Raw genomic sequence first — 113,996 nt, 5'->3', positions numbered from 1 at the left:
GGCGCCGACGTCGGCGGCCTTGGTGAAGATACCGCCCCCGACCCGCATGAACATGGCCAGCAGGGCGGCACCGAAACCGAAGCCCTCGAGCACGGTCGGTGCGTTCCCCTGGAACAGCAGGACGACGAGCGCGGCGCCGAACAGGCCGAAGCCCACGGTCATCATGCCGACACTGCCACCGGTACGGAACGCGACCCGCATCGCCGGGTTGCGGCCCTCGTCCCGGGCCGCGGCGGCGACCCGGACGTTGGCACGCGTCGCGAGCCACATACCCATGTAACCGATCAGGGCGGAGAAGCCCGCACCGACCAGGAAGAAGACGGACCGGAAGATCTTCAGCGTGGTCTCGTTGCCACTGTCACTGTGCGCGGGCAGCAGGAACAGCAACAGGAACGCGGCCACGGCGAAGACCGACAACGTCCGGAACTGCCGGTTCAGGTAGGCGGCCGCGCCTTCCTGGACCGCTGCGGCGATCGTTTTCATGTTCTCGGTGCCATCGTTCGCGGCAAGCACCTGGCCCCGGAAGACCATCGCAAGGGCGACCGCGAGGATCGCGATCACTCCGACGACGATCACCAGTGTGGTGTTGCTCGACGAAAGATCCACCGCTTGTGGTGCAAGCAGCGCGGACATCCGTCCTCCTTGTAGGCAACCCATCCAGGCTTGACGGCCCCCATCTGCCGCAACCGAAGGGTTGGGGAAATACGACACAGCGCCAGGAACTGGCGCGGTGGGTCACTCTAACGGGTATCCGACCAGACCTGACGACAGGGTGGTCTACGCCATACCCGGGTGTCGGGGCACTAGATGACTCCTCGTGGTGGGGTGGATACCTTTTCGCTGTGGTCAGATCGCCGAATCGATGTCCGGGTGGATGTCGAAGACCTTGTTCAGGCCGGTGATCCGGAACAACTTCAGCAGCCGTTCACGGGTGCAGACGAGGGACAGCGAGCCGTCGTGGTTACGCACCCGTTTGAGTCCGCCGATGAGCGCACCGAGACCGGTGGAGTCCAAGAACTCCACGCGTTCCAGGTCGAGCACGAGGTCGTAGGAACCCTCGTCGACCAGCGCGGCGATCTTGTCGCCGAGCTGCGGCGCGGTCTCGACATCGATCTCACCCGTCGCCTCGATGACGGTCCGCCCGCCCTCGGCGCGCGCGGTCAGCGACAGACTCACTTCAGCCTCCGATCCGTGAACTGCTGCATTCAACCATGTACGGACCGTGAGAAGGGCCGTTGCCGAAAACTCTTTCATCTCGTCAGACCGAAGTCGATCTCCACCCCGAAAAAGCCGCGTGCATCTGTAGTGTGCACCAGCTCGTGCACGCCGGCTGCTGCTGTCCGTGGCCGGGACTAGGCTCACGGTATGCGTGCGGGTGGTGAGGCGGCGGCCGTACTCAAGCGTTTGGCGAACGGCCGCGACGATCGGCTCACCCATGTCGAGTCCGTGCCACCCCGGGTGGGGCAGACGTGTGCCTGGCCGCGCTGGGTTCCGGACGACGTGCTCAGCCAGCTCGCCGACGCCGGGATCACCGCACCCTGGACGCATCAGGTCGCCACTGCGGAAGCGGCGTACTCCGGTCGGCACGTCGTGGTCGCAACCGGCACGGCGTCGGGAAAGTCCCTCGGCTACCTGCTGCCTTCGTTCGCGACGTTGAGCATCGCGCAGGCCGCGTCACCACATCGGCGGACGGCCTCGGTCCTGTACCTGTCCCCGACCAAAGCTCTGGCGCACGACCAGCTCCGCGCGGTCTCGTCGTACACAGTGCCCGGTCTGCGCGCCACGACGCTGGACGGCGACTCGGAGCGCACCGAACGCGACTGGGCCCGCGACCACGCGACGTACGTGCTCAGCAACCCGGACATGTTGCACCGCTCGGTCCTGCCGAACCATCAGCGCTGGGCGCGCTTCCTGGGTTGCCTGCAGTACGTCGTGGTCGACGAGTGTCACCACTATCGCGGCGTCTTCGGTGCACATGTCGCCGGCGTACTGCGCCGACTGCGCCGAGTCTGCGCGCAGTACGGCGCCCATCCGATCTTCGTCTGCGCTTCGGCGACGGTGGCCGAGCCGGCGGTGTCCGGCGAGCGACTGACCGGTCTGCCGATGGTCGAGGTGGTGGAGGACGGCTCTCCCCGCGGCGGCATCTCTTTCGGCCTGTGGGAACCACCTCTGACCTCACTGCGCGGTGAGAACGGCGCTCCGGTACGGCGTTCTGCCACGGCGGAGGTGGCCGACCTACTGACCGATCTGGTCGTGTCGGGCGTGCGGACTGTGGCGTTCGTGCGCTCTCGTCGTGGCGCGGAGACAGTCGCGATGACAGCCCGGGAGAACCTGGTCGAGGTGGATCCTGCGTTGTCAGAGCAGGTGTCGGCGTACCGGGCGGGCTATCTGCCCGAGGAGCGTCGGCGACTCGAGAGCATGCTGCAGAGTGGTGAGCTCACTGGGGTCGCGGCAACCAACGCTCTGGAGTTGGGCATCGACATCGCCGGACTGGACGCCGTCCTGCTGTCAGGTTGGCCTGGCACCCGCGCGTCGTTATGGCAGCAGGCAGGGCGCGCCGGCCGAGCCGGTGGGGACGCCCTGGCCTTGCTGGTGGCCCGCGACGACCCGCTGGACACCTATCTGGTCCGTCATCCGGCTGCCATCTTCGGACGCCCGGTCGAGGCAACGGTTTTCAACCCGGAGAACCCGTATGTCCTCGGTCCGCAGCTGTGCGCCGCCGCGCAAGAGCTGCCACTCACCTCCGATGACTACGGGATCTTCGGCAGTACGACGCCATCCGTGATCGCGCAGCTCGTCCGGCAGGGCTTGCTCCGCGAACGACCGCACGGCTGGTTCTGGACGCGCCGGGAGCGGGCCGTGGATGCTATCGACATCCGATCGGCCGGTGGCAAGACAGTGCAGATCGTCGAGGACCGGACCGGTCGGCTGCTCGGCACTGTCGACGGCGGCTCCGCGCATGCCTCGGTCCACGAGGGCGCTGTCTACGTACACGCAGGTGAGTCGTATCTGGTCAGGACTCTGGACCTCGAGGAGCACGCAGCCGTCGTCGAGCCGGCGTCGCCCGACTACACCACCTTCGCCCGGGACGTCACCGAGATCAGCATCCTGGCAACCGAAGCGACCTGCACCTGGGGCACGGCGGAGTTGTCGCGCGGCTGGGTCCAGGTGACAAGCCAAGTGATCTCGTACCAACGCAAGCTGATCGCGACTGGCGACGTACTCGACGAGCAGCCCCTCGACCTGCCGGAGCGGACCCTGCGGACCAAGGCGGTCTGGTGGACCGTGCCCGACGCAGTTGTCGAGAGTCTCGGGCTGTCCGACGTACCCGGAGCGGCGCACGCGGCCGAGCACGCGTCGATCGGCCTGCTCCCGCTGTTCGCCACCTGCGACCGCTGGGACATCGGTGGCGTCTCCACCGCCCGGCACGCCGACACCGGGAGCCTCACCGTCTTCGTGTACGACGGCCACCCGGGCGGAGCCGGATTCGCCGAACACGGGTACGCCGCGGCGCGCGAGTGGTTGACCGCGACACGCGAGGCGATTGCACACTGTGAGTGCATGGACGGATGTCCGTCGTGCGTACAGTCGCCCAAGTGTGGGAACCAGAACAACCCACTCGACAAGAGCGGCGCGGTCGCGCTGCTCACCGCACTACTGAGCAGTGAGGCCTGAAGAGTCCGGCAGCCCCGGGCGGAGAGGCAGCTTGCCATGGTTGTTCTCGGGATAGTTCTGATCACGCTTGCCGTGTTGTTCGGGCTCGGAGTCTCGGTGTCGTCCACCGCCTCGACCACGCTGGAAGTGTTCGGGGTCGACTTCGGCGTCGCCGTACCGACTGTGTTCTTCCTCGGCGTGGCGGCCGGGCTGGCGCTGATGGCCGGCCTGTGGCTGACGAAGAAGGGACTCGGTCGCGGCTACCGCCGCCACAAGGAGATGCGCGAACTCCGCGCCCAGGCCGCCACTACACCGAGCGACACCGTCGGCGGCGAGATCACGGAAGGTGACGCCGGCGCCGACCAGCCGGCAGCTCTCGAGACCGCCCGCGAGGCGCCGGCCGACGAACGTCTCGCGACCGAGCAGGAGCTCGCTCCGGACCCGGGCGACACCAAACAGCCGCACTGAGAACTCTGTTGCCGAAGGCATCAACTAACGCGGCGGCGATCCCCCTCATCGCCGGATTGCTGTAATATCTCGATCACCGCACAGCCTCCGCACGGCGGACCTGCAGCGGGGTTTCGATGCCTTGCGCAACGACCTTGCCCTGGCAGTTAGTTGCCATTGGCATCAAGTTCCGTGGTCGCGCCATAACCACCGCCGACCCAGCTGTGCCTTACTGGTTGTGGCGTCAACGTCGCGTTGAGTCACGATCGGCCTTCCGGGCCACACCACCTCCTCACGGAGGATCGACCCGCAGTTCGCCCTACGCGCAAGGGGTGTCCGTCGCGGTTCCCGGAACCCGGACCGGCTCACGCCGCGGGGTCCCGACGACCTGACGCGAGCTGAGATGGCACGACCTCTGGAGGTTGTCTTGATCATCCGTAAGGTATTGAGCCGCACCGGTGTGGCAGTGCTCGCGGTCAGCGTGGCCCTGGCCACCGCCGTACCGGCGCAGGCCGCGAACCCGGTCTCCGGCGGCTCGACCGCTCCGGGCGTCGAGGTGGGCGTGGCGCAACAGATCGCCACCCGCGCCGACACGCGGTACTGCCTCACCTTCGTCGCGGCTGCCAAGGTCCCGATGGCGGTCATGATGGCGTGTGCCCCGGGCAAGGAGGGCAAGACCCAGGAGTGGATCTACACCGAGTCCGGCCGGCTGCAGGTCGCCATGAGCAAGAGCGTCGGTGGCGCCCTTGCCAAGACCGGGGCCTGCCTGGACAGCGGTGCAGACCTGGCGAAGGTTCCGGCCTCCGCTCCACTGCTGGTCCTGCCCTGCCGTAGCGGCGACGGCCAGAAGTGGACCTACGACGAGGACGCCGGCACGTTCGTGAACGCGGCCAGTGGTCTCGCCCTGACGTCTCTGCTTGGCAAGGGGAAGGCCAAGCAGGCACAACCGACCGGCAGCATGTCCACGGCCGGCACACCGATCCAGGGCTGGAGCGCACTGCCGCTGCCGGGCCTGGACATCCTGGGCGCGGTCCTGGCACTCGTGAACGCACTACTGGCCTCGCTGGGTCTGGCCCTGCCGCTGCCGATCGCGAACGCGGCTGCCAGCCTGCTCCAACTGGTTCGTCCGCAGCTCCCGATTCCGGCACAGCTGACGGTGCTGCCGAAGCAGATGATGCAGCTGGCGCAACGCTGATCCGCAGTGGATCCTCAGCCAGACGGAGGACAGCCGGCCCCGACGATGTCGGGGCCGGCTGTTTCTCACTCCTTCGCGATCGACGCTGCGTTCAGTTGTCCTGGTGATCTCGTCGGGGGTGGAGCGGTGCTCGGGGTGATTCCGGGATCCCCGCTGCTTGCGCGTCAGCGGGAGCTCGGCGGGATCGTCACCGGCCCACCAGCCCGGTCGCGGCCGTCACCAGCCGGCCAGGCGGGTCACCACCAGCACCAGTGGTGGCAATGCCTGAGCACATCGTCGAGAAGGCAGGCAACTCCGTGAAGCAGCCCCATGTCGTTCACCTCCGATCCACTGAACCGATCGGCAAGACCGTACCGCCACTGCTCACTTTCTGTATCTACTCAACTACCTGTTGCCACACAACCTTGAGCATCCTTTAACTCTTCCGCAACGCGTGCCGCGGACTTCCAGGTTGACAGTTCGCGCTTGGTTGCCTACAGCCCCTGGCAAACGTTCGCCCCAGGGTTGGGAAAAAGTCTTCACATAATCGCCAAGGAGTGCCAATCTTTGACCGGCACTCTTGCTGGACCACTTTTCGCTAGGAGCCCCCCAGATGCGATCACTCACGCGGTTGACCACCGCAGGCGTCCTCGGCGCCGCGGCCCTTGCCCTGCTCACCGGCTGCCTCGGCTCGTCCGACGCCGGCAGCGGCGATCAGGACGCGAACCGGAACTCCGAGGCCAAGAAGGTCGAGCTGACGATCGGCTCGAACTCGGTCAAGGGCGGCAAGAGCAGCGCCGGCGCCACCTTCCTCGAGGACGTGCTGATCCCGAAGTTCGTCGCCGATCAGAAGGGCAAGGGCGTCGACGTCACGGTCAAGTTCCAGGGTGACGGCTCCGACGACGAGGTCTACAAGCAGAAGCTGTCGCTCGACCTGTCGAACAAGTCCGGTCCGGACCTGTTCCAGATCGACGGCATCTGGGTCGGCGAGTTCGCTCAGGCCGGGTACATCAAGCCGCTCACCGACACCGTCGGCGACACGGCCAAGGTCGACGACTGGGACGGCTGGAAGCAGATCCCGGAGGCGGTGCAGCAGCTCGGCAGCTTCGAGGGCAAGCGGTACGGCGTTCCCGGTGGCACCGACGGCCGGGTGCTGTTCTTCAACAAGAAGCTGTTCCAGCAGGCCGGCCTCCCCGCCGACTGGCAGCCGAAGTCTTGGGACGACATCATCACCGCCGGCCAGGCACTGAAGAAGCTGACCGGCGTCACCCCGATCCAGATCAACGCCGGGACGGCGATGGGCGAGGCGACCACGATGCAGGGCGTTCTGCCGCTCCTGGTCGGCACCGGCGCCACCGTGAACACCGACGGCAAGTGGCTGGGCGACACCCCGCAGCTGCGCCAGGTGCTGGACTTCTACCACCAGATCTACAGCACCGGTCTCGGTGACCCCGTGCTCCAGCGCGAGGCCAAGGGCCGGGACAAGTCGTTCGCCGAGTTCGCGGCGAACAAGGTCGGCATCCTGCTGGAGAGCGACTACTTCTGGCGCAGCGTCGTGGAGCCGAAGGCGGGCGTCGCCAAGATGGCCGACCGCGACACTGCTGTCGGCTACGCGCTGATCCCGGCCAGCAAGCCGGGCGGCGGCGTCAAGGGCCAGGACTTCGTCTCGATGTCCGGCGGCGGCGCGACCGTGATCAACCCGAACACCAAGTTCCCGCAGCAGGCCTGGGAGCTCCTGCAGTTCATGAACTCCGCGGACATGGTGAAGGCCTCGCTGGACGGCGCCGCGAAGATCACCCAGCGCAACGACGTCAACAGCGAGGTGCTCGCCGGCGACCCGATGCTGAACTTCGTCGCCACCAAGGTCCTGCCGATCACGCAGTTCCGGCCCGGACTGGCGGAGTACCCGAAGATCTCGGCCGCGCTGCAGCAGTCGACCGCTGACGTGGTCGGCGGCAAGACGACCGACGCGGCGGCGACGGCGTACCAGAAGGCCGTCGAGACCGCGGCCGGCAGCAAGGACAAGGTCACCAGCAACTGATGACTTCCGCTTCCGCACCCGTGCCGGGCGATCCGGTCCGGGAACGCGGTCCGGCAGCCCGCCGGGGCCCCGCTCGTGATGTGGCGGGGCTCGGCGTCGGCCGGGCCTTCGGCTTCGTCGCTCCGGCCCTGCTGCTGGTCGGCGCGTTCCTGGTCTTCCCGGCGGTCTGGACCATCTACATCGGGCTCACCAACTACCGGCTGACCGGTGTCGAGGCCGTGTCGCCGTCGATGGTCGGGCTGTCCAACTACACCAAGGCGCTCAACGACGCGCTCTTCCACAACGCCTTGTGGCTGACGATGTTGTTCGTCCTCGGCTCCGCGATCATCGGGCAGAACATCCTCGGCTTCACGCTGGCCTGGGTGATGCGCCGTACCCGGCCGGCCGTTCGCCGTACCGTCGAGGCCTTCGTGCTGCTGGCCTGGATCCTGCCGTCGACGGTGGTCGCGTACCTGTGGGTCGCGTTCTTCGACCGCGACGGCGGCACGCTCAACAGCGTCCTCGGTACGCCGGGGACCGCATGGCTGATCGACTACCCGATGGCGTGCCTGGTGTTCTTCAACACCTGGCGCGGCACGGCGTTCTCGATGATGCTCTACTCCTCCGCGCTGCAGGCGGTCCCGCCGTCGCAACTGGAGTCGGCGCGGATGGTCGGTGCATCCGGCTGGCAGACGCTGCGGGACGTGGTGTTCCCGCACATCCGCGGGCACGTGCTGACGAACACGCTGCTGATCTCGCTGTGGACGGCGAACGACTTCTCGCCGTTCCTGCTCACCAAGGGCGGGCCGAACCACGAGTCCGAGACGGTGCCGGTCTACATCTACAACGTGGCCCTGCAGGGCGGCGAGCTCGGGTACTCCTCGGCCATCTCGTTCCTGCTGCTGATCGCGAACCTGCTGGTCTCGCTCATCTACCTCCGACTGTTGAGGAGGCGCTCGTGAGTACGCGTGCCGCGGCGCTCACGCCGGCGTTCGTCGTACGGCGGATCGGCTTCTACGTGCTGATCTGCGCGATCACGCTGTTCTTCGCCGTACCCATGCTGTGGATCGCGTCGGCGCCGTTCGACAAGAACCCCGGTCTCGGCGTGCGCTGGCCGGACTGGACGCTGGAAAACGTCCGCAAGACGCTCGACCATCCGTACGCGATGCACTCGATGGTCAACTCGCTGCTGATCTGCGTGACGACGGCGGTGGCGGTGACCGCCTTCGCCGCGCTGGCCAGCTATGCGTTGTCGCGCGTCCGTCTCCCCGGCCGGGACGCGTTGCTGTACGGGCTGTTGCTGCTGTCCTCGGTCGTCACCGGGACCGCCGCGATGGTGCCGATCTTCGTGATGATGTTCCAGCTCGGGCTGATCGACTCCCGGTTCGGCGTCGCGCTGGTGATGACCGGCGGGCTGTTGCCGGCGGCAATCTTCATCCTGAAGGACTTCGTCGACGCGGTGCCGAAGTCCTACGAGGAGTCGGCCCGCGTGTTCGGCGCGTCCACGGGACAGATCCTGCGGGACGTCGTACTGCCGGTGGCGCGACCCGGCCTGGCCACCATCATGGTCTGGGCGTTCGTGAACTCCTGGGGCAACTTCCTGGTGCCCTTCCTGCTCATCCGGTCGATCGACAAGCAGCCCGGTGCGGTGCTGATGCAGACCCTCACCGACGAGGGCGGCAGCGTGAACCTGCAGGTGCTGCCGGTCTTCTCGCTGCTGTTCTCGATCCCGGTCGTCGTGCTGTACCTGCTGGTGAACTCGCGGTATGGGTTCCGCTTCCATGGAGGGATCAAGAGCTGATGGCGGGCATCGACATCGAAGGCCTGGCGACCGTCTACCCGAACGGCGTGCGCGCCGTCGACGGGCTGGACCTGCACGTGGCCCACGGCGAGTTCTTCGCGCTGCTCGGCCCGTCCGGCTGCGGCAAGACCACGCTGCTGCGGACGATCGCCGGACTGGAGGCTGCGACCGAGGGCACGGTCCGGATCGACTCGGCCGACGTGACCCGGACCGAGCCAGGCAAGCGCGGCGTGGCGATGGTCTTCCAGGACTACGCGCTCTTCCCGCACATGAATGTGGCGGAGAACATCACCTACCCCCTGAAGGTACGACGGGTCGCCGTCGCTACTCGTACGGCGACAGCGGAGCGGACCGCTGGTGCGCTGTCGCTGCAAGGACTGCTGGAGCGCAAGCCAGGCCAGTTGTCGGGCGGACAGCAGCAGCGGGTCGCATTGGCCCGCGCCATCGCCTCCCAAGGCAAGGTGCTGCTCTTGGATGAGCCGCTGTCGAACCTCGACGCTCGGCTGCGGCTGGAGGCGCGCACCTTCCTCAAGAAGCTGCAGCGCGATCTGGGCATCACCACCGTCTTCGTCACCCACGACCAGGCCGAGGCGCTCGCGCTGGCCGACCGGATCGCGGTGATGGAGTCCGGCAAGCTGCGGCAACTCGGTTCGCCGCGCGAGGTCTTCGCCCGTCCGGCCAACACCTTCGTCGCCAACTTCATCGGCTCCACCCCGATGAACCTTCTCCCCGGCAAGGTCGCCGCGGGTTCCTCGGGCACCAACGGCTCGTCCGCCGCCGAGGGCTCGGTCACGGTCGCCGGCGGATCGTTGCCCGCGACAGCCTTCTCGGCCCCCGCCGGCGCGGAGGTGACCGTGGGCATCCGCCCCGAGTACCTCACCATCGCGACGGGCGACGTCACCGGCCCGGTCCTGCGCGGCACAGTCGTCGTGGCCGAGAACCTGGGCACCCAGTCCCTGGTCAGCGTCGACTGCGACGGCACCCTGGTCGGCGTGACCGTCCCGGAAGAAGACGAGCCGTCCCCCGGCGCAACCGTCGTCCTCACCGCCCCGGCCTCCCGAGTCCTCCTGTACGACAAGGAGTCCGGCGACCTCCTAGCCCGCCAACCAGCCCCCGTGCCCTCATGACCGACAACCTCCCGACGGTTACCGTCGACTGATGGCTGTCACGTCGTACCGCCGCGTCTGGACCCTCGACGACCGCGCCGAGTCGGTCTATCACTCGTTGCCCGTCGACATCCCGGCCGGTTGCCCGGGCCTACTCGTCACGCTCACCGTCCCGCCGATCGAAGGCGCGGTCATCGACATCGGGTGCGAAGGTGCGGCCGGTTGGCGTGGTTGGTCCGGCGGCGCGCGCCAGACGTTCGCCATCACACCGTCCGCGGCGACGCCCGGCTACGTCCCCGGGGAACTCGAGCCCGGCACCTGGTGGGTCGTCCTCGGCCTCCATCGCATCCCAGTCGAAGGCGTCGAACTCATCGTCGAAGCCGTGACCGGCCCCGTCGACACCGTGCCGGGCCTAGCGGAGTACGCCGACGCCGACGCGGCGATCGCCGTACCCGCAAGACCGCCACGACGGTCGCTGCCCGCAGCGCCAGGGCTGAAGTGGGTCGCGGGCGACTTCCACGCACACTCTCTCCACTCTGACGGCTCGACCCCGATCGCGAACCTCGCCGCCCTCGGCGTCACCGCCGGCCTGGACGTGCTGGCGGTCACCGATCACAACACCGTCGCGCATCACCTCGAACTGCCGTCGCTCAGCAAACTCTTCGGAATCGGCCTGATCCCCGGCCAAGAGGTGACAACCGACACCGGCCACGCGAACGCCTTCGGCGACATCGGCGTCATCGACTTCCGTCAGCCCGCCGCCACCTGGGTCTCCGAGGTCGCGCGCCGTGGCGGCCTGCTCTCGATCAACCACCCACTGGGCGGCGACTGCTCTTGGCGCCACCCACTCCCGGAACACCCACCACTCGCCGAAATCTGGCACTCGTCCTGGCTGGACCACACCTGGGGCGGTCCCATCGCCTGGTGGCAGGCATGGGGCCTGGAGAGCACAACGCCAATCGGCGGTAGCGACTGGCACAACCCAACCTCACTCACCCCACCCGGCACCCCGACCACCTGGATAGCCGTAGACGCCGCAGCCGAAGGCCCCGACGAACTGCCGCTCGCGGTCCTAGCGGGCCTAGCCGCCGGCCGCACAGCCCTCTCCTGGTCCTACACGGCCCCAGTCCTAGTCCGCACCGACAACGAACTGGTCGCCCTGGACGCCCCCAACACCCTCGTCATCTCCCCCAACGGCACCCGCCACCCCATCCACACCTCCCGCCAATCCATCCCAGCCACCCCGGGCCCCCACCTCCTCGTAACCCACACCGGCCAATTCCTCTCCACCTGCGCCTAACCCCACCCCACCTGCGCCGCCGGCCTCCCCCGCCTACACCTCGCGACCCCGCGGTCTCCCGCCCCATCTGCGGCTGCCCGCCTCCGCCTGACGTGTCCGAGGCCGTGCCTCCACCCGAGCCTGCCCAAGGTCCGACCTTCGCCTGTGACCGTTTGAGACGGCGGAGGGGCAGACTGAGCTGATGACAACCGCACACCGTCAGGTGATCGTCGTCGACGCCGCGAACGTGATCGGCTCCCGCCCCGACGGCTGGTGGCGCGACCGCCCTGGCGCAGCCCGTCGCCTCCTGACGAAACTCGCCGTACTCCAGCAACACCTCGACGACACCGACATCATCGTGATCCTCGAAGGCGCCGCCCGAGCCGCGGTCTCCGGCCCCGACGCCCCCGACACCGGCGAACTGAGTGTCGTCCTCGCCCCCGGCTCCGGCGACGACACCATCGCGGCCATCACCGCCGAGTCCGCCGCCCAACCAAACACCCCGGAAGTCACCGTAGTAACGGCCGACCGAGGCCTCCGCCAACGTATAGAACCCACCGGCGCCACCCCAGTAGGCACCCGCTGGCTCCTAGACCAACTCGACTAACACAGGTCGTGAAGCCGTGACCATCGCATTCCAGAACGTCGTCTTCGCCGACCCCGCCGGCCACCCCTTCTGCCTGTAGCCACCCCCCGCCAACCGCTCGGATCAACCGTGCGCGGGTGGATCAGTCGAGGAGCCAGCCGTTGTGTTCGGCTATTTGGATGGCGTCGGAGCGGGTGCGGGCGCCGGTCTTTCCGATGGCCGACCAGAGTCGGGTACGCACTACGCGCTCGGAGACGTCGAGCTTTCGTGCCATCAAGGCGACCGAGCCCCCATCGCGGGCTGCCCGGAGCGTGTCGGTCTCGTCTTCGTTGAGCGGGGTCTCGGAGTACCTGAGTGTCTCGGCCGCCAGGTTTGCGTCGACCACGCGCAGGCCGAGGTGCACCCGTCGTACCGCATCTGCCAACTGCGGAGCCGGACTTCCCTTCAGTGCGAAACCCTTCGCCCCGGCATCGAGACCACGTCGCAGGTGCACCGGGCGCCCGTACGTCGTCAGCATGACGACCCGGCATTCCGGCATCGAAGTACGCAACCTGGTGGTCACGGTGATGCTGTCGTTCCCCGGGCCGGCGGCGTCGAGCAGCGCGACGTTCGCCCGATGCCGTTTCGCGGCACTCACCACGTCGTCGCTTCGGTTGAGCTCGGCAACGATCTCCAGATCGCGCTCACGCTCCAAACCGCTGCGCAGCAAGCCGCGGCTGAGGATCTGGTCATCGACCAGCAGCAGCCGGATCCGGTCGGGCAAACGGACCTCCGAGGTAACCGTCCGGGCGCCGGGGAAGTACGTCCGGGAGGAATGAGCAGGGACTCGGTTCCAGATCATGAAGCCCGGTCCCACGCCCCGTCCACATCAACGCGGCATCTCTACCAGATTGCGACCAGATCGCGACCCCACCAGAACCACCCCAACCCACCACATCCCCACAACCTCCGACCACGCAGTCTCCCAAGCACCAAAGCGCAGCCAACCCGAACGGACCCGCTACCCCATCAACTCTGCAAGCCGACGATAGCCGCAGGCGCGGACGGAGGAGCCCACCGACGGGAGGGGCGCAGATGCAGGAGGCCACCAGCAGAGGAGTGCGGACGGAGGGTTATGGGATGGCCGGGGTGGTTTGGGTGGCGTGGTGGGTAGGGACGGGGTGCGGTAGGCGGGGGCGGAGGTTGAGGTAGACGAGTAGGGCGGTAGCGAGGAGCAGGGTTGCGGCTACAGAGAGGGCGAGGTGCATTCCGGTCAGTTGGGTGGCCTGGGTGGCGGCGATCGCGCTGAGGACTGGTGTGCCGACGGTGCAGGCCACCTCTTGAGTCATTGAGGTCAGGCCGGTCGCCAGACCCTGCTCGCTGTCCGCGACCCCCGACGTGCCGATCACCGAGTAGGCGACCATCGCGGCGACGTGACCGAAGAAGCCGATGAACAGCGCGGGGACCAGGATCACCAGCGCGATCCGATGAGCTCCCAGGAACGCCAGCGGCAGCGTCGCGATCCCCTGGAGCGCCATGCTCACGGCCACGACCCGCCGGCCCCCGAAGCGTCCGATGATTCGCCCGGCCAGGACTCCGGCGGCCACAGACGCCACGCCTGGCACCCCGAACACGATGCCGGTCGTCAACGGTGAGAGCTTCAGCGTCTGCTGCAGGTACAGCGTCGTCAGGAAGATCATCCCGGTCACCATGGAACACGTCACCAACCCGGCCACGTTGCCCCACGTCACCGATGGCCGCTTGAGGATGCGCAGTGGCACGAGCGGCGCCGACGTTCGCAGCTCGATCGCGGCGAACGCAGCCAGCAGCAGTACGCCGACAACCGCAGATCGAACGCTCCCCTCGATCACCGCATAGACCACGGCCATCAGCCCGCCAGTTACGGTCACTGCTCCAGCCACATCCAGCCTTGCCCGAACTGCCACCGAGCTCTCCTTGACCACGAACGGGCCGAGCACCAGCACGGCCACCGCAGCCGGAACGTTGATGAAGAACGCCGCCCGCCAGCCAAACAGGCTGACAAGGGTTCCGCCCACCAACGCACCCACGGCGAACCCGGCCGACCCCAGGGCACCTCTCAGTCCGAGGACCCGCTCACGCCGCGCACCCTCCGCAAATGTCGTCGTCAGCAGCGACAGCGCGGCGGGTAGCGCCATCGCAGTAGCGAGCCCCTGCAACGCCCTCGCGGTCAGAAGGATCTCGGCACTGCCTGCGAAACCGCCGAGCAACGACGCTCCAGCCAGCAGAACCATGCCGGCCAGGAAGAACCTCCGCCGACCGTACAGATCGCCCAGCCGGCCGAACAGGAGCGTGAAGCCGGCCGCCGGCAACGCGAACGCCGACGAGATCCACGGCAACCCCTCAGGCCCCAGTCCGACGCCCGCCCCAGCCTCGGGCAGCGCCACATTCAGGATCGAGAAGTCGACCGACAACATGAACCCGGCACCCAGCAGGACCAGCAAAACCAGCTGTTCCCGAGTGCTGAACCGCACCCCAACCCCGCCAGCCATCACAACCTCCGACTATTTAGCAACTGATTGGTTGCTACTTTATAGCAACTGATTGGTTGCGTCAAAGATCGGGCGTCCTGCGCCGATGGCGGCAGGTCAGAGGGGGCCGGCTCGCGCAGTGGTGGTGAGTGTCGGGTGGGTGAAGGGCAGGCGCAGGTCGAGGGCTACCTGGATGGTTACTGAGGTGGGCGTGGGGTGGCAGGCGACCAGATCGACCTTCTGGAGCGCTGCTATTCGAGCCGCGATGGCGCAGGGAATCGTGCGGTCCAGCGCGGAGGAGCTGGAGGTGCTCAGGTCTGGGCCGGGGAGGTCTGACGCCGTGCGCGCTCCGGTGATGTCGAAGGTGGTTGCGCCTGAGGCCGTCGTACTCGCGTCAGTGGCGGCTGGATTGGCTAGGGATTGGGCGGCGCTCAAGGCTGTTAGGTCTGCTGCGGTCGCCAGCTTGTGGCGGGCTGTGGAGATTGTGGACCAGAGGATGGCGGCGGCTAGGGCTGTTAGGAGCAGTACGGCGGCGAAGAGGGAGTGGAGGGTGGCGCTGCCTTTCTCGTTGCGGGTCATGGGGATTCTTCCTGGCTGGGTTCGGACTCGAGGGTGGCGTGTGCGGTGAGGTGGGCGGGGGCTAGGGCTGAGAGGAGTGGGGGGTTGTGGGTTGGGACGGCTGTGACTGTTACGTGGATGTCGGGACCTTCGCGCGAGATGGTGATGCTGCCGGTGGGGATGGTGCGGTGGCCGATGGCCTTGGCTTGGTCGGGAGGTTCGCCTCGGGCTACTGCGCGGGCTACGTCTCGGGCGGCGTCGATGCATTGGATGTTGAGGATGACGAGGCCGATCGACCAGATGCCTAAGAGGAGAAGGGAAAGCAGGACTGGGAGTGTGATCGCGAGCTCAGCGGTGACAGCACCGCGCTCGGACGGTTTGGGTTGCCTGGTGGGATCGCTGTGGTCGGTTGGGTTGGGTTGGGCTGTGGGGACAAGGTGATTTGGGGTGGCGGGGGCTGGGGCTCTGGTGGAGGGCATCTGGGGCTCCTTGGGGCGGCCGGTCGGGTTGAGGGGTGGACTCGACCGGCCGCCTGGTGGCTGGGCGGGTTAGAGCTGGACGCCTTCTACGCCGGCCAGTTTGAGGGCGTAGTTGATGAGCGCTTTGAGGGCGTTGAGCATCACGTCGGACTTGAGGAGTGCGACGAGGATGCCGCCGAAGCCGCAGGCGGCTACGACGCTGACGGCGTACTCGGCGGTGGCGGCGCCGCGCTGGGTGCGGGCGCGGGTGTGGAGATGGTTGCGGACGGCTACTAGTGCCTTGGACATCTGATACCTCCGGGGGTGCGAAGCGGCTTGTCCGGATCGCTTACTGACAACATGCCGTTGCCGGACGGCCTTTTTTTGAAGGAGTTTCGGGGCTGTGGATGACGCACTTTCAGGGGTTGAGCAGGTACGGGACGAGGGCGTCGGCGATGGTGGGGACGATGGAGAGAAGGACGAAGGCCGGCAGGAAGCAGAGGCCTAGCGGGAGGGCGGAGCGGGACTCTGCGGCGCGGGCTCGTTGATCGGCTGCGTGATGGTGCGTTTGGCGGGTGTCGTCGGCTAGGTGTTCGAGGGTCTTAGAGAGCGGTGCGCCTGAGCGGATTGAGCGGTCGATTGCTCGGGCGACGGATGAACAGGCTGGTTCGGAACGTAGGTGGGACCACGCGTCGGCCGGGTCTGCGCCTAGGGCGAGGTGGTGGGCGACCTTGGTGAAGAGGTCGGCCAGTGGGCCGGGGACGGCGGTTGCGACGAGGCTGAGGGCTTGTTGGGGTGGGCGGCCTGCTCGGAGGCAGGCGGTGAGGAGGTCTACGGCTAGTGGGAGGTCGCGGGTGATCCGGGCTGTGCGTTGTCTGGTGGCGGTTGGTTCGAGGCGGGAGAGGGCGCGAGGGATTGTGTAGAAGGCGAGGGCCGCAGGTATGGCGCCCCATGGGAGGCCGATGAGCAGGAGTGCGCCGATGGCCGTGGTGACTGCTGCTAGCCGATGGGCTCGGGGTGTTCGGGGTCGGGTGGAACGCGGCGGCGTGGTCAGGCGGCGGAGGTTGGGATGGGGTGGGGTCAGCAGGTAGGTGGTGATCGCCACAGCTGCGGCTGCGGAGAAGGTCGCGGGCATGAAGAACCTCGGAGACAGGTGAGGGTGAGGGGGAATCTCGGACGCGCGAGTTGTTAGGTGGGGGTGTCGGAGAGGCGGGTTGTCCAGTGGAGGCCTAGGGCGGTGAGGGTTAGGCCGGTGGTTAGGCAGAGCCAGCCGGTGGGGGTGGCAGTGAGGAAGGTCAGGGGGTTGGCGCCTAGGGAGTAGCCGAGGGCAATGCCGAAGACGGGGAGGGCGGCGAGGATGCGGGCGGTGGAGCGGGCCCCTGCGAGGCTGGCCTCGGTTTGGCGGTGGATGGCTTCGTCGGCGCGGAGGGAGTCGGCGAGGCGTTCGGTCAGGGCGGCGAAGGCGGCTCCGGATTCTTCGGCTACGCGCCAGGCTGCGGCCAATGCGCGGAGGCCGGCGGCGCCGGGTGATTCGGCTGCGAGTTCTAGGGCGCCGGGGACATCGCCGCCGAGTTTGGCTGCTGCGTGCGGGACGTGGAAGTCGGGGCTGATGGATGCGGCGCCCTCCAAGGCGTCGACCGGTGGGCGGCCGGCGGTCAGGTCGGCTGCTAGTACGTCGAGGGCTTCGATGATCTGAGTACGGCGGGCTGCGGCTGTTGTACGGCGTCGGTGTTGGGCTCGTTGTACGGCGACCAGGGCGGCGACCACGGCGATCGCGATGGTCGAGACCAGGATCTGTGCGCCGAGGGTGAGGAGGGTGGCCGCGGCGATGGACGCGACCAGCCAAAGGCGGCTCGGCGAGGGTAGTCGCGTCAGTCGGCGGCCGTCCGGTCTGATTCGGCGTACGTCCGGTTTGTCTCGGCGTGGCGGCGGGTCGGTGAGGCGGTGTAGGCCGCGGCCTGGTTTCGGCAGGATCAGGGCGCTGGCGAGGAACACAAGTAACCCTGAAACCACGGCGCTGCTCATGCCGCACCGCTCAGACCGGGCTGAACTTGGCTGGTGAAGAGCTGGGCTGGAGGGAGGAGGGTGATGGTGCCGTTGGGGTGGAATTGGACGGCGGGATGGGTGGTGACGGTGCCGGTCGGGTGACGGGTGAGGGTTTGGATTTCGGTGATTCGGCGGGTGCCGTCGGGAGTTCGGGCCAGGTGGATTACGGCGTGGAGGGCTGAGGCGAGTTGGCTGTGGAGGGCTTCGCGGGTCAGGCCGGCCAGGGCGCCCAGGGCTTCCAGGCGGGCTGGTACGTCGGACGCGGAGTTGGCGTGGATTGTGCCGCAGCCGCCTTCATGGCCGGTGTTGAGGGCGGTCAATAGGTCGACTACTTCGGGGCCGCGGACCTCGCCTACTACGAGGCGGTCTGGGCGCATGCGGAGGGCTTGGCGGACCAGGTCGCGGAGGGAGATCTCGCCGGTGCCTTCGATATTGGGAGGGCGTGCTTCCAGGCGCACGACGTGGGGGTGGTCTGGGCGGAGTTCGCTTGCGTCCTCGACGAGGATGAGGCGCTCTGATGGGTCTGCCAAGGAGAGGAGGGAGTTGAGCAGGGTTGTCTTGCCGGTGCCGGTGCCGCCGCTGATGAGGAACGCCAGGCGGGAATTGAGCAGGTCGCGGAGTATCGGCGTACCGGCTGGTGGGAGGGCGCCGGCGGTGACGAGGTTGTCGAGGGTGAAGACGTGGCGGGAGGGGACGCGGAGCGACAGGCAGGTGCCGGGGGCGGCTACCGGTGCCAGTACGGCGTGGAAGCGGGTGCCGTCGGAGAGTCGGACGTCGACGTATGGCGTGGCGTCGTCCAGCCGGCGGCCTGCGGCGGCGGCCAGGCGGGTGGCCAGCCGGCGGATGGCAGGTTCGTCGCCAGTGCGGACGAAGACGCGTTCCAGGCCGTGGCCGCGGTCTATGTAGACCTCATCGGGGCCGTTGACGAGGATGTCGGTGATGCCTGGCTCGGCGAGCAAGGTGTCGAGGGGGCCGGCGCCGAGGGCCTCGCGGCGGAGGGCGGTGACTACTGCGAGGACCATTGCGTCGCCGCAGATGGTGCCGTCGGCGCGGAGGGCGGCTGCTACGTGGGCGGGAGTTGGTTTGGCGCCGGTCAGGGCGAGCGAGCCGCGGACACGGTCGAGGAGCTCGGGCGAGACGGAGGCGCCGTCGAGAGCCGAGATGGATCTGCCGTGGAGCGTGTTGGGGGTGGGGTGTGCGTTCATGCGGTTTCCGATCCGAGTGGCTCCGGCAAGCGGGTCATCAGGCTGCGGTTGATTCGGGGGTGGGGAAGAGGTCGAGGATCTGGGTGGCGGCTCGGCACAGGGGGCCTCGGGGGTGGGGGTCGAAGCGGCCTTGGTCCATCGAGACCGGGAGGTCGCGTTCGGGCGTCACTTTTGTTGCTAAGGGCAAGGAGAGGTGGGTGGCAACATCGGTGGCCGAGAGGCCGTGGGGGCGGCGGGATTCCCGGGCCACCACTCGGAGGTCGCCGGCTACGGCGCGGAGAGGGCCGACCAAGCGCTTGGCTGCAGCGACGGAGCGGACGTCGCAGGGCACGACGAGGAGGGTTGCCGCCGCACGGATGAAGCCCTCCTCGACGGCGGGATCCGCACGGCGGGGAAGGTCGACCACGACCAGATCGCTGCTGCGTTGGGCGGCGCCGATCACCGAGCTCATCGTGTCGGGTGGCAGGGCGGTCACGTCGGACTGATCCCAGGACAGGACGGCCAGTCCGTCGACTGAGGGCAACGCGGAGCGTAGGGCGGCGGCGCTGACACGGCCTGAGGCGTTGAGGAGCTTGGGCCAGCGGTCGCCGGGATCACGTTCGATGCCGAGGGCGAGCTCGATGCCACCGCCCAGGGGATCGCCGTCGATGAGCATCGTGCGGAGGCCGCGCCGGTTGCCGAAGACCGCGACGGCCGACGCGAGCGTGGTGGCACCCGCTCCCCCACAGCCGCCGACGAAGGCGAGAGTGAGAGCTGTCCGGACCGCTCCGTCCACCGCGTCCGCGAGCTTGCCGGCGAGCGCGGATTCGTCGTCGGGCAGGCGGAACACCCCGTCCGCGCCGACGTCGAAGGCGCAGCGATAGAGCTCGTCACCGTCCAGCGCGGAGCCCACCATGACGACACCCGGCCGGGGCGCAGGCTGGGCGCGCGCCAGTGGCTCGGCCAGGTCTCGCCCGACCACGACCAGCGAGCAGGAGTGCCAGCTCCGGCGCAGGCCGATCAGGTCGGGCTCGACCAGGGGTGTGATCGCGGCTGCCGCCGACAGCCTGAGCAGGTCGTCGAGCAGGATTTCGTTGGTAGTTGCCAAGAGCACCGATGTGGGAGGTGAATTCGTGTCCATGCCTTAGAAGATGCCGTTGCCGGACCCACTTCGCGCGTCCCACCGGAATCCCTGTGGACAAAGGGTTGTCGGGTTTCCGTCAGCAGCGGGAACCCGCCACGACAAGGCGGCGACCAACCCGCCGGGAACGGTTACGGTTCCTTTCGAAGCGTCTTTAACTAAATTTCACCGGACCGCTTCCGTCCCACGCTCCGGAGGACCCGCCCATGAGTCGACTGCGCATGCTCGCCGCTACGGCCACCGTCGCCGCCACCGCCCTGATCGCCGCCGCCGGCGTCTCGCTGGCAACCCCAGAAGCACGCACCGCCACGGCTGCGACGAGCGGCGGTGTGAAGACGGCGTACTTCACCCAGTGGGGGATCTACGCCAACGCGTTCTATCCGAAGAACCTGGTCACCGCCGGTGTGGCCGGCAAACTGGACTTCCTCAACTACGCGTTCGCCAACGTCCACCCGACCGACCACACCTGCTTCATGGCCAACAAGGCCGCCTCGCAGGACGAGAACAACCCGAACGCCGGTGACCTCGCCGGTGACGCGTTCGCCGACTACGGCAAGTCGTATGGCGCGGACATCAGCGTCGACGGGGTCGGTGACGTCTGGAACCAGCCGATCCAGGGCAACTTCAACCAGTTGAGGAAGCTCAAGGCGAAGTACCCGAACCTGAAGATCCTGATCTCGATCGGCGGCTGGACGTACTCGAAGTACTTCTCCGACGCCGCCTCCACCGACGCCACGCGCAAGGCCTTCGTCAGCTCCTGCGTGAACATGTTCCTCAAGGGTGACCTGCCGGTGGTCGACGGCTTCGGCGGCCCCGGTACGGCGGCCGGCATCTTCGACGGCATCGACATCGACTGGGAGTACCCGGGCTCGCCGAACGGTCACGTCGGCAACCACTACAGCGCCGCCGACAAGCAGAACTTCACCCTGTTGCTGGCCGAACTGCGTGCCCAGCTTGATGCCTATGGCAACCAGACCGGCAAGCGCTACTACCTGACCGCGGCCACTCCGGCCGGGCAGGACAAGATCGCCACGATCGAGACGAACAAGATCGGGCAGTACCTCGACTACAACAACGTGATGTCGTACGACATGCACGGCGGCTGGGAGGCCACCGGGCCGACCAACTTCCAGGACCCGCTCTACACCGCTCCCAATGACCCGAGCAATCCGATCCCACCGGGCTCGGGCAAGTACTCCGTCGACGCCGCGGTCAAGGCGTGGACGACTGGTGACCCGGCGTACGGCATCCCCGGCGGGTTCCCGGCCGGCAAGCTCACCATCGGCTATCCCTTCTACTACCGGGGATGGAAGGGTGTTCCGAGCACAGCCAACGGCAAGTACCAGACCGCGACCGGACCGGCCGACGGACACGCGCTGAGTGGCAACGTGCCGGGTGTCTCGTTCTACAAGGAGCTCACCGGCTTCGTCGACAACCCGTCCATGTCGTACTTCGACGACGCCACCAAGTCCTCGTGGTTCTACAGCAACGGCACGTTCTGGTCCGGTGACAACGCCCAGTCGATCAAGGCCAAGGCCGACTACCAGCACTGCAACGGACTGGGCGGCGCGATGATGTACTCCCTCGAGGCGCTGGACCCGAACGTCACGCTCTTCAACGCCGTCGTCAACTCGGTCAACGCCGAGACCCCAGGCTGCAGCGGCCCGCCGACCACACCGCCGACCACGCCTCCCACCACGCCCCCGACAACACCGCCCACCACTCCACCGACCACGCCCCCGACCACCCCTCCCACCACACCGCCGACGACGCCTCCCACGGCCACCCCGTGGGCGCCGAACACGACCTATGCGACCGGTGCGCTGGTGACCTACAACGGCGTCACCTACAAGTGCATCCAGGGTCACACCTCCCTGACCGGCTGGGAGCCACCGAACGTCCCCGCACTCTGGGGCCGGGTCTGATCACGTACCGCCCACTGATCGGAGCATCATGAAACGCATCTCTCTGGCCATAGCGGCCATCACCGCAGTGGTTGTCGCACTGCTGACAGCACAGGCGGCGAACGCGGCAGGAGTCACCGCAGCCTTCACCAAAGTGTCGGACTGGGGCAGTGGCTTCGAAGGCAAGGTGACCGTCACCAACGGCACCACCAGCTCACTGAGCACCTGGTCCGTCGCACTGGACTTCCCGTCCGGTTACACCGTGAGCAGCGCGTGGGACGCCACCCACACGAGCAGCGGCCAGACCCACACCTTCACCCCGCCCAGCTGGGCGGGACCGCTCGCACCGGGCGCTTCGGTCAGCTTCGGGTTCAACGGCAGCCCGGGGAACTTCCCCGGCCTCGCTGCCTGCCGGCTCAACGGCGGCTCCTGCTCGGGCGGCGGTGGCGGGACAGTCCCCGGCGCACCGACAGGCCTCGCGGGTACGGCGTCCTCGAGCTCGGTGAGCCTCAGTTGGTCGGCGACGTCCGGCGCGACCAGCTACAGCGTCTACCGCAACGGCACGAAGGTCGGCAGCCCGACCGGTACGTCGTACACGGACTCCGGGCTCAGCGCGAACACGACGTACAGCTATCAGGTCAGCGCGTCCAACAGCGCCGGAGAAGGTCCGAAGAGCGGCAGCATCTCGGTCAAGACCACGACAGGTGGTGGCGGCAACACGGGCAGCGCGAAGGCAGCGCCGTACCTGTACATGGGCTGGGGAGACCCACCGAGCCCGACCACCGTGATGAACGCCACCGGCATCAAGTGGTTCACCATGGCCTTCATCCTGTCGTCCGGTGGCTGCAACCCGGCCTGGGACGGCTCGAGGCCGCTGCAAGGCAGTGCGGACGCGAACGCGATCGCGGCGATCCACGCGGCCGGCGGTGACGTCGTACCGTCGATCGGCGGCTGGCAGGGCAACAAGCTCGGCCCGAACTGCGGTACGCCGGAAGCACTCGCCGGCGCGTACCAGCAGGTGATCAGCGCCTACGGCCTGAAGGCGATCGACATCGACATCGAGAACACCGACGAGTTCGAGAACGAGGCGGTCCAGGACCGGATCCTGAGCGCGCTGAAGATCGTCAAGCAGAATAACCCGGGGATCCAGACGATCCTCACCTTCGGCACCTCGACGACCGGCCCGAACTACTACGGCAACCGGCTGATCGAGCGCTCCGCGGCGCTCGGCGCGAACATCGACATCTTCACGCTGATGCCGTTCGACTTCGGCAGCTCGAACATCTACAACGACACGGTCGGCGCGTCGCAGGGGCTGAACAACAAGCTCAAGGCGACCTTCGGCTGGAGCACCGCGGAGGCCTACGCCCACCAGGGCATCTCCGGGATGAACGGTCTGTCGGACCAGCAGGAGATGACCACGACGGCGACCTGGCAGAACATCACCAACTGGGCCAAGAGCAACGGGCTCGGCCGGCTGGCGTTCTGGTCGGTGAACCGCGACCGCGGCTGTGCCGGCGGCGGTGTGGTCTCCAACTGCAGCGGCATCGCGCAGCCCGACTGGGAGTTCACCCGCATCACGGCAGGGTTCTAACTGGTACGGCGCCGCACGGGAAACCGTGCGGCGCCATCAGCCGGCCTTGATCGCGTCTACGATGAGGCCGTTGCGGGCGTTCTGCCCGAGCGGCATAGAGGGGTGCAGGCCGTCGCGGAGGTATCTGGCCAGGCGGTTCGGCTTGGCCGCCAGATGCTCGGCCCAGTGCACGATCCGGAGGTTCTCGTACCGGCGCTGCGCTTCCGCGAGCTGCAGGTTGATCCAGGCGCTGTTGCGCTGGTCGGAGACCTGCACGCCGGGCCCGTGCGCCGTCCGGGCCGCCTGCACGTTGACCCAGTAGACCGTCCGCTCGTCGCCGACGATCTGCATCGTCCGGTCGACCTGAGCGGCGACCGCGGGCGGCGTGAAGATGTCGTTGGACCCGACCGACATCAGGATCCGGTGGGGCAGGCCATAGTCCTGCGCCCAGGTGTCCAGGGCGTCGACCGCCGGGGTCACCGGCCGGCCGGCCCAGTTGTGCACGGCGACGCTGATGCCGAGCTGGGACAACTGCCTGGCCAGCGGAGGCCCGTCCTGGACGCCGATGCTGTCGCCGAACATGAAGACGCCGTCGTTCTCCCGCGTCTTGCGGACCTGCGCCTCGCTCGAGATCGCGCGCGCCTGCTGCTCCCAGGCGCCGAGAACGCCCGACCCGTAGTTGCCCAGCGAGGTCAGTCCCGTCACCGACTCGGCCGACGCCGAAGCGGCCGCGACTGTCGACGCCGCGGCCGCCGTACCGGCCGCGAACAGCAGTCGCCGGCTCGGCCGGAACGAACTGAGACTCTTCCTCACGGAGGAAAGCGTGCGGTGGAAAGGCCTCTGACTGCAAGTCGACACCGGGAAAATTGGACGAACGCTACGGAAGTCGCTGTCGGGGAAGTCAGGTGGACGTCACCGGCCGGGAGCGGACGAATGTCCGGAATCGCTCGGCCGCCGGGGTCAGCTGGGTCCGCAGCCGCCAAGCCATGCCGATCTCGCGACGAGCCTGGACACCGGCCAGCGGCACGGACACGGCTCCACTGTCATTCCCACGGACGGCCCCGGACGGCAGGACGGCCACTCCAAGGCCGGCACCGACCAGACTGTCGATCGTCGCCAGGTCGGTCGCTTCGAAGGCCAGCCGCGGCGTGAAGCCGGCCGCTCGGCACAGCTCCTCACTGATGCGGCGGAACCCGAACCCCGGCCGCAGCCCGATGAACGGCTCGTCCGCCGCCGCGGCCAGCTCCACCCGCCGCCGCGCCGCCAGCGGGTGCCCCGGCGGGACGTGCAGGCACAGCCGCTGCTGCTCCAGCAGATGCCAGCCGAACACCTCCGGGTCCGGTCGTGGCGCGATGATGCCGATCTCGGCCTCGCCGCTCTCCAGGTCCTGGACGATGTCGTGCGCCGGCTCCTGCCGCAGCGCGAACCCGACACTCGGCGCAACCTCGCGGAACGCCTTCAGCAGATCCGGCACCAGGCTGGTCGCGACCGAGTGCAGGAACCCCAACCGGACAGTCCCCGACTCCGGATCGAGCAGCGCGTCGATCCGCTGCCGCGCAGCGTCGACCGCCGCCGTCCCAGCCTGGGCCGCTTCCAGCACGAGCCGCCCGTACGGATTCAGTCGCACGCCCCGGTGCTCGCGCTCGAACAACTGCACCCCGAAGGCGCTCTCGACCCGCCGGAGCGCGCGGGACAGATTCGGCTGACTCGTCCCGAGGGTCGCCGCCGCCTCGGTCAGATGCTCGGTCTCCGCGAGTACGGCGAACCACCGCAGGTCCTCGACATGCATGCCGAAAGTGTATCGATTACTGCCGAGATCGACATTTCACGTATCGCACAAGCTGTGCGACCGTCGAGGACATGCACAAGTCCGCCGCCCTCGAGCCCGGGTACCTGCCCGGTGATCCGGAGTACCGCAGACTTTCCATCGCTCTCTTCGCGGCCGGACTGGCGACCTTCGCACTGCTGTACAGCACACAGCCGCTGCTCCCCGAGCTGGTCGACGCATTCCACGTCTCCCCCAGCCAGAGCGCCTTCACCGTGTCGCTCGCCACGCTCGGGCTCGGCATCGCACTCCTGATCGCCGGTCCGGCCTCCGAGGTGATCGGCCGCACCACACTGATTCGCTGGTCGGTCGCTGCGACTTCTGGGTTCGCCCTGCTCAGCGCGGTGGCACCGACGTGGCACACTCTGCTCCTGCTCCGCGGTCTGCAGGGCGTCGCAATGGCTGGGCTGCCGGCGGTCGCCATGGCGTATCTGCGGGAAGAGGTGCATACGGACAGCCATGCGCGCGCCAGCGGCCTCTACATCGCCGGGACGGCCGTCGGCGGGATGGCGGGCCGCCTCATCGCTGGAGGCTTAGCGGATATCGCTGGGTGGCGATTCGCGGTCGGTGGCATCGCGATGGTCGGGGTCGTGTGCGCCGCACTGGTCTGGCTCCTGCTCCCCGCTTCGCGGAACTTCCGTCGAAGCTCCGGACGCGTGAGCATCTGGCCGGTACTGCGGGATCCGGCGTTGCTCGCGCTGTACGGCATCGCCGCGACCGCGGTCGGCGCATTCGTCGCCGTCTACAACGGAGCCGTGTTCCGGCTGTCCGGAGCGCCGTACCACCTGAGTGCCGGAGCGGCCGGGCTGGTCTTCTGCGTCTATCTGCTCGGGTCCGCCGGCTCAGCCACCGCGGGGTCGCTCGCAGACCGCTTCGGGCGACGTGCGGTCGTACCGGTCGGCTGCCTGATCACGCTGGCCGGTGTGGCGGTCACTCTTGCCGCGCCGCTGCCGCTCATCGTGCTCGGTCTCGCACTGATGACCGCTGGCTTCTTCGCGGTCCATGGTGTGGCCAGCGGCTGGGTCCCCGCCCGGGCACACGCCAGCGGCGGTGGCACAGGCCAGGCGTCCAGCATGTACCTCTTCTCCTTCTACCTGGGCTCATCTGTCTTCGGAGGTCTGGCGGGTACGGCGTGGAGCCGCGCAGGCTGGAACGGAGTCGCCCTCGAGGCCGGAGTGCTGTTCCTGGCGACGCTGGTGCTCGCCGTACTGCTGAAGAACGTCCCCAGCAGGGTGCGAAACTGATCAGGTGACGAAAGCGACCGATGCAGCCGATCAGTTGGGTCTCAGCTACCAGGTGACCCGGCACGGCCGAGTGAACTCGCTGGAGGAGGCCGCGGCGGCCCGGGGCATCGAGCCGGCCAGGCTGATCAAGACGATCGTGGTCCGGTTGTCCGACGACGACTACCGGTTCGTGCTGGTCCCCGGTGACCGCGAGATCGCCTGGCCGAAGCTGCGGACACTGCTGGGCGTCAACCGTATCTCGATGCCCGACAAGGACACCGCGTTCGACGTGACCGGCTATGTTCGCGGCACGATCACCCCGCTGGGCAGCACGCGTCCCTGGCCGGTGATCGCCGACGAGCGGATCACCGGCACGATCTCGATCGGCGGCGGCGACCACGGCGTCGGCATCACGGTGGACGCCGAGGCGCTGGCCAAGGCTCTCAACGCCACCGTCGCCGATGTCACCGACTAGACGAGCAGGCCACGCTGCCCGGCTCGAAGCCCGGCTTGGAAGCGCGTGGTTGCGTCGAGGGTTTTGAGGATGCGTTGCATCCGGCGTTCTACGGTGCGTTGGGCCACGCCCAGGCGGCGGGCGATGGCTTGATCTGTCAGACCGGCTGCGGCCAGGGAGAGCAGTTGGCGATCGTCGGAGGTCAGGGGGCCTTCGCTGGTCGACGGGGTCAGCGGGGTTGCCTGCTGCCAGAGCAGGTCGAAGAGGCGCAACAGGGCGTCCAGCAGGCTCGAGGGGCCCAGTTCCACGACCACGTCGGGACCAGTGGGGAGTAGGCCGGTGCGGCGGTCCGCCACGAGCAGCTTCAGCGGTACGTCGCGCAGGATCCGGCACCCGGCCGATCTGGCAGCCACCAGGTCACCGGGCTCCGAGAGCGACGCCATGTCGTAGATGGTCCGGTACGACACCCCGTGCGCACGGGGTGGTTCGATCGGCACCACGGCGTACGGCGGCCGGTCGAGGACCAGCACCTCCTCCTGAGCGCACTGCTGTGCCTGGTAGAACCGCTGAGCGATCGCCTCGGCCCCTCGGACCACAGTGAAGGCATTGCGCCGGCGAAACTCGGAAGAGAGCACCGAAGCACCCAGTCGAGCCTCGACGATCGCGGCCTGCTTCCGCAGCACCAGCAACTCGACAGCAGCCTCCGGCACGGCGGGCAGGTAGCGAGCCGGGCGCACCGGCGTCCGCGCGGCCAGGCCGAGGGACAGCAGGGACCGCAGGTGCCGGCCGACGCGGGTGGCCGGCCAGCCGGTGTCCCGGACCAGATCAGTCGTCGTCGACTCCGGGCTGGCCAGAAGCGCCCGGTAGAGTTGCTCGTCCTCCGAGCAGACACCGAGCGCCTCCAGCACCGGAGCGGGTCGGTAACTGTGCATGTCAGGGCAGGGAGTGGACGTGGGCACCGACCTGGTTGGCGAACACGCTGCCGTTCAGCGCGTCCCAGTTGGTCGACCAGGTCATCGCACCGCGCAGCGACGGCCACGTGGTGCTCGGCTTGAAGTTGCCGCAGTTCGTGCCCTTGGTCAGGCAGTCCAGCGCGTTGTTGACGATCGTCGGCGAGACATAGCCGCTCCCGGCCGCCCGGGACGACGCCGGCAGGCCGAGACCGACCTGGTCGGGCCGCAGCCCGCCCTGCAGCATGATGCAGGCCTGGGCGGTGATGAAGTCGACCGTGCCCTGGGAGTACACCTGTCCGTCGCAGCCGTTCATCGAGCCGGAGTTGTAGTACTGCACGTTGACCACGGTCAGGATGTCCTTGATCGCCAGCGCGAGCTTGAAGTACTCGAACGAGGTGCTCTGCATGTCGATCGTCTGCGGCGCCATGGCGATGATCAGCCCGCTGCCGAACTGGCTCTGCAAGCTGCGCAGCGCCTGACCCAGGTACTGCGCGTTGACACCGTTCTCCAGGTCGATGTCGATCCCGTCGAAGCCGTACTCGCGCAGCACCGAGAGCGCACTGCTCGCGAAGTTGGCCGCGGCGGTAGGGTCGGCGACCGAGATGGTGCCGTTCTGGCCGCCCACCGACAGGATGACCTTCTTCCCGGCCGTGTGCTTCGCCGCGATGTCGGCCTTGAACTGGGCGACGGTGTAGCCACCCAGCCCGGCACTGTCCAGGTTGAAGGTGATGCCACCGGGCCGCGACGAGTCGGCGTCGGCGAAGGCCACCGCGATCAGGTCGTACGCCGACTGCACATCGGAGATGCGCTGCACGGTCGCACCGTTGTTGAAGTTCTGCCAGTACCCGGTGAGGACGTGTGTCGGCAGGTTGCCGGCTGGCGGCGGATCGGTGGGACCGCTGGAGGTGGTGCCGGACACGGTCGCGCCGTACGGCGAGCAGTTGCCGCTCGGGTCACACGCCCGCACCTTGAAGGAGTACGTCGTACTCGGGCTCAGCCCGGTCGCGGTCCAGTTGGTCACGTTGCCCACGCTCTGCGCGGCGTTGGCGCCCCGGACGACGTCGTAGTGGTCGATGCCGTTGGCGTCGGACGCGGCGGACCAGTTGAGCTGCAGCGAGCTCGAGGTCAGGCTACCGACGGTCAGTCCACCCGGAGTCGACGGCGGCGTGGTGTCCGCAGTCCCACCCGGTCCATCCAGTACGACGTCATCCGCCTGGTACGGCGGGAGCCCGTACCAGCCGTGCAGATAGATGGTGACCGACGTCGCCGACGCACTCGTGGTGAACGGGACGGTCAGCTGGCTCCAGGTGGAGCTGGTGGTCCAGGTGCTGGCCCCACCGTCGACCCCCAGGTACACGTTCGACCCTTTGACCCAGGCAGACAGCGTGTACGCCGTATTGGGTCGGACCGCTATCGACTGGGTGCAGCGCGCAATGTCGTTCGAGCTCGGACTGGACTGGAGCGCGTAGGAGCCCGCGTGCGGGCTGGAGGTGGTGACGCTGCCGGCCGGACAGGACCATCCGGACAGGCTGCCGGACTCGAAGCCGGCGTTGGTGACGAGGTTGGTGGCGGCGGACCCGGTCGAAGGGACCAGGAGCAGGCCCAGGAGGGCCAGAGCAAGCGCGAGCAGGCCGGTGATGATCGCTGCCTGGGGGCGGTGTGCAGGCGGGTTCATGGCTTACAAGCTGTGACCGCGCAACTACATTGTCAAGACCCTGCATAAAGTGAACGCGCTCTCACGCGCGAAAAAGCTGAGAACTGTACAGGTCTTTACACGGGGAACCCGGAGGAGGAAAGGCGACGGCCCCCGGCGGGGGGGTGACCGGGGGCCGTCTTCGGCCACGGGCTCGGGGGGAGGAGCCGGGGGCCGTTCAGGAGGCGACAGTCTGCCACTGTCAGGGGGTATGTACCCCCCAAAACCAGATCTCACACATCTCGATTCGATTGCGAACCAGACCCGTGTCGTCCAGGCGTCAGACCCGCCGGTCAGGCGGTTCCAACCAGTGTCACTGTCACACTGCGAACTAGTCTAACGGGATACCGGCCGACACAAAAGCCCGGGTCTCTCGGCGTTTCGCCCGGCTGCCTATGCTCGACCTCATGGAGCCCTCCAGCCCGCCCCGATCGGCCGCGTTCTTCGATCTGGACAAGACCATAATCGCCCGCTCCAGCACCCTCGCGTTCTCCCGGCCGTTCTACGCCGGCGGGCTGATCAACCGCCGGACGGTGCTCCGCAGCGCGTACGCGCAGTTCGTCTACCTGCTCGGTGGCGCCGACCACGACCAGATGGAGCGGATGCGCGAGTACATCTCCGCGATGTGCACCGGCTGGGACGTCCGGACCGTGCAGGCGATCGTCGCCGACACCCTGCACCACATCGTCACCCCGATGATCCACGACGAGGCGGTGGAACTGATCGAGCAGCACCACGCGGCCGGCCGGGACGTGGTGATCGTGTCCTCGTCGGGCGCCGAGGTGGTCGAGCCGATCGGCGCGATGCTGGGCGCCGACAAGGTGATCGCCACCCGGATGGTCGTTGCCGACGGCAAATACACGGGTGAGATCGCCGAGTACGCGTACGGTCCGCACAAGGCGACCGCGATCCGCGCGCTGGCCGCGGCCGAGGGCTACGACCTCGCAACCTCCTACGGTTACTCGGATTCCGTCACCGACGAGCCGATGCTGGCCGCGGTCGGTCACCCGTACGTGGTCAATCCGGACAAGGCGCTGCGCCGGCTGGCCGTCGCGCGGGACTGGCCGGTGCTCGACTTCAGTAAGCCGGTCGGCCTGGCCGAACGGTCCCGTTTCCGGGACGTACGGCGCCCCGCGGCAGCCACCGCGGTCGCCGGACTGGCGGCCTTCGCGCTGTTCCTGGCCGCCCGCCGACGCAGCCGCCGGGGGCTCTGAAACCACCCTCCGCCGGAGTCGTCGAGAGGCCCGAAAGCTGAAGGATGCTTCATTGTTCTCAACTCCATGACTGCCACGCATCCCCTTCACAGGAAGGGTTTTCAGGAGTACAAAGGAAGCACAAAGGATCTTCGGATCCGGTAGAGATTGCACGGCAGTCAGGCACCCACGCGGCGACCAGCCCATCCCAAACGGGCAGCTCGACCCAGGCTTGATCCTGGGCGGCAAAACAGGTGCACGCATGGTAACCAGAATGACGTGCCAGCGGCGGCGTTCTCATCAGAGGACGCCGTTCGCACGTCAGGCCCTGGTCCCCAGCGGCGAGCGCTCGGCACCGAGTGACACGACCTCGCACGACCGCAGCAACCAATCACGAACCCCGGTCAGTCCTCGCGCTGCGTAGTCATCGAGGCCCGATCCATAGGTCGCCGCCAACTCCCAGTGACCGGCCTCCGGCACCGTGACCGCCACCGGGTCGATGCCCCTGGCAACTAACAGGCAGCGTTCGGCGGCCCGGGCAACGAGTCCGTTCGCGGTCGGGAAGGGGCGCAGGACGGCCAGTTCGGCGTGCACGATGGCTGCGACGACCAGGCCGGGCGCCTTGGTCGGCCGGGTCAGGTTCTGCGCCAGCGCGCTCAGCCGCTCCCACATCTCGTCCGCGGGCGGCGCCGGCAGCAGACCCGGGATGTCGTCCGGCACCGGCTCCTGAGTGGTCCGCAGATGGCCCAGTTCCTGTTCCGGGCCCAGGTCGGCCGCGGCCAACTGGTGCAGTCTGGTCCAGACCTGCACCGGTGCGGTGTCCACGCGCGGCGCGAGCGCCATCAGCTCGCCGGTCATCCGGACCGCGCCGGAGGACAGTCCGTCGCCGGCACCCCGGCGTACGTCGTCCAGCGTCGCCGTGCTGCCGGCCAGCGCGGCGGACGCGTGCGCGCCGAGCAGCAGCGCCTCGGCAGTCATGTCCGAGCCGACCTTGCGCAGCCCGCGGTCCCGGAGCAGTACGTCGACCGCGTCCCGCGCCGCCCGGGCCGCCGACCCGACCCCCTCCAGACCGGCCAACGGCTCGAACACGTCTGCACTCATAGCTGCACCTTAAGATGACGTGGCATGGCGCTCGGCATCGTCCCCAAGTTCAGCATCGTGGTTCCGTGTCATGGGTCGCGGGCCTGGCTGCGGCCGTGCCTGGACTCGGTGCTGAGCCAGTCGTTCACCGACTTCGAGGTGATCGGGGTGGACGACGCCGACCTGGGCGGCTCCGGGCGGATCCTGGACGAGTACGCCGCCGCCGACCCGCGGGTGCGGGTGCTGCACCTGGACGAGAACGTCGGCCTCGGCTCGACCCGGAACGCCGGGCTGAAGGAGTGCCGCGGCGAGTACGTGCTGTTCCTGGACGCCGACGACCTCTACCTGCCGGGCTCGCTGGAGGCGATCGCCGGCCGGATCGACGCGACCGGGCAGCCGGACATCGTGCTGTTCGACTACGAGCGGGTCTTCTGGGACGGCCGGGTGGTCCGCAACCAGCGGCACGACGCGTTCGCCCGGGAGGGCGCGGGGGTGTTCACCGCGGCCGAGCGGCCGATCTTCCTGACGTTCCTCGAAGTGGTCTGGAACAAGGCCTGCCGGCGGGACTTCCTCAGCCGGCACGGGTTCGCGTTCACGGCCGGCTTCTACGAGGACGCGCCCTGGACCTACTCGACCATGCTGACCGCCGAGCGGATCGCCACCCTGGACCGGGTCGTCGTGCACTACCGGCAGCACCGGACCGGCGGCAACATCCACGCCACCAGCGGCCGCAAGCAGTGGGACATCTTCGACCAGTACGACCAGGTGCACGCGTTCATCCAGTCCGATCCGGAGCTGGCCGGGTGGCGCCGGTTCGCGTTCGACCGGTCGCTCGACCACATCCTCGCCGTACTGGCGAAGCCGGAGCGGATCGATCAGGACGACCGGGCCGACTTCTTCCACGCGGCGCACGCGTTCGCGAAGCGCTGGAAGCCGGATGGGTACACGACTGACCGGACCGGGCGCGGGTTCAAGCGCTGGCTGCTGATCCACGACGACTATGCGACCTACTCGACGCTCAAGCTGAGCGCGAAGGTGTTGCACGTCTCGAGTCCGCGCAAGACGGTCGGCAAACTGCGGCGGCGCGGCAAACTCGACCCGAACCTGGCGGCCTACACGGCGTACTGGTTCAAGCAGTTCGCGTGCAACCCTCGGGCGATCTACGAGAAGGCCGCCGAACTGGCGCCGCATCTGCGTGGGGTGTGGGTTGTCGACGCCGACCACCTGAGCGCCATCCCGGAGGGTGTCGAGTACGTCGTCGCCGGCTCACCGGCGTACCAGAAGCTGCTGGACCGGGCGACGTACTTCGTCAGCAACATGAACTGGCCCAAGGAGCTGGAGAAACGCGAGGGCCAGATCCACCTGCAGACCCAGCACGGTACGCCGCTCAAGACGATGGGGACCGATCTCCGGTTCTTCCCGGCGGCCGCGAAGGACCTGGACCTTGAGGAGTTGATGCGCCAGGTCGACCGGTGGGACTTCAACCTGTCCTCGAACCGGTACTCCTCGGAGATCTGGGAGCGGACCTACCCGGCGTACTTCGAGGAGCTCGAGTACGGCTACCCGCGGAACGACCGGCTGCTCACCGCGACCGTCGACGACGTCCGCGCGATCCGGGCCGGGTTCGGGTTCGACGACTCGCAGCTGGTCGTGCTCTACGCGCCGACGTTCCGCGACGGCGTCGACTCGATCCGGACGCCCAGCGGACTGGTCGACCTCGGTGGGGACGGGATCCACCTGGACCTGGACCAACTGGCGAGCGCAGCCGGTGAGCACGGCCGGGTGCTGGTGCGGACGCACTACTCGTTGTCCAAGGCACCGGATGTGCACTCCGGCAAGGTGATCGACGTGTCCGAGCACCCGCGCGTCGAGGACTTGATGCTGGCGGCGGACGTGCTGATCTCGGACTACTCGTCGATCACCTTCGACTACGCGAACCTGGACCGCCCGATCGTGCTGCTGGTCGACGACAAGGGCTTCTACGACGGGCGCCGGGGGACGTACTTCGACATCACCGAGTTCCCGCCCGGGCTGATCGCGCGGTCGGCCGAGGAGTTGCACGCCGCCTTCCGGACCGGCGCGTTCGCCTCGCCGGAGGCGGCCAAACACCGCCATCTGTACCGGGAGAAGTTCTGCGAGTACGACGACGGCCGGGCGGCCGAACGAGTAGTACGACGCGTCTTCCTCAGCGAGACCGACGTACCGGCGATCGTGCCGCTCGCAGATCGCAAGGCGGCACCCTCGCCGCACTTCATGCATAATGGCTGACATGTCGATCAGCCTGGAGTTCGCCCACGCCCTGCGCGTGCGCTCCAGCCTGCGACGACGACGCACTGTCTGAATACGCCAGCCTGTTCCAGTCGCGTCTCCCTTGAAGGACTTCATCATGTCCGCTGTTCTGCCTGTCCTGGCCGCCAGACTGTCCGCCGCCACCGCGGCCGCCTTCGGTTCGTCGTACGCCGACCTCGATCCCGAACTGCGGTCGGCGACGAAACCCGAGTTCGGCCACTACCAGAGCAATCTCTCGCTGCGGCTCGGCAACCTGCTGAGCCTGCCGCCGCGGGAGGTCGCCGCACGCCTGGTCGCCGCTCTGGACGTCGCCGACCTGTGCGAGACCCCGTCGATCGCCGGCCCCGGTTTCATCAACCTGACCTTGCTCCCCTCGACCCTCGCGACCGCGGTCAACCAGCCGACCACCTTCGGGCCGAGGAACCAGCGGGTCGTCGTCGACTACTCCCAGCCGAACGTCGCCAAACAGATGCACGTCGGCCACCTGCGGTCCACGGTGATCGGCGACGCGCTCTGCAACGTGCTGCGGTACGTCGGGTACGACGTCATCCGGCAGAACCACGTCGGCGACTGGGGCACGCAGTACGGAATGATGATCGAGCAGTTGCTCGAGGAAGGTCTCGACGCGGAATCCCTTGATCTGCGGGGATTGCAGCTGCTCTACGAGCGGAGCCGGAAGCACTTCGATGCCGATGGCACCTTCGCCGACCTGTCCCGGAGACGGGTGGTGCTGCTGCAGTCCGGTGATCCGGAGACGCGGGCGATCTGGCAGTGGATGGTCGACGTGTCGCTGGACGACTTCGAGCAGGTCTACGCGCTCCTCGGCTCCAATCTCCAGCGGGCGGATGTGGTCGGCGAGAGTGCGTACAACGATGACCTGCCGACGATCGTCGACGAGCTGACCGAAGCCGGCCTACTGACCGAATCCGACGGCGCGCTCTGCGCGTTCCTGCCGGGCTTCGTCGGGCGGGACAACCAGCCGCTGCCGGTGATCGTGCGGAAGTCCGACGGCGGCTTCGGCTACAGCGCGACCGATCTCGCCGCCATCCGGCACCGGGTGAACACCCTGCACGCCGATCGGATCGTGTACGTCGTCGACCACCGGCAAGCCCTGCACTTCGACCAGATCTTCACGCTCGCCCGGACCGCCGGTTGGTTGCCGCCGGCAATTCCAGCCGAACACGTGTCCTTCGGCACCGTGCTCGGACCGGACGGAAAGCCCTTCAAGACAAGGGCCGGTGGCACGGTGAAGCTGACCGCGCTCCTCGATGACGCCGTCGAACGGGCGGATGCACTGCTCGAGGGCAGAGCGGGCATCGATCGGCCGGCGACCGCGCGGGCAGTCGGGATCGGTGCCGTCAAGTACGCCGACCTGTCCAGCGACCGGGGTAACGACTACGTGTTCGACCTGGACCGGATGGTCGCCATGACCGGCAACACCGGCCCGTACCTGCAGTACGCCCATGCCAGGCTGACCCGGCTCCTCACGAAGGCCGGCTCCGAAGGCGGTGAGGTGGTCGAGCTCCAGGACCCGGCCGAGGAGCGGCTGGCCTTGTTGCTGACCGGCTTCGCGAACACGGTCGCCCAGGTCGCCGACACCCTGCAGCCGCATCGGCTGTGCACTTATCTCTACGAGGTCGCGTCCGCACTGTCCGTCTTCTACGAGCGGTGTCCGGTCCTGACCAGTGACGGCCAGACCCGGGCGAGCCGGATAGCCCTCTGCACGGCGACGCGGAAGGTGTTGCAGGATGGACTCGGCCTGCTCGGGATCGAGGCCCCTGACGCGATGTGACACTTCGGAGGTTGCCCATGTTGCCGTGGTCCGCTGAGCTCGCCGGGCGGTTGGAGCAGACGACGTACGAGAGCGAGTTGCTCCGCGGGAATCCGCTGGGTGATCCGCACGAGCGGCCGGTGCTGGTCTACCTGCCGCCGGGGTACGACGAGTCGGACCAGCGCTACCCCACGGTCTACGTGACGATGGGGTACACCGGTCACGTCGGGATGTGGTTCAACCGGGTGCCGTTCCGGCAGCCGTATCCGGAGTTGCTGGACGCGATGTTCGCGGAAGCGGATGCGCCGCCGGGAATCGTCGTGTTCGTCGACTCGTGGACGAAGTACGGCGGCAGCCAGTGCCTCGACTCACCCGGCACCGGGCAGTACCACTCGTACCTGTGCGAGGAGATCGTCCCCTGGGTGGATGCGACGTACCGGACCATCGCGGACCGCGATCACCGCGCCGTCACCGGCAAGTCCAGCGGCGGCTACACGGCCATGGTGACGCCGCTGCTGCGGCCGGACGTATTCGGCGCGCTCGCGACGCACGCCGGCGACGCGGCCTTCGACCTGTGCTACCGGCCGGAGTTCCCGGTGCGCGCCCGGACGCTGCGGGACAAGTACGACGGCAGCTACGACAAGTACTTCGAGGAGCTCGCGACCCGGGCCGGCCGAACCACGAACGAGGATCTGCACCTGCTCGAGATGTACGGGTACGCCTCGGCGTATTCGGCCGAACCGGACGGCACGGTGCTGCTGCCCTTCGACGATCTCGGCGCGGTCATCCCGGAGATCTGGGAGCGCTGGCTGTCCCGCGACCCGGTCGAGATGGTCAGCCAGCCGCAGTACGCCGATGCGCTGCGCTCACTGAAGGCCGTGTGGATCGACGCGGGCCGGCAGGACGAGTACTACCTGGACCTCGGCGCCACCGCGTTCCATCGGGCCGCCCAGAAGGCAGGTCTGCCGGACGAACGAGTGCACTTCGAGCTCTTCGAGGGCACCCACGGCGGCATCGAGTACCGCTACCCGCTCGCGGTCCGCTGGTTGTGCGAGCAGATGCGGTAATTCGGATGCCCCGAGCCCACGCGGGCCGTACCTTCGAGCCATGAGCTGGCCGGAGGGGATTGTCGCGCGCCCGATCGACATGGGTGATGCCCAGGCGTGGGCGGACTTGCTGGCCGCCAGAGAGAAGGTCGATCAGGAGGGCGAGATCTACGGCGCCGAAGACCTGATCGAGGAGCTGGACGACTCGCGTCTGGACCCGGCCCACGACACCATCGGTCTGTGGGCCGACGGCCAGATGGTCGGGTATGGGATGGTGCGTATCTCCGAGACCGTGGTGGACGTCGACCGGGTGCACACCGAGGGCACCATTCATCCGGAGTGGCGCCGACGTGGCCTCGGCACGACGCTGATGTGCTGGCTGATCCACCGAGCCGGTGAGCTGCACGCGGCGAAGCACCCGGACGCGGTCGGAGAGGTCAGCAACGGCACCATCAGCACGAACACCGGCGCCAACCAGTTGCTGCGGAGCTTCGGCTTCGAGGAGGCTCGGTACTTCATCGACATGAAGCGCTCGCTGGACCAGCCGGTCCCCGACGCTGCGCCCGCGGACGGATTCCGCCTCCAGGTGTACGGTCCCGAGCTCGACGAGGCGCTGCGGCTGACCCACAACGAGGTGTTCCTCGACCACTGGGGCTTTACGCCACGGAGCGTGCAGAGCTGGAAGGCGAGGCACGCCGGATCCCGGTCGTTCCGCGGCGGATCGTCGTACCTCGTCCTGGACGGGGAGACGATCGCGGCCTATGTGCTCTGCTACGAGTGGGAGGCCGACACTGCGCTGACCGGGATCCGGGAGCTCTACATCGGCCAGGTCGGCACCCGGCGCCAGTACCGCGGCCGCGGGCTGGCCCGGGCCGCCCTGGCGAAGGTCCTCACCGAGGCCGCACAGGCCGGCTACCAGCGGGCCGGTCTCGGCGTCGATGCCGACAACCCCACCGGTGCGCTCGGCCTGTACGAAAGCCTCGGCTTCACGGTTCACAGCAAGTGGATCACCTACCGCTTGCCGCTCTGATCAGACGTGTGAGTCGGCCACCACGGGCTCGGTGGTCGCCTCGACCGGCTCGGCCTTGCCGCGGAACCAGGTCCACGGGCGGACGCTGACCACGATCATGGTCAGGCTCAGTACGGCGTACACGAGGGAGCCGATGAAGGCGGCGTGGACGCCGTCGACCAGGACCTCGCGCGGGACCCTCGAGGTCGAGTTGCGGCTCGCCGTGCCGAAGATGGTGACCAGGATGCCGAGGCCCAGTGCGCCACCGACCTGCTGGACCACGTTCAGCATGCCGGATGCGGCGCCCGAGTCCTCCGGCGCGACGCCGGAGATGGCCCGGCTGACCAGCGGGATGAAGATCATCCCGGCACCCGCTCCGAACAGCAGCAGCGGTCCGACCACATCGGCCAGATAGGTGCTCTGCGCGTCCAGTCGCGTCAGCCAGACCGTGCCGAGCGCGACCAGCGTCGATCCGGTCAGCATCAGCTTGGCGCCGTCGATCCGGGCGACCAGCTTCGGTACGACGCGCGACGCGGTGAACAGCAGACCGGTCAGCGGCAGGAAGGCCAGACCGGCCGCCAGCGGGCTGAGCTCGAGTACACCCTGCAGGTACTGCGTCAGGAAGAAGAACATCCCGAACATCGTCCCGACCACCAGCAGCATGGTCAGGTACGCCGTCGACCGGCTGGCGGACCGGAACAGCCGCAGCGGCACGATCGGGTGGCTGACCCGGCGCTCGATCAGCACGAACGAGACCAGCAGGATCACACCGGCCGCGAACGCGGCCAGCACCTCGGGGGACGTCCAGCCGGCGTCGGCGACGCGGATGAAGCCGTACACCAGCGAGGTGATGCCGAGCGTCGACGTAAGCGCGCCGGCCACGTCGAACCGGCCGCTCTCCGGCTCGGTCTCGGTCAGCACCCGCCGGGCCGCGAAGACCAGGCCGATACCGATCGGGACGTTGACGAACAGGCCCCAGCGCCAGGACGCCCAGTCCGTCAGCATGCCCCCGAGCACCAGGCCGACACTGCCGCCGCCGGACGACACCAGGCTGTAGTAGCCGAGTGCCTTCATCCGCTCCGGGCCTTCCCGGTAGGTGAGCATGAGCAGGGTCAGGGCCGCCGGCGCCGCGATGGCACCGCCGATGCCTTGCAGGACGCGGGCAGCGAGCAGCAGCTCCGCGTTGGGCGCGAGACCGCCGAGCAGCGAGGCGAGAGTGAAGATGCTGACGCCGGTGACGAACACCCGGCGGCGACCGAGCAGGTCCCCGGCGCGGGCGCCGAGCAGGAGCAGACCGCCGAACGCGAGCGCGTAGGCGTTCTGCACCCACGACAGGCTGGACGGGCTGAAGTGGAGGGCGTGCTGGATATGCGGCATCGCGATGTTCACCACGGTGCCGTCGAGGATCACCATCAACTGGGTGATCAGGATGACTGCGAGAACGACCCCGGGCCGCCGGGCAGGCGTGCCTGAGGCGGCGCCGGCCGGCGCCGCGGCTGTTGCCGACATATTGCTCCTTACCCCGAAGGGGCTACAGTTGGGAGGGAAAAGCGGAGCGCTCCTCCGGATACGATACGGAGGCGCCCTCCGCTTTAGCAAGCGATATTCTGCGTGAACTTTGAGCGGCATGCCCGCCACGGACAGCGAGGAGGCCGGATGGCGCCGACACCGTTGCCGTCGATGCGGCCGACCCGCGCGGACGCGGCGCGGAACTACGACCTGCTGGTGACGGCTGCCCGGCAGGCGTTCTCCGAGCACGGCACGGACACCTCGCTGGAGGAGATCGCCCGCCGGGCCGGTGTCGGCATCGGCACGCTGTACCGGCGGTTCCCGAGCCGGACCGCGCTGCTCGAGGCGGTCTATGTGGACGAGATCCAGTCCGTCTGCGATCGCGCGTACGACTTCGATCGGGAACTGCAGCCGTTCGAGGCGCTGGCCGCCTGGCTGCGCAGCTTCATCGGGTACGGACTGTCCAAGAAGAGCCTGGCCAGCGAGCTCATCGTTGCCCTAGGCAAGGACTCGCAGTTCTTCCAGGTCTGTAAGCTGAACGTGCAGGACGCCGGGCAGCTGCTGCTGGACAAGGCGAAGGCGGCCGGCGAGGTCCGGCAGGACCTCGACCTGACGGACATCATGCGGCTGGTCGGCGGCATCAACATGGGCCGCGACATGGAGCCTGAGCAGGCGCACCGCCTGCTCGACATCGTGCTGTGCGGCCTCAGGCCCGCCGCTTCCTGACCTTCATCGGCGCACCTGCCGGCGGGCGTCGAGCTGGGCCTGGTCGGCCGCGGTCAGGCCGGCGTGCCAGCCGGCGCCGTTGGTGATGCGCGTCCGCCGGGTCGTCGTGTTCGGGAAGAGCTTGGTGAACAACGCGTCGACCTGTTCCTCCCGCTTCGCGAGCACCGGCAGCAGCCGGCCCGCATCCGCTTCGGGTACGGCGGCCTGCGTCGCGGCCGTGGTCGCCTCCAGCCGCTCGCCGATCCGCTGCGCATACGCCATCAGGAAGGACTGCCGGAACGATCGCGTCCGGGACTCACCCCGATGACCGATGTGCTTGCCTGCAGCAAGCATCGCCCGGTTGGCCTGTACCAGCAGGGAAGTGCTGAGGAGCTCGGTGTGCTGCAGATCCAGCTCGGCCCCGACGATCGTGACCACAGCGAGTGCGTCGATCACGACCGTACGGCATCGATTCGCCGAGGCCACGGCGCCGACGAGCTGCGCCTTGGCCGAGACGTACGGCGTATCGACCCAGAGCCGGCGACCCGCGGAGTCGTCCGGGATCTCCACGTCGGCCTCGAGCAGGGCGCTGTCGAGGGAGAACTTGGCCATCAGTTCCTGAGCCTTGCCGGACAGGGCTTCCGCCTCTTCCGGGAACTCGGTCGCTTCCGCCTTGGCGAGCAGGCTCCGGATCCGCGCCAGCATCTTCCCGTTCGCCGGTACGACGGGTTGTCCGCCGCGGACCGTCGTACCGGGCAACGGGTAGAGCCGGGCCAGGACCGGCAAGGACTGCAGGAAGCCGGACAGCGAGAGGGCGTGGTGAAGGGTGAGGTAGCGGCCGACGCGGGCACCCGCGGCCCAGGCCGTCAGGCTCAGCTCGGTGAACGGCTGCGGGACGCCGAGGTCGGTGAGTTGATCCAGCCACCGCGGGTCGATGGTGGCGGCTCGATAACCCTGGTGTTCCGCGGAGATCGCGGCCAGCAGCAAGGGTTCGACGCCGGGGTCCAGCTCGCGACGGCCGTGCTGGACGACATCGGTGGGCGCCCAGCCGCGCTCCCAGGCGGTCCGGAGCAGACCGCCCAGGAACGTCTGCACGCAACGATCCACCTGCGCCTGGTCGCGTTCGTCGTACGCACCCAGCCGCGCCAGTTGCGCGTCGGCCTGGTCGTCGCGCACGGCAACGACGGCTGCCGCCATCGGTAACAATCGCAGGATTTCCTGGTCACTCACGACGTCGAGTCTGACACCCACCGAAGTTCCCACCCAAACGGGAATGCGTTCCCTTGTGGAAAACCCTGCCGCTCTGAAGGCTGGCCGAAGACAGCGCCCGAAGATCTGCCCAAAGGACGCTGCCCAAGGGGGATCAGGCACCTGGCCTGGCCGCAACACATCGGGGAGGAACAAGCATGACTCAACTTGCCGACAGTGGCATCGGCGATCTGCGCCGAACGATGGGTGGACCGGTGCTCGGTCCGCACGATCCTGGGTACGACGACGCGCGGCGACTGTGGAATGCGGCGATCGACGGCCATCCCGCCGTGATCGCCCGCTGCCAGAGCGCAGCGGACGTCTGCCGGGCGGTGCTGTTCGCGCGCGAGCACGGACTGGAGATCGCGGTCCGTGGCGGCGCCCACAATCCGGGCGGCTCGAGCACCGTCGAGAACGGGCTGATGATCGACCTCAGCCTGCTGAACGAGGTCACGGTCGACCCGGTCGCGAAGCGCGCCCGGGTCGGCGGTGGCGCCCTGCTCGGGCAACTCGACGCGGCGGCCCAGGAGTACGGCCTGGCGACACCGGCCGGCATGATCAGCCACACCGGCGTCGGCGGTCTCACCCTCGGCGGTGGCATGGGGTGGCTGACCCGCAAGCACGGGCTCAGCATCGACAACCTCGTCTCGGTCGCGATCGTCACCGCCGACGGGCAACTCCGGCGCGCCTCCGCCGGCGAGAACCCGGACCTGTTCTGGGCTGTTCGCGGCGGCGGCGGCAACTTCGGTGTCGTCACGGAGTTCGAGTTCCAGCTGCACGAGGCCGGGCCGATGATCCAGTTCGGCCTGGCGTTCTGGGATCTCGACCGTGGCGCCGACGTACTCCGGATGGCCCGCGAGGTGATCGCGAAACTTCCGGACGAGGTCAACATCGTGGTTGGTGCGGTGAACGCGCCGCCGGCTCCGTTCGTGCCCGCCGAGTACCACTTCCGGCCCGGGTATGCGCTGATCGTCACCGGCTTCGGATCGGCCGAGGAGCACGCCCAGGTGATGGACGAGATCCGTTCGGCGGTGCCACCACTGGTCGAGTTCGCGAGCCCGATGCCCTACCTGGCGTTGCAGCAACTGCTGGACGAGGCGAACGCCTGGGGATTCCACGCGTATGACAAGGGCTTCTACCTGGACGACTTCACCGAGGACGCGATCCAGGTGATCACCGAGCAGGTGCCGCTCAAACAGTCACCGGGATCGGTGCTGTTGTTCTACCGCCTCGACGGCGCCTATTCGAAGGTCGCGGAGGACGCCACCGCGTTCAGTGGCAGCCGCGCGCCCGGCTTCGCCGGCTTCATCATCGCGGTCTGCCCGACGCCGGAGCTGCTCGAGCAGGACCGGGCCTGGGTGCGGTCGTTCTGGGACGCGCTCGTGCCGGTCAGCCGTGGGATCGGCAGCTACGTCAACGCGATCAGCGATGCCGGCGTGGACGATCGGGTCCGGGCGTCGTACGGCACGAAGTACGACCGGCTGGCCGCGATCAAGGCGACGTACGACCCGGACAACATCTTCCACCGGAACGCGAACATCAAGCCGGCCTAGATCGAGGCTGCACCATCGATGACCAGGACCTGGCCGTTGATGTTGGTGTTGTCGAGGAGGAGCATCCGGACGACGGGGACGACGTCGTCGGGTTCGGTCAGGTGACCGGTCGGGGTGCGGCGGACGATCTGGTCGAGTTGGGTCTGGCCGAGGACGGCGGACATCTCGGAGGCGAAGAAGCCCGGCGCGACCGCGTTGGCCAGGATGCGGCCGCCCAGTTCACGCGCGAGTGAACGGGTGGCCGCGTCCATGCCCCCCTTGGTGGCGGAGTAGGCGACCAGGCCGGGATAACCGCGCTGAGCGCAGATCGAGGTGACGTTGACGATCCGGCCCTTCAGGCCCTTCGCGAGCATGCGGCGCAGGACGAACCGCGTGAGGATCAGCGGCGAGGTCAGGTTGGTCTGGATGATCTCGGCGAGGTGATCGGCCGAGGTGTGCACGTGCAGCGAGTCCTGGCCGATGGCCGCATTGTTGACCAAGGCATCGATCGGACCGAGCTGCGTTTCGACGGCCTTGACGAAGGCCTGGCCGGCGGCGGCATCGTTGATGTCGACGGAGCCGTAGTACAGGTGGTCCGGGTACTTCTCGCCGAGGGCGGTCAGCTCGGGCGTCACGGTGCGGGCGAAGGCGGCGACCTTCAGGCCGGAAGCGAGCAGGTCGGTGACGATCGCCAGGCCGAGGCCGCGGGAGCCACCCGACACCAGCACGACCGACGCGGGCGGGACAGTGCTGGGCTCAGACATCGCTCTTCAAGGTTTCCTTCTGCGGGATCTGATCGAGGAACTTGATCCGCCGCGGTACGCCGTAATCGGGCAGGCGGCTCGAGCACCACTGGACCAGGTCGGCGTCCGTGATCGGGCCGAGCGCCCGGTTCGGAACCACTTCGGCCGCGACCATCCGGCCCACCAGCGGTGCCTTGCGCGCGAACACCCGCGCCCAGGAGACCCCCGGGTGACGCATCAGCACGTTGCGGACCACTCCGGCCGACACCTTCGATCCGCCGACGTTGATCTCGTCGGTGTCCAGCCGCCCGGTGATCAGCACCCGGTCCCCGTCGTACTCGATCCGGTCTCCGGTGTGGACGGCGCCGACCAGGCCGGCACCGTGATGCGGCGAACGGATGACCAACTCGTCGCCTTCGACGGAGAGGATCGGGCGGTCCGGGTCGGGCGCGCGATCGAGCCAGTCTTTCGGGAAGCCGGCCTTGCCGTCGTGCACGACGATCGACGCACCGACCTCGGAGGATGCGTAGATCCAGGAGATCCGCGCCTTCGGGAAGATCTCGTGGAGCTGGTCCAGGATCGCCTGGTCGACAGGCTCACCGCCGAGCGTGATCTGCTCCAGCGGCACGGCGCCCAGCGTGTCGGCGTCGCGGTAGATCGCCTGCCGCCAGAAGGTCGGTGTGCCGGAGGCGGCGGTGACACCGTGTTCGGCGGCGATGGCAGGCCAGTCCTCGAGTTCGTCCGGCTCGATCACGACGAGGCCCTGATCGGCGTGGGTCAGTGAGAGCGTGACGACCTGCCACCAGGCATACGTGCCGGGAGAATAAGGGAGCAGCCAGGTGCGCGGCGGCTGGTCGCCGGTGACGGTGGTCAGGCTCTCGAGAGTGTGGCCGATGCGCTTCGGGCGACCGGTCGAGCCGGAGGTGAGCAGCCAGGCGCGGCCGGACTCCTCGACCCGCTTGAGTTTTGCCGGTGTCACTTCCCCATCGGGCAGCACGATCGCGAAACCGGACTCGCCCAGTTCTTCGCGCATGCGCTCGTCGACGCGGGTTCGGGTGGCGACGAGAAGCTCGGTGCCGTGCACCGCGTGGTGGCGGAGGGCGGCGAGCGCGTCGGCGCCGTTGTCGACCAGGACGGCAGCCGGGGACGGCAGTTGCGGCAGTTTGTGCAGGGTCCGCCAGGTCAGGCGTTTGCCGGCGACGACAACCGTGTTGTCGTCGCCGATCAAGGCGGTGGTCCGGCGCCGCGCGGTCACGCCGACTGGAGCTGCTCGATGAAATCCAGCACGTCGCCGACAGTGGCGATCCGGCGCAGCCCGGGGGCATCGAAGTTCAGCTCGTCACCGAGCTCGTCCTCCACCCGGAGGGCCAGCTCGGAGAAGTCCAGCGACCGGAACCCGATATCGCGCAGATCCGCCGCGTCCTCACCCGGCAATATCCGTCCCTGAGCCGTCATCACCTCACCCATCAACTCTCTGACCCGACCCCGTGGCACCGAACTCATAAGCCCAAAGCCTAGCGTCCCCATCCGGTGGCACCCCCGGCTAAGGGGGTTCCGGGGGCGGCGCCGCCACCGGCGGGCGGCGGCGTACCCAGGCTTTCAGGCGTTTGATCCGCGCCGAGAGCTCCCAGCCGACCAGGGCGATCAGCGGACTCGCGGCAGCGACGGCGGCGAGCAGGACCTCCTCGACCGGCAGTCCGGCGATGTGGAGGGCGACCATCGGACCTCCCGAACGCTGCGTGATCTGGGAGATTACTGAGTGTAAAGGTGAATTCCCTGGCCGTAAACGGCTTACCGGGCGGGGACGCGACTCGGCAGGCTCATACACTTTGCCGATGATCAGAGGCCGGGGGAAGCGCGTGGCCGCGGTCCGTGGGAAGCGCCTGGCGGCGATGGTGAGCCTTCCGGTGCTGCCACTGGCCTGGTTCGTCGCGTTGCAGGAGCAGCCGCCCTGGATGGCCGGCGCGTATCTCGGGTACCTCCTGCTCATCATCGCCGTACCAGGCACGATGTTCTGGCGGCGGCTCACCGGTGGCACCGGCTGGTTCGCGGCGGACGCGGTCCTGGGGACGGCGTTCGGCCTGGCCGTCGAGACGCTGCTCTATCCGCTCGGGATGCTGTTCAGCATGCCGTTCGCGGCGCTGCTGATGCCGGCGCTGGCGTTCGGGATGTGGCGGGCGCTGCCGCGGCGCAAGCTGCCCGAGCGGCCGACGCCGTGGTGGGCGACGGCCGGGGCGATGGTGGCGGTCGGCGTCGCGGCCGCGTGGTTCGTCCGCGTCGGATCGCACCTCATTCCGCTGGTGGGACCGGACGCCCTCCGGCCGAACTCGGACGCCCCGCACAACCTCGCGGTGGCCGCCGAACTGACGCACCACTTCCCACCACGCATTCCGTACGCCGATGGCAGGTGGCTGACCAGCCACTGGGCGGCGTACGACCACATCGCGTCGTCGCACTGGATCACCAGCGTCCCACTCGACGTACTGACGTTTCGGATGGTGCCGTTCGCCTGGATCTTGCTGACGGTCTTGGGAGCCGCTGCGGTCGGCATGCTGCTCACGGGCCGCGCTGTTGCCGCTCCGATCGCTGCTGGACTCACTGTGGCCGCCGGTAACCTGATCGCTTGGCCGTGGGCGGTGTCGGACCGGGTGTTCGCGGACGGCCCGTTCTCATTGGGTCAGCTGACCAATCCGCCGCAGGCGTTCTCCACTGTGCTGTTGCTGCCGCTCATCGCTGTCACTGCGTTGCTCCTGCGCCGCAAGCCCGGTCAGACGCGCGGTCAGGTGTTCCGGCTCTTCGTGGCTGCCGGAGTGTTGATTGCGGCGTTGGCTCTGACGAAGGCGACCACACTGCCCGTCTACGCCACCGGACTGGCCGCTGCGTGGATCTATCTGACGGTCCGGGCCGGACGGCTCAACCTGCGGGCACTGGTGCTCGGTGTGGCGGTCGCGGCCGCGTACGCGGTGACCTTCTTCGTCGTACTGCGTGGCGCCGCGTCCGGTGTGCGATTCGATCCGGGCGCGACGTTCGAGGACCTGGCCGACCAGATGGGTGGCGAGTCCGCGGTGGCGGTCATCGCGGTCGTCGTGGTACTCGGCTGGGTCATGCCGGCAGTCGGCGCACTGCTGATCAGGCGACGGCTGCCACGCGACCCGATGCCGGTGTTCCTGCTCTTCGGCTTCGCCGCCGCGATCCTGGGCGCGTCCCTGCTGTACGACGAGGGCCTGACTCCAGTGTTCTTCGTCCGCACGGGCTTCATCTACGGCGTACTGCTCGCGACCTGGGGTCTCGGGTCGCTGGAGCGTCGCCAGTACTACGTGGCAGCGATCGCACTGGCCATTGGGGTCGCCGCGATCTACTGGGGCCGCGACCGATCGGACGGTTCGTGTACGTCGACCAGCTGCTTCGCACAGGGCCCCGCGGTCGCTCTGGTGATCGCAGCACTCGGCATCGGCGTGCTCGGGCTCATCCTGCGCGGCTCACGTCGTACCTGGGCTGTCATCGCCGTCGCCGTCCTATTGGGTACGACGGCGTCGACCACGGTGGCGTCGGTGCGGAAGTTCGCCACACCGCCGTTGACGGAGTACGCCTCGATCGCACCGGGCGGGATCGAGGCGGCGCGCTTCATCCGGCGGAACTCCGGGTCGGAGGACCGGATCGCCACCAACGTGCACTGCCAGCGCGCCCGCGCGTCGCACTGCCTCACTGGCTCCTACTGGATCGCCGGTTACGCCGAACGCCGGGTCCTGGTCGAGGGCTGGGCCTACCAGAGCCGAGTCGACGACACCTACCCCGACGGCGTCCAGAGCGCCTTCTGGGACCAGGAGGAGCTCCGCATCAACGACGAGGCCTTCACCAACCCCACCCGTGACGTCGTGGAGACGCTGCGAACCAAGTACGGCGTGCAGTGGCTGCTGCTCGACGAACGCGTCAGCGCACCGCCCAAGAACCTGGACCGCCTGACCGAGCTCCGGTTCCAGTTCGGCACGGTCCGCGTCTACCAGCTCTACCCGCCCCCGCCGGCCAACCCGTTCCCGTCCCAGACCCCGTCACCGACCGGCCCGCCGTCCCAGACGCCGAGCTTCCCCACCGGCTCGCCCAGCCTCCCGACCCAGACGCCCGGTCTCCCGACTCAGACGCCCGGGACCTCGAGCCTGACTCCCGGACAGACCTTCCCGAGCCAGCCCTTCCCGACCGGAAGCTTGCCGACCGGCAGCCTCCCGCCAACCTTCCCCACCGGCCCCCTCCCAATCCAGCTCACCACCACCCCAGGCCTCCGAAGCCCCTGAGACGGGTGCTTGCGCCGCCCGGAGTGTTGATCGCCGCGACTGCCGCGACCTCGGACAGGTACTAGGGCCCTCGGACACGGCACAGCCTGTCCGAGGACCCCAGGTGGTGTCCCAGGAGCGTCAGTGCAGGGAGATGGTTGGGATGGGGATGCTCTGGTTGGCGAGGCGGTCCAGGGCGGTGACTGTGTAGAGATACTTCGTGCCGGGGGTTGCTGTGGTGTCGAGGTACGACTGGGTGGCACCGGTTGAGCGGACTGTCGCGATCAGGTTGCGGGCGTCGTTGTCCGGGCAGTGGTCGCCGCCCAGCAGTTCGCGACGGTAGATCGCGTACGACGTGGTGTCGCTCGTCGTACGACGCCACTTGACCTGGACGCCGTCAGCGGTGCGAGTGGCCTGGACGGCCTGGACCGGGAGGGGCGGGCGGGAGTCCAGCGACGGCATCGCGGGGATGAGCGCCGGACGGGTGTACCAGGTGTTGTTCAGCAGTGTGGTCGCACCGAGGCGGTCGGCACGCACGTCCTTGGCGGAGAAGTAGATGTTGCCCTTCACCTCGGGGATCGTGCTGTCGAACGCCAGGTGGTCACTCAGCTCCTGCGGATCCGCCCAGTCCGGCGACTGCGTCGACGTACCGACCTTGTACGTCGCCTCGCCGATGTAGAGGTGCACATGGGTGCCGCGGACCTGGTCGGCCCACCACCGGACGATCTTGTTGTAGTCGGCCGGCGCGAACCCACCAGCCCAGTAGACCTGCGGGACGATGTAGTCGATCCAGTCCTCGCGGACCCACTTGCGGGTGTCCGCGGCCAGGTCGTCGTGCGTCTGCACACCCGCGGTGGTGTCGGAGCCTTCCGGGTCGGTGGCCTTGTTCCGCCAGACCGCGAACGGCGAGATGCCGAACTTCACCCACGGCTTGATCGCCTTGATCCGGTGCTGGATCTCCTGGATCAGCAGGTCGATGTTGTGCCGCCGCCAGTCGGCCAGCGTCGGGAAGCCGGCGCCGTACTGCGCGTACGTCGCGGCGTCGTCGAAGACCTGGCCGGCCACCGGGTACGGGTAGAAGTAGTCGTCGAAGTGCACGCCGTCGATGTCGTAGTTCGACACCGCATCCATGATCGCGTCCTCGACCAGCTTGCGGGCCGCCGGGATCCCGGGGTTGTAGTAGAGCTTCCCGCCGTACGTGACGACCCAGTCCGGGTGCTGCCGCGCCGGGTGGGTGGGGATGAGGGCGTTGATGTCCGTGCCCATCGAGAGCCGGTACGGGTTGAACCAGGCGTGCAGCTCGAGGTTGCGCTTGTGCGCCTCGGCGACGGCGAAGGCCAGTGGGTCGTAGCCGGGGTCGCCGCCCTGCGTGCCGGTCAGGTACCGCGACCAAGGCTCGACCTTGGACGGCCAGAAGGCGTCCGCGGTCGGGCGGACCTGCAGAATGACCGCGTTGTGATGCTGGCGGACCGCGTCGTCGAACCAGGAGATCAGCTCGGCCTGCTGCTGTGCCGCGCTCAGACCGGTCTTGGACGGCCAGTCGATGTTCACCACCGACGACACCCAGCTCGCCCGGAACTGCCGCAGCGGTGTGGTCGGACTCGGGGCACAGCTCTGCTGATCCGCGGGCACCTGCGCGGCCGACGCCGTTCCGGCCACGCCGCTCAGCAACAGACCTGCCGTCACGCCTAGAACACCCATGGCTCGCCAGACTCTCATGTCACTCTCCGACCGTCGTTCAAGGTGAAGTCGAAAGATGTTTACACATCAAGGCGCTTGAAGAGAAGACGCTAGGTTAGGAACATGTTGCGGGCCGCCACCGAAGACGATGTCGACGCGATTCGGCGATTGCGTAACCAGCAGTCCAATCGTGATGTCAGCATCACGGCGCACGAGATCAGTGCGGACGAGCACGCTGCGTGGTGGGCGAAGGCCTCGGCCGACCCGACGCGGCGGGTGCTGATCTACTCGCGGGACGGCGTGACCGCCGGTGTCGTGAACTTCTTCGACATCGAAGGATCCACCGGAGCGTGGGGGTTCTTCCTCGACGCGGACGGTCTGGCTGAGCGTGGCGAGACGCTGCCCGCGTGGATCGAGGTGATGCGCGAGGCCACGTCGTACGCATTCGACGAGCTCGGCCTCGACGTACTCACCGGCGAGGTGCTCGAGCACAACACCGTGGTCCGGCAGATGAACCGGCGGTTCCGCTTCACCGAGGGGACGCCGGAGCAGCGGTACGCCGACGGCCGCGAGATCACCGTGATTCCGATCAGCCTGCGCAAGCAGGACCGTAGACAGGGGAAGTAAGTGAGCACCATCGACATCGGCGGAGTGCCGGTCGGGTCCGAGCACCAGCCGTTCGTCATCGCGGAAATGTCGGGCAACCACAACGGCGATCTCGAGCGGGCGAAGGACATCGTCCGCGCGGTGGCGGAGTCCGGTGCGCAGGCGCTGAAGCTGCAGACGTACACCGCGGACACGATGACGCTCGACGTCGACCTGCCGGCGTTCCGGCTGCCGGTGGAGCACGAGCTGTGGAGCGAGGCGCGGCTGTACGACCTCTACGCGGAGGCGCACACGCCGTGGGCGTGGCACGAGCCGATCTTCGAGCTGGCGACGTCGCTCGGGCTGGTGGCGTTCTCGTCGGCGTTCGACCAGACTGCGATCGACTTCCTGGAGAAGCTGAACGTCCCGGCGTACAAGGTCGCGTCGAACGAGATCGGCGACCTCCCGCTCGTCCGTGGCATGGCGGAGACCGGGAAGCCGATCATCATCTCCACCGGCTCCGCGACGCTGACCGACATCGACGCCGCCGTCCGCGCGGCCCGCTCGACCGGCAACGAGCAGATCATCGTTCTGTCGTGTACGGCGAGTTACCCGGCGCCACCCGAGCAGTCCAACCTGCGCGCAATCCCGGTCCTCCGCGACGCGCTCGGCGTCCAGGTCGGGCTCTCCGACCACACCATGGGCATCGGCGCCGCGATCGCCGCCGTGGCGCTCGGCGCGACCGTCATCGAGAAGCACGTCACGCTCAAGCGCGCGGACGGTGGCGTCGACGCGGCCTTCTCCCTGGAACCGCAGGAGCTCGAGTCCCTCGTCGAGAACACCCGCATCGCCCAACTCTCCCTGGGCCGCCCGATCATCGGCCCCAAACAGGCCGAACAGAACGTCCTCCGCTTCCGCCGATCCCTCTACGTCACCCAGGACGTCCACGCCGGCGACCCCATCACCCCCGACAACGTCCGCTCCATCCGCCCCGCCGGCGGCCTGGCCCCCGACACCTTCCAACAGATCGAAGGCCGCCCCTTCCGCCTAGACGCCAAGGCCGGCACCCCCCTCACCTGGGACCTCCTCTAGCCGACTCCCCAGGAGGCTGCCAGCAGCCGCGGTGGTTCGTCCGTCGGCGTACCGAAGCACGGGTAGTAGTCACCCCTGCCGGCCATCTGCCCGCGTGCGAGACCCAACGGACTCCGATTTTGAGGACTACTACCCGTCGCTCGGTACGCCCGCCAACCCCAAGACTGTCCAAGATGTCTGGACCAAACGATCTGTGGAAACAAATGTGCACCCAGTGACAATTTTGTTCCACAAAGGGACCGGCGGGAGCCGAAGGCCGGGGCGTTTGTCGCTCACCGCGGCAGGGGTGCGTCATCCCGAGGCCCCAGCGCAACATGCTCGGCTCGGGCGTCTGCCCCCCGCCGAGCCGGACCGCTGCGTCGTACTCGAGTCCCTCGACGACCCAGCGGCGCACGTGAGCGGGCTCTCCACGCGGGCGCGGTTCTTCCAGTTCGCCCACGACTTCCGGCGGAACGCGAAGGTGCCGTTCGAGTACGGCGTCCGCGGAGACGGGCTCGTGCTCCGACTGGCCGATGCGATGGACTTTCTCACCCGTAAGGACTACGGCGACAACTGGGTGAGCGAGGCGCACGAGCAGTTCTGCGGCCTGAACCTCGCCGGCTGGTCCGCGGTCGCCGAGCGGGCCGGGTTCCACGTCGACCCGGCGTCGAGGGCCTGGCGCAAGGACTGGGTGATCGAGCACAGGATCGCCCCGGTCGCGTCCCTCACCTCACTCGATGGAGACCCGATCGCCTGGCCGGACACCCGCCAACTCCTGGTCGCCCGCCGCTGATCAGCGCACCTCGACGTGTAGCGTGCCCGCCAGCGGCCGGACGGCGAGAGCGTGCGAGTCCCGCGAGATCGTCAACGGCAACCGGCTGGACAGGAACGGCTCACACTGCACGGCATGCGACGAACCGTCCAGCGCCGTCGCGAACAAGATCCAGTCCGCCGGGAGCTCGTCCGTCCGCAACGCATCCACGTTCACCACCGCCGCCCACCCGTCGTCCGAGACGGTACGGCGACAGGCCACGTCCACGTAGTCGTCGGAGCCGGCCAGGTACCGCCGCCAGCTGAACCCGACGTCGCCCCAATCCGGCCCGCGCACCACCAACATGTTGCCAGCAGCAACAGCAGCGGTGGCCGTCATCCGGATCGGGGACTCGTGCAGGTTCACGTACCCGCCGGTCGACCGGGTCAGCATCACCACCCGGCCGCCCTCGGCATGCGAGACCAGCCGGTCGCCGGCCGTCCACAACAGCACCTGCTCCTGGCCCTCGCGACCGCGCATCCGGAACGCCCGCGTCGTCCGCTGGCTGAACGGGTCGTCCGGATTCGTCTCCTCGATGATCGGCCGGATCTGCAACCTCGCGATGAAATCGCGGCCGTCGATCTCCAGCGGGACCTCTTCCTCGCCGCCCGCCACCGACCGGGTGACAAACAGGGCCGGATGGTCGAACTTCGACCGGCCGTGCAGCACCAACGCATCAGGCGTCTGCTCGACCGAGGTCAACCGGCAAGGATCGGTCAGCCGCCGAACGACGAAACAGTCATCCTTGCCGGGACCTGGCTGAATCCAGCTCATGTCGTCGATCCACGCGCCCGGCGGCCATCCCGGGCTGCCGGCCCGTGGCCCGCGCAGCCTGTCCCGCCGCCGTACGCGGCCGGACCTCATCGTCACGTCGAAGTGGGCCGGTCCGGCCGTGCATTTGGCGAGCAGCTCACGATCCAGCAGTACTTCGAACCCGACCTGGGCCTCGTCGCCGTGCAGATCGGTCTCGACATACCGCCGTACCTTCAACGGATAGGGCCTGCCGGCGATGACGAGTGCGATGCGGAGGCTCGAGGCGCGTTTGGTCTCCAGGTGCCGGATCTCGGCTGTGCCTTTGACCGACAACTTGCCGTCGACCCACGTCACCTCGCGCACGCTCGTCGCCAGCGTCAGGTCCTGCTCCGACGCGACGTACAGCTCCTGCGGTACGGCGGTCTCACGCACGCCCGGGTAGTCGAGCTGCCACCGCCCCGACCGGCGTACCACACGCACCTCCCGACGCTGTCCGTCGCGGAACACCGCGAGCCGCCGGAGCAGCTCGACGTCACCGGCCTGGAGCGCCGCATACTGCAGCCGGTCGAAGCGAGACGCACCGTCGAGCGCCGATGCGTCCAGTCGTTGGATCAGCGCGTGGGTGAGCTCGACGAGCTGCTGCTCTTCCTCCGCGGGAACCGTGCCGAAAGCCGTCAGCAGGGCCTGCAGGTCGATCTGGGTGAAATGCGAATGCACCCGCTCGCGCACCGGCGGCAGGGCTTCCTCGACCAGGTCCAGCACCATCCCGGCCGAGACGACCCGGTCGCGGAGGTTGCCGAGCTGGAACTTCTGCTGCGTGATCGAGTCGCCCGACTCCCGCTCGCGCCAGTAGTAGACCGGAGCGGCGAGCGTGTCGACGGTGACCGCGGCGAGATGTGCCTTCAGGGTGACCGGGTAGTCCTCGTAACGGATCGCCGGGAAGCGGAAGCCGAACTCGTCCCAGAACGAGCGCCGGTAGACCTTGTTCCAGACCATCCGATCCAGCACCAGGTCGGGTGTCTCCGACACGTGGGTCGCCAGCCGGTCCTGGGTAAAGCACTGCCGGTGGAGCCACGAGGGCCGGACCCCATAGCTGTTGTTGAACCGTCGCGCGTTGCCGCCGGCGAAGTCCGAGCCGGTCCGGTCCAGGGTCCGGATCAGCATCCCGAAGCCGTGCCGAGTGACCAGGTCGTCGCTGTCGACAAAGGCGACGTACTCCCCGACGGCGTGATCGACACCGGTGTTGCGCGCGGGTCCGAGTCCCGCGTTGTCCTGCTGGACGATCCGGAACCGCGAGTCCCGGATGCAGTACTCCTTGGCGATCACCGCACTGTCGTCGGGTGAGCCGTCGTCGACGAGGATCGCCTCGAAATCCGTCCAGGTCTGCCGCGCGATCGAGTCCAGACAGTCGCCGATGTACGCGCCGACGTTGTAGAAGGGCACCACCACGCTGAGCCGGGGCTTCACTACCGCAAGCTCCGCAGGCGGCGGGAGAGCTTGCGGGCCATCACCCGCGGCTTGCGCACCTGGGCGGCGTGGAACACGACCCGGGAGAGGGCGTACGTGCGTGATCCGCGGATGCGCTCGTGGTCGGCGGTCAGCTTCTGCAGCTGGATCCGCAGCTCGCGGATGCGGTTCTCGCGCGTCTTCATCGCCTTGTTGCGGAATCCGAGCGTGCGCTCGAGACCGTAGACGTGCCCCTTCAGCTCGAACAGCTCGCGCCGCGCGGCCTCGGCGTCCGCCAGTGCGGTGCGTACGTCGGCAGCCGCGTGCTCGCGTGTCTCGAGTACGCCGGCCAGCGCGGAAGCCAATTCCTTGCCGCGAGCAACGTGTCCGGCGGAGGCCGGTGCGGTGTCGGGTGAGGTCGCCTGGACGGGCTCCGGCAGTTCGATGCCGGACATGCTCATCCAGGTGGACACCAGATCGTCGCCGACCATCCACGGCGGCCACGGGTGGCGCCGATGACCGCCGATCAGCCGATCGTGGAACCGATACCAGGCAGCCGCCAGCAGGTCTGCCTTCTGCGTCGGCTCCGAAGTCGCCCACGGCGAAACCCCGTAGGCAAAGGTGTCTCCGTCGACCACGAGGTCGTCCCACCGAAGCACGACCCGCGAGTCAGCAGCCCAGTCCCCGAGGCAGGCAGCCAGTTTCCGGAAGCCGGGAACGTCTTCGGCCGCTGCCAGCCGGAGGAGAACGGACTCGACGGTCACGCCGCCGGGAACGGCAGCCGGCACGACGCTCGCGTCGAACACAGGCGCGGTCGCGGACGCCGAGCGGTCGGCAGCGGCCGCGGTGACGCCAGCCGTGGGGCGGTCAGCCGCGGAACTGTCGGCGGTGGGGCCGTCGGCTGTGACGCTGTCGGCCGTGGGCAGTGCGGTGATGGTCGTCCGCCAACCAGCCGGGCCCTGGTCAGCAGTGAGCACGGCCGGGCCAGTCTGGGCGTAGACGGCATGGGCGGCCGGGACGCCGGAGATTGCGAGCCACGCGGTGGGGATAGCCGGCAAGAGGCCGGCCCGGGCGGCGGAGTCGACGCCCTGGGCGATGGACGAGAGCAGCGGAACGTCGCCCGCTTCCAACGCATCTGCGGCCAGACGCGTAGGCAACTCCCCCGGCCGAGCGGCCGCGGCGACCTCCGCGGCGACGAAAGCCCGCGAGCCGAAGTCGGCGTAGATCGCCGCCGTCCACGGCAACGCGGCTTCGAACTGAGAGATCGAGACCGGGCGCGACGGGTCGTCGTGCAGCGGACGCCACTCGTCGTCGCCGTGGCGCTCGTCCGCCGGACGGCTGTCCAGCAGATTCACCAGAGCGAACTCGTTCTCGAGACCGAGCACGACCACCGCGTCTGGAGCAGCGAGCGCCGCCAACGCGTGCAACCGCTCGGTCCAACTGAGGTCGCCACTGTCGTAGCCAAGGACCCGATCAAGACCGTCAGCGGCGATGACCACCTCGAACGGCTCGGCGCGGAGGCCGTCCAGTGCGCCGGCGACGACCTGGAGTCGGTCGGCGAACTCCGCGGCCAACTCCTCGGCGTCCGACACCGAGCGGAGCAGGATCGTAGCGTCGGCGGTCCGGTCGAGGACCGTCGAGATCAGCGGGCGAGAGTGCGGCCCGACGATCAGGGTGCGGCGGTCGCTGGGGAGGACGTCGGCCAGCACGGCGGCCAGAGCCGGATGGTGGTCGGTGCGGTCGGTCCAGGGTTGCATCTCGCCGAGGACCACCTGCAGGTCAGACACGCTCTCTCCAATCGAACAGCATCCGCAACTCCGCGGGCGGCATCATCCAGGGCTTGCCGAGCTCCAGGTCGGTGGTCGCCGCGGCGGCTTCGAGGTCGATCGACGTACCGAGCATCTCCGGCCACAGCCGCTCGATCCGGCTCTGCCCACCGAACAAGGGGTTCTCGCCGTCCATCTCCATCGGGTCGCCGTACACCGCGGGTTCGCAGCCGGCCGCGACGCCGTAGAAGATTGCCGTCGACAACCGGTTGGCGGCGACCCGCTTGTGCCGCCGCAGCTCGGCCAGTTGCTTGAACAGGAAGCGCCGATCGGTCCCCTCGTACGAGAACCCGCGGCGCCCGAACGACACCACCCGGAAGCCCGCGTCCTCGTAGAACCCGCGGACTTCGGGACGGTCGTACTCCGTGTAATACAACGAAAAGGTGACCGGCCCGGGCTCGGTCTCGCGGATCTCGTCGATCAGTCGCTGATGGTCGCCGTGGATCTTGCCGCCCTCCCACCCGTGGAAGAGGAACCACAGCGTGCCCTCGCGCTCGACCGGCTCGGCTTCCTTCTCGAGCTCCAGCAGGTAAAGGAACGGCGCGCCGATGCTGTGGTAGTTCCGCCGGCCGAGCGCATGCCCGCGCCGCCGCGGTGCGTCGCTCCAGGTGAAGCGCCAGGCGCCGTCGTAGAACTCGTGCACCGGGTTCCACCCACAGCCGATGTTCCAGCCGTGCTGCAGATAGCCTCGCAGCCGCGGCGGGTGATCGAAGTCGAAACCCGCGTAGCGACTGAGGATGTGCGTCTGGCCGTAGTAGTGGTTGTGGTGATGCATCAGCGGACCTCCACGTGCAACGTGCCGGCATGCGGCCGTACGGCGAGAACGTGCGCGTCTCGCGAGATGGTCAACGGCAACCGGCTGTACAGGAAGGGCTCACACTGCACGGCATGCGATGAGCCGCCGGGCGCGGTCGCGAACAGGATCCAGTCCGCCAGCGAGGCCAACGGGTCGTCCGAGACCCGCTCCGCCGCCGCGGGGATCAGCGCGTCCACCTCGACCGCCGCTTCCCAGCCGTCGCCGGACAGGGTACGGCGGCACGCGACGTCCAGGTGGTCGTCGGAGTCGGCCAGGTAGCGCCGCCAACCGAAGCCGACGTCACGCCAGTGCGACCCGCGCACCACCAACATGTTGCCCATCACAACGACAGAGGTTGCCGTCGTCCGGATCGGGGACTCGTGCAGGTTCACGTACCCGCCGGTCGACCGCGTCACCGTCACGACCCGATCGCCTTCGGTCCGGGACACCGCGGACTCCCCTGCCGTCCAGAGCAACACCCGCTGCTGTCCCTCAGGGCCCCGGAGCCGGAACGATCGCGTCGTCCGCTGACCGAAGGGGTCGTCCGGATTGGCCTGCGCCAGGAGGTCCGCGATCGGCAGTCTCGCCGTGAAGTCGCGGCCGTCGACCTCCAGCGGGATCTCTTCCTCGCCACCCACGATCGGCCGGGTGACGAACAACGACGGCTCGTCGAACGAAGACCGGCCGTGCAACACCAGCGCATCCGGCGTCGGCTCGACCGACGTCAGGCGGCCAGGATCCGTGAGCCGCCGTACGGCGAACCATCCGTTCTTGCCCGGGCCGGGCTGAATCCAGCTGGCGTCGTCGATCCACGCACCGGGCGGCCATCCAGGACTGCCCGGCCCCTGCCCACCGAGCGTGCCCCGCCGGTGCCGTCGCCCGGACGTCATCTGTACGGCGAAGTGCGCCGGAGCACCCGCGCAGAGAGCGAGCAGCTCGCGATCCAGCACGACCTCGAATCCGACCCGCGTCGTGTCACCGTGCAGGTCCAGCGCGTCGTGCCGGCGTACCTGGAGCGGGTGCGGAGTGTCCTCGATGACCAGGGCGATCCTCAGGCTCGAGGAGCGTCCGGTCTCCAGGTGACGGATCTCGGCGGTGCCCTTGACCGACAGCGCGCCGTCGACCCACGCCACCTCGCGCACGCTCGTCGCCAGCGTCAAATCCTTGTCCGACACCCGGTACAACTCCTGCGGTACGACGGCCGCCCGCAGGCCCGGGTAGTTGTAATCGAGCTTCCGAGACCGCGGCCGGGGCACTGCCCGGGCACCACCGCGGAGTCCGCCGTCGTTGCGGAACAGGGCGAGCCGCCGGAGCAGCCCGACGTCGCCGGCGCGGAGCGCGGCATGCTGAATCCGGTCGTACCGGTGAGTGGCCGCCAGGACTGACGAGTCGAGCCGGTCCAGCAGCAGTCGCGACAGCTCGACGAGGTGCTGCTCCTCGTCGGCCGGCACCGAACCGAACGCGGACATCAGCGTGAGTACGTCGATCTGGGCCAGGTGCGCGTGCACCCGCCGGCGGACCCACGGCAGGCCGTCCTCGACCAGGTCCATCACCATCCCGGCCGAGACGACCCGGTCGCGGAGGTTGGCGAGCTGGAACTTCTGCTGGGTGATCGACTCGCCGGACTCGCGCTCGCGCCAGTAGTAGACCGGCGCCGTGATGGTGTCCACGGTCACGGCGTCCAGGTGCGCCTTCAGCGCGACCGGGTAGTCCTCGTAGCGGATGGGCGGGAAGCGGTAGCCGAACTCGTCCCAGAACGAGCGCCGGTAGACCTTGTTCCAGAGCATCCGGTCCAGCACGAGGTCGGGCACCTCGCAGACGTGGGTCGCGGACCGGGTGCGGGCGAAGGGCTGCCGGTGCAGCCACGACGGCCGGACCCCGAAGCTGTTGTTGAACCGCCGCGCGTTGCCGCCGGCGAAGTCGGACCCGGTCCGGTCGAGGGTCCGGATCAGCGACTCGAACCCGTGCCGCGAGACCAGGTCGTCGCCGTCGACGAACGCCAGGTACTCACCCGTCGCCGCGCGGATCCCGGTGTCGCGGGCCGGCCCGGGCCCGGCGTTGTCCTGCTGGATGAGCCGGAAGCGCGAGTCCCGGGAGCAGAACTCCTTCGCGATCACCGCGCTGTCGTCGGGCGACCCGTCGTCGACCAGGATCGCCTCGAAGTCGCTCCACGTCTGCCGGGCGATCGAGTCCAGGCACGGCTCGACGTACTCACTGACGTTGTAGAGGGGCACGACCACACTCAGCCGCGGCGTCACTCCGGCAAAACCCCCCTCGCTGAAGTTAGGTGTGCACCCCCAAGGCACCTACGGAGCGTAAACGAGGTGAAGGGTCACAAGGTTATGCACCGGCTCGAATCCGTAGCGGGCCCAGACCCGCTGGATGCCGGTGTGGTGCGCCTGCGTGGACACGACCAGGCGCCGGCTCGTGCAGGCGTCCTCGATCGCGGCGAGCAGGTGACCGTACCGGCCGCGGCCCTGCTCGGCCGGGACGACGCCGGCGAGCTGGATCTCGGTCCAGGAGCGCTGCTGGTCGATCGCGGCCAGCGCGAGCACCCGGCGGTCGGGCCCGCGCAGGACCACCGCGCCGGCGTCGGCGATCCGCCGGCGGGCCCAGTCCTGCCGGCCGGCCAGGGCGAGCGTCCGGTCGAACTGCGGGTTGGCGCAGTAATGGTTCCCCGAGTCGCCGAAGACGTCCGCGACCACGTCGTCCACCAAGACGTCGTCGGCCGCGGGTTCGACCTGCGCGCTGAACCCGGCCAGTGGCGCCGGCCGACGACCCTTGCCGGTCGGCAGGGACCAGTAGACGACGGTGTCGGCCAGCAGCGCCCGTCGCGGCCCACTCGCCAGCGCCGCGAACCAGGTGGTCTCGCGGGCGGGGTAGCGCAGCACGATCACGTCGGCAGTCGATCTCTCGACGGCGGACAGCACCTCGGCGAGCGGCGTACCGGCGGAGGCGGACACGGACACCCGGTCGATCGAGACGCCGAACCGCTTCGCCGCGTCCACGGACGGCCGCACGGTCAACTCACCGGCCTCGAGCGCGTCGTACCAACTCATAGAGGACGGAGCTTAGTCGGTTTCGTCGATCGTTTCGGCGAAGGTGTGGTGTCCGTGGTCCTCGAGGCTGTCGTAGCCGACGAGGAACTGGGGGCGTCGCTGGCTCGACTGGAACAGGCGGGCCACGTATTCGCCGAGCAGGCCGAGGCAGAGCAACTGGATCGCGCCGATCACGCTGACCGCCAGCACGGTCGACGTCCAGCCCGGGATGCTGCGGCCGGTCAACTTGATGACCAGCGCACCGATCACGAACACGCCCGACAGCATCCCACCGAGCAGCCCGAGCCAGGTCGCCAGCCGCAGCGGCGCGGCCGAGAACGCGGTCACGCTGTCGAAGGCCAGCCGGAGCATCTTCGAGAAGCTGTACTTCGTCGTCCCGGCCGCTCGCTCCGCACGCACATACTTCACTTCCGCGCTCGGGAAGCCGAGCCACGGGATCACCAGCCGGAACACCCGGCCGTCCTCAGGTAGCGAGTTCACGGCGTCGACCACCCGGCGCGACACCAGCCGGAAGTCGCCGGCGTCGAACGGGATCTCCTTGCCGACCAGCCGGCACATCAGCCGGTAGTACATCCGCGCGGTCGTCCGCTTCAGCCAGGTGTCACTCGACCGGTCCGACCGAACGCCGTACACGACATCGACGTCCTGGTCGCGGACGGCGGTGAGGAACTCGGCGATGACCTCCGGCGGATCCTGCAGGTCGGCATCGATCGTCACCACGTACTCGCCCCGGGCCCGGCGGAAGCCGGCCGACTGGGCGGCCTGATGACCGCTGTTCCGGAGCAGCCGGACCACGCGCAGCTGAGCCCAGTCCTTCGCGGCCTCGAGCAGCAGCGTCGCGGTCCGGTCGCGGCTGCCGTCGTCGACCACGATCAGCTCGTAGGTGATCCCGAGTCCGTCCAGCAGCGGCCGCATCCGCGCGAAGAACATCGGCAGCACTTGCTCCTCGTCGTACATCGGTACGACGACGGAGAGCGCCGGCTGATCGGTTCGCATACTCCGGGACATTACTAGCGGTGACACTCCGCATTCGTGACGCGACAGATTTCACATTACTGTTACGACATGCGCGCGAGGGCGAGGCGGCGGGGGCCGCGGACAGCGGGGCCCTCCCTTTCCGGTCTGGTGGCCGGGCTGACGGTGCTGATTCTCGCGATCGTCCTGCTCGCCCTGCACTCGACCTTCTACGAACTCGGCCGGTTCGCCCTGTTCACCGGGCTTGCTGTCGCGCTGCCCGGGTTCGCGCTGTGGCGGCTGATCGGCAGCTACGGACGCAATCTGGTCGAGGACCTCGCCGCCGGGTTCGCGGTCGGCACCGCCGCGCAGGTGATCGTGTATCTGGCCAGCGCGTCGATCGGGCTGCAGGCCTGGTCCTGGGTCTGGGCGCCCGTCGTACTGCTGCTCACCTTCGCGGACAGCGACGTCCGAGCACGGGTCTGGCGGCGGGTTGACCAGCCCCTGCGACCACTGCAGGCGTGGCTGCTCGCCGCGTCGACGGCGGTCGTCGTACTGATCGTCTACCGGCGCGGACCGGGTCAGTTCCTGCCGGCGTACACCGATCCGCTGCGGGCGTACCCGGATCTCGCCTTCCAGCAGGCTCTGGCTGCCAGTGCGAAGTACGACGTACCGATCTCGACGCTGTGGCTCGGTGGCGAGCCGATGAAGTACCACACGTTCTTCCACCAGGCGACCGCCGCGACGGCGTGGGGGACGCGTCTCGACCTGACCGATCTGATCCACTCGCTCAGCTGGCTGCCGTTGTTCCTCGCCGGATGCGGACTGGTCTTCGCACTGACCACCCGGTTCACCCCGACCGCAGAGACGGGCGCGACCTGGGCCGGGCCGCTGGCCGTCCTGATCGCCGGGCTGGGTGGGGCTGTGCAACCACTGGCTGATCAGGGACTCGGCGGGATCTCCACCGCGGTCGCGGCGTACCTGAGTCCGACGCAGAACCTCGGCGTCCTGATCGCACTGGCGCTGTGCATCGTCGCGGTCGATCTGCTGCGTTCGGGGGCGCCGCGGAGCCGGTGGGTGTTGCTCATCCTGCTCGCCCTGGCCGCGGCCGGGGCGAAGTCGACGATACTTCCGCTGCTGGGGCTCGGGTTCGCTTTCGCGTTCCTGCAGTTGGGGATGGCCCGGAAGAGCACGCGTACGGCGCTGCTCGGCGGACTGCTGTCGTTCGTGGTGTTCCTGGCCGCGTTGATCACGATCTTCGGCGGCAGCACGTGGGGGACGCAGATCAAGCCGTTCGAGACCTTCGTCCAGCTGGCGCCGTACCCGACGCTGGTCGCGAACCCGCATGCCCAATTGTTGTCGGCGGCAACGACTCTGCTGAGCTGGGGACTGGCTGCGTCCGGACTCCTGTTCGTCGGGCGGAAGTGGCGGGACACCGGGGCGGTGTTCCTGCTGGGCTTCGCGGTCGCCGGGCTGCTCGGGACGGTGCTGACGACACAGTCGGGGGTCAGCCAGCTGTACTTCCTGCGGACGGCCTTTCCGGTTGTCGCCGTACTCGCGTCGGTCGGTCTGGCCAATCTGGTCGGGCGGCTCGGCGATCGGCGGGCCGTGGTGCTCGTGGGTGTGGCCGGACTGCTCGGACTTGCGGGACTCGGCATCGCTCGAGTGGAGTCGGCGGACCTGCGTGGGATCAAGGGTCCTTGGCTGTGGACGGCTGCTGTGCTCGGGACGGTCGCAGTGGTGGTTGCCCTTGTGTGGAAGGCGTTCCGGCGGCCCGGCAACGTGTTCGTGGCTCTGCTGGCCGGTGCAGTGGCAGCGAGCATGATCGGGGCGACGCTGGTCCCACTGCAGGCGTTCGTATCAGGCAAGGCGTCCAATCTGGTCTTCGCCCACCCCTTCCGCGGCGGTGCGACCGCTGCCGAGGCCGGTGCGGCTCAATGGCTGCGCCGGAACAGCAGACCGGGCGATCTAGTCGCGACCAACGCGCACTGCATCATCGAACGCAACGGCCTCTGCGACAGCCGGCACTTCTGGCTCGCCGCCCTGTCCGAGCGGCCGGTGCTGATCGAGGGCTGGTCGTACTCCAACCAGGCCAACCGGATCGCCCTCACCACCGGTGGGAACCCGAGCCTGATCCCTTACTGGAACCGCGAGGAGCTGGCCGCCAACGACGCCGCCTTCAAGGCCCCGACGCCCGCGGCGATCGAACGGCTGCGCAAAGCCGGCGTGCGCTGGCTGTACGCCGACCATCGAGCGGGCGACGTGTCACCAGTGCTCCGCAACTACGTCCGGCTCCGCCACGCCACGCTGGACGCCACGATCTACGAGCTCAGATAAGCGCCAGCAGCGCGTCGGCCACGCGCGTGCGCCCGAGGCCGTCCACGAGCTTCCAGCCCGCCGAAGCGAGACGAGCGCGCTCCAGCGGATCGGTCAGCAGCCGTTTGAGCACAGCGGCCGCCGACGACGGGTCATCCTTCAGGTCGGACAGCACGCCGACGCCGGCCGCCGTACCGGTGGCTATCGCGCGCTCGTACCCCATCACCTGGTTGTCCACAACACACACGAGTCCGGCCGTCGCACCGAGACACAGCAGCTCCCAGGTCGACGTACCCGAGGCGCTGATGGTCAGATCGGCCTCGCGAACCGCCGCCGCCAGCTGATCCGTTGGTGCGATCACGTCAACGTGTTGCCCCGGTTGGAGCTGGATCGCGGCGATCCGCGCCGAGAGGTCGGCGGTCGGCGCGACCACGGTGGCCTCGAACGGCACGCCGGTCGCCACGAGCGCGTGGACCACGGGCGCACCGGCGCCGAACGCGTCCGTCCCACCGAAGAACGCGAACACCTTGGGTACGGCGACCTGCCGCGGCGCGGGTGGTGCGGACGGGCGGAGAGCGAGGATGTCGTCGCGGATCATCACGTACTGGAGCCCGGCTAGCCGGATCGTGCCGGGTGGCAGCTCGGGGTGGTCGAGCTCGGCGGAGAGGTTCTGGTCGACCAGCAGGTCCGCCTCGGCGCCGCGGAAGTCGCCGTCGACGACGGCCAGGGTGGGGACACCGGTCGCACGGACGGCACGGTAGACCGAGGGGTCCAGGTCGTAGCCGTCGAAGACCACCGCGTCCAGGCCGAGCCGGCCGACCAGCGCACCATGCTCGTCCGGTGTCGACACCGCCCGCTCCACGCCGATCCCGCGGGCCGCGATCTGCTCCGCGGCCCACGGCACCGTGTGCGCGTCGCAGACGAACACGATCTCGACGCCGCGTCGCCGTACCTCCTCCGCCAGCGCCAGGCACCGCATCACGTGCCCGATCCCGGCCCCCGGACCGACATCACACCGCATCCCGACGCGCTTCACGCCCCGACCGTATCGGCTACATATCGGCTTTCGGCCGCGGACCCCGGGTGAGAATCCGCACTTGTGGATAGACTGGTAATACGTAGGAGGCGTACTACGTAGGAGGCTAGGATGCGACTCAACAGCAAGGGCCAGGTGACGATTCCGGCCGAGCTCCGGCGGAAGCACCATCTGCACGAGGGGGACGAGGTGACCGTGATCGAGGCGGCGGACGGACTGCGGATCGTGCGGGTCGCGGAGGCGGAGAGCCGCGGGCAGCGGCTGGTGCGCGAGATGCGTGGGCGGGCGACGAGCGCGATGAGCACCGAGGAGCTGATGGAGCTGCTGCGTGGCGACTGACCGGACCTCCGGCCTGCTCGGCGCGCGGCGCGCCGACCCCGCGGCGGGCGAGCAGCCCGTGACCCTCGTCGACACCTGTGTGCTGCTCGACATCCTGACCGACGACCGCGAATGGGGCGAGTGGTCCGCGACCGCGGTGGCGGAGGCCCGGGACCAGGGCGAGCTGGTGATCAACCCGATCGTCTACGCCGAGGTGTCGGCCGGATTCGACCGGATCGAGGACGTCGACGCCGCGCTCCCGGCCGGCGACTTCCGGCGCGAACCGCTGCCGTTCCCGGCCGGATTCCTGGCCGCGCACGCCTTCGTGGCCTACCGGCGCCGCGGCGGCGCGAAGACCTCGCCGCTGCCGGATTTCTACATCGGCGCACATGCCGCGGTGCAGCGCTATCAAGTGATCACCCGCGACCACCGTCCGTTCCGGACGTACTTCCCCAGCGTTCGTTTGATCACGCCCGGCTGAGATGCGGGATTGAGAGGGCGGCGGGACGGGCGGCTATTGTTCGAATCTGCACCGCGCGTACGGTGCTAAGAACTGTCCGTCAGAAGGGTCCCGCTCGAGTGTCCATCCTCACCGGCTCCGACATCCTCGTCACCGGAGGCACCGGTTCCTTCGGCCGGGAGTTCGTCCGGCACGCGCTGGACCAGCTGAACCCGCGCCGGATCATCGTCTTCAGCCGCGACGAGCTCAAGCAGTGGGAGGTCCGCCAGCGGTTCGGCGACGACCCCCGGCTGCGGCTCTTCCTCGGTGACGTCCGGGATCGGTCCCGGCTGCTGCGCGCCATGCACCGGGTCGACTACGTCATCCATGCGGCCGCGCTGAAGCAGGTCGACAGCGGCGAGTACAACCCGTGGGAGTTCGTCCAGACCAACGTGGTCGGTTCGCAGAACGTCATCGAGGCCGCGATCGACTCCGGCGTGAAGCGCGTGGTGGCGCTGTCCACCGACAAGGCGTCCAGCCCGATCAACCTGTACGGCGCGACCAAGCTGACCGCGGACAAGCTGTTCATCAACGGCAACCACTACGCGGCGGCGTACGACACCCGCTTCAGTGTGGTCCGGTACGGCAACGTGATGGGCAGCCGCGGCTCGATCATCCCGAAGTTCCGGGCCCTGCACGCGGCCGGCCAGTCGCTGCCGATCACCGACCTGCGCTGCACCCGGTTCCTGATCACGCTGCCGCAGGCGGTCGAGTTCGTGGTCGACTCGTTCGACCTGATGACCGGCGGCGAGCTGTACGTGCCGCGGATCCCGTCGATGAAGGTGACCGACCTGGCCGAGGCGATCGCGCCCGGCGCGAAGATGCACGACATGGGCCTGCGCCCGGGCGAGAAGCTGCACGAGGAGATGATCAGCCCGGAGGAAGGCCGGCGCGCGCTCGCGCTCGGCCAGCGGTTCGTGCTGCAGCCCGACCTGGCCAGCTGGGGCTATCTCCCCCCGGCCGACGGCATCCCGGTGGCGGACGGGTTCCACTATGCGTCGGACACCAACGACCTGTGGTACTCGATCGACGAGATCCGCAAGATCCTGGAGAGCGACGTCTAGCAATGTTGCCGTACGGACGTCAGTCCATTTCTGAGGCGGACATCGAGGCGGTCACCGCCGTACTCCGCGGCGATTGGCTCACGACCGGGCCGGCTGTCACGGCCTTCGAGGACGCCGTGTCGGAGCTGGCCGGCGGACACCGCACGGTCAGTTGTACGTCGGGGACCGCGGCCCTGCACATCGCGTACGCCGCTCTCGGCGTGGGACCGGGTGACGAGGTCGTCACCACCCCGATGACCTTTGTCGCAACGGCATCCTGCGCGGCGATGCTCGGGGCGAAGGTGGTCTTCGCGGACGTCGACGAGGACACCGCGTTGATCGATCCCTCGGCCGTCGACGCGGCGCTGACCGAGCGCACGAAGGTGATCGCGGCCGTCGACTACGCCGGCCAGGCCGCGGAGTACGCCGTACTGCAGCCGCTGGCGGACCGGGTCGGCGCGCGCACCCTCGCCGACGCGGCGCACTCGATCGGTGGTTTCGCCGACGGCCGTCCGGTCGGGGATCTGGCCGACGTGACCACGATGTCGTTCTTCCCGACCAAGAACCTCACCACCGGCGAAGGCGGCGCGGTGGTCTGCAAGGACCCGTCGATCGGCCAACGGGCGCACGAGTTCCACTTCATCGGCCTCGTCCGCGACCCGGACCGCTTCGAGATCACCGACGAAGGCCCGTGGCATCAAGAGGTGCACGAGTACGGCGTGAACTACCGGCTGACCGACCTCGGGGCCGCCCTCGGGTTGTCGCAACTCACCCGGCTCGCGGAGTTCAAGCGCCGCCGGTCCGAAATCACCGCCCGCTACAACGCGGCGTTCCACGGCGTGGATGGCCTGCGTACGCCGGTGCAGCGGGCCGGCGTGGATCCGGCCTGGCACCTCTATCCGGTCCGCGTCCTCGGCGGCCGCCGCCGCGAGGTGTTCGAAGGCATGCGGGCGGCGGGCATCGGCGTCCAGGTGAACTACATTCCGGTTTACTGGCACCCGGTGTTCGCGCGGCAGGGGTACCGGCGCGGCCTGTGCCCGAACGCCGAGGCTTTCTACGCTGAGGAGTTGTCGCTGCCCCTCTTCCCCGACCTGACCGACGCCGATGTCGACCGGGTGATCGACACTCTGACGAAGCTGGTTCGTTAACGTGACTGATGTGACCCGATCGAACTTGATCGGCGGAGAGATGCTCAACTGGTCGGATCTGCACCCGGTCGACGCCCGCCCCCCGGCCGCCGGACCCGCAGCCACAGCACTCCTGGCCGCCGCCCTCCAGCCCCGGGACTCCGTGCTGATCGCCGGCCCGCACGCCGTCGACGTGATCACCGCTGTCGCCGCCCGGGTCACGTCGGTCGACCTGCTGCTGCGCTCGGCCCCGGACGCGGAGGAGATCGCCGAACTCCTCGACGACACCAAGGGCCAGGTCTTCTGCGGCGCCCTCGACCGCTTCGGCGCCGACGAGACGTACGACGTGATCGTCGCGCTCGACGGCCTCGAGCGGCTGGGCGGCCCGGACACCCCGAAGCTGACCTGGACCGAGGCCCTCGCCCGTCTCCGGTCCCGGCTCGCTCCGACCGGCCGGTTACTCCTCGGCGCCCAGAACTCCTTCGGCGTCGAACGTTTGATCCAGCCCGCGATCACCGCGGCCCTCCCCCGCGACGAGGACTGGGCCCGCGACGTAGCCGACACCGCTCCCGCCGGCATCAAACCGCTGCAGGCCGCGCTGCGCGGCGCAGGTGTCGAGATCGCTCAGACCTACGCAGTCTTCCCGTCCCTGGTCGAAGCCCAACTCGCTGCGACCTCGGTGCGTGGTCTGGCGGCTGTCGCCGCCGCCAGGTCGGTTGCCGCACGCAACGCGGGCCCGACGCTGATGGACCCCTACCGCCTGGTGCTGGACGCAACTGCGGCGGGCCTGGGCAGCGACCTCGCACCCGCGTGGTACTTCGTCGGCGGGGCCGAGCGGCCGGGAGACGCCGCCTCCACCAGCCCCAGCGTGCTTCCGGAGGGCGCCGTCCCCACCGGTTCCGGTGTCCTCTTGGAGGAGCACCTTCTGGCTGCCTTGCGGGTCGATGACCAGGCGACTTTGCGCCGGATCATCCCCGACTACGCGGCCTGGCTCGGCACGGGCGGTGCGGGGTCGCCGGACAACGTGATCCTGGACGGGACGTCGTACCGGCTGTTCGGGGAGGCGCAGGACGGGGATGTGGTCACGCATCTCACCCGGTTCGCGCGGCGGGTGCTGGAAAGTGGCTCACGGCAACCATGGCCTGCGGGTGGCGATCCGCAGGCGTTGACGGCGCGGCTGGCGTCGATGGCCGGGATCACTGTGACAGAAGAGGTTTCGGCCTCGGCCGAGGTGATCCGGCCGATGGGGAGTGCCGAGCAGCTCGCGACCGTGGCGCGGCTCGCGGACGAGCTGGCGCACGCGAGCGCCCGGGCGATCCTGTTCGAAGGCACGGTCAGCGGGATCCGCCGGTCGCTGCCCTACCGGGTCGGCCACGCGGTGCTCAACCCGGCCCGGGTGATCCGCCGCCGCGTGAAGCGCCTGCTGCGGAAGGTGCGCCGCTGATGCACCACGCGAACCACTTCTACGGGCACGCCAACATCATGGCGTCGTACGCCGGACTCGCGAAGCCGCCGCGGATCTGGGGTTACCTGCAGCACGGCTGGAACATCCTGGACGGCTTCGCCCACGGCACCACCTTCGCACCCGGGACGCCGAAGTTCGTCTGGTCCGACAGCGTCCGCCGGCGCGGCCACTCGATGGGCCTGCGCAACTACTCGGTGATCGGCTCGGTCTGGCTCTACCTGCTCGAGGTGCATCCCGAGCTGGCCACGCCGGCAAAAGGTGCCGCGGGCACCATCTTCTACCCGTTCCACGGCTGGGAAGGCCAGCACGTGCTGGGCGACCACGGCCGGCTCGTTGCCTCGATCAACGAGCATGAGACCGGCCCGGTGACCGTCTGCCTGTACTGGAACGAGTACGGGAAGCAGGAGATCCGCAATCTCTACCAGGAGGCGGGCTTCCGCGTGATCACCCATGGCTACCGAGGCCTGCACTGGCGCCGGACCGACGCCAAGTTCCTGGTCAAACAGTTGCGCGAACTCCGCAGACACACGCGGGTCGCGTCCAACCGGCTCAGTTCCGCCGTCCTGTACGGCGCGTCGATCGGCCTGCAACCGGGGGTCTACGGCGACCCGATGGTGCTGGAACACGAACATCCCTCGTTCGGCGGGCAGGCCAGGATCAAGCGGCTCTGGCCGGAGCTGGACCAGCCGTTCGTGCCGCCCGCGATCGCCCGTGAGTTCACCGACACCGAGCTGGGCGCCGGCCATCTCGCCGGCCCGGCCGAGATCCGGGAGTTGTTCCGATGGAACCCCTGACCATTGGCATCGTCACGCAGGTCCGGGTGACCAGCTCGCGGCTGCCGGCCAAGGTCCTGCTGAGCGTCCGCGGCCGGACCTATCTCGAGCATCACCTCGACCGGCTGCGTGGCACCGGCCTTCCGGTGATCGTGGCGACCACCACGAACTTCAACGACGACGTCGTGCTGGAGGTGGCCGCGCACGCCGGCGTCCCGGTCTTCCGCGGCAGCGAGGACGACGTCCTGAGCCGCTTCGCCGGAGCGGCCCGCGAGCACGGTCTGGACGGGATCGTCCGGGTGACGTCGGACTGCCCGCTGATCGATCCGGAGGTCGTTGCCGCCGGCGTCGATCGCTGGCGGACCGAGAACGATCTCGATCTCTACGTCTCGAACTGCCTCGAGCGGACCTACCCCCGGGGCATGGACTTCGAGATCTTCTCCGCGGCCCGGCTGTACGACGCCGAGGCCAAGGCGACCCTGCGACCCGACCGTGAGCACGTGACGCCGTACCTGCATCAGAACCGGTCCGGCGAGATGCGGCTGCTGAACCTGCCCTGGTCCGGCGGCGGAGCGCAGTACCGGCTGACCCTGGACACCCCGGACGACTGGAAGTTGCTCGACGCCCTCATCGAGGACTTCGACGCGACCGCCCTGAACTGCGCCGAACTGGTCGCGATCCTCGATGCGAATCCGCAACTGGCCACGCTCAACGCGCACATCGAACAGAAGAAGCTCGGCGAGTGACGACGCGGCAGGCTGCTGCTACGGCATGATTTGCGGTGATGACCACCGATGATCCAGGTTCCGAGCCGGCGAACGAGGCCCGCGCGAAGTCGTTCGGCGCGGTAGCGGCGGCGTACGACGCCGGCCGGCCGACGTTTCCGGGTGAGGCGCTGACCTGGATCCTGGGCCGGGGCCGCGGACTGCAGGTCCTGGATCTGGGCGCCGGCACCGGCAAGCTCGCCGCGGTGGCCGCCGGGCTCGGGCACGATGTGGTCGCGGTCGACCCGTCGCAGGAGATGCTCGAGGTCTGCCGCCGGCGACCCGGCATCGACACCATGGTCGGTGCGGCCGAGTCGATCCCGCTGGCGCACGCCTCGGTGGACGCGGTGATCGTCGGTCAGGCCTTCCACTGGTTCGACCACGCCCGCGCGCTGCCCGAGATCGCGCGGGTCCTGCGGCCGAACGGCGTACTCGGCCTGCTCTGGAACAACGCCGACACCGTCGTCCCCTGGGTCCGCCGGATGGTGCACGCGATGCAGGGCAGTGACCACATCGCCGGCGACCGGTTCGACCCGATGCCGATCCTGCTGCAGTCGGATCTGTTCGCCCTGGTGGAGACCGCCCGGTTCCGGCACTGGCAGGATCTGGACCGGCTGGGCCTGCGGCAGCTGGCCCTGTCGCACTCCCGGATCGCGGTCCTGACCGAGTCCCGTCGCGAGGCCGTGCTCGACCAGGTCAATGCTCTGTACGACACCACCGCGCGTCCTCCCGAGCCGCTGCGGATGCCGTATTTCACCGACTGTTACCGCGCTCGTCCCAGCGATCTGGCGAATTACCGCCGTACTCTCGACGCGCCGGTCGCCCCGCATCTCTAAAACGGGCGAAACGTTTTGGTTGCGGTAGGTCACAAACACGCGACTTGCGGCTAACGTGCACCTGTTCGTGTCCAGCAAAAGGGGATCTCATGGACGAGCAAATGGTGCGCGAGCGCGATGCCCGCGCCTATGAGGCGGTGTACGAGACAGCCGACTTCACCGAGCTGCGACGGCGCTACAAGAATTTCGTCGTGCCGTGGACCATCACGTTCATGGCCTGGTACCTGGCCTATGTCGCCTGCTGCAACTGGGCCCGCGACTTCATGGACCACAAGGTGGTCGGGCACGTCAACGTGGCGCTGATCTTCGGCCTGCTGCAGTTCGTGTCCACCTTCGTGATCGCCGCGCTGTACGGCCGGTTCGCGAACCGGAAGCTCGATCCGCTCGCCCAGGGGCTCAACGCCAAGTACAAGAGGGAGCGCCGCCGGTGAGCGCAATTCCTGTGTTGTTGCCGCTGGCCGACGCCGAGCCGGGCAACCGGGCGCTGACCATCGCGCTGTTCGGCGCGATCGTCGCCGTGACGCTGTACATCACCTGGTGGGCGTCCCGGCAGAACAAGACCGCCGCCGACTACTACGCCGGCGGCCGCTCGTTCAGCGGCGCGCAGAACGGCCTCGCCATCTCCGGTGACTACATGTCCGCGGCGTCGTTCCTCGGCATCTCCGGCTCGATCGCGCTCTACGGGTACGACGGCTTCCTGTACTCGATCGGGTTCCTGGTGGCCTGGCTGGTGGCGCTGCTGCTGGTCGCCGAGCTGCTGCGGAACTCGGGCCGGTTCACGATGGCCGACCAGCTCGCGTACCGGATGCGGCAGCGGCCCGTCCGGACCGCGGCCGCCACCTCCACGATCGTGGTGTCGATCTTCTACCTGCTGGCCCAGATGGTCGGCGCGGGCGCGCTGGTCGGGCTGCTGCTCGGGGTCAAGAGCGAGGGTCTGAAGGCGGGCGTGATCATCCTGGTCGGCGCGCTGATGATCATCTACGTGACCTTCGGCGGCATGAAGGGCACCACCTGGGTGCAGATCGTCAAGGCCGTGCTGTTGATGTCCGGCGCGGTCCTGATCACCTTCCTGGTGCTGCTGAAGTTCCACTTCAACCTCTCCGAGCTGCTCGGCGCGGCCTCGGCAAAGTCCGGCAAGGGCGAGGCGTTCCTGCAGCCCGGACTGCTGTACGGCAAGGACCTGACCGGTCAGATCGACTTCCTGTCGCTCGGCCTCGCGCTGGTCCTCGGTACGGCGGGCCTGCCGCACATCCTGATCCGCTTCTACACCGTGCCGGACTCGCGGGCCGCGCGCCGGTCGGTGCAATGGGCTATCGGTCTGATCGGTGCGTTCTACCTGATGACGCTGGCACTCGGGTTCGGCGCGGCCGCGCTGCTGGACACCAGCAAGGGGTCGGCTGTGGCCGAGTCGAAGGGTAACGTCGCCTCGCCGCTGCTGGCCGAATCCGTCGGCGGTGGCGCGGGTTCGCTGGGCGGCTCAATCCTGCTCGCGTTCATCGCGGCAGTGGCGTTCGCGACCATTCTCGCGGTGGTCGCCGGTCTGACCTTGACCTCGGCCTCGTCGTTCGCGCACGACCTCTACGCCAACGTCATCGCGAAGGAGAAGCCGTCCGAGCAGAGCGAGCTGCGGGTAGCCCGGTTCGCCGCGATCGGGATCGGCGCGGTCTCGATCGCGCTGGCGATCCCGGCGCAGAAGCTGAACATCGCGTTCCTGGTCGCACTCGCCTTCGCGGTCGCGGCGTCGGCGAACCTGCCGGCGCTCCTGTTCAACCTGTTCTGGAAGCGGTTCAACACTGCGGGCGCGGTCTGGAGCATCTACGGCGGCTTGATCTCGGCCGTCGTTCTGGTGGTGTTCTCACCGGTGGTGTCCGGCAAGCCGACGTCGATGATCACCAGCGCCGACTTCTCCTGGTTCCCGCTGTCGAACCCGGGCATCGTTTCGATCCCGCTCGGCTTCCTGTTCGGCATCCTGGGCACGTACCTCGGCCGGGACAAGTCGAGCGAGGACCGCTACCACGAGCTCTCCGTCCGGTCCCACACCGGCGCCGGCGCGGAAGGCGTCGCCAAGCACTAGTTCTGGCACTCAAAGGGCCGGTTCGCGTTCTGCGAGCCGGCCCTTTCAGTTGATCTGGAAGATCGTCGCGAACACATCCAGGTCCGCGGCGCTTGCCTGCCGGCCGACGATCCCGTCGGCGCGGGCTTTCGCGCCGTCGATCGCACCGGTCAGCAGCGGTGTCAGCGGCGCCATCGCCTCGACGACGACCACGGTGGCCGGCGTCGGCTCGGGGAACGGGCCGGGCGCCGCCGTCAGCGTCGGGCCGGAGCTGAGCGCGTGCACGACGATGTCGCCGAAGCGCAGTTCGTAGGCGAGCTTCCCGGTCCCGCGCTTCGGTGGGTGGTACGTCGACCGCAGCGCCATCACCAGCGAGTCCGCGGTGGCGATCTCGCCGGGCCGGAGCTCCCCGAGTGACCGCGCTCCCCAGCGGCCGAGCGCGAGTACGACGGGCTCCAGGTCCAGCCCGTACGGCGTGAGCTCGTAGACGATCGCGCCCGACGGCCGGGGCTGCACGTGGCGCTCGACCAGGCCGGCGCTCTCGAGCTCCTTGAGCCGGGTGGCGAGGACGTTGGTCGGGATCTTCGGCAGGCCGGAGCGCAGATCCGTGTAGCGCTTCGGGCCGACCAGCAGGTCGCGGACGATCAACAGCGCCCAGCGCTCCCCGACGAGCTCGAGCGCCCGGGCGACCCCGCAGTACTGGCCGTAGGTCTTCGTCGTCATGTCTCCAGTCTACTTGACAGAGTCTGCTTGTTTTTTACAAGCTTGCTTCATGACGACGATGACGAAGCAGCAGCGCGAGGAGTTCCTGGCCGGTCAGCACATCGGGGTCGTGAGCGTAGGCCGCCCCGACGGGTTGCCGCCGACCACCGTGCCGACGTTCTACGCGTACGAGCCGGGCGGCACGCTGACGATGTTCACCAACACCCAGGGCCGGACCACCGCCCGGGGCGAGGCGATCAAGTCGGCGGGCGTCGTCACGTTCCTGGTCCAGGAGGAGACCTGGCCGGCGAAGTACGTCGCGGTCGAGGCGACGCTGGACTCAGCCACCCGGCCGACGATCGAGCAGATGCTGACGATCACGCGCCGGTACATGCCCGAGGAGGCCGCGCAGCAGTTCGCGCACGCCGAGGTCGACAACCCGGACAGCACCATCGTCTTCTTCAGCTTCACCCCGACCCGCTGGTTCTCCGGCGACTACTCCTGACTTCCCCTGGATCAGGAAGCAGATCAGCGGCCTGCTCGGCCGCTGACCGCTGCCAAAGCCCCACCAAGCGTCACGAGGCGTTGACGCTCGCGTAGCCATGCCGTAACAATAAGCCAGCGTCACGCAAGAAACGAGCAAAACTAGAGCAAGTTTCCGACTTCGCGTGGCGGCTATTCCCTTGCGTCCTCACCCCCGCCCACCAGGAGAGGCCATGCGAATCCCGAACTGGCGGCTGCCAACCGCCTTGCTCGCCGCGAGTCTCGCGCTCGCGGCCGCCCCGCTCGTCCCCCCGACCCCGGCCGGCACCGCGGCCGCCGCCGTACTGGCCGGACCGAACCTCGCCGCCGGCAAGGCCGCGTCGGCCAGCAGCGTCACCCAGACCTACGTCGCGTCGAACGTGACCGACGGCAACCAGGGCACCTACTGGGAGAGCGCCAACAACGCGTTCCCGCAGTGGGTCCAGGTCGACCTCGGCTCGTCCGTCGCGACCAACCAGGTCGTGCTCAAGCTGCCGACGGCGAACTGGGGTGCCCGCAACGAGACCCTCGCGGTCCAGGGCAGCACCGACGGGCAGAACTTCACCGACCTGTCCGCGTCCGCGTCCCGCGCGTTCAACCCACCGAGCAACACCGTGACGATCGACTACGGCACGGCGACCGCGCGCTACGTCCGGATCCGGATCACCGACAACACCGGCTGGCCGGCCGGACAGCTGTCCGAACTCGAGGTCTACGGTCCGGCGACCGGTGACACCCAGGCTCCCACCGCCCCGGGCAACCTGGCCTTCACCGAACCCGGCACCGGCCAGATCCGGCTCAGCTGGAACGCCTCGACCGACAACGTCGGCGTCACCGGGTACGACGTGTACGCGAACGGGCAACTGCGGACCAGCGTGGCCGGCACTGTGCTCACCTACACGGACAACCAGCCGGGCAGCGCGTCGATCACGTACTTCGTTCGCGCGAAAGATGCCGCTGGCAATCAATCGCCGAACAGCAACACGGTGACCCGCAACGGCAGCAGCGGACCCGGCAGCAACCTCGCGCTGGGCAAGCCGATCACCGCGTCCGGGTACACGTTCACCTATGTCCCGGCCAATGCCAACGACGACAACGTCCAGACCTACTGGGAGGGCGACGCCAATCCGGCCACGCTGACCACCCAGCTCGGCGCGAACGCGGACCTCAGCTCGATCGTGATCCGGCTCAACCCGGACTCGGCCTGGGGACCGCGGACGCAGACATTCTCGATCCTCGGGCGGGAGCAGAGCGCGTCCGGGTTCACCACGATCGTGCCGAGCGCGGCGTACAACTTCAGCCCGGCGAGCGGGAACAGCGTGACGATCCCCGTCAGCGCGCGGGTGGCTGACGTACGACTGAACTTCACCGGCAACACCGGCGCACCGGCCGGCCAGGTCGCCGAACTCCAGGTGATGGGCGTGCCGGCGCCGAACCCGGACCTCACGCTCTCCGACGTGTCCTGGACGCCGACCTCGCCGGTCGAGACGGACACGATCACGATCCGCGCGACCGTCAACAACGGCGGTACGGCGGACTCCCCGGCGACCGACGTCAACTTCTACCTCGGTGCCACCAAGGTCGGTACGGCTGCCGTCGGCGCACTCGCGGCCGGGGCGTCGACAACGGTCAGCGCCTCGATCGGCACCCGCGACGCCGGCAGCTACGCCCTCAGCGCGAAGGTCGACGAGTCGAACACCGTCATCGAGCAGAACGACGGGAACAACACGGCGAACGCGTCCGGACCACTGGTCGTGACCCCGGTTGCGAGCTCGGATCTGATCGCGGCTGCGGTCAACTGGACGCCGGGCAATCCGGCCGCCGGGAACTCCGTCGCCTTCTCGGTCACCTTGAAGGACCAGGGCAGTGTCGCATCGGCATCCGGCGCACACGGCATCACGTTGACAGTGCTCAACGGCGCCAATGTCGTGACCACCCTGACCGGCTCGTACAACGGCTCGATCGCGGCCGGCGTGACCACACCCGCTGTTGCCCTCGGCAACTGGACGGCGGTGAACGGTCGCTACACCGTGCGCGTCGTACTCGCGGACGACGCGAACGAACTGCCGGTCAAGCGGACCAACAACACCAGCGAGCGGCCGTTCTTCGTGGGCCGCGGCGCGAACATGCCGTACGACCACATGGAAGCCGAGGACGCCTCCATCGGTGGCGGCGCGTCCGTGATCGGACCGAACCGGACCATCGGCGACCTGGCCGGCGAGGCGTCCGGACGGCGCGCGGTGACGCTGAACTCGGACGGCTCGTACGTCGAGTTCACCATGCGGGCCAGCACGAACACCCTCGTTACCCGGTTCTCGATCCCGGACTCGGCGGGCGGTGGCGGCCAGACGTCGTCGATCAGCGTCTACGTGAACGGCAGCTTCGCGAAGACGTTGCCGATGACCTCGAAGTACTCCTGGCTGTACGGCGCGGAGGCTTCGCCGAACAACTCACCAGGGTCCGGGCCGGCCCGGCACATCTACGACGAAGCCAGCATCATGCTGGACCAGACCTACCCGGCCGGGACCAAGATCCGGCTGCAGAAGGATCCGTCGAACGGTACGACGTACTCGATCGACTTCGTCGACACCGAGGCCGCGACGCCGATCGCCAACCCTGGCACGGGTTTCGTGACGCCGGCCGGGTTCACCCAGCAGGACGTGCAGGGCGCACTCGACCGGGTGCGCCAGGACACCACGCTGCAGGGCGTGTACCTGCCGGCGGGTGACTACCAGACGTCGTCGAAGTTCACCCTGTACGGCAAGGCGATCAAGGTGGTCGGCGCGGGACCGTGGTTCACCCGCTTCGTGGCACCGCAGACCCAGTCGAACACCGACGTCGGCTTCGACGCGCAGTCGTCCGCGAACGGGTCGACGTTCAGCGGATTCGCGTACTTCGGCAACTACGACAGCCGCAACGATGGACCGGGCAACGTGTTCAACTTCGCGAACACCTCGAACATGACCATCGACAACGTCTGGGCCGAACACCAGATGTGCCTGTACTGGGGCGCGAACACCGACAACTCGGTGATCAAGAACTCGCGGATCCGGGACTCGTTCGCCGACGGCATCAACATGACCAACGGCTCGGCCGGCAACACCGTCAGCAACAACGACGCCCGGTCCACCGGGGACGACAGTTTCGCGCTCTTCAACGCCACCGACAACGGCGGCGGCGAGGTCCGGGACAACGTCTTCGAGAACCTGTCCGCGTCGCTGACCTGGCGGGCCGCCGGCTTCGCGGTGTACGGCGGGACGAACAACGTGTTCCGCAACCTGAACGCCGCGGACATGCTCACCTATCCGGGCATCACGATCAGTTCGCTCGACTTCGGCATCCCGATGAACGGCTTCGGCGCGACCCCGCCGACCCAGTTCCAGAACGTCTCCGTGGTGCGGTCCGGCGGTCACTTCTGGGGCAACCAGGCGTTCCCCGGGATCTGGATCTTCTCGGCGTCGAAGGTCTTCCAGGGCATCCGCGTCAGTGATGTCGACATCGTCGATCCGACGTACAGCGGCATCATGTTCCAGACCAACTACGTCGGCGGGCAACCACAGTTCCCGGTCGCCGACACCGTCCTGACCAACGTCACCATCTCCGGCGCGCAGAAGAGCGGCGACGCCTTCGACGCGAAGTCCGGCTTCGGCATCTGGGCCAACGAACTCCCCGAACCAGGCCAGGGCCCAGCCGTCGGCAACGTCACCTTCAACAACCTCACCCTCACCAACAACGCAGTAGACATCCGCAACACCACCACAACCTTCACCATCACCCGCAACTGACCCACACCCCAGGGGCCGCCGGACACCCTCTCCGCCGGCCCCTGGCAGGTTGCACCCACCACGTATTGCCTTGTTCTGCAGCAGTCTGGGGCATTTCGATCTGCCCCGACCTGCCCCGGTGTCACACCCGCAGCCCTGCCTCCGCACGTGCAAAGGTCGAACCTTGCACTCAACAGGGCGGGGAAATGCCGATCCACGTATTCGTCGACGAGACCAAGGCTCGAGGGCTGCTGATGGCTGCTGCGCGCTGCCCGTCGGGCGATGTCACCGTTGCGCGCAAGGCACTCAAGGGAGTGCTGTTGCCGGGACAGGAACGGCTGCACTTCAACCACGAGAGACCCGCACGTCGCAAGCAGATCCTTGAGGTGATTACGGGGATCCATCTGCTCGTGGATCTGTATCGCGCGGATCGGGACACGCATGCGGATCGCCGTCAGTGTCTCGAGGCGATCGTCAGGGACTGCGCTTCGTCCGCCGAGCGGCTTGTCGTTGAGTTGGAGGAGTCGACGTATGAGCATGATCGCCGGTGGCTGCGTGACGCCACTCGTCGCTTCGGCTGCCACGAGACGCTTCGGTGGGACGTGCTGGTTGCCAAGGCCGACCCGTTGCTTTGGATGCCGGATGCGGTTGCCTGGAGCTGGATGCGCGGTGGTGAGTGGCGACGAGCCGTGGCGCCGTTCTGTCAGCTGAGAGGGCTGTGAACGCGCGAAACCCGGCTCGTCCACCGTCCGGTGGGCTGCCGGGTTCACTTCCGGGGGACTCTTGTCCCCCGGCGTACTCAACTGTAGCGGGTGTCGGCGGTTCGGGGAGGGGGTTTGGGGATCTGCCCCAGGTTGCCCTGGGTTGCCCCGGACAACAGGTTGTGGGCGGTGGGGGTTAGGGAGTGGAGGGCGGTGCCGTTGGTGCGGTGGGTCGTGAGGAGGCCGGCGGAGCGGAGGACTCGGGTGTGGTCGGAGGTGGAGGCCAGGGAGATGCCGACGCGGCGGGAGAGTTGGGTGGTGGTGGCGGAGTGGCTGAGGGCGCGGAGTACGGCGGCCCTGGTGCGGCCCAAGAGGTCGGCGAGGGCGTCGGGGGTGGCTAGGTCGTCGGTGGGCAGGTCGGCGCAGGGGTAGACGAGGACTGGGCGACGGCCGGGGGCGTCCAGGGCCAGGCATTCGGCGGTCAGGGACGACGGGTAGAGCTCGAGGCCCCGTCCGTTCAGGTGGATGTCCAGCGTCGACCCGCCGGTCAGGCCGTAGCTGGTCAGCACCGGTGTGAACCACTCGACGTCGGGATGGAGTGAGCCGAGGAGCGCGTCGACGCCGCCGTGGAGTACTGCCCGTGAGCGGACCGCCAGGTCGGCGCCGTATCGACGCTGTAGTTCGGACGTCGCGGCGTATGGATGAAGCTCGCGGACGGCGACTCCCAGCGCGCGGCCGGCTCCGGCGCGGCCGCTGAGCAGACCTTGCATGAAGAGGTCGGGCTCGGCCGGGAGCCAGGGGCCGAGCTCGTCGCGGACCACTTCGGCCGGGGTGTTCATAAGGATCTCCACCGCTGGTTCCAGACCAGACCCCGGCACCGCGGGGGTGAGGAAGTCGGGGAACTGCCCGGTCGGGGCGATCAGCTTGAACAGCGGCCGCATCGACGGCGTGACCCGGTGTCCGACGTCGCGGCGCCACCGCCGCGCGATCGGCGGGATCGCGCGGTCGCCCAGCGCGCGGGCCGCGAGGGCGGTGTCCCACAGCGTATGAGGTTCGGCGGGGAACGTGACCCGGCCGAGGTCCGCGGCGGTGAAGTGGATCCGGATCATCTCCCGATTGTGCCCGCCCGCAGGTCAGCTCACCGACCACTTCGGTTCTGGCCGAATCCGGTCGCGACCGACCGCCGGCCCACCCCACGCTGTCGCGATGAAGCGGATGGTGGTTCTCTCGATCCTGGTCCTGATGGTGTCCGGACAACCCGCGGTGGCTCATGCCAGTCACACGCGACCCTCGACGTACGTCGTCTCGACCACGCCAGGCGAGACGCTCGAAGGGATCGAGGTCACGCGCGACGGCACCATGTATGTCACCAGCGTCGGGACGGGTGCGGTCTATCGCGGCAGCACGTCGTCTCCACGCTTGAAGCTCTTCCTGCCCGCGGGCACTGACGGCCGGACCTCGGCGACCGGCGTCCACGTCGACCGGTGGGGCCGCGTGCTCGTCGCCGGCGCGAGTACGTCGAAGCTCTTCCTGTACGACGCTCGCGGCCAACTGCTCGTCGTCCGCGAAGCTACCCCGGGCTCGTTCCTCAACGACTTCACGATCACGGGCGACGCGGTCTACGTCACCGATTCCGCGAACAACCAGATCTGGCGCGCGCCCCTCACCCGCCACGGACTGGGCGAGCTGAAGCCCTGGCTCACCCGCGACCAGATCCAGCCGATCCCGTACTTCCTCAACGGCATCGTCACCGACGGCCGCACCCTCCTGGTCGGCGAGCAAGGTCAGGACGTCACCTATCGCATCGACCTGCTGACCAAGCAGGTCAGCGTCCTCGAGGTGCCCAACGGCATCCTCTCCGGCGACGGATACCTGCTCGAAGGACACCACCTGTACGCCGTCTACAACGCGGGCGGCGGCAAGTACGTCACCAGGCTCGCACTGCTGAACCATGACCTGACCAAGGCGACCCTGGTCGCGGACTCGAGCCCGGGAGCAGCCGGCGCCACGCCGACGACGATCGCCCGCGACCGCGGCCAGCTGCTGTGGGTCAACAGCCAGCTCGACGTCGCCCCGGGCACCCCGCCGTACACGGTCTCGGTGGTGCCCGGCCTTCACTAGAGGTCGTCGGCGAGGCGGGATAGGGCTTGGCCGGCGTTGAGGATCAGGGCCTGGTCGGCTTCGTCGAGGCGGTGGAGGAGTTTGCCCAACTCGTCGGCGGCCTGGCGGCCGGAGGCTTCGACCGTGGCGACGCCGGCCTCGGTGAGGACGACCGCGGTGGCCCGGCCGTCGACGGGGTCGGGCTCGCGGCGAACGAGCCCGGCCTCCTCGAGGGACGCGACCGTGGTCGTCGCGGTGGGCTGTGAGCACGGCACCCGGGCGGCGATCTCGCCGATCCGGATCGGTTGCTCGTCGGCGATCAGCATCAGCGCCAGGAACTGCGTCGGGTGCAGATCCGTGGTGGTTCTGCTCCGGCGCAGGTGCCTGACGATCCGGTGCATGCTCACCAGCAGTTGCAGGGTCTCCTGCGCCATCGCGATCACCTCCGAAGGAAGCGCCATCCTGGCACAGCTGAGAGCGATCTCCTATGACTGGTTCCAGCGGATGTCCGGCTTGTAGAGATCCAGCCACGTCGCCAGGGACAACGTTTGCTCCAAGTGCCTGCGCGCTTCCGGGGCAGCTGACCGAGCGAGCTGCGTGGCCGCTTCCCGGTCAATGAGGTCGAAGACCGGATGGTGATCGGAGAGCAGGCCGCGGAGTTGGCCGGCGATGGCCTCGACGTACGCATTTCTGACGATGTGTGATCACAAGGGGCGGATCCGGTGACGAACCTCATAGGTGGACGGCGACCACTCCGAGAGCGAACGCGAGTCCGGTCAGCGCCAGCATCGTGGTCGCGAGAACGATCAGCCGGCGTTGGAGCGCGGGCACTTCCGCCGCGGTCGCGAACACCCGGCGCGGCCAGTGCCGCCAGGAGACGTACCAGAAGATGCCGGTTGCACAGAGCAACAACAAGCCCTTGACGGCGTGGATCCACCAGTGCTCGCTATGCATCAGCAGCAGGACCAGACCGCTGAGCGTGATCGCGGCGATCAGCCCGACCACCTTCCAACGGTTGCCTGAGGCAATCACTGCGGTCAGCGTCTCGCGGCCCTCCTGATCGGGACCGAAGTACCGCTTCAGCTTCGGCTGGACGACGAACAGCGAATAGGCCATCCCACCGACCCACGCCGCCGCCAGGCCCGCGTGGATGATCGCGACGAGGGCAGTCATGCCCGGCAGCCTAGGCCGTGCGCGGACCACCCGTCAGGCGGCGACCGCAGCGCATGTGCGGAGCGGCCGTCAGGCGGTGACCGCCGCGCGCTCGGCGGCGGGCTGCTGCCGGTTCATCCCGCGGAAGCTCGGAATCAGCGCCGGCGCCATGGTCGCGGCGAAGTACGCGAGCCCGATCGCCAGCTGTGCGGGCGAAAGCCCGATGCCACTGACCAGGATGCCACCGAGCACGCCCCCCAAAGGCATCAGCGACCAGGACAGGGCGCTGGTCAGAGACGTCACCCGGCCGACCATCTCGCGCGGGATCCGTTCGAACTGGACGGCGCCGAGCACCGGGTTGAGGAAGCCCGAGGACAGTCCGCCGATCGCACACATCGCCAGGATCGCCCACAGCGGGACGCCGAGCGCGAACAGGACGAAGCGCGGCAATCCGGTGATCAGGAAGGCGACCAGGTACGTCGCGAACCGGGGCAGCCGCGCGCCATACGCCGCCGCCACGACCGAGCCGAGCATCGACGCGCCTCCCCAGACCGAGAAGACCAGGCCGACGGCACCGGCTCCGGCGCCGGAGTCACGCGCCCAAACCGGGAGCAGAACCGACGACCAGGCCAGGTCGAGCAGGTTGGTCACGGCCACCATCACGCACAGACTCATCAGTACGGCGTCACCGCGCAGGAACCGCCAGCCGGCGCGCAACTCCATCGCATACGACGTGCGCTCGGCGACGGACGACGCGACCGCGGGCTCGGCTACGGACGACGCGATCGCGGGGTCGGCGGCGTACGAGGTGGGCTCGGGGGCGACGTGCGAGGTGGGCTCGGGGGCGACGTACGAGGTGGGCTCGGGGGCGACTGTTTCGACCACCTCACGCCGGTCGGGACTGCGGTCGACCAGGCCGCGCGTGGTGAGCACGAGCACGACGGCGCAGACCGCGAACGAGACAGCGTCGACGGCGACGGCGTTCGCCGCGCCGACCGCGACCACCAGTCCACCGGCGATCGCAGCGCCGATCATCGTCGCGCCGCGCTCGATGGCCGACGAGAGTCCGGTCGCCCGCTCGTACGGCACGCCCGCGCGCTCGACGAGGGCCGGGATGAGGGCCGTGCCGGCTGCGTCGCCCGGACCGCGGAGCGCGCCCGCGACCGCGACCAGGCCGAGCAGGATCGGGAAGGTGAGCGCGCCAGTGTGGTGCAGCAGCGGGATCATCCCGACCGCGAGGAAGGAGAGTACGTCGGCGTTGATCGCCATCCGGCGCGGTCCGACCCGGTCGACCAGCGGCCCGCCGAACGCCTTCAGCAGCACCATCGGGGTGATCTCAGCGAAGGCGACGAGTCCGGTCCGTGTCGGGGAACCGGTTGTCGTGAGCACGAGCCACGGGATGGCGATCATCGAGACCCGCGTGCCGAGCAGGGAGATCGCCTGGGCGGTCAGCCAGCCGTAGAGCGGGACGCGCCGGCTGCTGACGCTCATGAGTCCTCTCCCTCCAGGACCACGGTGCCGGGGCGCGGGAAGGCGTTGAGGTTGACCACGAACGAACTGGTGCCGGCCGCTTCCTCGCCGTCCTCGCGCCAGTCGTCGATCAGCTTCGCCAGGGCTTCGACCAATTGCTCGGCACGCTTCGGGGTGAGTCGCAGATGCCAGTCGCTGGTGGTGCTGGCCGCTTGCCACGGCGCCGGGAGGTAGCGCCGCTCCTCGGCGTGCTGCATCAGCGTCTCGGTGTACATCAGCGCGACGGTGTGCAGGTAGGCCTCGGCGCTCTCGGCTTCCTCCTCGCCGGCGCGCGCATCGAGGTCGGCGCGGGTGCTCTCGTGGGCCGCCTTCCACCAGCGGTCACGGGCGTCGCCGCGCTCGGTGTCCTCGGCGATGAACCCGTGCTCGGCCAGCTGACGAAGGTGGTACGACGCGGCGCCGGTGTTGAGCTTGAGCTGCTGAGCGAGCTGAGTCGCCGTCGCCGGCCCCTCGAGCCGGAGCAGCATCAGCATCTTCAGCCGGGTCGGGTGGGACAGCGCCCGGAGCCCGGCGGCGGACGGCGTGATCGCGGAGGATGCCATATCCACAACATATCTTTGCAAAGATCCTTTTGCAAAGGTATGCGTGCAGTTTCTTGAACCCGGCACGCAGAAGGCCCCCGGAGCGGCGTTCCGGGGGCCTTCGGAGTACGACGCGGCGGGCCTAGTCCTCGTCGGCCTTGCCGGACTCGAGGTTGGACTTGATCAGGTCCATCACAGTGGAGTCGGCGAGGGTGGTGACGTCGCCGACCTCGCGTTTCTCGGCGATGTCGCGGAGGAGGCGGCGCATGATCTTGCCGGACCGGGTCTTCGGCAGCTCGGCGACGACCATGATCTGGCGAGGCTTCGCGATCGGGCCGATCTCCTTGGCGACGTGGTTGCGGAGTTCCTGGACGACGTCGGGACCACCGTCACCGGCCTCGGACCTCAAAATCACGAAGGCGGCGATCGCCTGGCCGGTGGTCGGGTCGGACGCGCCGACGACCGCGGCCTCGGCGACCTTCGGGTGTGAGACCAGCGCGGACTCGATCTCCGTGGTGGACAGCCGGTGTCCGGACACGTTCATCACGTCGTCGACCCGGCCGAGCAGCCACAGGTCGCCGTCCTCGTCCTTCTTCGCACCGTCACCGGCGAAGTACATCCCCGGCCAGCGGGACCAGTATGTCTCGACGAACCGCTGGTCGTCGCCCCACAGCGTGCGCAGCATGGCCGGCCACGGCTTGGTGATGACCAGGTAACCACCGGAACCGTCCGGCACCGACTTGCCCGCGTCGTCGACGACGTCCACGCTGACACCCGGGATCGCCTTCATCGCGGCACCCGGCTTGCCCGCGGTCACGCCCGGCAGCGGCGAGATCATGTGCATGCCGGTCTCGGTCTGCCACCAGGTGTCGACCACCGGCGCCTTGTTCCCGCCGATGTTCTCGCGGTACCAGATGTAGGCCTCCGGGTTGATCGGCTCGCCGACCGACCCGATCACCCGCAGACTCGACAGGTCGAACTTCTCCGGGATGTCCTTGCCCCACTTCATGAAGGTCCGGATCGCGGTCGGCGCGCAGTACAGGATCGAGACCTTGTACTTCTGCACGATCTCCCACCAGCGGCCCTGGTGCGGGGTGTCCGGGGTGCCTTCGTACAGCACGGACGTGGTCGCGTTCGCGAGGGCGCCGTACACGATGTAGCTGTGGCCGGTGACCCAGCCGATGTCGGCCGCGGTCCAGTACACGTCGGTGTCCGGCTTGAGGTCGAACACGCCCCACTGGGTGTACGACGTACCGACCAGGTAGCCGCCGGTTGTGTGCAGGATGCCCTTTGGCTTGCCGGTGCTGCCGGACGTGTACATCACGTACAGCGGGTGCTCGGCGTCGAAGGCCTCCGGCGTGTGCTCGGGCGACTGCTTCGCGACGAAGTCGTCCCACCACAGGTCGCGGCCGTCCACCATCGCGGTGTCCTGGCCGGTACGGCGTACTACGAGCACGTTGCGCACATCGGGGCAGTCCACCAGCGCGGCGTCCACCGCGGGCTTCAGCGCTGCTGCGGCGCCACGGCGGTAGCCGCCGTCGGAAGTGATCACCACGCGGGCGTCGCAGTCCTGGATGCGGCCCTTCAGTGCGTCCGCGGAGAAGCCGCCGAAGATGACCGTGTGCGGGGCACCGATCCGGGCGCAGGCGAGCATCGCGACCACGGTCTCGGGGATCATCGGCATGTAGATGGCGACGATGTCGCCGGGCTCGACGTTCAGCTCGAGCAGCGCGTTGGCGGCCTGGCTGACCTCGTCCTTGAGCTGGGCATAGGTGATCTCCCGGGTGTCGCCGGGCTCGCCCTCGAAGTAGTACGCGACCTTGTCGCCGAGGCCGTTCTCCACGTGCCGGTCGACGCAGTTGTACGCCGCGTTCAGCTTGCCGTCGGCGTACCACTTCGCGAACGGCGGGTTGCTCCAGTCCAGCGTCTCGGTCGGCTCGGTGGCCCAGGTCAGCCGCTTGGCCTGCTCGGCCCAGAACCCCTCGAAGTCGGCGGCGGCGCGGTCGTAGGCGTCGGCCTTGAGGTTCGCGTGCGCGGCGAGCTCGGCCGGCGGCTCGAACCTGCGCTCCTCGTGCATCAGGTTCGACAGTGCCTCGGACTGGCCCCCTGCCTGGGCGGCTCCGGACTGGGGTGACTCTGCATTCGTCACGTCGACGACTCCTCCTCGCTGGCTTCGGCGCGCTGGCGCGCCCGCCACCTTTCTACCAACGCCGGAGCCGAGGCGGAACCGGTGTATCGCCGAGCAGCCCCCGATCTGCGCCGAACAGGACCAATTCCAGGCCGGGCGGCCGGAGATTCCGGCGTACGACGGAACCGTTCGGACGGCCCGTGCATCGGAGTGGTCGTGAACGCGACGCAGCCGAAACCCCAGATGTCCGAGCCGACTGCTTCCGCCGCGAGGCCCCGGAAGATCTCCCGCGCCGCCCGCCGCCGGGTCCACGCCCGCGAGCACCGCGTTCGCCGTACCCGGAAGGCTGCTCGCGCTCAGCTCCCGGTCTGGTAGCTACTGGTGCTGGGCGAGGAGGCGGCCGAGGAGAGTGGTCAGGCGGCCGCGGTCCGCCGGTGAGAGCGCGGCGAAGATCTCGTCCTGGGCCCTCGTGGCCAGGGTGGTCAGGCGCTTGTACTGCCGGCGGCCCGACGGGGTGATCGTGATGATGTTGCGGCGTCCGTCGTCCGGGTCCGGAGAGCGTTCTACGTACCCGTCGGCCTCGAGTTCGTTGAGAGCGGCAACCACGTCGCTGCGGTCGATGCAGCTGCGCCGGCCGAGCGCCGCCTGACTGGCCGGTCCGAACTCGACCAGCGTCGCGAGCAGCCGGAAGTGATAGCCCCGCGCACCACCCGCGGCGAACGCCTCGCCGACGATCCGCTGCGCGTGCGTCGCGCTCTGCGTCAGCAACCAGCTCGGCAACTGCGTCAACACACTCGGCGTCTGCTCGTCCACGCCGCGCAGTCTAACCATTGGCTGACCCTACGAATCCCGCGCGTCGAGCAGTTCGTCCCAGTGCTCGGCCGTCCACTCGCAGACCACCCGCATCGGCTCGAGCAGACTCCGGCCGAGCTCGGTCAGCTCGTACGTCACCCGCCGTACCGGCGTCGTGTGCTCGGTCCGGTGGACGAAGCCGTTCCGCTCGAGCGCGCGCAGCGACTGGGTGAGCACCTTGGGACTGACCCGCGCCAACGGCACCCGCAGCTCGGAGAACCGCCGCGGGCCGTCCTCCAGGCAGCGGATCACCAGCCCGGCCCACTTGTCCCCGCCGATCCGGAACGGCAGCAGGGACGACGGGCAGATCTCCTCGAACATGTCCGTCCGCAACGCCTCCATGGCATTCACGGTATCCAACCGGTAACCGGCCCGCCCTTTACGGTCGCGGCATCAGCGGATCGAGGAGGTTGCAGTGAGCAAGATTCTTGTCATCGGGGCTCGTGGCCGAGCCGGGCGGGCAGCTGTGGAGGAGGCGCGCCGGCGAGGTCACGAGGTGACGGCTGTCGCGCGTACGGCGGGAGACGGACTGGTGGGTGGTGACGTGACGGACGCGGAGCGGATCGCCCAGCTCGCGGTGGACCACGACGCCGTGATCGCGGCCGTGTACGACGGCGGCACGGACCCGGCCGTGTTCTTCCCTCAAGCGTCCCAAGCGCTCGTCGACGCTCTGGAGAAGGCTCAGGTCCACCGTCTGATCTGGGTCGGCCTCGCGTCGGTCCTCCCCACTGCCGACGGCACCCTGCTGATGGACACCCGCGGCTACCCGCAGGAGTACCGGTCGTTCTACCTCGCGCACCGAGCGGCGCTGGAGACCTTCGCGGCGTCGACACTCGACTGGGTGTCGGTGGCACCGGCCGGCGACTTCGACCATGCCGACCCGACGCGCTCCGGCGGCTACCGCGTCGTACCAGGCGACGCTGCCGGGCTGATCTCGTACGCCGATCTCGCTATCGCGCTCGTGGACGAGGTGGACCAGCCTGCCCATCATCGCGCGGCTCTCGGCGTAGTGGTCTAGACGGGGTTCTCGCGGGCGGGGCGGCGGGGCGGTAGGTTCAGCGGCATGGCTGGGGCCGAGGGGTACTTGCAGAAGGCGTTGGAGATCGCGCAGCGGGCCGCGGAGACGCAGGTCGGGCCGATTCGGGTCGCGGCCGGGTTGGTGGTCGAGGCGCTGACCACCGGGAAGCGGTTCTGGGTGTTCGGGACCGGGCACAGTCACGTGCTCGCCGAGGAGTTGTACGGGCGGGCCGGCGGGCTGGCCGACGTCCGGGCGGTGCTCGAACCGGGGCTGATGCTGCACGAGGGGTTGCAGAAGAGTTCGCTGCTCGAGCGGTTGCCCGGGCTGGCCGACGTACTCCTGGAGATCAACGAGATCGCCGCGGGTGACGTCGTACTGATCGCGTCGAACTCGGGGCGGAACGCCGTACCCGTGGAGTTCGCGCTCGGGGCCCGCAAACGGGGTGCGCAGGTGATCGTGCTGACGTCGATGGCCCACAGTACGGCGACGACGTCGCGGGCCCCGGGTGGTCAGCGGCTGTTCGAGACCGCGGACGTGGTGATCGACAACTGCGGCGTCCCCGGCGACGCCCTGATCGAGGTCGACGGCAGCCCCGAACGCACCGGAGCCACCTCAACCATGGTCGGCGCCATGCTCGTCCAGGCCCTCACGGTCGAGATCGTCACCCGCCTCACCGAGTCTGGCCAAACCCCAAATGTCCTACGCAGCCTGAACGTCTAGGCCGGGTCAGGTCGCGCGGTAGGCGACGGTGATGTCGTAGCGGTCGGAGCGGTAGGTGGAGCGGCCGAACTCGATGACCTCGTCGGAGGCGGTGCGGGGCGCTGAGGTGATGATCAGGCAGGGGGTGGTGGAGTCGATCTCGAGGAGGGCGGCGTCGCCGGGCTCGGGCGGGGCGGCGACGATCGACGCCGAGACCATGCCGAGGGTGACGCCCCAGCGGGACGACAGTTCGCCGTACAGGGAGTTCTCGCCGAAGTCGATGTCTTCGAGGCCGGGGTAGCGGTGCAGGGACAGCGCGGTGCGCTCGATCGCCATCGGCTCGCCGTCGGCGGTGCGCAGCCGGACCAGGTGCAGCACGGGGGTGCCGACCGGCTCCTCCAGCTCGCGGGCCAGGTCCTCGTCGGCCGAGCCGACCCGGTGCTCCAGCACCTTGGCGCCAGGCTTGATGCCGCGGTTGATCATGTCCTGGCTGAACGACGACGCGAGCATCCGGGACGGCCGCGGCTCGGCGACGAAGGTGCCGCCTCCGGGGCGCCGGGCGGCCAGGCCCTCGGCCACCACTCGGTCCACCTCCTGGCGCACGGTCATCCGGGCCACGCCGAAGCGCTCCGCCAGGACGCGCTCGGAGGGCAGCACGGTACCGACGGCGAGGGATCGGGTGAGGTTCTCCAGAATCTCGCGGATCTGGTCACCCTTCGGCCGATCGGTCCGAAGCTCCGTGGGGAGCTCGGCGAGGTCGCCGGGGTTGTTCCTTGGGCGGGCCATGAGGTCAGTATCCCTGGGAATCTGCCCGGCAAACCGGTTGCCGGGGGTCGCGAGCCGCGGTCGTGCTCCTGATCATTCGAGTGCTTCGGCCGCCTTGACATCGCTGTCCCGAACGACCTTGTCAGCCTGACTGTAACGGCTGCTACCACTTCACGGCCAGTGAGCCATCCACAGGTTGCAGGAATTTCGGACCGGGTAGTTTCGTCATCATGACCGCGGCACAGTTCGCACAGGAGAGCTCATCCACCGGCGAGTGGAAGCGGCAGGGCAATCGATTCACTGGCCGGATCACCCGCGATTCCCGATCCGCGCCCGGCCAGGGCCCGGACGATCAGGGCCGCTGGCCGGTCGAGCCCGGTCGGTACCGGCTGGTGGTGAGCCTGGCCTGCCCGTGGGCGCACCGGTCGGTGATCGTCCGGCGTCTGCTCGGCCTGGAGGACGCGATCAGCCTGGCGATCGTCGACCCGATCCGGGACGAGCGCGGCTGGCGGTTCACCCTGGACCCGGACGGCCGCGACCCGGTGCTCGGCATCGAGTTCCTGTCCGAGGCCTACCTGCGGACGGACCCGTCGTACGACGGCCGCGTGACGGTGCCCGCGATCATCGACACCCGCACCGGCGAAGTGGTCACCAACGACTACCCGCAGATCACGCTCGACTTCTCGACCGAGTGGACCGACTTCCACCGCGAGGGCGCACCCCAGTTGATCCCACCGGACCGCGCCGAGATGGACGAGTTGATCGAGGACATCTACCGGGACGTGAACAACGGCGTCTACCGGTGCGGCTTCGCGACCAGCCAGGAGGCGTACGAGGCGGCGTACGACGCCCTGTTCGCGCGGCTCGACATCCTCGAGGAGCGGCTCGCGGATCGCGCGTACCTGCTCGGGGACACGCTCCGCGAGGTCGACGTCCGCATCTTCACCACCCTGGTCCGCTTCGACGCGGTCTACCACGGCCACTTCAAGTGCAACCGCCAGAAGCTGACCGAGTTCCCCCACCTGTGGGCCTACGCCCGCCGCCTCTTCCAACTCCCGTCCTTCGGCGAGACGGTCGACTTCGACCAGATCAAGCGCCACTACTACGTCACCCACGACACGATCAACCCCACCGGCATCGTCCCCAAGGGCCCGGACCCGCGCGTCTGGACCACCTGATCAGAGGGCGGGCCCGCCCGTAGGTACTTGCTCTCGGCAACCTTCAGCGCATTGACGAAGGTCTCCACCAGGCCGATGGTCTTATCGTTGAGGGACTGATCCAAGATGGCGGGAGTCGCGATGATCGACGTGCTGGTCCTCGACGTCAACGAGACGCTGACCGACCTCGAGTCGCTGCGGGACGGATTCGTCGCGGCCGGGCTGCCCGCGCACAGTCTGGACGCGTGGTTCGCGGCGACCCTGCGAGACGGGTTCGCGCTGACCGCGGCCGGGGCGTACGCCGACTTCCGCGTGGTCGGCGGTGACGTCCTGGCGAGCCAGTTGGCCGCCGCTGGGATCGACCCCACCGAGGAGACGATCAACGGCGTACTGTCCGGCTTCACGCGTCTTACGCTGCACCCGGACGTCGAGCCGGGACTCCGCCGGCTGCACGAGTCCGGCGTACGGATCATCACCTTGACCAACGGATCGGCGGCGATGTCCGAGCGTGTCTTCACCGAGGGCGGGATCATGCCGTTGCTCGACCACCGACTCGACGTCGCCGCACCCCAACGCTGGAAGCCCCATCCGGACGCCTACCGGTACGCCGCTGACGTGTGCGGCTTGCCCGTGGGGCGGATGGCGCTGGCCGCGGTCCATCCGTGGGACATCGACGGCGCCCAGCGGGCCGGTCTGCAGGGGATCTACATCGACCGGCGGAGTACGCCGTACCCGAAGGCCTTCCTGACACCGGACATCGTGGCCGAGGACTTCGTGGCGCTCGCGGAATCCCTTCAGGCGAAGGCGAAGTAGCGCAGCCAGAGGTACGGCGCGGCGATGGCTATCGTGATCGCGGTCATCACCAGCCCCTTGCGGGTGAAGGCCCAGAAGCTGATCGGTGACCCGGCCCGCAGCGCGAGGCCGATCACCACCACGTTGGCGCTCGCGCCGACAGCCGTCGCGTTGCCGCCGAAGTCGGCGCCGATCGCGAGCGCCCACCAGAGTGCGTGTGCCTGAGCGGGGTCCGCGATGCCTTTCGTGAGCTCCAGAACGACCGGGCTCATGGTGGCCACGTACGGGATGTTGTCGACGATGCCGGACAGCACCGCGGAGACGACCAGGATCAGCATCACGGTGAGCAGGACGTGCCCCTCGGTCGCCGAGCCGACCCGGTCGGCCAGGTCCGTGATCACACCGGTCTTGACCAGGGCGCCCACCATGACGAACAGGCCGGCGAAGAACAGCAGTGTCTGCCACTCGACGCTCGACATGTAGTCCCGCGTCGGGACCTTCGAGATCAGCACCAGGACGCCCGCCCCGAGCAGCGCCACGATCGACGGCTCGATGTGTAGGAACGACTGCCCGACGAAGCCGACGAAGACGAGCAGCAGGACTGCACCGCACTTGATCAGCAGGGTCCGGTCCTCGATGGCCTCGCGCTCGTTCAGCCGCATCACGTCGTTCACGCGCTCGGGATCGACCTCGAACGACCCCTTGAACAGCCGCGGCAGCACCAGGCAGAACACGATCAGCACGATCACGACCAGCGGGGTCATGTTGATCAGGAAGTCGTTGAAGGTCAGGCCGGACCGGCTCGCGATGATGATGTTCGGCGGGTCGCCGATCAGCGTGGCCGCACCGCCGATGTTCGACGCCATCACCTGGGCGATCAGGAACGGGATCGGGTCGATGCCGAGCCGGTCGCAGACCAGCAGCGTCACCGGAACAACCAGCAGCACTGTGGTCACGTTGTCCAGGAACGCCGACGCGGCCGCGGTGATCAGCGTCAGCAGGATCATCACCCGCAGCGGCGATCCCTTGGCCCGCTTGGCCGCCCAGATCGCGACGTACTCGAAGACACCGGTACGGCGGAGCACACCGACGATCACCATCATCCCGAACAGCAGGAAGATGACATTCCAGTCGACCCCGGTGTCAGGCGAGTAGAACGCATGATCGGAGTCCGTCACCCTGAGCGCGAGCAGCACGCCGGCACCACCGAGTGCGGCCAGCAGTTTGTGGACCCGCTCGGTCGCGATCAGCACATAGGCGATCACGAACACCGAAACCGCGACGACCGTCATGCGGTCATCGCGCTGTCGGTCAGTGCGGAGCGATCGCCTGCTCGAGCAGGCGGGACGCGGTGATCGCTCCGAGGATGTGACGGTCGCGGACCACGACCACCAGTGGGCTGCGCAGCCGGGCCATGATGGCGGCGATCTCGAGGATCGTGTCGTCGTGGTTGACCACCGCGATCTCGCGGGGCTCGTCCGGCAGCAGCTTGCGGACCGTCAGCCCGGTGAGCTTGTCGGCGATCCGATCCGCGAGGGACTCGTCGATCACCCGGGCCAGCGACGGGTCGTCCTGGACGTAGCGGGGAACCAGGAAGCGGACCACCTGCGAGGCCGGCAGAACGCAGCACGGGCTGCCGTCGGCCTTCGTCACGATCAGCCCGGGCAGCCGATGTGACGCCAGCAGCTCGACCGCCTGCCGGGCGTCGTCGTCCAGGCTCACCACCGGGAACTCTTCGGCCAGTTGCTCTCCGTGCACATCTGCAGCGTACGCCGGGATGCGGCCGCCGGATGATCCCTCTCACGCGGCTCTGACGGGCAGTGCGCACAAGACCTCCCGGGGCAACGGCGACCGGCTCGCACCCCGGCGTGGGCACGAGCATGCCGACCAGACTTCCCGGCGCACCGCCCCCAACCCTGCCGCAAGCGGGCAGCGCAGGCAAACACCAACAGTTAGAATCGCCCTGTCGGAATCGCCGTCCGGCGGACGCGGCGACCTGATCACACGGTGTGCCGGGAAGCCTGGTCGGCAGTGTCCGAAACGACCCCGAACAAAGGGCTTCGAGCATGAGCCAGACTCGGCGGATCCGGCAGAAGAAGCGCGCGTTCCCGCGAATTCTCGGGCACGAACGAGCCTTCCTGGCCGACACACTCCGTGCTGAGACCACGGGTGGACTGCTACTCCTGGCCGCCGCGGTGGTCGCGCTGGTCTGGGCCAACTCACCCTGGCAGGACAGCTACCACCACCTGCTCGAAACCCAGCTCGGACCGCTGACTGTCGAGGGCTGGACTTCTGACGGAGCTCTGACACTGTTCTTCTACCTGGCCGGTGTCGAGCTGAAGCGGGAGCTGGTGGTCGGCACGCTGTCGAAGCTGAGCGAAGCGGTGGTGCCGGTGGTCGCGGCCGTCGCCGGAATGGTGCTCCCGGCAATCATCTACCTGGCGGTGAACCTGACCGCCAGCCACGGCCGGCCGAGCGGCTGGGCGGTGCCGACGGCAACGGATATCGCGTTCGCCCTGGCCGTGCTGGCGATCGTCGGGTCGTCGTTGCCGAGCGCGCTGCGGGCGTTCCTGCTGACACTGGCGGTGGTCGACGACTTCGGCGCGATCCTGGTGATCGCGGTGTTCTTCTCGCACGGCTTCCACCTGCTCCCGCTGCTCGCCTCGATCGCCCTGATCGCGCTCTGGTACCTGCTGCAGCACCGCCGCGTCAGGACGCCGTTCCTGTACATTCCGATCGCCATCGGCGCCTGGTGGTTCATGCACGAGTCGGGGATCCACGCGACGATCGCCGGGGTCGCGCTCGGGCTGGTCACGCGGGTGGTGCCGGATCCGGGTGAGGAGCACGCACCGGCCGAGCGGATCGAGCACCGGCTCCGGCCGTGGGTCGCGGGCATCGCCGTACCGCTGTTCGCGCTGTTCGCGGCCGGGGTGACGCTGAGCGGGAGCGCCGTACGGCAGCTGCTGACCGACCCGGTCGCGATCGGTGTGGTCGCGGGTCTGCTGTTGGGCAAGTCGATCGGGGTGTTCGGCGGGTCGTGGCTGACCGCGCGCTTCACCCGGGCCGAGCTGAACTCCGACCTGGCCTGGCGGGATGTCGCCGCGGTGTCGGTGCTGGCCGGGATCGGGTTCACGGTCGCGCTGCTGATCGCGCAGCTCGCGTTCGGCGCCGATGTCGCCCAGGTCGAGCGCGCGAAGGCCGCCGTCCTGATCGCGTCGGTGCTGGCGGCACTGATCGCCGCCATCCTGCTCGCCCGGCGGAACCGGACGTACGCCGACTGAGCCTGGGGTACACGGGGTTGGGGCGTCGCGGCGGTAGTGTCAGGGGACAGACGTGTGGAAGGAGTGCCATGTCGATGGGGCAGAACGGGGATGAGCCCACGATCGGCCAGCTCGTCGCGAACGCCAGCAAAGACCTGTCGGGCCTGGTCCGCGGCGAGATCGAACTTGCGAAGACCGAGCTCAAGAAGACCGCCGTGAAGGCCGGGACCGGCGCCGGCATGTTCGCGGCGGCGGCCTTCCTGCTCGTGCTGGTGATCATCCTGCTGTCGATCGCCGCGGCGTTCGGACTCACGGCGGCCGGGCTGGACCCGGCCATCGCGTTCCTGATCGTTGCCGGGGTCTACCTGCTGATCGCGGTGGTGCTGGTGCTCATCGGGCGGCGGACGTTGGCCGGCGCGAAGGGACCGCAGCGCGCGATAGAGAGCTCGAAGGAGTCGGTCGAGGCGCTCAAGGCGATCGGCAAGGGCGACCAGGAGCCCGCGCTCGAGACCCGGCCCGAGCCGGGCGTACCGCGCTGAGCCCGGCGGGTGTCGTCGACCTGCTGGTCGACGGGCCTTGGTCGCACTCGCTGGTCGCGGCCAACGGGGCACGGTTCCACGTCGCGGAGTGCGGCGCCGCGGACGACCCGCTCGTCCTCTTCCTGCACGGCTTCCCCGAGTTCTGGTGGGCCTGGCGGCACCAGCTGCCAGTGGTCGCCGAGGCCGGCTACCGCGCCGTGGCCATGGACCTGCGCGGGTACGGCGCCAGCGACAAGACGCCTCGCGGTTACGACCCCTACACCGCCGCTGCTGACGTCTCCGGCGTGATCCGGTCGCTCGGCGCAACGGATGCCGTCGTGATCGGCCATGGCTGGGGTGGGTTCATCGCCTGGTCGGCCGCCGTACTCGCACCGCGACAGGTCCGCGGACTGGCGGCTGTCTCCGCGCCACACCCGCTCCTGCTGGCCCGCTCCGGTCTGACGAAGGCGCTGACCCGCACTGCCTGGTTCCAGCTGCCGATCCTCCCGGAGCGCCGGCTGCTGGCTCAGGACGGCATCCACATCGAGGGACTCCTCCGCGCCTGGTCCGCGCCCGGAGGCACGTTCCCGGACGCGGAGGCGTCCCGCCGCTACCGCGCCGCGCTGCAGGTCTGGCCGGCCCCGCACTGCGCGCTCGAGTACCACCGCTGGTTCGCCCGCTCCCGGCTACGTCCTGACGGCCGCAAGTACTCGGCCAGGATGCGTACGCCGATCGACGTGCCCGTGCTGCAGCTCCACGGCGCCCAGGACTCCGCGGTGTCCCCCACCGCGACCACCCCTCCTCGCCTGGTCACGGCCTCCCTCCGCCACGAACTGCTCGCCACCGCCGGTCACTTCCCCCACGAAGAGACCCCGTACCTGTTCAACAGCATGCTGGTCAACTGGCTGGCCAGTCTGGAGTGAGACCTACCAGGTCTGCGTCCGTTGGTCCAAGGTCGCCGTGACGACCCAGGTCTTGTGCTTCTCGACGCGATACTTCGCCCACGTCCAGTGGTTGCAGTCGTGAAAGAGGCTCACGTCGACCTCGGCGTGGTCGGCCTCGTCGGCTATCTCGCTGACCAGGGTCACCCCGACCCGACGGTCGCGGCACGTCGGAGGCGCCGGTGACAGATCCTCGTTGAACGCGATCGGGGCGGTCTTGCGAACAATCGCCGCCATCAGCCTCCTCTGCGGGTCGGAGAAGGCAGGGCCCTTTCCGGCTTTCGACTCGTCCAGCACGAACACCGTCTTCCAGCCCTGCCCCGGCGTCACCTGCCGAAGCATCGATTCGATGGCAGCAGCCCAGATCATGGCGTCGTCGCCCTCGGCCCGCACCGTCGTACTCACCTGGCCGGCGGGTGACACCGCATCCGGGTCGCCGGCGCGATTGACGCCGTACAAGACTCCGGCCAGTACGACGAGGACCGCGGCGGCCGCGAGCAGCACCGGCCCGGGGTTTCGGCGCTTGGTTGCCAGAGGCAACTCGTCGACCAGATTCTCCTTCTCTACAAAGGTTTCACGGAGCAGCTGTTCGATATCGTCGTCGGTCAGCCTGGACATGTCAGTGCTCCTCCTCAGCGGGCAGGTGGGTGCGTAGGGTCGCCAGCCCGCGGGCGGCGTTCGACCTGACGGTTCCAGGTGCGACGCCGAGCACCTCGGCGATCTCGTCGTCCGGCAGGTCTTCGTAGTACCGGAGCACCAGGACCGCGCGCTGCTGGCGCGGCAGCCCGGCGAGCAGACGCCACGCGGCGTCGCGCTGGGCCTGCCTGGAACCGATGTCCTCCTCGGACGGCCGGTCGATCGGCTCGGCGAGCGGGACCTCCCGGCTCTTCAGCAAGCGGCGCCAGCTGAGGAACTCGTTGACCACCATCGTGCGCAGGTACGCCTCAGGGCTCTCCACCGCGCTGATCCGGTCCCACTTCCGGTGCGCGCGGGCGAACACCGTCTGGACCAGGTCCTCCGCACTGTGCACACCGCCGGTCAGCATCAGGCCGAGCCGGAGCAGTCGCCGCTCGCTCGACGTCACCAGTTCGTCGAACGACAACGCCCGTCTCGCCCCATCCGTCGTCACCGTCACACCTCTCCAACGCGGCGGCGGCGCCGATCTGCTGCACGACCTAGGTGCAGCTTTGGGTGGAAACCTCCTGGGTGGCGGTGGAGCCGTCCTTGGCGTCGTCGGAGACCTGGTCGGCGGTGAGGACGTAGCCGGTGCGGTTGTCCTCGACCGAGGCGGCGAAGACCACGCCGTACACGGTGCCCTTGTTCGACAGCAGCGGTCCGCCCGAGTTGCCGGGACGGACCGAGGCCCAGATCGAGTACGCCTCCCGGGTGACCGTGCGGTCGCCGTAGATGTCCGGGCCGCGGAGACGTTCCTCGGATCGGATCCGGGCCGGCTCGGAGTCGAACGGACCGTTCTCCGGGTAGCCCAGGACCACAGCCGGGTCGTCGGCCTTGCCGGTGAAGTCGAAGTCCAGCGGCGTCTCGGTCAGCTTGGGCACGTACAGTACGGCGATGTCGGTCTCGGGATCGAAGAGGACAACGGTCGCGTCGTACTTCTTGTTGTTCACCTGGACCTGCGGAGAGCTCACCCCGGCGACAACGTGCGCGTTCGTCATCACCCGCTGCGGCGCGTAGACGAATCCGCTGCCCTCGAGGCCGCGCGAGCAACTGGCGACCCCGGTCACCTTCGCGATCCGGCTGTACGCGTCCCGGACCGGCTTCTGCCGGGCGATCGCGGCGTCCGGCGGTTGCGTCTCGCGGATCCGCTCGGGCACGAACGGATCGAGGAAGCGCGGGAACAGATCGGTGTTGACCACGTCGTTGAACGACTGCAGGGCCCGGTCGGCGCTGCTCGGCAGCAACTCGTCGACCTTCGCCAGCACCTGCGAGCCACGGACCGCCGACGTCACGCTGGGGATCCGCGCCCCGCTGACCGCGACGCCGAGCACCCAGGACACGATCAGCACCGACACCGCCGCCAGCGCGGCGCCGCCGAGCGCGTCGAGGAACTTCACCGGCCGCCAGGACATCCTGTTCCGCAGTCTGGACCCGAGGACGGCGCCGAGCGTCCGGCCGATCGAGGCCAGCAGCACCACCAGCACCAGCGCGGCGAACGACACCGACACGCTCGGCGAGAAGTTGTCGAGCACCCGCGGCACGCCCCAGACCCCGATGGCGGCACCGGCGAGCAGGCCGAGGGTGGCGCAGGCGCCCAGCACGAACCCCTCGATGTATCCCGAGATCGCCACCAGCGCGGTCACGATCACCAACGCCCAGTCGAGCTTGCTCACTCCGCACCTTCCGGCTCTTCACCTGTCGACCGGCCGAGGTCGTGCTCGATGGCGGTCAGCCGCCGCACGTCCTCCGGCCGTCGCCCCTCGCTCCGCCAGGCCGCCTCGACCAGTCGGTCGGGCAACGGTACGACGAGCGAGGGGTCCCAGTCGCGCGCCCACCCGCCGAGCAGGAGCAATTTGTCCAGCAGCCCGGCGGTGAAGCCCCAGATGTAGAGGTCGCCGATGGTGAAGGCCGGCCCGGTGAAGCCGGACGGGTGCAGGCAGCTGATCCGGTTCGCCGGGTCGGCCAGCGCGCGCAGCGGCACGGTGTGCACCGAGGCGACCTCGGCCGGGTCGACCACCGCGACCGGCGACGGCTCCCTCCACCAGGCCAGCACCGGCGACACGCCGAAGTTGCTGACCGGCACCCACAGCGCCGGCCAGACCGCGAACGGTACGACGCCGGCCGGATCGAGCCCGGTCTCCTCCTCGGCCTCACGCAACGCGGTCCGCACCAGTCCCTCGTCGCCGGTGCCGTCCTCCGGATCGACACCACCGCCGGGGAACGCCATCTGGCCGGCGTGCTTGCGCAACGTCCAGGCCCGCTCGGTCAGCAGCACCTCCGGCCCGTCGTTGCCATCAGCAAGCAAAATCAGCACGGCGGACTTCCGCACCGACGGATCGTCCGGCGGCAGGAACCTCGACAACTCGTTCGGATCAACCGTCTCCGACGCCTTCGCCAACGTCTCGAGCCACTCGGGGATCTCCACACCTTCGAAGGTCATGGGGCCTCCCGGCCTGGACTGAGGAGCGTAGGGAGCCCGGTCGTGGGGCCTCCCGGCCTGGACTGAGGAGTGTAGGGAGCGAAGCGACTGGAGCGACGAGGGAAGGCTGGGAGCACAAGCCCCATGACCCGCCGTGCCGGAGGCGCGGCCAAAGGCACAGCGACCGGAGCGACGAGGGAAGGCCGGGAGGCGAAGCCCCATGACCACGCCGGCGCCGAAGGCCCGGCCAAAACAACAGTCATGGTGTGACCCCTAGCTTGTCCTCTACCAGTTGGTCGAGTTGTTGCTGCGAGGTGAGGACGCCGCGGTGTACGAAGACGACGACGCCGTCCTGGTTCACGAACGCCGTCAACGGCGGCCCGCCGACCTTCAACGGCGACTGGATCGCCTTGTCCTTGTCGACCAGGTGTGGGTAGGCGAGTCCTTCGTCGGTCGCGAAGCTCACCGCGAGCTCGGGTCGCGGGTCGGCGTAGTCGATCCCCAGCATCCGCACCTTGCCCGACTTGGCCAGCTTCGCCAGGTACGGCGCTTCGTCGCGACAGGGACCGCACCACTGCGCCCACACGTTCACCACCAGCGGACCACGCAGGTCGGCGAGCCGGATGTCCGGTCCGCCGCCCAGGCACGGCAGGCTGACATCCGGCATCCCGTCGCCGACCGGCGGCTTGGACGGCGTCGCCGGGCAGGGAGCGAGCTTGTCCGCGCCGGCCACCGCAGTCGGAGTGGTGGCCGACGGGGTCGCGGCGGGCTGTTCGGATCCACACGACGCCAGGACCAGTCCGGCAACGAGCCAGCCGATCGCACACAGCGTCGTACGGAAGTTCACGCGGGGACCTTCACCAGCTTCGCCGCCGCGACGGGGTCGGTCGGGCCGGTGCCGTACGACGGGCACCACTGGGCGACCGGGCAGGCGCCGCAGGCCGGCTTCTTGGCGTGGCAGCGGCGGCGGCCGTGGAAGATCAGCCGGTGCGACAGCATCGTCCAGTCCTTCTTCGGGAACAGGGCGCCGATGATGTGCTCGACCTTGACCGGGTCCTCCTCGGTCGTCCAGCCGAACCGCCGGACCAGCCGGCCGAAGTGCGTGTCGACCGTGATGCCCGGGATGCCGAAGGCGTTGCCGAGCACGACGTTCGCGGTCTTGCGGCCGGTGCCCGGGAGCTTGACCAGCTCGTCCAGCTTGTTCGGCACGATGCCGTCGTACTCGTCGACCAGGGCCTGGCCGAGCTTGATCACGCTGTTGGTCTTGGCCCGGAAGAATCCGGTCGGCTTGAGGATCGCCTCCATCTCCTCCCGGTCGGCCTCGGCGTACGCCTGCGCGGTCGGGTACCTGGCGAAGAGGGTCGGGGTCACCTTGTTCACCGTGACGTCGGTGGTCTGGGCCGACAGGATGGTGGCCACCAGCAACTCGAGCGGGCTGGTGAAGTCCAGCTCGCAGTGAGCGTCCGGATACGCCTCGGTGAGCACCTTGTGCATCTTCCGGGCCCGGCGGACCAGCTGGCTGGGGGTCTCGTCGGTATAGACCGGCGCCTTGCGGGGGAGCTTCAGCGGCACCACCGCGAGGGGCTCCGCGACACGCTGAGATGGCATGGAGGCAAGCCTACGTGGCGGTCCCGACACCGGAGGGGCTACGGTTTTGGGGCAACCGGGTGTGAACGACCCGGTGCCGGGCGGGGTCGATCCCCCGTTCGCAGCCGTGGTCGAAGGTCCTAGGAGGCCCAAAGTGGATGCCGCAGTGCTCCGACAGGCACCGCTGTTCAGTCAGCTCGACGACGAGGCGGCCGACGCCCTGGCCGCATCGATGACCGAGAGCCGGCTGCGCCGCGGTCAGGTGCTGTTCCACGAGGGCGATTCCGGTGACCGGCTGTTCATCGTGGTCGAGGGCAAGGTCAAGCTCGGCCGCACCTCCGCGGACGGCCGGGAGAACCTGATCGCCGTGCTCGGCCCGGGCCAGATGTTCGGTGAGCTGTCGCTGTTCGACCCGGGACCGCGGTCCGCGACCGTCACCGCCGTCACCGACGCCTCGATCATGTCGCTGACCCACGACGAGCTGCTCCGTTGGCTGGACGGCCGCCCCGCGGTGGCCCGTGGCTTGCTGCTCCAGCTGGCCTCCCGGCTGCGCAAGGTCTCCGACGTCGTGGCCGACCTGGTCTTCTCCGACGTACCGGGCCGGGTCGCCAAGGCCCTGCTCGACCTGGCCAGCCGCTTCGGCCGCACCGCCGACGACGGCGTACACGTCCATCACGACCTGACCCAGGAGGAGCTGGCCCAGCTGGTCGGCGCCTCCCGCGAGACCGTCAACAAGGCCCTGGCCGACTTCGCCTCCCGCGGCTGGGTCCGCCTCGAGCCCCGCTCCGTGGTCCTCCTCGACGTAGACCGCCTCCAACGCCGCGCCCGCTAACAGCCCACCCCGGTCGACCCGTCGCACCCGGCCGCCGAACCCGCTCGGCCCCGCCGGCCCGCGAACCACGCCCCGCCGAGGTGGCTGACCCGCCCGCCCGGGGTTCGGCGAACCCTCCATCTCAGTGGGCATCCCACCAGTTGGAGGGTTGCCCACTGAGAATCTGAGGGGGCAACCCTCCGGCTCGTGGGGCAGGCCGGGCAAGCCCAGCCGGTCAGGCGCGGGCGAAGGCTTGGCGGATGCGGGCCACGACCTGGGCGGGGCGATCGAAGTCGGCCCAGGTCGTACGCACGACCTGCAGGCCGAGCGCCCGCAGCCGGTCCTCCCGAAGCTTCTCCCGGACCAGGCTTTCGGGCGTCCCACCGGCGTACTTGACCAGACCGTCGAACTCGACCACCGTCCGCTGGTCGGGGAAGTAGAAGTCAACCCGGGCCACGAAGCCGTCCGCGTCGGTGAACACCACCTGGAGCAGAGGAGCCGGAAGGCCGTAGGTGTACATCAGGACTCGCAGCCGCGACTCCCCTACGGACTCCGACAACGGATCGCTGAAGTCCAAGGCAGCTCTCGCCGTCGCACTACCGGGCCAGAACTCGGTGACCCCGAGCAAACGCCGCAGCTCATCCGCAACGTCCGGATGATCACGACGTACGGCGTCGGCACTGATCACAGCCGCCTCGAAAGACGACGAACAGGCTGTCTCGAGGAGAGCGCGCGGAACGGCGGTCGCGGGCAGGCCACTCACCACCGCCAGGTCCGCGTCCGCCAGTTTGCCGCGATGATGGTGCACGCCGCCGATGCGACCGCCGCGGTGGCGGTCGAGTCTGCTGACGTGGACCTCCGCGAGATCCGGTCCCCACAGGGGTACGCCATGCAGCACGAGGGCCGATTGGTGGCTGACGACAACCGTCCCGGGACGCAGGGAGTTCATCACCGCGTGGACAAGGCGCTGGTGCCGCATGATCTGCTGATCCCAGGGCGCGAGGTGGCTCAGATCCACCGCCTCGGCGTACTGGCCGTAGCGGATCCGCTCCCAGCGGCCGTCCCGGATGCGGTCGTGGATCTGGCTGGGCGTATAGCCGGAGTCCGCGGCCTGCACACGGCTGTACACGCCGCCTTGTCCGTCCGCGAGCAGCTTCAACTTCGGGTTCACCCGCCAAGCATGAGCCGCGCCGCCCGTCCCCCGCCGCCCGTCACCCCCAACCTGTGGATAACCGCGCGAACCCACCAGTCCAGTGGACATCCCCTCAGTTGGAGGGTTGCCCACTCAGATTCTCAGTGGGCAACCCTCCAGCTCAGTGGGCAGCCAGCCTCTCAAGGAGCGGAAGCCTCGCGGGACGGGCTAGGAGTTGAGGTAGTCGAGTTGGGCTCGGACGGAGCGTTCGGCGGCGGGCCAGAGGGTGCGGTCGACGTCGGAGTACACGTGTTCGACGACGGCCTCTGGGGTGGTGTGGCCGGCGGCTACTGCCGCACGGACCTGGTCGAGGCGTTCCTGGCGGTGCTCGAGGTAGAAGTCGAGGACGGCGGTCGGGTCGTCGATGACCGGGCCGTGGCCGGGTAGCAGGCGGTCGACGCCGGCTGGGGAGTTGGCGAAGGCTCGGAGACGTTCCAGGGAGTCGACATAGGGGCCGAGGGCACCGTCCGGGTGGGCTACCACGGACGTGCCGCGGCCGAGGACCGTGTCGCCGGTCAGCAGGGAGCCGTCCTGCGGGAGCCAGAAGCAGACCGAGTCCAGGGTGTGACCCGGTGTCGGCAGGACCTCGATCCGGAGGCCGTCGGCGGTGATGACGTCGCCTTCGGACAGTCCGTGAGCGTGGTCGGTGGGGATACGGAACGCCGGATCCACCGCCCGGACCCCACATCCGGCCTGGTTCGCGAACCAGGCCGCACCCTCGGAGTGATCCGGGTGCTTGTGTGTGAGCAGTACGACGGCGACGTTGCCGGCCGCGTCCAGGACCGCGCGGAGATGGTCCTCCAGCATCGGCCCGGGGTCGACCACCACCGACCGCTCCCCGTCCGGCGCCCGGAGGATCCACGTGTTGGTCCCCTCCAGCGTCATCAGGCCGGGATTGTTCGCGAGCACCCGGCTCGCGTAGTCGGTGATTCTCATGTCGTCTCCAGATAGGCGTCGTCGCCGTCCACCCGAACGGTCGGCAGGACCGCCCGGATCTCGCGGTCGCCCGCCGCGGCCAGGCCGGCGGCGACGTCGGCGTACGGCGTGAGTTCGCGACAGCACACGTACGTCGGGGGCAGCATCAACAACTCACCGGCCTCGACCGCGGCGACGGCGTCGGCCGGGCGCATCCAGGCGACTTGGTCGGACTCGCTCGTCACGTCCCGGGTGATCTGGCCGGCCGGGAGCGCGGCGACGAAGAAGCAGGTGTCGTACCGCTTGGGCTCGAACTCCGGCGTGATCCAGTGCGCCCACGGACCCAGCAGATCGGCCCGCAGCACCAGCCCACGCCGGTGCAGGAACTCGGCAAACCCGAGCTCGCGCGTCTCCAGCGCGATCCGGTCGGCCTCCCAGTCCGCCCCGGTCGTGTCGCCGACCACGGACGAGCTCGACGGCCCGGCCAGCAGTACGCCGGACTCCTCGAACGTCTCCCGTACGGCGGCCGCCACGTAAGCCGCCGCGGTATCGGCCGAGCACCCCAGCCGGTCCGCGAACCAGGCCGGCGACGGCCCGGACCACGAGTCGGCGATGGTCGCGTCGGTCGCGTCGACCCGGCCGCCGGGGAACACGGTCATCCCGGCCGCGAACGCCATCGACCGCTGCCGCCGGAGGAGGTAGACCTCTGGTCCGGCGGCAGTGTCACGCAGCAGGATGACCGTCGACGCCGGCCGCGACTCGACCGGCGTCCGCGCTTCCCGGACGTGCGCCAGCGCCGTCTCGGCCATCCGGCCGGACATCAGCTGCGATGTGAGATCGCGCACTGTCAGCCCACCGCCCCGGTCGGCGGTCAGCCGACCTCGACGATCAGCTCGACCTCGACGGGAGCGTCGAGCGGCAGGACGGGTACGCCGACCGCACTACGCGCGTGCTGGCCGGCCGCGCCGAAGACCTGGCCGAACAGCTCGGAGGCGCCGTTCGCCACCTGCGGCTGACCGGTGAAGTCCGGCGTGGAGGCGATGAACGCGACCGCCTTGACGATGCGCTTGACGTTCGCCAGGTCGCCGATCTCGGACTTGACCGCGGCCAGCGCGTTCAGCGCGCACTGCTGGGCGCACTCGCTCGCGACCTCGGGGCTGACCGCGTCACCGACCTTGCCGGTCGCGATCAGGGTGCCGTCACGCAGCGGCAGCTGGCCGGACGTGTAGACGAGGTTGCCGGTCCGCACCACCGGGATGTAGGCGGCGACCGGCTTGGCCACGTCGGGCAGCTTCAGGCCGAGCTCGGCCAGCTTCTCCTCGGGGTGGCTCATTTGTCCTCGATCTCCCGCTTGAAGTAGGCGACCAGGTTCTCGGGGTTCAGGCCCGGGACGACCTGGACCAGCTCCCAGCCGTCCTGGCCGAAGTTGTCCAGGATCTCCTTGGTCGAGTGGACCAGCAGCGGTGCGGTGAAGTACTCGAACTTCTTCATGACACGGACTCTAACGGGCTCCGCTCCCGGTGTGCTGTGGGCCACGTCCTACCCTGGAGATCATGGCGAGGCTGCATGTGGTGACCGGTAAAGGGGGCACCGGGAAGACGACTGTTGCGGCTGCCATGGCGTTGTCCCTGGCCGACCAGGGGAAGCGCATTCTGCTGGTCGAGGTCGAAGGACGCCAGGGGCTCGCCCAGCTCTTCGACGTACCCCCGCTTCCGTACGTCGAACGCCGGATCGCCCAGGGGCCCGGTGGCGGCGAGGTGTTCGCGCTGGCCGTGGACGCCGAGGCCGCACTGCTGGAGTACCTCGACATGTACTACCACCTCGGCCGGGCCGGGAAGGCGCTCGAGAAGGTGGGGGCGATCGACTTCGTCACCACGATCGCGCCGGGCCTGCGCGACGTACTGCTGACCGGCAAGGTCTACGAGGCGACCCGACGGAAGTCGCACGGGCGGCTCGCGTACGACGCTGTCGTGCTGGATGCGCCGCCGACCGGGCGGATCGCGCGGTTCCTGAACGTGAACCACGAGGTGGCCGGCCTGGCCAAGGTCGGACCGGTCCGCAACCAGGCGGACGCGATCATGGGCATGATGCGTTCGGACGTCACCCGGATCCACCTGGTCACGCTGCTCGAGGAGATGCCGGTCCAAGAGACCCTGGACGCAGTCGAACAACTCGAGGCCATCGACCTGCGGATCGGATCGATCGTGGTGAACATGGTCCGGAAGAGCCCGCTCGACGACGACGCGCTGGCCCTTGCGGTGAAGGAGAAACTGCCGATCAGCGAGCTGACCAGAGGCCTGCGGGCGGCCGGGCTCACGGCCGGCGGCGAGCTGGTCAAGACGCTGGCCACCGAGGCACACGACCACGCGATCCGGGTCGGACTCGAACGCGAGAACCGCGACCGAATAGATGCCCTGGGCAAGAAGGTCACCGAGCTCGCACTGCAGCCAGAAGGCATCGACCAGGGTGCCCTGGTCGACCTGGCCGAGGAGTTGCGCGGATGACAGTGCTTTTGGCCGGGCCTCCGGCGCCGGCGTGGTCATGGGGCCTTGGCTCCCGGCCTTCCCTCGTCGCTCCGGTCGCTTCGCTCCCTCCGCTCCTCAGTCCAGGCCGGGAGGCCCCATGACCGCCCTGGACTTGGATAGGTTGATCGACGACCCGGCGACGCGCATCGTGGTTACGTGCGGCGCGGGTGGGGTCGGCAAGACGACCACGGCCGCGGCACTTGGTCTGCGGGCTGCCGAGCGCGGCCGGAAGGTCGTCGTACTGACGATCGACCCGGCGCGGCGGCTGGCGCAGTCGCTCGGGCTGACCGAGCTGGACAACACCCCGCGCGCGGTGGCCGACGTCGACACCGCGAACGGCGGCCGGCTGGACGCGATGATGCTGGACATGAAGCGCACCTTCGACGACGTGGTGCTCGCGCACGCGACGCCGGAGAAGGCCGAGCAGATCCTGGCGAATCCCTTCTACGTCGCGCTGTCGTCGTCGTTCGCGGGGACGCAGGAGTACATGGCGATGGAGAAGCTCGGCCAGCTGCACAAGCAGGCGGAGGGCACCGGCGAGTGGGACCTGATCGTGGTGGACACCCCGCCGTCGCGGTCGGCGCTGGACTTCCTCGACGCACCGGAGCGGCTGGCGTCATTGCTGGAGGGACGGTTCCTGCGGTTGCTGCTGGCGCCGGCCCGCGGGCCGTTCAAGCTGATGTCCGCCGGGGTGAACATGGCGATGTCGGTGCTGAACAAGGTGCTCGGTGCTCAGGTGCTGACCGACGTACAGACGTTCGTTGCCGCGTTCGACACGTTGTTCGGTGGTTTCCGGCAGCGGGCCGAGCAGACGGTAGCGCTGCTGCGGGAGCCGCACACCGCCTTCCTGGTGGTGGCCGCCCCGCAGAACGACGCGCTCCGGGAGGCGTCGTACTTCGCCGAGCGGTTGCGTGAGGAAGGCATGCCGCTGGCCGGAGTCGTCCTGAACCGGGTGACGAACACGCAGGTGCGGGATCTGTCGGCGGAGCGCTCGCTGGCTGCGGCGGAGCGGCTGGAGGAGGCGGAGAAGTCGCCCCTGACGGCCGCCGTACTGCGGCTGCACGCGGACAAGATGCAGCAGGTGGTCGGCGACCACAAACGCGCGGACCGGTTCCGGCGCGGCCACCGCTCGATCCGGACGGTCGAGGTGCCCGCGCTCGCCGACGATGTGCACGACCTGAGTGGTCTACGCCAGATCGGCGACCTGCTCACCGCCTGAGGCGGACGCCCAGGCCACCAAAATCGCCCGCCCGGGTGCGCGGACACGCTGAGAGACGCGGCGCTCGGCGGATTGTGATGGCCTGGCGGTCCGGGTTCACCGTGAGCGAACACACTTTCCCCCGGGAATGACCTGGTGGGGCCTGTGGTTGAGCCTGTCAGACTCAATCTTTGATAAGGGTGTGACAGCGTGACCGATACGTTGAATCTTCCTGTTCTGCCGCTGGACGACGTTGTGGTCCTGCCGGGAATGGTCGTGCCGGTCCGACTGGCCGACCCCGAGGCACGGGCGGCGATCGACGCCGCGCAGGCCTCCGGCGAGGACAAGGTGCTGCTGGTACCGCGGCTGGACGGGAAATATGCAAAGGCCGGGACGCTCGGTGAGATCGAGCAGATCGGCCGGCTGCCGGGCGGAGCCCAGGCGGCCGTGATCCGCGGGACCGCTCGGGTCCTGATCGGCGCCGGGACCACCGGTCCGGGTGCCGCGCTCTGGGTGAGCGCTACCGAGCTGCACGAGATCACCGACTCCAGGTCGGCCGAGCTCGCCCGCGAGTACAAGACCCTGACGACCTCTGTGCTGCAGCGTCGCGGCGCGTACCAGGTGATCGACTCCATCAAGCAGGTGAACGACCCGGCGGAGCTGTCCGACCTGGCCGGCTATGCGTCGTACCTGACCAACGAGCAGAAGTCCTGGCTGGTGGAGAACGCGAACGTCTCCGAGCGGCTGGAGAAGCTGATCGGCTGGGTGAAGGACCACCTCGCTGAGCTGGAGGTCTCCGAGACGATCCAGAAGGACGTCCAGGAGGGCATGGAGAAGCAGCAGCGGGAGTTCCTGCTGCGCCAGCAGATGGCCGCGATCCGCAAGGAGCTGGCCGAGCTGGACGGTAAGGCCGAGTCCGAGGAAGACGACTACCGGGCCCGCGTCGAGGCAGCCGACCTGCCGGAGCACGTCCGCAAGGCCGCGCTCACCGAGGTCGACAAGCTGGAGCGGACCGCGGAGCAGTCTCCCGAGGTCGGCTGGATCCGGACCTGGCTGGACACCGTCCTCGAGCTGCCGTGGAACGAGCGGACCGAGGACAGCTACGACATCCGCGAGGCGCGGGCCGTGCTGGACGCGGACCACTCCGGACTGGATGACGTGAAGGAGCGCATCACCGAGTACCTGGCCGTACGGCGTCGCCGCGCGGACCGTGGTCTCGGTGTGGTCGGTGGGCGTCGTAGTGGCGCCGTACTGGCTCTGGTGGGTCCGCCTGGTGTGGGTAAGACCTCACTGGGCGAGTCCGTGGCGCGTGCGATGGGACGGAAGTTCGTCCGGGTCGCACTGGGTGGTGTGCGGGACGAGGCCGAGATCCGCGGTCACCGGCGTACGTACGTCGGTGCTCTGCCGGGCCGGATCGTTCGGGCCATCACCGAGGCCGGGTCGATGAACCCGGTCGTGCTGCTGGACGAGATCGACAAGGTGGGCGCGGACTACCGGGGTGACCCGACCGCCGCGCTGCTGGAGGTCTTGGACCCCGCGCAGAACCACACCTTCCGGGATCACTACCTGGAGGTCGAGCTGGACCTGTCCGACGTGGTCTTCCTGGCCACGGCGAACGTGCTGGACTCCATCCCGGCGCCTCTGCTGGACCGGATGGAACTGGTGCAGCTGGACGGGTACACCGAGGACGAGAAGGTCGTCATCGCCCGTGACCACCTGCTCCCGCGTCAGCTGGAGCGGGCAGGCCTGACGGCGGACGAGGTGACCGTCGAGGACTCGGCGCTGCGACTGCTGGCCGGCGAGTACACGCGTGAGGCCGGCGTACGGCAGCTGGAGCGTGGGATCTCCCGGGTGCTGCGCAAGGTGACGGCGAAGCTCGCCCTGGGCGAAGACGTCGGCAACCTGACCGTCGGCGCGGGAGACCTGAAGCAGTACCTGGGCTCGCCGAAGTTCACGCCGGAGACGGCGGAGCGTACGGCGCTGCCGGGTGTGGCCACTGGCCTGGCAGTCACGGGTGCCGGCGGTGATGTGCTCTTCATCGAGGCATCGCTGGCGGACAAGGAGACCGGCCCGACCGGAGTCACGTTGACCGGACAGCTCGGTGACGTGATGAAGGAGTCGGCGCAGATCGCCCTGTCCTACCTGCGGTCGCACGGCGCGGAACTGGGTCTGCCGGTCGGCGATCTCGCCGAACGGAACACCCACATCCACGTGCCTGCCGGTGCCGTCCCGAAGGACGGACCGTCGGCGGGTGTGACCATGACGACGGCGCTGGCGTCGCTGCTGTCCGGGCGGCCGGTTCGTTCGGACGTCGCGATGACCGGTGAGGTGTCGCTGACCGGACGGGTCCTCCCGATCGGTGGGGTGAAGCAGAAGCTGCTCGCCGCGCACCGGGCCGGGCTGACCACGATCCTGATCCCGAAGCGGAACGAGCCGGACCTGGAAGACGTGCCGGAGTCCGTGCTGTCGGAGCTGACCGTTCACCCGGTGAGCGACGTCCGCGAGGTCCTGGAGCTGGCGCTGGAACCGGCCCAGGTCGACGTACACCAGTACGCCGCCTGACCCGTCGTACCGCAGGAGGGCCCGAGCGATTGCTCGGGCCCTCCTCCTTTTGGATGAAACTTGAAGGCGCTCCCCGCAGAGCGTGATGGAGCTCACAAACACGGCGGTAACCCAACCGGGCGTTCCCGTAGTCTCTATAACCATGCGCGTCAGGGAGAAGGGTGACCGGGGAGTCGTCCAATCGGTGGTTCTGTTCCTAGGGGTGAGCGTGCTGTCGGGGGCCTTGGCCGCCGGTCTGGCCATCCCGTTCGCCGGCTTGGCCGGGTTCACCACACAGAAGACCAACGAGACCCTGAAGGACCTGCCGCAGCAGTTCGACGAGGTCCCGCAGAAACAGAAGAGCACCATCCTGGCCGCCGACGGCTCGGTGATCGCCACCCTGGCCGAGCAGAACCGGGTGCCGGTCAAGCTCAGCGCGGTCGCGCCGATCATGCAGAAGGCGATCGTCGCGATCGAGGACGACCGGTTCTACGAGCACGGCGCGCTGGACCTCAAGGGCACCCTGCGCGCGCTGCTGCAGAACAAGTCCTCGGGCGGGATCCAGCAGGGCGGCTCGAGCATCACCCAGCAGTACGTGAAGGTGAGCCTGGTCGAGAAGGCGAAGACGCCCGACGAGGTCGCGGAGGCGACTGCCGACACGTACCAGCGCAAGGTCGCCGAGCTGCGGTACGCGATCGCGGTCGAGAAGCAGTACTCGAAGAACGAGATCCTGGAGAAGTACCTCAACCTGGCGAACTTCGGCGACGGCGCCTGGGGCATCCAGGCCGCCGCGCAGCACTACTTCTCCGTGAACGCCTCCCAGCTGACCCTGCCGCAGGCCGCCCTGCTGGCCGGCCTGGTGAAGAACCCGACCGGCTACGACCCGACCAACGACATGAAGCGCGCCAAGGACCGCCGCGACGTGGTCATCAAGCGGATGCTCGAGCTCAAGGTCATCTCGGTGGCCCAGGCGAACTCGGCCCTGAAGACGCCGGTGATCGACCCGGCCAAGGTCCGCCCGAACAAACTCGGCTGCGCCAACGGCCCGTACCCGTTCTACTGCGAGTACATCGTCTCCCAGCTCGAGGCGAACCCGGCCTTCGGCAAGACCAAGGTCGACCGCGAGAACTTCCTCAAGACCGCCGGCCTCACCGTCCGGACGTCGCTCGACCCGAAGATCCAGAAGGCCGCGCAGCACTCGATCGACATCCACTCCAAGCCCACCGACTCCGCGATCGCCGCGATCACGATCGTCGAGCCTGGCACCGGCCTGGTGAAGGCGATGGTGCAGAGCAAGCCGTACGGCGGCAAGAAGAACCAGACGTCGTACAACTACAACGTCGAGAAGTCCTACCCCGGTGGGTACGGCGGCTTCCAGAACGGTTCGACGATGAAGGCCTTCACGATCGCGGCCGCGATCCAGAAGGGCATCCCGCTCAACTACCAGATCGTCTCGCCCAGCCCGATCAACCTGGGCGGCAAGAAGTGGACGACCTGCGACGGCCACGTCACGGCCGAGCAGGGCTGGTCGCCGCAGAACTCGACCAAGAACGTTGCGGACCCGACGATGGTCGAGGCGGCGCAGAAGTCGACCAACACCTACTTCATCCAGTTGTCGGAGCAGACCGGCCTGTGCGCGATCTCGAAGATCGCGACCTCCTTGGGCATGGTCGACGCGCAGAGCGGCGAACCACTCGGCCAGTACCCGTCGATGACGCTCGGCGTCGGCCTCGTGACACCGCTGCAGCTGTCCAGCGCGTACGCCGCCTTCGCCGCCCGCGGCATGTACTGCACGCCGTGGCTGGTCACCTCGATCAAGAACGCCGCCGGCAAGTCGGTCGGGTCGCCCGGCGCGAACTGCAAGCAGGCGCTGGCCCCTGAGGTCGCCGACGGCGTGAATGCGGTTCTGCACCAGGTGATGGAGCAGGGCGGCACCGGTCAGCACCTGAAGTTCGGCAACAGCGACCTGGCCGGCAAGACCGGAACGATCCAGGAGAACAAGGCGGTGTGGTTCGCCGGGTACTCCAGCAAGCTGGCTGCCGCCTCGGTGGTCGCCGATGCCTCACTCCCGTACCGGAACCTGATCAACCAGACGCTCAACGGCGACAAGATGAGCGACGCGTCCGGCTCCGGCACGGCCGGGCCGCTGTGGATGACCGCGTTGCAGGGTGCTCTGCAGGGCACCGCGACGACACGCTTCACGGCGCCGTCGGACAAGACCATGCGCGGCAACGTGAAGGATCTGCCGTTCGTGAACGGCATGAACCCGGACGACGCCGCCAACAAGCTGCGCCAGGCCGGCTTCCAGGTCGAGCTCGCCCCCGGCACGGTCGACTCCGAGGAGACCGCCGGCACGGTCGCCTACACGACTCCGCGCCAGCGCGACGGCGCCCCCGAGGGCTCGAAGGTCACCATCTACATTTCCAACGGCAGCAAGCAGAACCAGCCGGGCCAGCCCACCAACACCGCCCAGCCGCCAGGTACCAAACCACCGGGCGCCCCGACCACGATCAACCCCAACTGCCCACCGTGGAACCCGAAGTACCCCAAGTGTGGCGGCAGGGGCCGCTAGCAACTGAGAAGGGCCTCGTCCGTCAGGACGAGGCCCTTCGTCGTCGTTGCGTCAGGCGCCCAGTTGGCGCTTCACCTCGGCGGAGACGACGCCGCCGTCGGCCTTGCCCTTGATCTTGGGCTGGAGGGCGCCCATCACCTTGCCGATCCCGCGGGGACCCAGCTCGGCGGCTCCGGTGCTGGCGATGGTCTCGGTCACCAGGGCGACGATCTCCTCCTGGGACAGCTGCTCCGGCAGGTACTCGGCCAGGATGTCCGCCTCGGCCTGTTCCTTGTCGGCGAGCTCGGTGCGGCCGGCCTCGCGGTAGGCGACGACGGACTCACGGCGCTTCTTCGCCTCCGAGCTGAGGACGTCGACGACCTCGGCGTCGGAGAGCTCGCGGGCCTCCTTGCCGGCCACCTCCTCTTTGGTGACCGCGGTGAGCGCCATCCGCAGGGTGGACTTGCGGATCTCGTCGCGCGCCTTCAGGGCGGCGGTCATGTCGTCGTGCAGGCGCTGCTTCATTCCGGAGTTGGACATACCTGAGATTGTGGCAGGCTGGTGAAATGAGTCTGCGCGGGATTGCCACCACCACCCTCAAGGCCACGGCGGTCGTCGGTGCCGTGGGCGCCGTCTGCGTCGCGTACGCGGCCGGCGTCGAGGTGCGCTGGTTCACACTGCGCAGAGTGACGGTGCCGGTGCTGCCGGAGGGATCCACCCCGCTGAAGGTGCTGCACCTGTCCGACCTGCACCTGTGGCCGACCCAGGAGCGCAAGATCAACTGGGTCAACGGTCTGGCCGCGCTCGAGCCCGACCTGATCGTGAACACCGGCGACAACCTCTCCCACGAGGATTCGGTCCGGCCACTGCTCCGCGCGTACGGCGATCTGCTCGACGTGCCGGGGGTGTTCGTGTTCGGCTCCAACGACTACTGGAAGCCGCATTTCAAGAACCCGGGCAAGTACTTGCTGCCGGCCCACAAGCAGCGGCACAAGCCGCACGGCCCCGACCTGCCGTACGAGGAGATGCGGCGCGCGTTCACCGGCGCCGGCTGGACCGACCTGAACAACGCCAAGGCGACGGTCAAGGTCAACGGACTGCGGCTGGACTTCGCCGGCACCGACGACCCGCACATCAAGCGCGACCGGTACGACGAGGTCGCGGGTGAGATCGATCCGACGGCCGACCTGTCCATCGGCGTCACGCACGCGCCGTACCAGCGCGTCCTGAACGGCTTCGTCGGCGACGGATATCCCTTGGTCCTGGCCGGCCACACCCACGGCGGCCA

At 68.6% G+C, this 113,996-nt stretch carries 106 protein-coding genes (2 of these 106 only partly in view); 52 read left to right on the top strand and 54 right to left on the bottom strand.

Annotated features, from left to right (window positions below):
• Together OG555_RS16225 and OG555_RS16220 are read right to left on the bottom strand one after the other, a co-directional pair.
• Positions 1-633: the 5' portion of a sodium-translocating pyrophosphatase gene (locus OG555_RS16225; protein WP_329483724.1), read on the bottom strand. The gene continues 1,674 nt to the left of window position 1, outside the view; only the first 633 of its 2,307 coding nucleotides appear in the window; it begins with the start codon at positions 631-633; the stop codon falls past the left edge of the window.
• Positions 634-846: 213 nt separating this feature from the next.
• A complete protein-coding gene (locus tag OG555_RS16220; protein ID WP_328525414.1) occupies positions 847-1,176 on the bottom strand; it encodes an STAS domain-containing protein in 330 nt (109 codons plus the stop codon).
• Positions 1,177-1,365: 189 nt separating this feature from the next.
• Here OG555_RS16220 and OG555_RS16215 point away from each other — a divergent pair, with 189 nt between their 5' ends.
• The 9 genes from OG555_RS16215 (at position 1,366) to OG555_RS16175 (ending at position 12,088) form a co-directional block, all read left to right on the top strand.
• Complete coding sequence (locus OG555_RS16215) at positions 1,366-3,675, top strand: DEAD/DEAH box helicase (protein WP_329483723.1); 2,310 nt, start codon at positions 1,366-1,368, stop codon at positions 3,673-3,675.
• Positions 3,676-3,711: 36 nt separating this feature from the next.
• Positions 3,712-4,122, top strand: coding sequence for a hypothetical protein (locus OG555_RS16210; protein ID WP_329483722.1), 411 nt, complete (start codon positions 3,712-3,714; stop codon positions 4,120-4,122).
• Positions 4,123-4,528: 406 nt separating this feature from the next.
• Positions 4,529-5,296 carry a hypothetical protein gene (locus OG555_RS16205; protein ID WP_329483721.1) on the top strand — a complete coding sequence of 256 codons (768 nt, stop codon included), beginning with the start codon at positions 4,529-4,531 and terminating at the stop codon, positions 5,294-5,296.
• Between the two features lie 592 nt (positions 5,297-5,888).
• Entirely contained in the window at positions 5,889-7,316 is a 1,428-nt protein-coding gene (locus OG555_RS16200) for an extracellular solute-binding protein (protein ID WP_329483720.1), read from the top strand.
• Positions 7,316-8,257, top strand: coding sequence for a carbohydrate ABC transporter permease (locus tag OG555_RS16195; RefSeq protein ID WP_329483719.1), 942 nt, complete (start codon positions 7,316-7,318; stop codon positions 8,255-8,257). Before OG555_RS16200 ends, OG555_RS16195 begins: the two co-directional genes overlap by 1 nt.
• Complete coding sequence (locus OG555_RS16190) at positions 8,254-9,096, top strand: carbohydrate ABC transporter permease (RefSeq protein WP_329483718.1); 843 nt, start codon at positions 8,254-8,256, stop codon at positions 9,094-9,096. The genes OG555_RS16195 and OG555_RS16190 overlap by 4 nt, the downstream gene beginning before the upstream one ends.
• Positions 9,096-10,223 carry an ABC transporter ATP-binding protein gene (locus OG555_RS16185; RefSeq protein WP_329483717.1) on the top strand — a complete coding sequence of 376 codons (1,128 nt, stop codon included), beginning with the start codon at positions 9,096-9,098 and terminating at the stop codon, positions 10,221-10,223. Before OG555_RS16190 ends, OG555_RS16185 begins: the two co-directional genes overlap by 1 nt.
• 31 nt (positions 10,224-10,254) lie before the next feature.
• Positions 10,255-11,502: a CehA/McbA family metallohydrolase gene (locus OG555_RS16180; protein WP_329483716.1), complete on the top strand. Its 1,248-nt coding sequence runs from the start codon at positions 10,255-10,257 to the stop codon at positions 11,500-11,502.
• Between the two features lie 181 nt (positions 11,503-11,683).
• Entirely contained in the window at positions 11,684-12,088 is a 405-nt protein-coding gene (locus tag OG555_RS16175) for a hypothetical protein (RefSeq protein WP_329483715.1), read from the top strand.
• A 121-nt stretch (positions 12,089-12,209) separates the two neighbouring features.
• On the opposite strand, the gene OG555_RS16170 is transcribed toward OG555_RS16175, so the two are convergent.
• The 9 genes from OG555_RS16170 to ssd all read right to left on the bottom strand — a co-directional run bounded on the left by OG555_RS16170 (position 12,210) and on the right by ssd (position 19,943).
• On the bottom strand, positions 12,210-12,908 hold the full coding sequence (locus tag OG555_RS16170; RefSeq protein WP_442914505.1) for a response regulator: 699 nt from the start codon (positions 12,906-12,908) through the stop codon (positions 12,210-12,212).
• Positions 12,909-13,179: 271 nt separating this feature from the next.
• Entirely contained in the window at positions 13,180-14,577 is a 1,398-nt protein-coding gene (locus tag OG555_RS16165) for an MFS transporter (protein WP_329483714.1), read from the bottom strand.
• 96 nt (positions 14,578-14,673) lie between these two features.
• On the bottom strand, positions 14,674-15,135 hold the full coding sequence (locus OG555_RS16160) for a pilus assembly protein TadG-related protein (protein WP_329483713.1): 462 nt from the start codon (positions 15,133-15,135) through the stop codon (positions 14,674-14,676).
• A complete protein-coding gene (locus OG555_RS42845; protein WP_442914504.1) occupies positions 15,132-15,593 on the bottom strand; it encodes a TadE family type IV pilus minor pilin in 462 nt (153 codons plus the stop codon). Before OG555_RS42845 ends, OG555_RS16160 begins: the two co-directional genes overlap by 4 nt.
• Before the next feature lie 69 nt (positions 15,594-15,662).
• The gene (locus OG555_RS16155) at positions 15,663-15,881 is read right to left on the bottom strand and encodes a DUF4244 domain-containing protein (protein WP_329483712.1); all 219 of its coding nucleotides are present in this window, start codon (positions 15,879-15,881) and stop codon (positions 15,663-15,665) included.
• Positions 15,882-15,990: 109 nt separating this feature from the next.
• Positions 15,991-16,707, bottom strand: coding sequence for a type II secretion system F family protein (locus tag OG555_RS16150; protein WP_329483711.1), 717 nt, complete (start codon positions 16,705-16,707; stop codon positions 15,991-15,993).
• Between the two features lie 53 nt (positions 16,708-16,760).
• Positions 16,761-17,597 (bottom strand): type II secretion system F family protein, encoded by an 837-nt coding sequence (locus OG555_RS16145; protein WP_329483710.1) that lies wholly within the window; start codon positions 17,595-17,597, stop codon positions 16,761-16,763.
• A complete protein-coding gene (locus OG555_RS16140; RefSeq protein ID WP_329483709.1) occupies positions 17,594-18,823 on the bottom strand; it encodes a TadA family conjugal transfer-associated ATPase in 1,230 nt (409 codons plus the stop codon). The genes OG555_RS16145 and OG555_RS16140 overlap by 4 nt, the downstream gene beginning before the upstream one ends.
• 37 nt (positions 18,824-18,860) lie before the next feature.
• Positions 18,861-19,943: a septum site-determining protein Ssd gene (ssd, locus tag OG555_RS16135; RefSeq protein ID WP_329483708.1), complete on the bottom strand. Its 1,083-nt coding sequence runs from the start codon at positions 19,941-19,943 to the stop codon at positions 18,861-18,863.
• A gap of 206 nt (positions 19,944-20,149) precedes the next feature.
• On the opposite strand from ssd, the gene OG555_RS16130 reads away from it, so the two are divergent.
• Together OG555_RS16130 and OG555_RS16125 are read left to right on the top strand one after the other, a co-directional pair.
• Positions 20,150-21,868 carry a glycosyl hydrolase family 18 protein gene (locus OG555_RS16130; protein ID WP_329483707.1) on the top strand — a complete coding sequence of 573 codons (1,719 nt, stop codon included), beginning with the start codon at positions 20,150-20,152 and terminating at the stop codon, positions 21,866-21,868.
• A gap of 28 nt (positions 21,869-21,896) precedes the next feature.
• Positions 21,897-23,441 (top strand): glycoside hydrolase family 18 protein, encoded by a 1,545-nt coding sequence (locus tag OG555_RS16125; RefSeq protein WP_329483706.1) that lies wholly within the window; start codon positions 21,897-21,899, stop codon positions 23,439-23,441.
• A gap of 36 nt (positions 23,442-23,477) precedes the next feature.
• Here OG555_RS16125 and OG555_RS16120 read toward each other — a convergent pair whose 3' ends face one another.
• Together OG555_RS16120 and OG555_RS16115 are read right to left on the bottom strand one after the other, a co-directional pair.
• A complete protein-coding gene (locus OG555_RS16120) occupies positions 23,478-24,233 on the bottom strand; it encodes a hypothetical protein (protein ID WP_329483705.1) in 756 nt (251 codons plus the stop codon).
• Positions 24,234-24,321: 88 nt separating this feature from the next.
• Positions 24,322-25,209 (bottom strand): LysR family transcriptional regulator, encoded by an 888-nt coding sequence (locus OG555_RS16115; protein ID WP_329483704.1) that lies wholly within the window; start codon positions 25,207-25,209, stop codon positions 24,322-24,324.
• 71 nt (positions 25,210-25,280) lie between these two features.
• Between OG555_RS16115 and OG555_RS16110 the strand changes: the two genes are divergently transcribed.
• Together OG555_RS16110 and OG555_RS16105 are read left to right on the top strand one after the other, a co-directional pair.
• A complete protein-coding gene (locus OG555_RS16110) occupies positions 25,281-26,489 on the top strand; it encodes an MFS transporter (RefSeq protein WP_329483703.1) in 1,209 nt (402 codons plus the stop codon).
• Positions 26,490-26,493: 4 nt separating this feature from the next.
• Positions 26,494-26,943 carry an aminoacyl-tRNA deacylase gene (locus OG555_RS16105; RefSeq protein WP_328525389.1) on the top strand — a complete coding sequence of 150 codons (450 nt, stop codon included), beginning with the start codon at positions 26,494-26,496 and terminating at the stop codon, positions 26,941-26,943.
• Here OG555_RS16105 and OG555_RS16100 read toward each other — a convergent pair.
• Positions 26,940-27,854 (bottom strand): helix-turn-helix domain-containing protein, encoded by a 915-nt coding sequence (locus OG555_RS16100; RefSeq protein WP_329483702.1) that lies wholly within the window; start codon positions 27,852-27,854, stop codon positions 26,940-26,942. The genes OG555_RS16105 and OG555_RS16100 overlap by 4 nt on opposite strands.
• 1 nt (position 27,855) lies before the next feature.
• The gene (locus tag OG555_RS16095) at positions 27,856-29,550 is read right to left on the bottom strand and encodes a chitinase (RefSeq protein WP_329483701.1); all 1,695 of its coding nucleotides are present in this window, start codon (positions 29,548-29,550) and stop codon (positions 27,856-27,858) included.
• A 413-nt stretch (positions 29,551-29,963) separates the two neighbouring features.
• Here OG555_RS16095 and OG555_RS16090 point away from each other — a divergent pair, with 413 nt between their 5' ends.
• Complete coding sequence (locus OG555_RS16090) at positions 29,964-30,782, top strand: HAD family hydrolase (protein WP_405070666.1); 819 nt, start codon at positions 29,964-29,966, stop codon at positions 30,780-30,782.
• A gap of 300 nt (positions 30,783-31,082) precedes the next feature.
• Here the strand turns inward: OG555_RS16090 and OG555_RS16085 are convergent, their stop codons facing one another.
• A complete protein-coding gene (locus tag OG555_RS16085; RefSeq protein ID WP_329483699.1) occupies positions 31,083-31,862 on the bottom strand; it encodes a Fic family protein in 780 nt (259 codons plus the stop codon).
• A gap of 24 nt (positions 31,863-31,886) precedes the next feature.
• Here OG555_RS16085 and OG555_RS16080 point away from each other — a divergent pair, with 24 nt between their 5' ends.
• From OG555_RS16080 to OG555_RS16065, 4 genes are all read left to right on the top strand, one after another.
• On the top strand, positions 31,887-34,109 hold the full coding sequence (locus tag OG555_RS16080; protein ID WP_329483698.1) for a bifunctional glycosyltransferase/CDP-glycerol:glycerophosphate glycerophosphotransferase: 2,223 nt from the start codon (positions 31,887-31,889) through the stop codon (positions 34,107-34,109).
• A gap of 118 nt (positions 34,110-34,227) precedes the next feature.
• Complete coding sequence (gene argS, locus OG555_RS16075) at positions 34,228-35,922, top strand: arginine--tRNA ligase (protein WP_329483697.1); 1,695 nt, start codon at positions 34,228-34,230, stop codon at positions 35,920-35,922.
• A gap of 17 nt (positions 35,923-35,939) precedes the next feature.
• Positions 35,940-36,968, top strand: coding sequence for an alpha/beta hydrolase-fold protein (locus OG555_RS16070; RefSeq protein ID WP_329483696.1), 1,029 nt, complete (start codon positions 35,940-35,942; stop codon positions 36,966-36,968).
• Positions 36,969-37,008: 40 nt separating this feature from the next.
• A complete protein-coding gene (locus OG555_RS16065; RefSeq protein WP_329483695.1) occupies positions 37,009-37,977 on the top strand; it encodes a GNAT family N-acetyltransferase in 969 nt (322 codons plus the stop codon).
• Here the strand turns inward: OG555_RS16065 and OG555_RS16060 are convergent, their stop codons facing one another.
• Positions 37,978-39,465 carry an MFS transporter gene (locus OG555_RS16060; protein WP_329483694.1) on the bottom strand — a complete coding sequence of 496 codons (1,488 nt, stop codon included), beginning with the start codon at positions 39,463-39,465 and terminating at the stop codon, positions 37,978-37,980.
• A 147-nt stretch (positions 39,466-39,612) separates the two neighbouring features.
• Here OG555_RS16060 and OG555_RS16055 point away from each other — a divergent pair, with 147 nt between their 5' ends.
• Positions 39,613-40,191, top strand: a complete 579-nt coding sequence (locus OG555_RS16055; RefSeq protein ID WP_329483693.1) for a TetR/AcrR family transcriptional regulator — start codon at positions 39,613-39,615, stop codon at positions 40,189-40,191.
• Between the two features lie 3 nt (positions 40,192-40,194).
• Here the strand turns inward: OG555_RS16055 and OG555_RS16050 are convergent, their stop codons facing one another.
• Positions 40,195-41,400 carry a DUF2786 domain-containing protein gene (locus tag OG555_RS16050; RefSeq protein ID WP_329483692.1) on the bottom strand — a complete coding sequence of 402 codons (1,206 nt, stop codon included), beginning with the start codon at positions 41,398-41,400 and terminating at the stop codon, positions 40,195-40,197.
• 176 nt (positions 41,401-41,576) lie between these two features.
• Here OG555_RS16050 and OG555_RS16045 point away from each other — a divergent pair, with 176 nt between their 5' ends.
• Positions 41,577-42,971: an FAD-binding oxidoreductase gene (locus OG555_RS16045; RefSeq protein ID WP_329483691.1), complete on the top strand. Its 1,395-nt coding sequence runs from the start codon at positions 41,577-41,579 to the stop codon at positions 42,969-42,971.
• Here the strand turns inward: OG555_RS16045 and OG555_RS16040 are convergent.
• The 4 genes from OG555_RS16040 to OG555_RS16025 form a co-directional block, all read right to left on the bottom strand.
• The gene (locus OG555_RS16040; RefSeq protein WP_329483690.1) at positions 42,968-43,714 is read right to left on the bottom strand and encodes an SDR family NAD(P)-dependent oxidoreductase; all 747 of its coding nucleotides are present in this window, start codon (positions 43,712-43,714) and stop codon (positions 42,968-42,970) included. The genes OG555_RS16045 and OG555_RS16040 overlap by 4 nt on opposite strands.
• Positions 43,707-44,948 carry an AMP-binding protein gene (locus OG555_RS16035; protein WP_329483689.1) on the bottom strand — a complete coding sequence of 414 codons (1,242 nt, stop codon included), beginning with the start codon at positions 44,946-44,948 and terminating at the stop codon, positions 43,707-43,709. The genes OG555_RS16040 and OG555_RS16035 overlap by 8 nt, the downstream gene beginning before the upstream one ends.
• Positions 44,945-45,148, bottom strand: coding sequence for an acyl carrier protein (locus tag OG555_RS16030; protein ID WP_328525374.1), 204 nt, complete (start codon positions 45,146-45,148; stop codon positions 44,945-44,947). Before OG555_RS16030 ends, OG555_RS16035 begins: the two co-directional genes overlap by 4 nt.
• Positions 45,149-45,236: 88 nt before the next feature.
• On the bottom strand, positions 45,237-45,413 hold the full coding sequence (locus OG555_RS16025) for a hypothetical protein (protein WP_329483688.1): 177 nt from the start codon (positions 45,411-45,413) through the stop codon (positions 45,237-45,239).
• A 115-nt stretch (positions 45,414-45,528) separates the two neighbouring features.
• Here OG555_RS16025 and OG555_RS16020 point away from each other — a divergent pair, with 115 nt between their 5' ends.
• Entirely contained in the window at positions 45,529-47,982 is a 2,454-nt protein-coding gene (locus OG555_RS16020) for a hypothetical protein (RefSeq protein ID WP_329483687.1), read from the top strand.
• A gap of 120 nt (positions 47,983-48,102) precedes the next feature.
• On the opposite strand, the gene OG555_RS16015 is transcribed toward OG555_RS16020, so the two are convergent.
• A complete protein-coding gene (locus tag OG555_RS16015) occupies positions 48,103-49,647 on the bottom strand; it encodes a glycoside hydrolase family 10 protein (protein WP_329483686.1) in 1,545 nt (514 codons plus the stop codon).
• A gap of 117 nt (positions 49,648-49,764) precedes the next feature.
• Between OG555_RS16015 and OG555_RS16010 the strand changes: the two genes are divergently transcribed.
• The 3 genes from OG555_RS16010 to OG555_RS16000 all read left to right on the top strand — a co-directional run bounded on the left by OG555_RS16010 (position 49,765) and on the right by OG555_RS16000 (position 52,090).
• Positions 49,765-50,268 carry a GNAT family N-acetyltransferase gene (locus OG555_RS16010; RefSeq protein WP_329483685.1) on the top strand — a complete coding sequence of 168 codons (504 nt, stop codon included), beginning with the start codon at positions 49,765-49,767 and terminating at the stop codon, positions 50,266-50,268.
• Entirely contained in the window at positions 50,269-51,318 is a 1,050-nt protein-coding gene (pseI, locus tag OG555_RS16005; RefSeq protein WP_329483684.1) for a pseudaminic acid synthase, read from the top strand.
• A 286-nt stretch (positions 51,319-51,604) separates the two neighbouring features.
• Positions 51,605-52,090 (top strand): hypothetical protein, encoded by a 486-nt coding sequence (locus tag OG555_RS16000; protein WP_329483683.1) that lies wholly within the window; start codon positions 51,605-51,607, stop codon positions 52,088-52,090.
• On the opposite strand, the gene OG555_RS15995 is transcribed toward OG555_RS16000, so the two are convergent.
• The 6 genes from OG555_RS15995 to OG555_RS15970 are packed head-to-tail and all read right to left on the bottom strand — an operon-like array spanning position 52,091 to position 60,984.
• A complete protein-coding gene (locus tag OG555_RS15995) occupies positions 52,091-54,328 on the bottom strand; it encodes a glycosyltransferase (RefSeq protein ID WP_329483682.1) in 2,238 nt (745 codons plus the stop codon).
• Entirely contained in the window at positions 54,328-56,094 is a 1,767-nt protein-coding gene (locus OG555_RS15990; RefSeq protein WP_329483681.1) for a hypothetical protein, read from the bottom strand. The genes OG555_RS15995 and OG555_RS15990 overlap by 1 nt, the downstream gene beginning before the upstream one ends.
• Positions 56,087-56,908, bottom strand: a complete 822-nt coding sequence (locus OG555_RS15985; RefSeq protein ID WP_329483680.1) for a hypothetical protein — start codon at positions 56,906-56,908, stop codon at positions 56,087-56,089. The genes OG555_RS15990 and OG555_RS15985 overlap by 8 nt, the downstream gene beginning before the upstream one ends.
• The gene (locus OG555_RS15980) at positions 56,908-59,187 is read right to left on the bottom strand and encodes a glycosyltransferase (RefSeq protein ID WP_329483679.1); all 2,280 of its coding nucleotides are present in this window, start codon (positions 59,185-59,187) and stop codon (positions 56,908-56,910) included. Before OG555_RS15980 ends, OG555_RS15985 begins: the two co-directional genes overlap by 1 nt.
• 48 nt (positions 59,188-59,235) lie before the next feature.
• Complete coding sequence (locus OG555_RS15975; protein WP_329483678.1) at positions 59,236-59,988, bottom strand: N-acetyltransferase; 753 nt, start codon at positions 59,986-59,988, stop codon at positions 59,236-59,238.
• A 12-nt stretch (positions 59,989-60,000) separates the two neighbouring features.
• On the bottom strand, positions 60,001-60,984 hold the full coding sequence (locus OG555_RS15970; RefSeq protein WP_329483677.1) for a glycosyltransferase family 2 protein: 984 nt from the start codon (positions 60,982-60,984) through the stop codon (positions 60,001-60,003).
• 69 nt (positions 60,985-61,053) lie between these two features.
• On the opposite strand from OG555_RS15970, the gene OG555_RS15965 reads away from it, so the two are divergent.
• A complete protein-coding gene (locus tag OG555_RS15965; RefSeq protein ID WP_329483676.1) occupies positions 61,054-63,279 on the top strand; it encodes a hypothetical protein in 2,226 nt (741 codons plus the stop codon).
• On the opposite strand, the gene OG555_RS15960 is transcribed toward OG555_RS15965, so the two are convergent.
• Positions 63,272-64,294 carry a PseG/SpsG family protein gene (locus OG555_RS15960; protein ID WP_329483675.1) on the bottom strand — a complete coding sequence of 341 codons (1,023 nt, stop codon included), beginning with the start codon at positions 64,292-64,294 and terminating at the stop codon, positions 63,272-63,274. The two genes, OG555_RS15965 and OG555_RS15960, sit on opposite strands and share 8 nt — an antisense overlap.
• A 111-nt stretch (positions 64,295-64,405) precedes the next feature.
• Between OG555_RS15960 and OG555_RS15955 the strand changes: the two genes are divergently transcribed.
• The 10 genes from OG555_RS15955 to OG555_RS15910 all read left to right on the top strand — a co-directional run bounded on the left by OG555_RS15955 (position 64,406) and on the right by OG555_RS15910 (position 73,193).
• Positions 64,406-64,633: an AbrB/MazE/SpoVT family DNA-binding domain-containing protein gene (locus tag OG555_RS15955; protein WP_329483674.1), complete on the top strand. Its 228-nt coding sequence runs from the start codon at positions 64,406-64,408 to the stop codon at positions 64,631-64,633.
• Positions 64,623-65,093, top strand: coding sequence for a type II toxin-antitoxin system VapC family toxin (locus OG555_RS15950; protein ID WP_329483673.1), 471 nt, complete (start codon positions 64,623-64,625; stop codon positions 65,091-65,093). The genes OG555_RS15955 and OG555_RS15950 overlap by 11 nt, the downstream gene beginning before the upstream one ends.
• Before the next feature lie 98 nt (positions 65,094-65,191).
• The gene (gene pseB, locus OG555_RS15945; RefSeq protein WP_329483672.1) at positions 65,192-66,175 is read left to right on the top strand and encodes a UDP-N-acetylglucosamine 4,6-dehydratase (inverting); all 984 of its coding nucleotides are present in this window, start codon (positions 65,192-65,194) and stop codon (positions 66,173-66,175) included.
• Between the two features lie 2 nt (positions 66,176-66,177).
• The gene (locus OG555_RS15940) at positions 66,178-67,302 is read left to right on the top strand and encodes an aminotransferase class I/II-fold pyridoxal phosphate-dependent enzyme (RefSeq protein WP_329483671.1); all 1,125 of its coding nucleotides are present in this window, start codon (positions 66,178-66,180) and stop codon (positions 67,300-67,302) included.
• Positions 67,303-67,312: 10 nt separating this feature from the next.
• Positions 67,313-68,725 carry a hypothetical protein gene (locus OG555_RS15935; RefSeq protein WP_329483670.1) on the top strand — a complete coding sequence of 471 codons (1,413 nt, stop codon included), beginning with the start codon at positions 67,313-67,315 and terminating at the stop codon, positions 68,723-68,725.
• On the top strand, positions 68,725-69,540 hold the full coding sequence (locus OG555_RS15930; RefSeq protein ID WP_329483669.1) for a hypothetical protein: 816 nt from the start codon (positions 68,725-68,727) through the stop codon (positions 69,538-69,540). The genes OG555_RS15935 and OG555_RS15930 overlap by 1 nt, the downstream gene beginning before the upstream one ends.
• Entirely contained in the window at positions 69,528-70,265 is a 738-nt protein-coding gene (locus OG555_RS15925; RefSeq protein ID WP_329483668.1) for a glycosyltransferase family protein, read from the top strand. The genes OG555_RS15930 and OG555_RS15925 overlap by 13 nt, the downstream gene beginning before the upstream one ends.
• 38 nt (positions 70,266-70,303) lie before the next feature.
• Complete coding sequence (locus OG555_RS15920; protein ID WP_329483667.1) at positions 70,304-71,119, top strand: class I SAM-dependent methyltransferase; 816 nt, start codon at positions 70,304-70,306, stop codon at positions 71,117-71,119.
• Between the two features lie 89 nt (positions 71,120-71,208).
• Positions 71,209-71,550, top strand: a complete 342-nt coding sequence (locus OG555_RS15915; RefSeq protein ID WP_329483666.1) for a DUF485 domain-containing protein — start codon at positions 71,209-71,211, stop codon at positions 71,548-71,550.
• Positions 71,547-73,193: a solute symporter family protein gene (locus OG555_RS15910; RefSeq protein WP_329483665.1), complete on the top strand. Its 1,647-nt coding sequence runs from the start codon at positions 71,547-71,549 to the stop codon at positions 73,191-73,193. Before OG555_RS15915 ends, OG555_RS15910 begins: the two co-directional genes overlap by 4 nt.
• 45 nt (positions 73,194-73,238) lie before the next feature.
• Here OG555_RS15910 and OG555_RS15905 read toward each other — a convergent pair whose 3' ends face one another.
• A complete protein-coding gene (locus OG555_RS15905) occupies positions 73,239-73,895 on the bottom strand; it encodes a winged helix-turn-helix transcriptional regulator (RefSeq protein WP_329483664.1) in 657 nt (218 codons plus the stop codon).
• A gap of 49 nt (positions 73,896-73,944) precedes the next feature.
• Here OG555_RS15905 and OG555_RS15900 point away from each other — a divergent pair, with 49 nt between their 5' ends.
• The 3 genes from OG555_RS15900 to OG555_RS15890 all read left to right on the top strand — a co-directional run bounded on the left by OG555_RS15900 (position 73,945) and on the right by OG555_RS15890 (position 78,882).
• Entirely contained in the window at positions 73,945-74,379 is a 435-nt protein-coding gene (locus OG555_RS15900) for a pyridoxamine 5'-phosphate oxidase (protein WP_329483663.1), read from the top strand.
• Between the two features lie 211 nt (positions 74,380-74,590).
• Positions 74,591-78,181: a discoidin domain-containing protein gene (locus OG555_RS15895; protein ID WP_329483662.1), complete on the top strand. Its 3,591-nt coding sequence runs from the start codon at positions 74,591-74,593 to the stop codon at positions 78,179-78,181.
• A gap of 233 nt (positions 78,182-78,414) precedes the next feature.
• Complete coding sequence (locus tag OG555_RS15890) at positions 78,415-78,882, top strand: hypothetical protein (protein ID WP_329483661.1); 468 nt, start codon at positions 78,415-78,417, stop codon at positions 78,880-78,882.
• A gap of 77 nt (positions 78,883-78,959) precedes the next feature.
• Here the strand turns inward: OG555_RS15890 and OG555_RS15885 are convergent, their stop codons facing one another.
• A complete protein-coding gene (locus tag OG555_RS15885) occupies positions 78,960-79,970 on the bottom strand; it encodes a winged helix-turn-helix domain-containing protein (protein ID WP_329483660.1) in 1,011 nt (336 codons plus the stop codon).
• Positions 79,971-80,067: 97 nt separating this feature from the next.
• Here OG555_RS15885 and OG555_RS15880 point away from each other — a divergent pair, with 97 nt between their 5' ends.
• On the top strand, positions 80,068-80,982 hold the full coding sequence (locus OG555_RS15880; protein WP_329483659.1) for a superoxide dismutase: 915 nt from the start codon (positions 80,068-80,070) through the stop codon (positions 80,980-80,982).
• Here the strand turns inward: OG555_RS15880 and OG555_RS15875 are convergent.
• The 7 genes from OG555_RS15875 to OG555_RS15845 form a co-directional block, all read right to left on the bottom strand.
• Positions 80,979-81,422 carry a MarR family winged helix-turn-helix transcriptional regulator gene (locus OG555_RS15875; RefSeq protein ID WP_329483658.1) on the bottom strand — a complete coding sequence of 148 codons (444 nt, stop codon included), beginning with the start codon at positions 81,420-81,422 and terminating at the stop codon, positions 80,979-80,981. The two genes, OG555_RS15880 and OG555_RS15875, sit on opposite strands and share 4 nt — an antisense overlap.
• Positions 81,423-81,693: 271 nt before the next feature.
• Positions 81,694-82,134 (bottom strand): hypothetical protein, encoded by a 441-nt coding sequence (locus tag OG555_RS15870; protein ID WP_329483657.1) that lies wholly within the window; start codon positions 82,132-82,134, stop codon positions 81,694-81,696.
• A gap of 69 nt (positions 82,135-82,203) precedes the next feature.
• Positions 82,204-83,604: an MFS transporter gene (locus OG555_RS15865; RefSeq protein WP_329483656.1), complete on the bottom strand. Its 1,401-nt coding sequence runs from the start codon at positions 83,602-83,604 to the stop codon at positions 82,204-82,206.
• Positions 83,601-84,185, bottom strand: coding sequence for a helix-turn-helix domain-containing protein (locus OG555_RS15860; protein ID WP_329483655.1), 585 nt, complete (start codon positions 84,183-84,185; stop codon positions 83,601-83,603). The genes OG555_RS15865 and OG555_RS15860 overlap by 4 nt, the downstream gene beginning before the upstream one ends.
• Positions 84,186-84,306: 121 nt before the next feature.
• A complete protein-coding gene (gene acs, locus OG555_RS15855) occupies positions 84,307-86,241 on the bottom strand; it encodes an acetate--CoA ligase (RefSeq protein ID WP_329484829.1) in 1,935 nt (644 codons plus the stop codon).
• Positions 86,242-86,667: 426 nt separating this feature from the next.
• The gene (locus tag OG555_RS15850) at positions 86,668-87,123 is read right to left on the bottom strand and encodes a MarR family winged helix-turn-helix transcriptional regulator (RefSeq protein WP_329483654.1); all 456 of its coding nucleotides are present in this window, start codon (positions 87,121-87,123) and stop codon (positions 86,668-86,670) included.
• Between the two features lie 9 nt (positions 87,124-87,132).
• Positions 87,133-87,486, bottom strand: coding sequence for a winged helix-turn-helix transcriptional regulator (locus OG555_RS15845; RefSeq protein ID WP_329483653.1), 354 nt, complete (start codon positions 87,484-87,486; stop codon positions 87,133-87,135).
• 73 nt (positions 87,487-87,559) lie between these two features.
• Between OG555_RS15845 and OG555_RS15840 the strand changes: the two genes are divergently transcribed.
• On the top strand, positions 87,560-88,162 hold the full coding sequence (locus tag OG555_RS15840; protein ID WP_329483652.1) for an NAD(P)-dependent oxidoreductase: 603 nt from the start codon (positions 87,560-87,562) through the stop codon (positions 88,160-88,162).
• 45 nt (positions 88,163-88,207) lie between these two features.
• Positions 88,208-88,882: an SIS domain-containing protein gene (locus OG555_RS15835; protein WP_329483651.1), complete on the top strand. Its 675-nt coding sequence runs from the start codon at positions 88,208-88,210 to the stop codon at positions 88,880-88,882.
• Positions 88,883-88,888: 6 nt separating this feature from the next.
• On the opposite strand, the gene OG555_RS15830 is transcribed toward OG555_RS15835, so the two are convergent.
• The gene (locus OG555_RS15830; protein WP_329483650.1) at positions 88,889-89,647 is read right to left on the bottom strand and encodes a GntR family transcriptional regulator; all 759 of its coding nucleotides are present in this window, start codon (positions 89,645-89,647) and stop codon (positions 88,889-88,891) included.
• Positions 89,648-89,856: 209 nt separating this feature from the next.
• On the opposite strand from OG555_RS15830, the gene OG555_RS15825 reads away from it, so the two are divergent.
• Positions 89,857-90,804, top strand: coding sequence for a glutathione S-transferase family protein (locus OG555_RS15825; protein WP_329483649.1), 948 nt, complete (start codon positions 89,857-89,859; stop codon positions 90,802-90,804).
• 120 nt (positions 90,805-90,924) lie between these two features.
• Complete coding sequence (locus tag OG555_RS15820; protein WP_329483648.1) at positions 90,925-91,596, top strand: haloacid dehalogenase type II; 672 nt, start codon at positions 90,925-90,927, stop codon at positions 91,594-91,596.
• Here OG555_RS15820 and OG555_RS15815 read toward each other — a convergent pair.
• Both OG555_RS15815 and OG555_RS15810 read right to left on the bottom strand, forming a co-directional pair.
• Positions 91,578-92,867, bottom strand: coding sequence for an ArsB/NhaD family transporter (locus OG555_RS15815; protein WP_329483647.1), 1,290 nt, complete (start codon positions 92,865-92,867; stop codon positions 91,578-91,580). The two genes, OG555_RS15820 and OG555_RS15815, sit on opposite strands and share 19 nt — an antisense overlap.
• Before the next feature lie 19 nt (positions 92,868-92,886).
• Positions 92,887-93,333: a CBS domain-containing protein gene (locus OG555_RS15810; protein ID WP_329483646.1), complete on the bottom strand. Its 447-nt coding sequence runs from the start codon at positions 93,331-93,333 to the stop codon at positions 92,887-92,889.
• 308 nt (positions 93,334-93,641) lie between these two features.
• Between OG555_RS15810 and nhaA the strand changes: the two genes are divergently transcribed.
• The 3 genes from nhaA (at position 93,642) to OG555_RS15795 (ending at position 96,276) form a co-directional block, all read left to right on the top strand.
• Positions 93,642-94,856, top strand: coding sequence for a Na+/H+ antiporter NhaA (gene nhaA, locus OG555_RS15805; RefSeq protein ID WP_329483645.1), 1,215 nt, complete (start codon positions 93,642-93,644; stop codon positions 94,854-94,856).
• A 74-nt stretch (positions 94,857-94,930) separates the two neighbouring features.
• Positions 94,931-95,374 (top strand): phage holin family protein, encoded by a 444-nt coding sequence (locus tag OG555_RS15800; protein WP_329483644.1) that lies wholly within the window; start codon positions 94,931-94,933, stop codon positions 95,372-95,374.
• Complete coding sequence (locus OG555_RS15795) at positions 95,371-96,276, top strand: alpha/beta fold hydrolase (protein ID WP_329484828.1); 906 nt, start codon at positions 95,371-95,373, stop codon at positions 96,274-96,276. The genes OG555_RS15800 and OG555_RS15795 overlap by 4 nt, the downstream gene beginning before the upstream one ends.
• A 3-nt stretch (positions 96,277-96,279) precedes the next feature.
• Here the strand turns inward: OG555_RS15795 and OG555_RS15790 are convergent, their stop codons facing one another.
• The 6 genes from OG555_RS15790 to nth form a co-directional block, all read right to left on the bottom strand.
• Positions 96,280-96,912: a hypothetical protein gene (locus tag OG555_RS15790; RefSeq protein WP_329483643.1), complete on the bottom strand. Its 633-nt coding sequence runs from the start codon at positions 96,910-96,912 to the stop codon at positions 96,280-96,282.
• A 1-nt stretch (position 96,913) separates the two neighbouring features.
• Positions 96,914-97,423, bottom strand: coding sequence for a SigE family RNA polymerase sigma factor (locus OG555_RS15785; RefSeq protein ID WP_329483642.1), 510 nt, complete (start codon positions 97,421-97,423; stop codon positions 96,914-96,916).
• A 46-nt stretch (positions 97,424-97,469) separates the two neighbouring features.
• On the bottom strand, positions 97,470-98,642 hold the full coding sequence (locus OG555_RS15780; RefSeq protein ID WP_329483641.1) for a MarP family serine protease: 1,173 nt from the start codon (positions 98,640-98,642) through the stop codon (positions 97,470-97,472).
• Complete coding sequence (locus tag OG555_RS15775; RefSeq protein WP_329483640.1) at positions 98,639-99,409, bottom strand: NUDIX hydrolase; 771 nt, start codon at positions 99,407-99,409, stop codon at positions 98,639-98,641. Before OG555_RS15775 ends, OG555_RS15780 begins: the two co-directional genes overlap by 4 nt.
• Before the next feature lie 238 nt (positions 99,410-99,647).
• Positions 99,648-100,235: a TlpA family protein disulfide reductase gene (locus OG555_RS15770; RefSeq protein ID WP_329483639.1), complete on the bottom strand. Its 588-nt coding sequence runs from the start codon at positions 100,233-100,235 to the stop codon at positions 99,648-99,650.
• Positions 100,232-100,996, bottom strand: coding sequence for an endonuclease III (gene nth, locus OG555_RS15765; RefSeq protein ID WP_329483638.1), 765 nt, complete (start codon positions 100,994-100,996; stop codon positions 100,232-100,234). The genes OG555_RS15770 and nth overlap by 4 nt, the downstream gene beginning before the upstream one ends.
• A gap of 133 nt (positions 100,997-101,129) precedes the next feature.
• On the opposite strand from nth, the gene OG555_RS15760 reads away from it, so the two are divergent.
• The gene (locus OG555_RS15760; RefSeq protein WP_328525327.1) at positions 101,130-101,807 is read left to right on the top strand and encodes a Crp/Fnr family transcriptional regulator; all 678 of its coding nucleotides are present in this window, start codon (positions 101,130-101,132) and stop codon (positions 101,805-101,807) included.
• 214 nt (positions 101,808-102,021) lie between these two features.
• Here OG555_RS15760 and OG555_RS15755 read toward each other — a convergent pair whose 3' ends face one another.
• From OG555_RS15755 to OG555_RS15735, 5 genes are all read right to left on the bottom strand, one after another.
• Positions 102,022-102,957, bottom strand: coding sequence for a type IV toxin-antitoxin system AbiEi family antitoxin domain-containing protein (locus OG555_RS15755; protein ID WP_329483637.1), 936 nt, complete (start codon positions 102,955-102,957; stop codon positions 102,022-102,024).
• Positions 102,958-103,146: 189 nt separating this feature from the next.
• Positions 103,147-103,914, bottom strand: a complete 768-nt coding sequence (locus tag OG555_RS15750; protein ID WP_329483636.1) for an MBL fold metallo-hydrolase — start codon at positions 103,912-103,914, stop codon at positions 103,147-103,149.
• Positions 103,911-104,738 carry an NUDIX hydrolase gene (locus tag OG555_RS15745; protein WP_329483634.1) on the bottom strand — a complete coding sequence of 276 codons (828 nt, stop codon included), beginning with the start codon at positions 104,736-104,738 and terminating at the stop codon, positions 103,911-103,913. Before OG555_RS15745 ends, OG555_RS15750 begins: the two co-directional genes overlap by 4 nt.
• A gap of 26 nt (positions 104,739-104,764) precedes the next feature.
• Positions 104,765-105,226, bottom strand: a complete 462-nt coding sequence (locus tag OG555_RS15740; protein WP_329483632.1) for a RidA family protein — start codon at positions 105,224-105,226, stop codon at positions 104,765-104,767.
• The gene (locus tag OG555_RS15735) at positions 105,223-105,384 is read right to left on the bottom strand and encodes a DUF4177 domain-containing protein (RefSeq protein WP_165553378.1); all 162 of its coding nucleotides are present in this window, start codon (positions 105,382-105,384) and stop codon (positions 105,223-105,225) included. Before OG555_RS15735 ends, OG555_RS15740 begins: the two co-directional genes overlap by 4 nt.
• A gap of 62 nt (positions 105,385-105,446) precedes the next feature.
• On the opposite strand from OG555_RS15735, the gene OG555_RS15730 reads away from it, so the two are divergent.
• The 4 genes from OG555_RS15730 (at position 105,447) to OG555_RS15715 (ending at position 112,729) form a co-directional block, all read left to right on the top strand.
• Positions 105,447-106,397 carry an ArsA-related P-loop ATPase gene (locus OG555_RS15730; RefSeq protein WP_329483630.1) on the top strand — a complete coding sequence of 317 codons (951 nt, stop codon included), beginning with the start codon at positions 105,447-105,449 and terminating at the stop codon, positions 106,395-106,397.
• A 118-nt stretch (positions 106,398-106,515) separates the two neighbouring features.
• Positions 106,516-107,637 (top strand): ArsA family ATPase, encoded by a 1,122-nt coding sequence (locus OG555_RS15725; RefSeq protein WP_329483629.1) that lies wholly within the window; start codon positions 106,516-106,518, stop codon positions 107,635-107,637.
• A 249-nt stretch (positions 107,638-107,886) separates the two neighbouring features.
• Complete coding sequence (gene lon / locus OG555_RS15720) at positions 107,887-110,178, top strand: endopeptidase La (RefSeq protein WP_329484827.1); 2,292 nt, start codon at positions 107,887-107,889, stop codon at positions 110,176-110,178.
• Positions 110,179-110,320: 142 nt separating this feature from the next.
• The gene (locus tag OG555_RS15715) at positions 110,321-112,729 is read left to right on the top strand and encodes a penicillin-binding protein (protein ID WP_329483628.1); all 2,409 of its coding nucleotides are present in this window, start codon (positions 110,321-110,323) and stop codon (positions 112,727-112,729) included.
• A gap of 51 nt (positions 112,730-112,780) precedes the next feature.
• Here OG555_RS15715 and OG555_RS15710 read toward each other — a convergent pair whose 3' ends face one another.
• The gene (locus OG555_RS15710; RefSeq protein ID WP_329483627.1) at positions 112,781-113,248 is read right to left on the bottom strand and encodes a GatB/YqeY domain-containing protein; all 468 of its coding nucleotides are present in this window, start codon (positions 113,246-113,248) and stop codon (positions 112,781-112,783) included.
• Between the two features lie 32 nt (positions 113,249-113,280).
• Here OG555_RS15710 and OG555_RS15705 point away from each other — a divergent pair, with 32 nt between their 5' ends.
• On the top strand, positions 113,281-113,996 hold the 5' portion of the coding sequence (locus tag OG555_RS15705) for a metallophosphoesterase (protein WP_442914531.1). It continues 238 nt past the right edge of the window; only the first 716 of its 954 coding nucleotides appear in the window; it begins with the start codon at positions 113,281-113,283; its stop codon lies beyond the right edge, outside the window.

This window comes from Kribbella sp. NBC_01484 (genome assembly GCF_036227145.1).
Taxonomy (GTDB): Bacteria; Actinomycetota; Actinomycetes; order Propionibacteriales; family Kribbellaceae; genus Kribbella.
Note: the sequence above shows the minus strand (reverse complement) of the source record. Positions and strands in the feature narration are given on the sequence as shown.

What these genes read in the sequence shown, in the direction of transcription:
- OG555_RS15970 (WP_329483677.1), bottom strand. Translation starts at nt 60,984, where the DNA reads ATGCGAACCGATCAGCCGGCGCTCTCCGTCGTCGTACCGATGTACGAC.
- OG555_RS15800 (WP_329483644.1), top strand. Translation starts at nt 94,931, where the DNA reads ATGGGGCAGAACGGGGATGAGCCCACGATCGGCCAGCTCGTCGCGAAC.
- argS (WP_329483697.1), top strand. Translation starts at nt 34,228, where the DNA reads ATGTCCGCTGTTCTGCCTGTCCTGGCCGCCAGACTGTCCGCCGCCACC.
- OG555_RS16215 (WP_329483723.1), top strand. Translation starts at nt 1,366, where the DNA reads ATGCGTGCGGGTGGTGAGGCGGCGGCCGTACTCAAGCGTTTGGCGAAC.
- nth (WP_329483638.1), bottom strand. Translation starts at nt 100,996, where the DNA reads ATGCCATCTCAGCGTGTCGCGGAGCCCCTCGCGGTGGTGCCGCTGAAG.
- OG555_RS15750 (WP_329483636.1), bottom strand. Translation starts at nt 103,914, where the DNA reads ATGAGAATCACCGACTACGCGAGCCGGGTGCTCGCGAACAATCCCGGC.
- OG555_RS16150 (WP_329483711.1), bottom strand. Translation starts at nt 16,707, where the DNA reads ATGCCCGCGACCTTCTCCGCAGCCGCAGCTGTGGCGATCACCACCTAC.
- OG555_RS16090 (WP_405070666.1), top strand. Translation starts at nt 29,964, where the DNA reads ATGCTCGACCTCATGGAGCCCTCCAGCCCGCCCCGATCGGCCGCGTTC.
- OG555_RS16065 (WP_329483695.1), top strand. Translation starts at nt 37,009, where the DNA reads ATGAGCTGGCCGGAGGGGATTGTCGCGCGCCCGATCGACATGGGTGAT.
- OG555_RS15735 (WP_165553378.1), bottom strand. Translation starts at nt 105,384, where the DNA reads ATGAAGAAGTTCGAGTACTTCACCGCACCGCTGCTGGTCCACTCGACC.
- OG555_RS15895 (WP_329483662.1), top strand. Translation starts at nt 74,591, where the DNA reads ATGCGAATCCCGAACTGGCGGCTGCCAACCGCCTTGCTCGCCGCGAGT.
- OG555_RS16175 (WP_329483715.1), top strand. Translation starts at nt 11,684, where the DNA reads ATGACAACCGCACACCGTCAGGTGATCGTCGTCGACGCCGCGAACGTG.
- OG555_RS15940 (WP_329483671.1), top strand. Translation starts at nt 66,178, where the DNA reads ATGTTGCCGTACGGACGTCAGTCCATTTCTGAGGCGGACATCGAGGCG.
- OG555_RS16055 (WP_329483693.1), top strand. Translation starts at nt 39,613, where the DNA reads ATGGCGCCGACACCGTTGCCGTCGATGCGGCCGACCCGCGCGGACGCG.
- OG555_RS16115 (WP_329483704.1), bottom strand. Translation starts at nt 25,209, where the DNA reads ATGCATGTCGAGGACCTGCGGTGGTTCGCCGTACTCGCGGAGACCGAG.
- OG555_RS15920 (WP_329483667.1), top strand. Translation starts at nt 70,304, where the DNA reads ATGACCACCGATGATCCAGGTTCCGAGCCGGCGAACGAGGCCCGCGCG.
- OG555_RS16025 (WP_329483688.1), bottom strand. Translation starts at nt 45,413, where the DNA reads ATGGTCGCCCTCCACATCGCCGGACTGCCGGTCGAGGAGGTCCTGCTC.
- OG555_RS16080 (WP_329483698.1), top strand. Translation starts at nt 31,887, where the DNA reads ATGGCGCTCGGCATCGTCCCCAAGTTCAGCATCGTGGTTCCGTGTCAT.
- OG555_RS16170 (WP_442914505.1), bottom strand. Translation starts at nt 12,908, where the DNA reads ATGATCTGGAACCGAGTCCCTGCTCATTCCTCCCGGACGTACTTCCCC.
- OG555_RS15925 (WP_329483668.1), top strand. Translation starts at nt 69,528, where the DNA reads ATGGAACCCCTGACCATTGGCATCGTCACGCAGGTCCGGGTGACCAGC.
- OG555_RS15915 (WP_329483666.1), top strand. Translation starts at nt 71,209, where the DNA reads ATGGACGAGCAAATGGTGCGCGAGCGCGATGCCCGCGCCTATGAGGCG.
- OG555_RS15930 (WP_329483669.1), top strand. Translation starts at nt 68,725, where the DNA reads ATGCACCACGCGAACCACTTCTACGGGCACGCCAACATCATGGCGTCG.
- OG555_RS15820 (WP_329483648.1), top strand. Translation starts at nt 90,925, where the DNA reads ATGATCGACGTGCTGGTCCTCGACGTCAACGAGACGCTGACCGACCTC.
- OG555_RS15825 (WP_329483649.1), top strand. Translation starts at nt 89,857, where the DNA reads ATGACCGCGGCACAGTTCGCACAGGAGAGCTCATCCACCGGCGAGTGG.
- OG555_RS16040 (WP_329483690.1), bottom strand. Translation starts at nt 43,714, where the DNA reads ATGTCTGAGCCCAGCACTGTCCCGCCCGCGTCGGTCGTGCTGGTGTCG.
- OG555_RS15775 (WP_329483640.1), bottom strand. Translation starts at nt 99,409, where the DNA reads ATGACCTTCGAAGGTGTGGAGATCCCCGAGTGGCTCGAGACGTTGGCG.
- ssd (WP_329483708.1), bottom strand. Translation starts at nt 19,943, where the DNA reads ATGGACACGAATTCACCTCCCACATCGGTGCTCTTGGCAACTACCAAC.
- OG555_RS15740 (WP_329483632.1), bottom strand. Translation starts at nt 105,226, where the DNA reads ATGAGCCACCCCGAGGAGAAGCTGGCCGAGCTCGGCCTGAAGCTGCCC.
- OG555_RS15835 (WP_329483651.1), top strand. Translation starts at nt 88,208, where the DNA reads ATGGCTGGGGCCGAGGGGTACTTGCAGAAGGCGTTGGAGATCGCGCAG.
- OG555_RS15875 (WP_329483658.1), bottom strand. Translation starts at nt 81,422, where the DNA reads ATGGCGCTTCCTTCGGAGGTGATCGCGATGGCGCAGGAGACCCTGCAA.
- OG555_RS16070 (WP_329483696.1), top strand. Translation starts at nt 35,940, where the DNA reads ATGTTGCCGTGGTCCGCTGAGCTCGCCGGGCGGTTGGAGCAGACGACG.
- OG555_RS42845 (WP_442914504.1), bottom strand. Translation starts at nt 15,593, where the DNA reads ATGCCCTCCACCAGAGCCCCAGCCCCCGCCACCCCAAATCACCTTGTC.
- OG555_RS15900 (WP_329483663.1), top strand. Translation starts at nt 73,945, where the DNA reads ATGACGACGATGACGAAGCAGCAGCGCGAGGAGTTCCTGGCCGGTCAG.
- OG555_RS15870 (WP_329483657.1), bottom strand. Translation starts at nt 82,134, where the DNA reads ATGACTGCCCTCGTCGCGATCATCCACGCGGGCCTGGCGGCGGCGTGG.
- OG555_RS16185 (WP_329483717.1), top strand. Translation starts at nt 9,096, where the DNA reads ATGGCGGGCATCGACATCGAAGGCCTGGCGACCGTCTACCCGAACGGC.
- OG555_RS15830 (WP_329483650.1), bottom strand. Translation starts at nt 89,647, where the DNA reads ATGGCCCGCCCAAGGAACAACCCCGGCGACCTCGCCGAGCTCCCCACG.
- OG555_RS16165 (WP_329483714.1), bottom strand. Translation starts at nt 14,577, where the DNA reads ATGGCTGGCGGGGTTGGGGTGCGGTTCAGCACTCGGGAACAGCTGGTT.
- OG555_RS15730 (WP_329483630.1), top strand. Translation starts at nt 105,447, where the DNA reads ATGGCGAGGCTGCATGTGGTGACCGGTAAAGGGGGCACCGGGAAGACG.
- OG555_RS15845 (WP_329483653.1), bottom strand. Translation starts at nt 87,486, where the DNA reads ATGGAGGCGTTGCGGACGGACATGTTCGAGGAGATCTGCCCGTCGTCC.
- OG555_RS16180 (WP_329483716.1), top strand. Translation starts at nt 10,255, where the DNA reads ATGGCTGTCACGTCGTACCGCCGCGTCTGGACCCTCGACGACCGCGCC.
- OG555_RS15905 (WP_329483664.1), bottom strand. Translation starts at nt 73,895, where the DNA reads ATGACGACGAAGACCTACGGCCAGTACTGCGGGGTCGCCCGGGCGCTC.
- OG555_RS16140 (WP_329483709.1), bottom strand. Translation starts at nt 18,823, where the DNA reads ATGAACGCACACCCCACCCCCAACACGCTCCACGGCAGATCCATCTCG.
- OG555_RS16045 (WP_329483691.1), top strand. Translation starts at nt 41,577, where the DNA reads ATGACTCAACTTGCCGACAGTGGCATCGGCGATCTGCGCCGAACGATG.
- lon (WP_329484827.1), top strand. Translation starts at nt 107,887, where the DNA reads ATGGTCGTGCCGGTCCGACTGGCCGACCCCGAGGCACGGGCGGCGATC.
- OG555_RS16060 (WP_329483694.1), bottom strand. Translation starts at nt 39,465, where the DNA reads ATGTCGGCAACAGCCGCGGCGCCGGCCGGCGCCGCCTCAGGCACGCCT.
- OG555_RS16195 (WP_329483719.1), top strand. Translation starts at nt 7,316, where the DNA reads ATGACTTCCGCTTCCGCACCCGTGCCGGGCGATCCGGTCCGGGAACGC.
- OG555_RS15710 (WP_329483627.1), bottom strand. Translation starts at nt 113,248, where the DNA reads ATGTCCAACTCCGGAATGAAGCAGCGCCTGCACGACGACATGACCGCC.
- OG555_RS16095 (WP_329483701.1), bottom strand. Translation starts at nt 29,550, where the DNA reads ATGAACCCGCCTGCACACCGCCCCCAGGCAGCGATCATCACCGGCCTG.
- OG555_RS15880 (WP_329483659.1), top strand. Translation starts at nt 80,068, where the DNA reads ATGAAGCGGATGGTGGTTCTCTCGATCCTGGTCCTGATGGTGTCCGGA.
- OG555_RS16200 (WP_329483720.1), top strand. Translation starts at nt 5,889, where the DNA reads ATGCGATCACTCACGCGGTTGACCACCGCAGGCGTCCTCGGCGCCGCG.
- OG555_RS15815 (WP_329483647.1), bottom strand. Translation starts at nt 92,867, where the DNA reads ATGACGGTCGTCGCGGTTTCGGTGTTCGTGATCGCCTATGTGCTGATC.
- OG555_RS16145 (WP_329483710.1), bottom strand. Translation starts at nt 17,597, where the DNA reads ATGAGCAGCGCCGTGGTTTCAGGGTTACTTGTGTTCCTCGCCAGCGCC.
- OG555_RS15865 (WP_329483656.1), bottom strand. Translation starts at nt 83,604, where the DNA reads ATGAGCGTCAGCAGCCGGCGCGTCCCGCTCTACGGCTGGCTGACCGCC.
- OG555_RS16100 (WP_329483702.1), bottom strand. Translation starts at nt 27,854, where the DNA reads ATGCACAGTTACCGACCCGCTCCGGTGCTGGAGGCGCTCGGTGTCTGC.
- OG555_RS16130 (WP_329483707.1), top strand. Translation starts at nt 20,150, where the DNA reads ATGAGTCGACTGCGCATGCTCGCCGCTACGGCCACCGTCGCCGCCACC.
- OG555_RS15725 (WP_329483629.1), top strand. Translation starts at nt 106,516, where the DNA reads ATGACCGCCCTGGACTTGGATAGGTTGATCGACGACCCGGCGACGCGC.
- OG555_RS15955 (WP_329483674.1), top strand. Translation starts at nt 64,406, where the DNA reads ATGCGACTCAACAGCAAGGGCCAGGTGACGATTCCGGCCGAGCTCCGG.
- OG555_RS15985 (WP_329483680.1), bottom strand. Translation starts at nt 56,908, where the DNA reads ATGCATCACCACAACCACTACTACGGCCAGACGCACATCCTCAGTCGC.
- OG555_RS15860 (WP_329483655.1), bottom strand. Translation starts at nt 84,185, where the DNA reads ATGGCATCCTCCGCGATCACGCCGTCCGCCGCCGGGCTCCGGGCGCTG.
- OG555_RS16020 (WP_329483687.1), top strand. Translation starts at nt 45,529, where the DNA reads ATGATCAGAGGCCGGGGGAAGCGCGTGGCCGCGGTCCGTGGGAAGCGC.
- OG555_RS15890 (WP_329483661.1), top strand. Translation starts at nt 78,415, where the DNA reads ATGGCTGCTGCGCGCTGCCCGTCGGGCGATGTCACCGTTGCGCGCAAG.
- OG555_RS15850 (WP_329483654.1), bottom strand. Translation starts at nt 87,123, where the DNA reads ATGGTTAGACTGCGCGGCGTGGACGAGCAGACGCCGAGTGTGTTGACG.
- OG555_RS16125 (WP_329483706.1), top strand. Translation starts at nt 21,897, where the DNA reads ATGAAACGCATCTCTCTGGCCATAGCGGCCATCACCGCAGTGGTTGTC.
- OG555_RS16030 (WP_328525374.1), bottom strand. Translation starts at nt 45,148, where the DNA reads ATGACGGCTCAGGGACGGATATTGCCGGGTGAGGACGCGGCGGATCTG.
- OG555_RS16160 (WP_329483713.1), bottom strand. Translation starts at nt 15,135, where the DNA reads ATGACCCGCAACGAGAAAGGCAGCGCCACCCTCCACTCCCTCTTCGCC.
- OG555_RS15975 (WP_329483678.1), bottom strand. Translation starts at nt 59,988, where the DNA reads ATGAGTTGGTACGACGCGCTCGAGGCCGGTGAGTTGACCGTGCGGCCG.
- OG555_RS15715 (WP_329483628.1), top strand. Translation starts at nt 110,321, where the DNA reads ATGCGCGTCAGGGAGAAGGGTGACCGGGGAGTCGTCCAATCGGTGGTT.
- acs (WP_329484829.1), bottom strand. Translation starts at nt 86,241, where the DNA reads ATGCACGAGGAGCGCAGGTTCGAGCCGCCGGCCGAGCTCGCCGCGCAC.
- nhaA (WP_329483645.1), top strand. Translation starts at nt 93,642, where the DNA reads ATGAGCCAGACTCGGCGGATCCGGCAGAAGAAGCGCGCGTTCCCGCGA.
- OG555_RS15965 (WP_329483676.1), top strand. Translation starts at nt 61,054, where the DNA reads ATGCGCGCGAGGGCGAGGCGGCGGGGGCCGCGGACAGCGGGGCCCTCC.
- OG555_RS16010 (WP_329483685.1), top strand. Translation starts at nt 49,765, where the DNA reads ATGTTGCGGGCCGCCACCGAAGACGATGTCGACGCGATTCGGCGATTG.
- OG555_RS15885 (WP_329483660.1), bottom strand. Translation starts at nt 79,970, where the DNA reads ATGATCCGGATCCACTTCACCGCCGCGGACCTCGGCCGGGTCACGTTC.
- OG555_RS15790 (WP_329483643.1), bottom strand. Translation starts at nt 96,912, where the DNA reads ATGTCCAGGCTGACCGACGACGATATCGAACAGCTGCTCCGTGAAACC.
- OG555_RS16155 (WP_329483712.1), bottom strand. Translation starts at nt 15,881, where the DNA reads ATGTCCAAGGCACTAGTAGCCGTCCGCAACCATCTCCACACCCGCGCC.
- OG555_RS16085 (WP_329483699.1), bottom strand. Translation starts at nt 31,862, where the DNA reads ATGAGTGCAGACGTGTTCGAGCCGTTGGCCGGTCTGGAGGGGGTCGGG.
- OG555_RS16210 (WP_329483722.1), top strand. Translation starts at nt 3,712, where the DNA reads ATGGTTGTTCTCGGGATAGTTCTGATCACGCTTGCCGTGTTGTTCGGG.
- OG555_RS16110 (WP_329483703.1), top strand. Translation starts at nt 25,281, where the DNA reads ATGCACAAGTCCGCCGCCCTCGAGCCCGGGTACCTGCCCGGTGATCCG.